Origin of the sequence: Martelella mediterranea, from assembly GCF_021021415.1 — a bacterium.
GTDB lineage: Bacteria > Pseudomonadota > Alphaproteobacteria > Rhizobiales > Rhizobiaceae > Martelella > Martelella mediterranea_C.
In genome coordinates this window covers 114122-226412 of sequence record NZ_JAINWJ010000005.1, presented here as the reverse complement: position 1 = coordinate 226412, position 112291 = coordinate 114122, and the positions used below count along the sequence as shown (strand labels likewise).

Below are 112291 nucleotides of genomic sequence, written 5' to 3'. Positions count from 1 at the left end.
GACAGGCTTTGGCTCGGCGACGGGTTCCGGCGCGGCGGGCCGGGCGACCTTGGGCGCGGCGGCGGTTTCCTGCGCGGGTTGCGGGGCCTTGTCGCCGAAATGCTGGCCCAGATAGATGTAGACGATCTCCGCGCCCTGGCGCGCGCGGCGGCCGAGAAAGCTGATAATGCCCGAGCCGTCATTGCAGACGTCGGGGCGTTCGTCGCAGATGCCGCTCATATATTCGAACGTGCCGCGCGCGGCCGAGACCGCGCCGCCGATATCCTGACCGCTTGGCAGCGCCTGTTGCTCACGCGTTGCAGCACCCCCCAGCATGAGCGGCGCGAAGAACGGCACCAGCAGGAGCAGAACGAAAATCATGAATGCGGATTTCAGCAGGAATCTCATCGGCCCCCGGCCTGTTGGTTGTGCCCGCAAGCGTTGTACCCACACTTAACCTAAGACGGTAAATGAGCCGCTAAAAGGGCGCGTGAAAATGGACACATGATTGGCACCTCACTGCGCGAGCATGAGAGTGAGATGAAATATGTAAATTAAAACAATTACCTATTCTGAAAATAGGGTGCCTTTTGACGGGTTATGGACACGTACCCTGTTAACCATGTTCGAAGATTTTTTTGATTGCAAAGGGGGTGGCGGCGCGCGCGACGCTGGCAGTGGGAGGCCTGCTCCATTACCCTTCGTTAACAGCCGCGGTCTATTTTCTGCGGCGAGAGGCGTGACCGGATGCCGATGGTTTGAAAAGCGACGAAATGCGGGTGATGGACTGAATGGCGAAAAAGACGACGAAGAAAACCGGAAAGCGCGGGAAGAAGACGCCCTCGCTGATCGGGCGCACCGCGTCGTCGCTGGGTGGCATGGCGGCGCGTCATCCGGGCAAGATCGGCGGGCCGCTGGTGTTCGGCGTGGTCTTCAGCTTCGTATCGGCCAATGCGCTCTGGTATCAGCCGGGGCCGCATCCGAGCCCGATGATGAAGACGCGCCAGCCGGCCAACCCCTATGCCGTGCCCGGCCGCCGGATGGCGGAGGCCACGGATTTCGAGAGTTTCCGCATCGAACTCGAGGACGGGGAGACCGTCGCCGCCGAAAAGCCGAAGGACGATCTGGTGGCGATCCTCGAACAGGTCGAGGCCAATCGGCCGCCGGCAACGAGCGCCGCGATCGAACAGGATGTGACTGCCTCAGCGCCGCCGCCGCCAGCGCCGGTTGACGATGAACCGGATATCCTTGCCCTTCAGCAGGCGCTTGCCGCGAGGGGCTATTACAAGGGCAAGCCGGACGGGGTGACCGGTCCGATGACGAAAGCGGCGATCAGGGCATTCCAGAGCGATAGCGGTATCACGCCGACCGGGGAGGCCGACGAGGAAGTGGTGGCGCTGCTCAGCCTATCCGCGCCGCTGCCGGAACCGCGGCCGGAGACCGCCGCATCGCCTGACCCGGTTGCCGATATCCTGAAGGCGGAAACCGCGCCGTCTGGCGGGGCCGGCGTTGTTGTCGCCGATCCGATGGTGGTCGAAATCCAGCGCGGTCTGGTGAATATCGCCTATGACGGCGTGGTGGTCGACGGCGTTGCCGGGGCGACGACGCGGGCGGCGATCCTCGAATTCCAGAAACACTACCGGCTGCCGGAAACGGGCGAGCCGAATGAGGCCGTGCGCGACAAGCTTCGCGAGATCGGCGCGCTTTAGGGCTGCCGATCTGCCGTTGCAAAAGGCCCGATCATCGGGCATGCCATGATGACCTCGTGGAATCCGGGAGCGGTCGACATGCGCCTTCGTTCAGATTTTTTTGCGTCCGCGCTGGTGCGCGATGCCTTTGCCGCGGGCGGCTTTGCCGTGATCGAGCGCAAGGGGGCGGAAGAAGCCGGGGCGATCGCGATCCGGCAGATTTTCCGCGATGGCACCGAGAGCCTCTATCTGCCCGCGCCGCAGAGCTTTGCGGAGGAGGGCGTCCAGGATCGGGTCTTCGAGAGGCGGCTTAACGCAGCATCATCGGACAAAGTTTCGGAGATGCTGGAACGCGAAATGCGTTTCGACAGCGATCTCTGGGTCGTGGTGCTGGAATGCGAGAATGTGGACGGTTTTTTCAACATTGCCGATGAAGAGCAGGACTGAGCGGGTCTCCTTGCGTTGAAGGAGGCCGGGCGGTTCAGGCCGAACGGCGCGCGGCTTCCTGTTTCTCGGCCGCGACCCGGGTTTCACGCTCGCGCTCAGACTGCCAGCCGAGCAGTTCCTGGATGCAGGCGGCGGGCTTCAGCGAGCCCACGAGCTTTTCGGCCGCGTGTTCGGTTGTTTCATTGTCCTGCCGGTCGATCGTGGCGACGCGGGGCAGGACGTAGCTTGTGTCCGCATGGTTCATGCCGAGCGCGATCAGCGCGACGGCGAGACGCTGGCCGGTGGGTTCTTCGAGTATGCGGCGGGCCAGCACCCGGTCGCCGCCAAGCGCGCGCGTGAAGGTTTCGGTGAAGAACGGCTTCTCGGCGCGGCGCGCGAAGCGGACCAGGAGGGCGGTCTGCAACTCGGTGAGGGTGGAAACGCCGAGGCGATCGGCGTCGCCGGTGCCGGCGGCCATGGCCTTCAGCGTGCGGCGCAGCGCCTCGCTGTCATCGCGGGTGCCGGTGTCGATGTCGAAATTGCCGGCGGGCTCCTGCCGCTCTTCCTCGCGCCGTGCGCCGATCAGCGCCTGTATCACCTTCTGCGACAGGTCGGGGCGGTGGATGATCGCGCGGATATGTTCCTCCGTCGTGGTCTCGATCAGGGCGATCAGCGTGTCGTCGGTGATGGCGGGCGAGCGGGCGAGGAAGGGGGCCGCGACCGCGATCTCGCAGCTGCCGATATAGCGGCAGACATCCTGCGGCACGTGGGCGTGGCAGGAAAGGGCGGCGACCGCCTGCCGGCGCGCCTCGGGCGATGAGGCCTCGTAGACGGGCCCGAAGAGTTCGGCAAAGCGCCGGCGTTCGGCGGCGCTCGGATTGTCGAGCGAGCCGAAGCCCGAAACCGTGGCCATCAGCACGACGTCGAGATTGCGCGTGTTCTTCAGCCCTTCAAGTTCGCGATACCGATCGACCAAGGCCGTACTCCCCGACAAATGTCTTCTATCGACAACAGGTTAGGGAGAAAACGTTATAAAGATGTTAACCATAGCGAAGGGAGAGGGGCGTCGCGGTTCGGAAGGTGCCGGAATCGCGCTTGCTTTTTGAAGGCGGCGACGGATCGATGGCGATGAGGCTTGCTCCCAATACTCTCTCCCGCTGGCGGGAGAGATGCCCCGAAAGGGGCAGTGAGGGTGGTGAGGAATTTCGTCTCGTGAGGGCGCTCGCGGAGATGTACTCCCCCCTCACTGTCGCTTTCGCGACATCTCTCCCCTCCGGGGCGAGAAGGGTTGGGGGCTATGCGGTGAGGTTGATAGAGCGACTGGCATGAGCCTCAGATCGCCAGATATTCCTCGCGCAGTTCGGCGTTGTCGAGCACTTCAGCGGCGGTGCCGGAGAACACGATCTGGCCGGTGTCCATGATCACCGCCTTGTCGGAGAGGCGAAGGGCCGCGACGGCGTTCTGTTCCACGATGATGGTGGTGATGCCGAGGTCGCGGATCTGGCGGACGATGCTTTCGATCTCGTGGACGATCACCGGGGCGAGGCCCTCATAGGGCTCGTCGAGGAACAGGATCTTGATGTCGCGGGCGAGCGCGCGAGCGACGGCCAGCATCTGCTGCTCGCCGCCGGACATGGTGACGGCGTCCTGCTTGCGGCGCTCGGCAAGGCGTGGGAAGTGGTCGTAGATCTTTTCGAGGGTCCAGCCCTTCTCGCCCGAGACCTGGGCGAGAACGAGGTTTTCCTCGACCGTCAGCCCGCCGATGATCCGGCGATCCTCCGGCACGAGCTGGACGCCCATCTGTGCGGCCTGGAAGGCGCGTTTGTTGTGGAGCGGTTCGCCGTTCAGCCAGATTTCGCCGCTCTTCAGAGCCGGGTTGTCGAGGCGGGCGAGGGTGCGCAGCGTGCTGGTCTTGCCGGCGCCGTTGCGGCCGAGGAGGGAGAGCACTTCGCCCTTGGCGATATCGAAGGAAACGCCCTGAACGATGTAGCTTTCGCCGTACCAGGCGTGAATGTCGCGGACGCTGAAGAATGCATCGCCCTTTTCGGTGGCCATCCGGTTTTGCTCCTCGCGGACATTGTTGCTGTGCATATTCATGCCTCGGCCTCGCCAAGATAGGCTTCCTTGACCTTCGGGTTGCCGCGCACCTCATCAGGAGAACCTTCGGCGATGATGCGGCCCTGCGCAAGCACCGAGATCCTGTCGGCAAGCGAGAACACGACATGCATGTCATGCTCGATGATAACCTTGGTCATGCCGCGGGCCTTGATGCGCTGAAGCAGTTCGATGGTGCGGTTGGTATCGTGGCGGGCCATGCCGGCGGTCGGCTCGTCGAGAAGCAGCAGCTTAGGTTTCTGGATCAGGCACATGGCGAGCTCCAGCCGGCGCTTGTCGCCGCGCGACAGCGAGCCCGCCTCGTGATGGCGGCGAGCGGAAAGCCCGATATCCTCGAGAATGAACTCGGCCTCCTCGCGCACTTCCCGTTCGCCGGCAAGGGCGCGGATGGCATTCAGCCTGAACGCACCGTCGCGGCGGGCGAAGGCGGGGATCATGACGTTTTCGATCAGCGTCAGGTCGGGGAAGATTTCCGGCGTCTGGAACACGCGCGAGACGCCCATCTGGTTGATCTCGTGGGGCGCGTGGCTGGTCAGCGTCTGGCCATCGAAGACGACCTTGCCGTGGGTCGGCTTCAGCCGGCCGATGCAGACATTGAGCAGGGTGGACTTGCCGGCGCCATTGGGGCCGATAATGGCGTGGACCCTGCCGCTTTCGACCTCAAGATTGACATCGGAGAGCGCGCGCAGGCCGCCGAAGCTCTTGTGGACGTCGTCGACGTGAAGGACGATGTTTCTGTCGGCCATGGTGCTACTCCGCAGGCTGGACTTCGGCGACGGATTGTTCCTCCGCCTTGCCGGTGCCGCCGCCGCCAAAGCGGGCGCGGACACGTTTGACGCCTTCCATGATGCCGCCGGGCAGGAAGATCACGATGGCCATGAAGATCAGGCCGAGGGTCAGGTGCCAGCCATCGCCGACGAACAGCGACAGCAGCTTGACCACCGGGGTCTCGAGCGCGTCCGGCAGGAAGGAGAAGGTCTGGTGCAGGGCCTGCTCGTTGAAGGACGAGAAGATGTTTTCGAAGTATTTGATGACAACCGCGCCGATAACCGGGCCGACCAGCGTGCCGACGCCGCCGAGAATGGTCATCAGCACGACCTCGCCCGATGCGGTCCACTGCATGCGCTCGGCGCCGGCGAGCGGATCGGTGACGGCCATCAGCGCGCCGGCGAGACCGGCGAACATGCCGGAGATGATGAAGGCGGAGCGCAGATAGGGCCGGGTGTTGAAACCGGTATACATCATCCGGTTCTGGTTCGATTTCACCGCCTTCAGCATCATGCCGAAGGGCGAGCGGAAGATGCGGATGGTGAGGTAGAAGCAGATCAAAAGGGCGATGGCGCAGAAATAGAAGCCGCCATAGCCCTGAAGCTGGATGCCGAAGAAATCGGGCGAGGGCAGGCCGGCGCCGGCTTCGAAGAACATCCGGTCGAGGATGCGCGGATCTGAGGACGCAAGCTGCAGGCCGGTCTCGCCATTGGTGATCGGGGTGAGCACCGAATAGGCGAGATTGTAGCTCATCTGGGCGAAGGCGAGCGTCAGGATCGAAAAATAGATGCCCGAGCGGCGCAGGGTGACGTAGCCGATGACGGCGGCGAACAGGCCGGAACAGATCATCGCGAAGATGATCGCCGGGATCGCGTTCATCGTCAGAAGCTTGAACGACCAGACGGCGGCATAGGAGCCGACGCCGAGAAATGCGGCGTGGCCGAAGGAGAGATAGCCCGTCAGCCCGAACAGGATGTTGAAGCCGATGGCGAAGATGCCGAAGATCGCGAACTTCTGCAGGAGCGCCGGATAGGCGGCGCCGAGCGGCATGAACAATATGGGCGCGGCGAGCACGATGGCCGAGAAGATGGCAAACAGCAGCCAGTCGTTGCGGGAAAGATTGGCGAACATGCGGTTCTAGTCCTCCATCACGCCGCGGCGGCCCATGAGCCCGCGCGGCATGGTCAAGAGAATGATGACGGCGACGAGGTAGATGATCACCTGGTCGATGCCGGGGATGATGCTTTTGATCTCGTTCATCGAAGCGAAGGATTGCAGGATGCCAAGGGTGAAGCCCGCAACGATCGCTCCTGGAAGCGATCCCATGCCGCCGACGACCACGACCACGAAGCTCAGGACCAGAAAATCCATGCCCATGTGGTAGTTCGGCGGCAGGATCGGCGTGTACATCACGCCCGCAAGCCCCGCGACCACGGCGGCGATGCCAAAGACCACGGTGAAGCGCTTCTCGATGTCGATGCCGAGCAGGCCAACGGTTTCGCGATCGCGCATGCCGGCGCGGACCACCATGCCGTAGGTGGTGAATTGCAGGAAAGCGAAGACGGCGCCGATGATGATGAGTGCTGTCACGAAATAGATGAGGCGCCACCACGGATAGACGATGAAGGCGTCGGCCATGCCGATCCAGGCCCCGACATTGGCGGTGCCGGAGAAGATAGAGGGGGCGGTCTGCGGGATCGGATTGGCGCCGAAAAACTTCTTGATGATCTCCTGCAGAACGATCGCGAGGCCGAAGGTAACGAGAATCTGGTCGGCGTGGGGGCGCTTGTAGAAGAACCGGATCAGGCCGCGCTCCATCACGAGGCCGATCAGTAGCATGACCGGGATCGCAAGCAGGATCGACAAGGGTACCGACCAGTTGATGATCGTGGCTCCGACATCGCCGAAGGCGTATTCCATGTAGGGGATGGCGCGGGGCGCAAACAGCGCGCCCTCTTCCTTGGGCGGCTGGACCGGCCACGAAATCAGCGCGTTGAAGGCCACGGCGCAGAACGCGCCGAGCATGAACAGCGCCCCATGGGCGAAATTGACCACGCCGAGCGTGCCGAAGACCAGGGTCAGGCCAAGCGCGATCAGCGAATAGGCCGCGCCCTTGTCCAGACCGTTCAGAATTTGAATGATGATGGCGTCCATTACCCGCTATCCGCTGTTTTGATGCGCGGGACCGGGCGCGGATTTGGCGCCCGGTCCGTTGTTCATCTGGCCGAGATCAGCACTGCTTGGCCGTATCGGGGCCGAGCTCGCCGCCGAAGATCGACGGGTCGTAATCGACCTGCGAGCGCGGCACGACTTCGACCACCTTGAGGAGGTCGTACTCGTTTTGCGGGTCCGGGTTACCGCGCACGACCAGGCAATCCTTCATGCACTGGTGGTCGGCGGCGCGGTAGAGCGTCGGGCCGTTGCCGAGGCCGTCGAATTCGAAACCCTCAAGCGCCTTGATGACTTCCGGCGCGAAGAAGGTGCCGGCGCGTTCCACGGCGTCGGCGTAGAGCAGGGCCTGAACGTAGCAGGTCTGGGCGGCCTGTGACGGCGGGAAGCCGTATTCCGCGCCGAAGGACTGGACGAAGGCCTTGGTGCCGTCATTGTCGAGCGACCACAGCCAGTTGGCGGAGCCGAGGATGTTTTCGGCGGCGGAGCCCGCGCCCTTGGCCATCAGGTCGGAGAACAGCGGCACGACGATTTCGAAGTTCTTGCCGTTGGCCTGCTTGTCCTTGAGGCCGAACTGGACGGCCTGGGTCAGCGAATTGACCATGTCGCCGCCATAGTGGTTGAGAATCAGGACATCCGCGCCGGAATTGAGAACCGGGGTGATGTACTGCGAGAAGTCGCCCGCGCCGACGGGGGTCTTGACCGTCTGGACGGTTTCCCAGCCGAGCGCCTCGGTGGCGTTCTTCATCGATTCTTCCTGGGTCCAGCCCCAGGTATAGTCGGCGGTGAGGTGATAGGCTCGGCGATCCGCACCGTATTCCTTCGCAAGCACCGGACCGAGCGCTTCGCCAGACTGGTAGGCGTTGAAGAAGTGGCGGAAGCCGTAGCGGCGCTTGTCCTTTCCGGTGGTGTCGTTGGAATGCGTCAGGCCGGCCATGAAGATGACGCCCATATCCTGGCAGAGGCTCTGCACGGCAATGGCGACGCCCGAGGACGAACCGCCGGTGATCATCACCGCACCGTCCTTTTCGATCATGCGCTTGGCGCCGTCACGGGCCGCGTCCGACTTGGTCTGGGTGTCGCCGGTGACGTAATCGACCTTCTTGCCGAGAATGCCGTTGCCCTTGAGCGTTTTCGAGGAGAAGGTCGACAGCATGCCGCCATCGCCTTCGCCGTTCAAGTGCTTGGCTGCAAGCTGGAGGGCCTTCAATTCGTCGAGGCCTTCATCGGCATAGGGGCCGGTCTGGGGCACGTTGAAGCCGAGCACGACATTGCTGCCGGTCGGCATGTTGCAGGACATCTTGTCCTGGGCATAGGCACCGCGGACGAAATGCATGGGTGTGGCGAGCGTGATGCCGGCGGCCGCGCCCGCTCTCAGCAGGCTGCGCCGGTTCATGATAAAGCGAGACATTCAGACTCCTCCCAAGTCGTGAAAAGGGCTGCGCTCTCCTCAGCGCAGAAGCGCTCTTCCTCCGGAGCGCATGGGTGGATGCTAGCAAGCGGGCAAATTGTCGCAATTGACCGATAGTGATAAGACCTTTGTTTAAGTCAGTAATTACTTACCTAATGTCCGGCACGATGCGGGTTGAAGCGCAACCGCGATGCGCGCATATAGGCGGTTCGGCGAAAAGGAAGAATAATGGCTGACAAGGCGGACGAACCTTTCTGGCGGGTGAAGCGGCTCGAGGAGATGGACAATCGCGAATGGGAAGCCCTTTGCGATGGTTGCGGGCTTTGCTGTCTCAACAAGCTGGAAGACTGGGAGACGGGGGAGGTGGCCTTCACCTCGGTCGCCTGCCGGCTGCTGGACGGGCATAGCTGCCAGTGTTCGGATTACGAGCACCGGCAGAAGACGGTGCCGGAATGCATTCAGCTCGACATGGAGGGCGTGCGGGAAATCCCCTGGCTGCCGCCGACCTGCGCCTATCGGCTGGTTCATGAGGGGCGCGATCTCTACTGGTGGCATTATCTGGTTTCCGGAGATCGCGAGACGGTGCATCAGGCCGGGATTTCGGCGCGCGACAAGACCATCAGCGAGATGAAGGTAGCGGTGGAGGATTACGAGGATTACCTGATAGAATGGCCGGTGCTGACGGGCGAGAAGACGGGATGAGACCTTCTCCCGGTATCACAAGATAAGAAAAAATACCTATCATAGGAAAATAATCCTTGACGGCGTAACGGTGCTTTGGTAGCTTCTGTCTACGGTCGGGAATTTGCGGGTTTGAACCCGCTTCGCCTTCCCGCCGGACTTAGCCGTCACTCAGACTGGAGCGGTTCCGCTTTTCCTCGTATCGGCGGAACCGCTCTATCTTTTTTGATCTTCTGCGAGCCGGTAACGGCTCCATCTGGAATTGTTGCCGCCCGGTCTCGACCGGGCTTTTTTTATGGTCGAACGGCGGGTCTCCCGAGGCGCGCCGGAAGGAGCTTCATTGTGGCTGACCATGAGTCATTCGATATCTCGCTGTTCGGGCTGTGGCCGCGCAATCCGCGTTACGAAGGTGGCGCCGGGCGAACGGAGGCGGGCTACCATTTCATCGAACCGAAGACGCGGCGCGGCGGCGGCGACGATGACATGCGGCTGCTTTTGAACGACCTGACGGCGGAGATGCGGGCGCAATTCACCTTCTTCAAGCGGCTGCGCATGCGGGCAGTGAAGCGGGGCGTCCAGGGGGATGATGGTGATGCGCGTGCCGAGGTGAAGGCGGCGACCGATGCGATCGCGCTGATCATCCGCACGCTGGAAAAGGCCGACGAGCTGCAGCGGCGGCTGGCGGCCAGCCGCAAGGACGAGGAAGAGCGCCAACTGAATTTCAGGGATTACGACAATGCCAAAGCCCATTTCCTCGACCTCATCGAAAAACGGGCCGAGGAACTGGCGGAACGAAAGCTTGCCGAACGCGAGCGCGCCGTCTGATCCGTTTCAATATGCAGCCTTTCTCGCCAAGGAGTGGCGGTTTCTGGCCCGGCCGGAGCAGTTGCCGCCGGCGCGAGACTGGCGGACATGGCTGCTGATGGGCGGGCGCGGCTCTGGCAAGACGCGGGCCGGTGCGGAATGGGTGCATGATCTGGCGATTGCCGATGGCGAGAAGAGCGAATTGCGGATCGCGCTGGTGGCGGAGACTTTGGGCGATGCCCGCGAGGTGATGATTGACGGTGTTTCCGGGATCTGCCGGATTGCCCGGCGAATGAAGCCGGATTTCGAGATTTCGCGCCGGCGGCTGGTGTGGCCGAACGGGGCGGTGGCCTATCTGTTTTCCTCCGAGGATCCGGAGGCGCTGCGCGGTCCGCAGTTTCACTTTGCCTGGTGTGATGAACTGGCGAAATGGCGCTATGGGCAGGAATGCTGGGACATGCTGCAATTCGGCCTGAGGCTCGGGCGCCTGCCGCGGCAGATGGTGACGACGACGCCGCGCGCGGTGCCGCTGTTGAAGCGGTTGATGGCGGAAGACGACACAGTGCTGACCCGGATTTCGACGGCGGACAACCGCGCCAATCTGGCGCCGGGCTTCATCAAGGCGCTGTCCAGCCGTTATGGCGGAACGCGGCTTGGACGGCAGGAGCTTGACGGCGAGCTGATCGAGGATCGCGAGGATGCGCTGTGGCGACGGTCAGATTTGGACGCGCTTGTTGCCCGCCGGGCGATGGCGTCCGGGCGGATTGTTGTGGCGGTTGACCCGCCTGCCGGGTCCGGGCGGAATTCGGTCTGCGGCATCGTGGTTGCGGGCGGGATGGAAAACGGCGGGGCGCTGGTGCTGGCCGACTGTTCTGTCGAAGGCGGCTCGCCGGCGCAATGGGCGCGCGCGGTGGTGGAGGCCTATCGCCGTTTCGACGCCGACCGGGTGGTGGCCGAAATCAACCAGGGCGGCGACATGGTGACGGCGATGCTGCGCAGCGTGGACGAACGGCTGCCGGTTTCGACCGTGCGGGCCAAGCGCGGCAAGTTTCTCCGCGCCGAGCCGGTGGCGGCCCTCTACGAGCAGGGCCGGGTACGCCATGCCGGCCATTTTGCCAGGCTCGTCGACCAGATGTGCGATTTCGGCCCGGACGGGCTGTCGGCGGGGCGGTCTCCCGACCGGCTGGATGCGCTGGTCTGGGCGCTGACGGCGCTGCTTCTGGAGGGCGACGGGATGCCGCGCGTGCGCGGCGTATAGCGACTTGCGCGCCGCAATCGCCCGTGCTAGCCGATCCCGGAACAGCGCAGAGGTCTGGCATGATACGACATATCGTTTTCTTTTCGGTTCCCGAAGGCGGGGACGCGGATGCGATCGAGACCGGGCTTTCGATGCTGACCGAAAACCCGCATGCAAGCGTGCTCGAAATCGGGCGCAATACCCGCAGCGATCTTTATGACGAACAGGTCGATTTCGTCGTCTATGGCGAGTTCGAGGATGAGGCGGCGTTGGCGGCCTATCGGGCTCATCCGATCTATCAGAAATCGACGGCGACCGTGCGGCCGTTGCGCGAGATGCGGATGGCGGCGGATTATGATACCGACAAGGCGGTGAAGACATCGCGTTTTGTGGGGTAACTGTTGGGGCGCCGTCGTGCGGTGTTCCGGTGGGTTTTTCGCAGGGCTAGGTTCCCCCCTCACTGCCCCTTTCGGGGCATCTCTCCCCTCCGGGGCGAGAAGATTTGGGGGGCTGCGCGGTTGAGCCGGTGCGATAGTCGACATCCGATTGGGCGGCGTTTTTGCCGCTTCTGTATTTTTCAAAGCTCCGGTTTTCCGGGGCTTTTTTTGTTTTGAAAACAGAGAGGTGCGGCATGAAGATGCCCTTTCATCTGCCGGGGCGGCGTCCGGCGGACGTGGTTTCCGCGTCCGAGAAAAAGGCGACGCCGGTGACGCTTTCGGCGCTTTCGATCAGCGGAGAGGCGCGGTGGACGGGGCGTTCCTACGCCGCGCTGTCGCGCGAGGGGTTCATGCGGAACCCGGTGGCCCACCGCGCGGTGCGGCTGATCGCCGAGGCCGCGGCGGCGATGCCCTGGCAGCTTTTCGATGAGGGGGCGCTGGTCTCCGATCACCCGCTGCTTGCGCTTCTGAAGCGGCCGAACGGGCGGATGAGCGGGTCGGACTTTTTCGAGGCGCTGTTCGGTCATCTGCTGCTTTCCGGCAATGCCTATGTCGAGCCGATCCTGGTGGGCGAGACGCTGCGCGAGCTGCATTTGCTGCGGCCTGACCGGGTGCGGATCATCGAAGGGCGGGACGGGTGGCCGGAGGCCTATGAATACCGGATCGGCGCGCATGTAAGCCGGTTTGCGGCCGAGGGCGACGGGTTGACGGTGCTGCATATGCGGTTGTTCCACCCGCTCGACGATCATTCGGGACTTTCGCCGCTGGCGGCGGCGCAAATGGCGCTCGATCTGCACAACGCCTCGTCGGTCTGGAACAAGGCGCTGCTCGACAATTCCGCGCGACCTTCCGGCGCGCTGGTCTATCAGCCGAAGGATGGCGGGAACCTGACCGAGGAGCAGTATGAGCGGCTGAAGCAGGAGCTGGAGGAAGGCTATGCCGGGCCGATGCGCGCCGGCCGGCCGCTGCTGCTCGAAGGCGGTCTTGACTGGAAGGCGATGGGGCTGACGCCGCGCGACATGGACTTCACCGAGGCCCGCAATGGCGCGGCGCGGGATATCGCTCTCGCCATCGGCGTGCCGCCGATGATGCTCGGGATTCCAGGCGACAACACCTATTCCAACTACCAGGAAGCGAACCGCGCCTTCTACCGGCTGACGGTGCTGCCGCTGATTGCGCGCACCGCCGCGGCTCTGACGAGCTGGCTTGCGCCGGTTTATGGCACGGGGCTGAAGCTCGAGGTCGATCTCGACCAGGTCTCCGCCCTTTCGGCGGAGCGCGATGCGCTGTGGACCCGGGTGTCCGGCGCCGATTTTCTCTCCGACGAGGAGAAGCGCGAGGCTGTCGGCTACTGAAAAAGACCGGCGAATTTCAAGGAGTGGATATGGGCGAGAACACCATGCTGGCCGATGAACTGAAATATGCCGATCTGTCGCTGACCGACCTTGCGGGCGACGGTTCGTTTTCGGGCTATGCGAGCCTGTTCGGCGAGATCGATCTCGGCAAGGACATGATCGAGCGCGGGGCGTTTTCCCGCTCGCTGCAAAAGCGCGGCGCGGGCGGCGTACGGATGCTGTTCCAGCACGATCCCTGCGAACCGATCGGGACGTGGACGAAGATCCGCGAGGACGGGCGCGGGCTCTATGTCGAGGGCGTGCTTTCGGCCGATGTGGCGCGTGCCCGCGAGGTCCACGCGCTGATGAAGGCGGGCGGGCTCGACGGACTTTCGATCGGCTTCCAGACAGTGCGGGCGAGGACGGATGCGAAATCCGGCGTGCGCCGGGTGCTGGAGGCCGATCTGTGGGAGATATCGATCGTCACATTTCCGATGCTGCCATCGGCGCGGATCGCGAATGTGAAGCAGGCGGGCGATATCTTTCCGACAATCAGAGAATTCGAGCGATGGCTGACGCGGGATGCCGGCCTCTCCCGAAAGGCGGCGCGCCGGTTTCTGGCCGGCGGCTATGACGCGCTTGTTGGCAGGCAGGATGCGGCCAATGACGCAGACGGGGCGGATGATGACCGGCTTCTCGGCCTGCTGCGGCAGGCCAGCCGGATGATGACGCCCTGACATCCACGAACGGGCCGGGTGCCAGAGGCACCGCGCCCGCATTCCAATGAAAATTGCGAGAGGACAGGATTGTGACCATGTCTCAGATGAAGGTTGCGCCGGAGATCAAGAGCGCGCCGATCAACCAGGCTTTCGAAGACTTCATGTCGAGCTTCGAGGCCTTCAAGGAAGCCAATGACCGCAGGCTCGGTGAAATCGAGAGCAAGATGGGCGAGGATGCGGTGACCCGCGAGAAGGTCGACCGCATCAACCGCGCCATGGATGCCCAGTCGCGGTTGATCGACGAGATGCAGCTGAAGAAGGCGCGCCCGTCGCTCGGCCGTTCGAACGCTCTTGCGGCGAGCGAACACAAGGCGGCGTTCGAGAACTATATCCGTCGTGGCGACGAGCAGGGGCTGCGGGCCCTTGAGGCCAAGGCGATTTCGACGACCGAAAGCGATGGCGGCTATCTGGTGCCGGATGAGACCGATACCGAGATCGGCCGGCGGCTGACCGCGGTTTCGCCGATCCGGCAACTGGCGACGGTGCGCCAGGTTTCCGGTGCGGTGCTGAAGAAGCCGTTCATCGCTTCGGGCTTTACCGCCGGTTGGGTGGGCGAGATCGCCGACCGCGACCAGACCGCGACGCCGGATATTTCCGAGCTGTCCTTCCCGACGATGGAGCTTTACGCGATGCCGGCGGCGAGCGCCTCGCTGCTGGATGATGCGGCGGTGGATGTCGAGAGCTGGATCGCCAGCGAAATCGATATCGCCTTCGCCGAACAGGAGAGTGCGGCCTTCATCAACGGCAATACGACGACCATGCCGAAGGGTTTCCTGAGCTACACCAATGTGGCTGACAGCGCCTGGGAATGGGGCAAGATCGGCTATGTCGCCACGGGCGCGGATGGCGCGTTCAAGGCGGCCGATCCTTCCGACACGCTGATCGAGACGATCTATTCGCTGAAGGCGGCGCACCGTCAGAATGCCCAGTTCGTGATGAACCGGAAGACGCAGGGCACGATCCGCAAGTTCAAGGATGATGACGGCAATTATCTCTGGCAGCCGCCGGCCGGCCTCGGCCAGTCCGCCTCGCTCATGGGCTTCCCGGTGACCGAGGCCGAGGACATGCCGGATATCGCGACCGACGAGACGGCGATTGCCTTTGGCGATTTCGCCGCCGGCTATCTGGTGGTCGATCGCACCGGGGTCCGGGTTCTGCGCGATCCCTATTCGGCCAAGCCCTACGTGCTGTTCTACACCACCAAGCGCGTTGGCGGCGGGGTGCAGAACTTCGAGGCGATCAAGCTGATCAAGTTCGGCGAGGCGTGAGACGAATGGCCCCGGCAGGCTGCCGGGGCCGCAGCTTCAGATCAATCGGCCCCGGCGCTTGCGTCGGGGCTTTTTCGTTGCCGGAGGAGTTTTGACGATGAGCTATGCCCTGATAACGCCGCCGGCGGAAGAGCCGGTGAGCCTCAGCGAGGTCAAGGCGTTTCTGCGCCTAGATGGCAGCGAGGAAGATGATTTGGTGGCCGCGCTGATCGTGGCCGCGCGGGAATATCTGGAAAGCGTGAGCGGCCTTGCGCTGGTGACCCAGACGTGGCGGCTCTACCGCGATGCATGGCCTGCCAGCGGCATGATTTCGCTGGCGCATGGGCCCGTCCAGAGCGTCGATGCGGTGACCGCCTATGATGCCGATGGCGAAGCGACGGCGATAGCGCTCACCGGCGGACGGCTTGACGGCCGGGCGCGGCCGGCGCGGTTCTACCTGCCCGGCATGGGTGGATGGCGGGCCGGCGTCAACGGCATCGAGGTGGAGTTTACATCGGGTTTCGGAGCGGCGGCCGATGTGCCGGAGGTCGCCAGGCAGGCGATCCTGCGCCATGTCGCGCACATGTTCGTGTTCCGGGGCGCGATCGGGCCCGATCAGCAGCCGGCCGGAACGCCGGACGGTTATGACAGGCTGATTGCGCCGCTCAAGGCATGGAGGCTTTGATGCGCACACTTGATCCGGGGGCGTTTTCGGCCCGTCTCGATCTGATGGCCCCGATGTTTACCTCGGACGGGCAGGGCGGTGCGACGGAAAGCTGGTCCGAGGTCGCAAAGCTCTGGGCGCGGGTCGAACCGGTCTCGATTGCCTTCGATGAGGAGGCCAATGGCGAGGTTGTTCGCCTGACCCATGAAATCTGGATGCGGATGCGGTCGGATCTGGCGCCGGGGATGCGGCTCACGCGCGGCGGGCGGGCGTTCAGGATCAATGGCTGGCGCGATCCCGATGAGACCGGGCGCTATCTGGTCTGCCGATGCGAGGAGGTCGAGCCATGAGTTCACCCGAAAACGTGCTTCTTGCGGCAATCCATGCGGTGCTCTCCGGCGATGGCGAGCTGACGGGGTTGATCGGCGCGGATGCGATCTTCGACCGTTTGCTGAGCCGGCCACGACTGCCCGCCATCGTATTCGGAGAATGCGTCACCACCGATGTTTCGACGGTGGATGGCAAGCTGTTCGAGCATGCGCTGACGATCGAGATCTGGTCGGAGGCGCATGGGCGCAAGGCGCTGCAGGAGATCGAGGCCCGGGTGAGGGCGCTGCTCGACGATGCGGCGCTGTCGCTCTCCGGTGCGACGCTCGTCAATCTTGCGCATCGTTCGACCAGGGTGAAGCGGGTGACGCGGACCGGGTACTTTCTCGCCGAGATGCGCTTTCGCGCGGTGACCGAACCGGCGTGAGCCGCTGATTTTCAGACAGACAACGGAGAGTTCCATGACTGCCCAGAAAGGCAAGGACCTGCTTTTAAAGCTGCATAATGGCAGCACGTATGAAACCGTCGCCGGCCTGAGGTCGCGGCGGCTGGCGTTCAACGCCGAGACGGTGGACATTACCGATTCCGAAAGCGCCGGGCGGTGGCGCGAGCTGCTGGCCGGCGCGGGCGTGCAACGAGCGTCGATGACGGCTTCGGGCATCTTCAAGGACCAGGCATCCGACGAGACGGTGCGCGCGGCGTTTTTCTCCGCCGCGCTGGTTGAGGCGCAGATCGTGATTCCGGGGTTTGGCATTGTTGCCGGGCCGTTCCAGATCTCCGCGCTCGAATATAACGGCCAGCACAATGGCGAGGTTCAGTTCGAGATCGCGCTGGAATCGGGCGGGGCCGTGAGCTTCGGAGCGGCGGTATGAGCCGCGGCGGCAGCCGGGCCAACCGCCATCGCGGCGAGGTGGAAGCGGTGTTCGACGGCGAGCGGCGGATTCTCTGCCTGACGCTCGGGGCGCTGGCGGAGCTTGAGACTGCGTTTGCGGCAGACGGCCTGGCCGACCTCGGAAGCCGGCTTTCCTCGGGCGGGCTGAAGGCACGCGATCTGATCGCGATCATCGGCGCCGGGTTGCGCGGCGGCGGCAACGCGATCGATGACGAGGAGGTGGCCGCCATGGGCATGGAAGGCGGCGTCGCGGCCTATGCAAGCCTTGTCGGCGAACTCCTGACCGTGACGTTTACGGGAGGGGAGGCCTCGAAGGAGGCGGACCCTTCCTAGCCGCAGCGGCAGAGCCCCGACCTCCCGTCGCCGAACCGTTCCCCTGGCGGGCGGCGATTCATACCGGGCTCTGCACGCTGCGGCTTTCGCCGGACGCGTTCTGGGCGCTGTCGCCGATGGAATTCGCGGCGATGGCGGGCGCGTTCGCGCCGGCCGAGGGCTATCCGACGCGGGCGGCCCTCGACGATCTGATGACCCGCTTTCCCGACAGATGAGGACGTTTCATGGACATGGACGAGACGAGTATCGATGGCGCACGCGAGAGCGCCAGCGCGCTTTACGACGTACTGCTCGATCTGGAAACGCAATCCGACCGGTTTGCGGGCGCGCTGACCACGGCGTTGAAGGACGCAACGCTTGGCGGCAAGGGGTTGCAGACGGTGCTGGGCGATCTTGGGCGTCGGTTGAACGACCTGGCGCTGAACGCGGCGCTGAAGCCACTGGAGGGCGTGATCTCGAGCCAGATCGGGTCGCTGACAGGCGGGCTGGTGGAGGCCGTGGCCCATGCCAAGGGCGGGGTGCCGGGCAGGATCACGCCGTTTGCCGCCGGCGGCATCGTTTCGACGCCGACCTATTTCGGCATGAATGGCGGCCTGGGGCTGATGGGCGAGGCCGGCAGCGAGGCGATCCTGCCGCTGAAGCGCGGGGCCGATGGCTCGCTCGGGGTAGCCGCGGGCGGCGGCGGTGGCGCGCGGATTGTTTTCAACGTCTCGACGCCGGATGCGGAGAGCTTCCGCAAGAGCGAGGGGCAGGTCTCGGCGATGCTGGCGCGGGCGGTGCGCTCCGGTCAGCGCAATATTTGAGGAGCCGCGATGAGCACGAGTTTTCATGAGGTGCGGTTTCCGCTGCGCCTGTCACTCTCGGTAAGCGGCGGACCGGTGCGGCGCACCGATATCGTCAACCTCTCCAACGGCCACGAGTCGCGCAACCAGCGATGGCGGGATTCACGGCGGTCCTACGACGCGGGCTCGGCGGTGCGTTCGGTGGCCGATCTTTATGAGCTGATGGCGTTTTTCGAGGCGCGCGGCGGCCAGCTTTACGGGTTCCGGTTTCGCGATCCTGTCGATTTCAAATCCTGCGGGCCGCTTGCCGAGCCGGCAGCCGGCGACCAGTGGATCGCGACCGGGGACGGCGCGACGACGGGCTTTCAGCTGATCAAGACCTATGGCGATGGCGCGGCGTCCTGGACAAGGACGATCCGGAAGCCGGTGGCCGACAGCGTGAAGGTCTCGGTGGATGGCGTTGCCGCATCCGGTTTTTCCGTCGATGCGGCAAGCGGGATTGTGACGTTTGCGAGCCCGCCGGCGAACGGAGCCGCGATCTTTGCCGGGTACGAATTCGATGTGCCGGTGCGCTTCGATATCGACCGCATCGACATCAACATGAAGGCATTCAACGCGGGCAGCGTGCCATCGGTGCCGCTGGTGGAGGTGAAGCCATGAGGGATATTGAAGCGGGGCTTCTGGCCCATCTTGCCGCGGATGCGACCACTGTGTGCTCCTGCTGGCGGGTTGTGCTGAAGGACGGCACGGTCATGGGCTTTACCGAACATGATCACGATCTCCACTTCGCATCCACGACCTTTCTGGCGGCGAGCGGGTTTGCGGCGACGAACCTCGAGACGGAGGAGGGGCTTGCGGCCAGTACCAGCGAGGTCGCGGGCGGGTTTTCCAGCGCGGCGATCACCGAGGAAGCGCTGGTTGCCGGGCGGTATGACGGGGCGAAGGTGGAGGCCTATCTGGTCAACTGGCGCAACCCGTCAGAGCACCAGCGGATGTATGTGCACGAAATCGGCGAAGTGACCCGCGAGGGCGGTGGCTTTACGGCGGAGCTGCGGTCTGTGACGCACCGCCTGTCCCAGCCGCAGGGGCGCAGTTTCTCGCGCCGTTGTGATGCGGCGTTGGGAGACGGAAAATGCGGGTTTAACCTGGCCACGCCGGGGTTCACGGCGACCGGGACCGTTGTCGCGGTCGATAGCGATGCGCAACTGACGGTATCGGTCGGCGGAGAATTCGACGCGGGTTTCTTTTCGTTTGGCGTTCTGTCTTTCGAGAGCGGTGCGCTTGCTGGCACGAAAGCGGATATCGAGACCAATCAGGGGGCGGGCGGGTCGATGCGGCTGGAGCTCTGGCTTCCGCTGGAGGCGGCGCCGGAGATCGGCGATGCGGTGCGGCTGACGGCGGGCTGCGACAAGTCGTTTTCCACCTGCAAGGCGAAGTTCGGCAATCATCTCAATTTTCGCGGCTTTCCGCATGTTCCGGGCCCGGATTTTGCCTATTCCTATGTGAATGGCGAGAGCGAGCATGACGGCCGGGCACTCTACAAATGACGGCGCTTGGCGACGCGGCCGTGGCAGCGGCCGAAAAATGGCTCGGGACGCCCTATCGCCACCAGGCGAGCGAGTGCGGGCTTGGGTGCGATTGCCTCGGGCTGATACGCGGCGTCTGGCGGGAGCTCTATGGTTCGGCCCCTGAGCCGGCAACGCCCTATGCCGCTGATTGGGCGGAGCGTAGCAACGAGGAGCGGCTGCTTGACGCGGCGTTTCGCCATTGCGGACCGGCGGTCGCGATCGACGAGATGCAGCCGGGCGATATTCTTCTGTTTCGCTGGCGGGCGCAGTTTTCGGCCAAGCATGCCGGTATCTTGTGCGGTCCCGACCATTTCATCCATGCCTATGAACAGGCCGGTGTAATCCGCTCCGCCCTTGTTCCGGCATGGCGGCGCAAGGTCGCAGGCGTATTCCGCTTTCCCGATCGAGATTGAGGTTTCAGCATGGCAACACTCGTGTTTCAGGCGGCCGGCGCCGTGTTCGGCGGGCTGCTCGGCCCGTTCGGCGCGGTTGCCGGCCGGGCGCTCGGCGCTCTTGCGGGCAATGCGCTTGACGGTATGATCTTTTCCGGCGGGCAGAAGATAAAAGGCAGCCATCTTTCAAGCGCGCGGATTGGCGGCGCGGAGGAGGGCGCTGCGATCCCCCGAGTTTACGGCACCTCGCGCATCGGCGGAACGCTGATCTGGGCAACGCGGTTCGAAGAGGAAGTGACCGAGGAGCGCACCGGCGGCAAGGCCGCGGGCTCGACGGTCGAGAGCTTCGCCTATTTCGGGAACTTTGCCTATGGCCTCTGCGAGGGACCGGTGGCGGCGATCCGGCGCGTGTGGGCGGACGGTCGCGAACTCGATCTCGCCAATATCGAGATGCGGTTTTACCCTGGCTCGGACAGCCAGTTGCCCGATCCGCTGATCGAGGCGAAGCAGGGGGCCGGCAATGCTCCGGCCTATCGCGGGCTTTGCTATGTCGTGTTCGAGCGCCTGCCGCTGGACACGTTCGGCAACCGGATACCGGTGATCCAGTTCGAGGTGCTGAAACCGACGGGGTCGCTGGAAAGCCAGATCCGGGCGCTCGCGATCATTCCGGGGGCGACGGAGCATGGGCTTTGCCCGTTTCCCGTGACCGAGGCGCTCGGTAGCGGCCAGCAGCGGATCATGAACCGCAACACGCTGACGCGGGCGACCGACTGGGAAGCCTCGATCGACGAGTTGATGGCGTTGTGCCCCAACCTGGAGCGGGTGGCGCTGGTGGTGGCGTGGTTCGGCTCTGACCTGAGGGCAGGGGAATGCCGAATCGAGCCTGGCGTGGAAACGCCGTTCCGCAAGGAAGAGAGCACGCCCTGGCGGGTGTCGGGCATTGGGCGCGGCCAGGCGCATATCGTCTCCACGCATGATGGCGGTCCGGCCTATGGCGGCACGCCCAATGATGAAGGGCTGATCGCGGCGATCGCCGATCTGAGGGCGCGCGGCATCGAGGTCTATCTCTATCCGTTTTTGATGATGGACGTGCCGGCGGGCAACGGTCTGCCCGACCCGCATGGCGGCTCCGAGCAGCCGCGTTACCCTTGGCGCGGGCGGATAAGCTGCCATCCCGCCCCGGGCCAGTCCGGCACCACCGACCGCAGCGCCTCTGCCCGTGCCCAGGTGGAGGCGTTTCTGGGAACGGCGGAAAACCATCAGTTCAACACCTTCGGCGGCGGGGTGAATTTCACGGGCGATGACAAGGGTTATCGCCGGTTCATTCTGCATTACGCGCATCTGGCGGGTGCCGCGGGGGGCGTGGACGGGTTCATTATCGGCTCCGAGATGCGGGGGCTCACCTCCGTGCGTGACGGGAGCGATGCCTTTCCGTTCGTGGAAGGGCTGATCGCGCTTGCGGCCGATGTGCGTTCCGTTCTGGGACTTGGCGCGCGCGTGACTTATGCCGCCGACTGGAGCGAATATTTCGGCTACCATCCCGCCGATGGCAGCGGCGATGTCTATTTCAATCTCGATCCCCTGTGGGCGAACCACAATATCGCGGCGGTCAGCATCGACAATTATATGCCGATTTCGGACTGGCGCGACAGCGATCTGGGCGCTGAAAATCCTGACGGTTTCAATATTGCGAACGATCCGGAGGGCTTCCGGGGTCAGATTGCCGGCGGCGAAGGATATGACTGGTATTATGCCAGCGATGCGGATCGGGCGGCGCGTATTCGTACGCCGATCACCGATGGTTTGGCGGGCAAGCCCTGGGTCTATCGCTACAAGGATATCCAGAACTGGTGGGCGAACCCGCACTATAACCGCGTCGGCGGGGCGGAATCGCCGACTCCTACGGCCTGGATGCCGATGTCCAAGCCGGTATGGTTTTCCGAACTCGGGTGTGCGGCTGTCGACAAGGGTGCCGGCCAGCCGAATGTGTTCGCCGATCCGAAATCGGCGGAATCGGCGTTTCCGTATTTTTCGAGCGGTCAGCGCTCGGATGCCGAGCAGCGCAGGTTTCTGGAGACGCAGCTTTCCCGGTTTGAAACCGTGGAGACGCCCGTCGATTTCGGGCATATTTTCCTCTGGTGCTGGGATATCAGGCCCTATCCCGCCTTCCCCCAAAACTCTGACCTGTGGACCGATGGCGACAACTGGACAACCGGCCACTGGCTGAACGGACGGCTGGGGGCGACGACGCTTGCCGATACGGTGCGCGCGCTTTTGGCCGACCACGGTTTCCACGATTGTGACGTGCGGCTTTTGAACGGCGATCTGACGGGCTATCAGCAGGCCGATATCGACAGCGCCCGCAATCTGCTCGAGCCGCTGCTTTCGCTGTATTCCGCCGATACAATCGAACGTGGCGGCGTGTTGCAGTTCCGCTCCCGGCTCAGGGCGAGCCTGCCGCCGGCGACGATCGACGTGACGGCGGAGCGCGAGGAGGCCGGCCGCTTCAGGGAAACACGCAGCCATGAGAGCGACCTCGCCGGCGAGGCGGTAGTCTCCTATTTCGATCCTTTCACTGATTATGAGCAGGCGAATGTGCGTTCCAGCCGCGCTGTTGCCGTCAATGATCGGGTGTTGCGCTATGCGCTGCCCACGGTGCTGCCGGAAACCACGGCGCTGGCGCTGGCGGGCGACATGCTGCGGGAGAACCGGATTGCGGTGCGTACGCTCTCGATCGATCTGTCTCCGCAGGCGCGCGGCCTGGAAGTCGGCGATGTCGTGCGTATCAGCGACGGGCCGGCTGGCCGGTTCATGGTCACGCGCGCCGAGCTTAGCGAGACCCTGAAGATCGAGGCGCGCTCTTTTGCGCCGCTTGCGGGCGCGCGGTTCCTGCCTGTGGACCGGGGGCGGGTTCACGAGGATGCGTCAGACGGATTTGCGCCGCGGGTGGTCTTTCTGGATCTCGCCCGGGACGGCGGCGGCGCGGCGGAGAGCTTTGCGCGCATCGCTGCGTTTGCGAGGCCATGGCGCCGCATCTTCGTTTCGTCGTCCGCCACCACGGAAGGTTATGGAGCCAATGTGGTGATCGAGCGGCCGGCAGGAACCGCGCGTCTGGCCGAGGATTTGTCGCCTGGCGTGAGCGGCCGGTTTGACTTCTTCGAGGATCTGGTCGTCGACCTCGATTTTGGCGGCCTTTCCTCGGCTTCGAAAGACGCTGTGTTGAGCGGAGCCAACCGGATCGCGGTTCGCGCCGGTAACGGCGTTTTCGAGATTATCGGTTTTCTCAACGCTGTCGAGATAGCAGCGGGGCGCTGGCGGCTCGCCGGCCTGCTGCGGGGGCTTCACGGGACCCAGGATGCCATGGGTGCCGGGGCCTTGGCCGGCAATGATGCGGTTGTTCTGGGCGATGCGGTGATCCCTGTCGGCGTGAGCGCACGGCACATCGGACTAGCGCGCAATTATGTGATCGAGGCGGCCTATGGGCAGCAGGATCCGAAGGGGCCCTACGTCTTCGCCGGCGGCTTGCGGGCGGAGACGCCGCTTGCGCCGGTTCATCTGCGCGCGCGCCGGCTGACGTCCGGTGACATTCATTTCAGCTGGATCAGACGGTCGCGGCTCGACGCGGATGACTGGGCGGCGGCCGAGATACCGCTGGACGAGAATGTCGAGCGCTACCGGCTCGAGCTGTTCGACGGCGCGACAATGGTGCGGCGTATCGAGATGGGCGTTCCGGAATTTCTGTACGCGGCGAGCGACCAGGCGGACGACTTCGGGATGCTGGCCGACACGATGACGGTCAGGCTTTGCCAGCTCGGCCGCAAGGTGCCGCTCGGCATTCCGCTGACAGAAGAAATAAACCTTCCCAACTGACAGAAAGGAAAATGCTATGGATGTGAAGAAATGGTATCTCTCCAAGACCGTTTGGGGCGCTCTGCTGGCGGTCGCCGCGCCGCTGCTGCAGCTTGGCGGCATCTATATCGATGACGGAACACAGAGCGAACTGGCGGCTTCGATTACCACGATCGCAGGTGCAGCGGGCGGGTTGCTCGCGCTGTTCGGGCGGATTGCGGCGAAGTCGTCGCTAACCCGCTAGCTTGAAATCGTTACCGTCACGAATGACTGGTCGGAGCTTCGGACTCCGGCCAGGGCAGCATTTTCGATTTTGCTGAAATTAAGATTGCAAGCGTTTCGACGGGGCTATTCATTTGGAGTTCAGCCACGTATCTTTATAAGGACTTGCGAATGGTGCGCAGGATGGCGAAGAAGAAGATTTGATGTCGTTGAAACCTATATATATTCTGGTGCTGACCGGCATGTTGCTGGGCGGAAACAGTGGAACGGCCGGCGCCGCCAGCTGCGCAAACGCCGCTCGTCAGGTTGCGGCCAGCACGGGCGGCGATCTACTCTCGGCCCTGCCGGCGCCGGACGATCCGAATATGTGTCTGGTAACGGTGATCGTTCCGGCAAGCGACGGCGCCCCGCCGCGCAAGATTACCCGCCGCGTTCCGGCTAGCTGATTTTTCTCGGGCCGGCGCCTGCAAGAGCGGACAACTGAAATGCGAATTCTGCTGATCGAAGATGACGAGAACCTGAACCGCCAGCTTGCCCAGATGCTGCGGGATTCAGACTATGTGGTTGATTGCGCCTATGACGGCGAGGAAGGCCATTTTCTGGGCGACACCGAACCTTATGACGCGGTCATACTCGATATCGGTCTGCCCCAGATGGATGGCGTGACCGTGCTCGACAAATGGCGGCAGGCCGGGCGCAACATGCCGGTTCTTATCCTGACGGCGCGCGACCGCTGGAGCGACAAGGTGGCCGGGATCGATGCCGGCGCGGATGACTATGTCACCAAGCCGTTTCACATCGAAGAGGTGATGGCCCGCATCAGGGCGCTGATCCGTCGCGCCGCCGGGCATGCAGCGGCGACGATCACCTGCGGCCCGATCGAACTTGACGTCAAGGCCTCCAAGGCCACGCTCGACGGCGAGATACTGAGGCTGACCTCGCACGAATACCGGTTGCTGTCCTACCTGATGCATCATCAGGGGGAGGTTATCTCGCGGACGGAGCTGACCGAGCATCTTTATGATCAGGACTTCGATCGGGATTCCAACACGATCGAGGTTTTTGTTGGCAGACTTCGCAAGAAAATCGGAGCCGACTGGATCGAGACGGTGCGCGGCCTCGGCTATCGCATGCAGGCACCGGGATGAGGTTTGCGAATTCTCTTACCCTGCGTTCGCTGGCACTGACGACCGTATGGTTCGCGATTGCGCTTCTTGTGATCGCGATCGTGATTTCAGCGCTTTATCGCAATGCCGCAGAGCGCGGCTTCCGACAGCTTCTGCAAGCCGAAATGTTCAATGTCATCAATTCGGTGTCGATTGATGAGCAGGGCGAACTCAAGGGGTCTCCCCAGCTTGGCAATCTGAACTATCAGCAACCCCAGACCGGATGGTACTGGGTTGTCGATCCGCTTTACGACAAATCCAAAAAGTCGCTGCAATCGCCCTCCCTCGGCGCGCAAGACCTGCCGGTTACCCCTGAGAGCGAAGTGCCCTATGACGGCAATTATCGCCGCACTTATATCATGCGCGACGATAACAATAATGACCTGGCGGTGATCGAAACCGTTGTTGTGATGGACGAGAAGGACCGGGCAACCCGGATCCGGGTGTCGGGCAATCGCGATGCGGTGGACAATGACGTACGCTGGTTTTCGCAGAGGCTCTACATCGCGCTCGCCCTTTTCGGGATTGCGAGCATTCTCCTCAATGGCCTCATCATCTTGTGGGCGCTTCGCCCGCTCGACCGGGCGCGTGTGGCCTTGCGCCATATTTCGGAGGAGGGCGAGGGCGAAATGCGCGGGCAGTTTCCGGTGGAGATTCAACCGCTTGCCGATGAGATCAATGCCTTGCTGGCAAACAACAGGGCAATCGTCGAGCGGGCGCGGATGCAGGTCGGCAATCTCGCGCACTCGCTTAAGACGCCGATTGCGGTGCTTTTGAACGAGGCCCAGGGTATGGCCGAGAAGGAAGGCAAGCTCATCGCTTCGCAAGTGGTGATGATGCAGGCCCAGGTTCAGGCCTACCTGAACCGGGCGCGCATCGCTGCCCAGACCGAATCGGTCCTGACGCGCAGTGAGGCGGAACCTGTGCTTGAACGGCTTGTGCGGGTGATGCGGCGGCTGAACCCGGAGAAATCCTTCGTGCTGACATGCGAGCCGGGACTTCTTCTCGCAACCGAGCAGCACGACCTCGAGGAAGTCGTAGGCAACCTTCTGGAAAATGCCGCTCGATTCGCCGAGAGCGAAGTACATGTAAGCGCGCAACGGCGGGCGGATGCCGGCGTGGCTGGAGAGTGGGCCGAGATCATCGTGAAGGATGACGGGCCGGGCCTGACGCCCGATGAAATCCGAAGGGCAATGAAGCGCGGCAACAGGCTGGACGAGAGCGGGGCAGGCTCCGGCCTTGGCCTGTCGATCGTTGATGATATCGTGCAGGCCTATGGCGGTCGATTCGAGCTAACCGGACTTGAGCGTTCCGGCCTACACGCGCGCGTTGTTCTTCCGGCAAAAAGCAGGAAATAGTTGATCGCGACCCCTCATGCGAATTATGGCCACATTCTGTGCTTAGCGACGATATTGCGGGAGCGCTGTGGATCGGGGAACCATTCTTTCTGCTCAACGCTTTCTCTGATGACGCAAAACAATATGACGGGAAAACTCGTGATACGAAATTGGCAATTGATTGCTGTCGTCCTCATGATCTCAGGCTGTTCGGCAACCGGCGGCGGTGGAGCGGCGGTCGCTCCTCAGCCCGTGGCGGCGCAGGCAGCCGCTCAGTCGGCGGCGCTGAGTGGCGGGTTGGTGCAGCGCGCCGGCATAACATTGTCTCCTTTCGATCAAGCCAAGGCGCTGCAGGCCGAGCAATACGCACTGGCGGCGGCGCCGGCGGGCGAAGCCGTCAACTGGCAGGGAGAGGGCGCGCGCGGCTCTGTGACCGCGGCAAGCCCGTATCAGGTCGGCGATCAGAATTGCCGGCAATATACGCAGCGCATTGTGGCTGATGGCCGTGAGTTTGTCGGCCGAGGGGCCGCCTGCCGCGAAGCTGCCGGTTCGTGGAGCCTGCTCGATTAACACAGCGGCGTCTTGCGGGATGGCCAGCCGAAGTGCGACGTTTTGAGGCAGGTTTGCCGCCTGGTGTTTTGAACTGTTGGAATTTTCGCGGTGGTGGCGTACGAAGACGACATGATATTCGCGCTTGCCGCCATTGTCCTGACGCTTGCCGCGGCTTTTGCGGTTGCCGTACCGTTGTTCCGGCGGGACGCGCCGACAGATGCGGTCGCTGCCGGGCCGGACCCGATCTATCGTTCCCAACTGAAAGAACTAGATCGGGAACGGCGAGACGGCCTTATCGACGAGAACGCCTATCTTTCTTCCCGTGCGGAAATCGGGCGAAGGCTGATGGCCTCGGAAGCGAAGGCGGCGGACAGAGCCACCGCGCTGCGGGGCGTTGCCTCGCGCTATCGTATCGCGACGGCGGCATGCGTATTTGCTGCGCTGATTGTGGCGGGCGTTGCCTATCCCCTCCTGGGCGCACCCGGCGCGAAGGACTATCCGTTGTCGGCCCGCCTCAATTCGGAGAATCCGGAGCTTGCGGTCCTTGTCGCGCAGGTCGAACGGCATCTCGCGCAAAATCCCGACGATGGCCGGGGATGGGACGTGATCGCGCCAGTCTATTTGCGCGAAAACAGGCTTGATCGCGCTTATGAAGCCTATGCCAATGCCATAAGGATTTCCGGCCCGAGCCCGGATCGACTTATGGGACTGGGCGAGACGCTTGTGTCGCTCGAATCGGGTTTCGTCAATGACGAGGCGCTTGAGGCGTTTCGAGAGGTCGAGGCGTTGTCGCCGGATAATGTCAGGGCCGGATATTATATTGCGCTGGCGGACGAGCAGGCTGGGAACCATCAGGCCGCGCTCGATCGATTCGACGCCTTGCTGGAAAAAATGCCGGAGAACGCCACCGGCCGCGATGTGATCGAGCAGCACATTGCCTTTAATCGAGGCCGGTTGGCGCAGACGGGCGCGCCGGCGTTCGGGCCCGATCAGCAGGCCATCGAGGCGGCGGCCTCGCTGTCGCCGCAGCAGCGTGCCGAAATGGTGGAAAGTATGGTATCGGGGCTGGCGCAACGCCTTGAGCAGGAGCCTGACGATATTGAAGGCTGGATGCGGTTGATCCGCTCCTACGCGGTGCTGGGTCGGGAGGATGACGCGAACGCGGCGTTCGATGCCGCACTGGCCTATTTCGGGGCGGAGAGCGCGGCCGGCCAACGGCTTGAGCAACTTGCCGCAGAACTTGCGCTTTCGGGGGGAAGATCATGACACGCAAGCAAAAAAGGCTCGCTGTCATCGGCGGCGGGGTGGCTTTTATCGCGATCGCGGTTCTGCTGGTGCTTTTTGCGCTGAGCCGCAGCGTCTCCTACTTTTTCATGCCATCTGATTTTGCCGAAAATCCCGTCAGTTCCGAAACGCGGATAAGGCTTGGCGGGCTCGTCGAGGACGGTTCGGTCCGGGGTGCGGAAGGGGCGGGTGTTGCCTTTGCGGTTACCGACGGGAATTCTTCCGTGGAAGTGCGCTACGCGGGCATTCTGCCTGATCTTTTCCGGGAAGGGCAGGGCGTGGTGACCGAGGGACGGATGGGACCGGACGGGATTTTCCGCGCCGACACCGTGCTTGCCAAACATGACGAGAACTATATGCCCAAGGAAGTCGCCGACCGTCTGAAAGCCGAAGGCGTGTGGGAAGGCGAGGAGGACGCCACACCTTGACCGTTGAACTCGGACTCTATGCGCTGATCCTCGCTCTGGCTGTCTCCGTTCTGACGGGGGCGCTGCCGCTTGTGGGCGCGCGGACGCAGAATATGGCTTTGATGGGCATTGCGCGCAGCGGTTCTCTGACCCTGTTCGCGCTGGTGGCATTGTCGTTCGCCATTCTGATCAGGAGTTATCTTCTCTCCGATTTTTCCGTGCGCAATGTTTGGGAAAACTCGCATTCGCTGATGCCGCTGATCTACAAATTCTCGGGCGTGTGGGGCAATCATGAAGGCTCCATGCTGCTGTGGCTGCTGATCCTGACGTTTTTCAGCGCGCTGGTGGCGGCCTTCGGTCGCAATCTGCCCGCCGATCTTCGAGCCAATGTACTAGCCATCCAGGCCCTGATCGCCACGGCTTTCATCCTTTTCATTCTTCTCACTTCCAATCCGTTCAGCCGCATCTTCCCTGTTCCAGCAGAGGGCCGGGAGCTCAATCCGATCCTGCAGGATATCGGCCTCGCCATTCATCCGCCGCTTCTCTATCTGGGCTATGTCGGCTTTTCGGTCTGTTTCTCGTTCTCGGTCGCGGCGCTTGTCAGCGGGCGGATCGATTCGGCCTGGGCGCTCTGGGTACGACCATGGGCGCTGCTTGCCTGGCTGTTCCTGACCGCCGGCATCGCGATGGGCTCCTACTGGGCCTATTACGAACTGGGCTGGGGCGGTTGGTGGTTCTGGGATCCGGTGGAAAATGCGTCCTTCATGCCGTGGCTAGCGGGCACCGCGCTGCTGCACTCGGCTCTCGTCATGGAGAAGCGCGAGGCCCTGAAAATCTGGACTGTGCTCCTGTCGATCCTGACATTTTCGCTTTCGCTTCTCGGGACGTTTCTCGTTCGCTCCGGCGTACTCACCTCGGTCCACGCCTTTGCGACGGACCCGACCCGCGGCGTTTTCATTCTGGCCATCCTTGCCTTCTTCATTGGCGGCGCGCTGACGCTGTTTGCTCTGAGAGTGCCGCTCTTGCGTGCGGGAGGCCTGTTCTCGCCGATCTCGCGGGAAGGCGCCTTGGTCTTCAATAATCTGATTCTGACGGTCGCCGCCGGCACGGTGCTGATCGGAACGCTTTATCCGCTGTTTCTGGAAACGCTGACCGGTGAGAAAATCTCGGTAGGCCCGCCGTTCTTCAACCTGACCTTCGGGCTGTTGATGATCCCGTTGCTGCTTGCCGTTCCTTTCGGCCCGATGCTTTCGTGGAAAAGGGGAGACCTGAAGGCTGCGTCGGAGCGTCTCATGGTCGCGGCGATCCTGGCGCTGATCTTCGCCGCGGTCTTCGTTTATTTCCATGAAGGCGGACCGGTTCTGGCCGTGCCCGGCATTGCGATCGCCTTCTGGCTTATCTTCGGAGCGCTGTCGGATATCTGGACCCGCTCAGGGTTTGTCCGTCTGCCGTTTTCGAAGGCATGGCCGCGTTTCAAGGGCCTGCCCCGCTCGGCCTTCGGCGCGGCGCTTGCGCATTTCGGCCTGGGCGTGAGCGTGTTGGGCATATTGGCGGTTTCGCTTTACGAAACGGAGTCCGTGCTGGAGATGACGCCCGGTTCCGAGGTCGCCCTGAGCGGCTATACGGTCACCTTTGAGGGTGTCGAGACCGTGCGCGGTCCCAATTACACTGATGAACGCGGAACATTTGCGATCAGCGCGAACGGGAGGGCATCCGGCGTGGTGCACTCGGCCAAACGGCTCTACCCTTCGAGCAATACGCCGACGACCGAGGCGGGCATCAGGACCTTCGGTCCCAGCCAGCTTTATATTTCGCTTGGCGACCCGCGTCAGGATGGAGCCTGGGTCGTGCGGGTGTGGTGGAAGCCCTTCATCTTGTGCATTTGGCTTGGATTCGTGCTGATGGCTGTCGGCGGGGTTGTCTCGCTTTCCGATCGACGCTTGCGCATTGGCGCTCCGGCGCTGAGCAAGAAAAGAACACAGCCAGCGCAAGCCCTGGGGGCCGCTGAATGATTCGGCTTGTTGTCTTGGTTTTCGCCGTGCTGCTCCCGATCGCTGCGGCTGCTGTCGAGCCGGACGAGATGCTGAGCGATCCTGCGCTAGAGGCGCGGGCGCGGGAGATTTCCGCAGAGCTTCGCTGCATGGTCTGCCAAAACCAATCCATCGACGATTCCAATGCCGACCTCGCGCGCGATCTTCGTCTGTTGGTGCGCGACCGGCTGGCAGAAGGCGACAGCGATGACGAGGTCATCGATTATGTCGTTTCGCGCTATGGCGAGTTTGTTCTGCTGAAGCCCCGCTTTTCGCCGCATACTTGGCTTCTATGGGGCGCGCCGGCATTGCTTATCCTTTTGGGCGCAATCGGTTTGTGGCGGCTTGCCGCCGCTCGCCGCGGCGCAGACAGGCCGCTGTCCCGCGATGAGGAGGTGCGGCTGGAGAAGATTTTGTCCGAGACCGACGACCATTAACAAACCGTCATCTGGCGGACAGTGTTTTGTAAGGTCCCAGCTTTTATAGTCCCCTCTATTCGATATGAAATCATTCAACCATCGACACCAGAGGAAAAGCAGACCTATGTTCCAGCAGCCCACCGGACCAAACAAGTTCAGGTCACTCTTGAAAGCCTCGGCAGCTGCAGGCGTCGCAGCCGTGCTGTTTTCAGCCGGCGCTCCCCTGACTGTGACGGAAGCGCTTGCGGACCCCGTCCATGTTCAGGCGCCGGAAGTCCCCGGATTTGCCGATGTCGTCGAAGCGGTCTCTCCCGCAGTTGTCTCCGTGGTCGTTGAGAGCAACGTCCAGCCGGTTGCCCAGCAGGATGGCGGCTTCGGTTTCGGCTTTGGCGGGCGCGGCTTCGACAACCTTCCCGATGATCACCCCCTCAAGCGCTTCTTCCATGATTTCGGCGCGCCGAACGAGCCCACCCCGCCGCCGCAGCCGCGCAAGGGCGGTCCGCGTCCGGTTGCGCAAGGCTCGGGCTTCTTCGTCTCCGAGGACGGTTACCTTGTCACCAACAACCACGTCGTGCGCGAGGGCGACGCATTCTCGGTGCGCATGGATGACGGCACCGAATACGGCGCGAAGCTGATCGGCACCGATCCCCGCACTGACCTCGCCGTTCTCAAGGTGGATGCCGATCGCGAGTTCACTTATGTGAAGTTCGCGGACGACAAGAATCTGCGCGTCGGCGACTGGGTTGTCGCGGTCGGCAATCCGTTTGGCCTCGGCGGCACGGTCACGTCGGGCATCGTTTCGGCGCTTGGCCGCGATATCGCCTCCGGTCCCTACGACGATTACATCCAGGTGGATGCAGCGGTGAACCACGGCAATTCCGGCGGTCCGACATTTGACCTCAGCGGTGAAGTCGTCGGCGTCAACACCGCGATCTTCTCGCCGTCCGGCGGCAATGTCGGCATTGCCTTCGCAATCCCGGCGCATCTGGCTCAGGACGTCGTTGTTGACCTCATCAATGATGGCGTGGTCGAGCGCGGATGGCTTGGCGTTCGTATCCAGCCCGTCACCGAGGACATCGCCGAATCGATCGGACTTGCAAAACCGGAAGGCGCGCTCATCTCGGAGCCAACCAGTGACAGCCCCGGCGCCAAGGCGGGTCTGAAGCAGGGCGACGTGATTACCGCCGTGAATGGCGACGTCATCGAGGATGCCCGTTCGCTTTCCCGTATGATCGGCATGATGGAACCGGGCGACGAGGTGGAGCTGTCGGTCTGGCGTGATGGAAAGTCCCAGACGATCGACGTCAAGCTCGGCGAATTCCCGACTGAGGATGAACTCGCCGCTGCCGATGGCCTTAGCGGGCCGACGGAAAGCTCGCTGATGACCCAGCTCGGCATCGAGGTTCGCCCGGCCGATGACGGCAAGGGCGTGACGGTGACGGCGGTGGACCCGAACTCCGACGCCGCGACCAAGGGCCTGGCAACGGGACAGAAGATCCTGAGCGTCAATAACAAGGACGTCAGCTCGGCTGCGGATATTCTGAAACAGGTCAAGGATGCCGCCGATCAGGGCCGCAAGCAGGCGCTGTTCCAGGTCGAGACCGAGAACGGCAGCATGTTCACCGCGCTGCCCACGGAAACCGACGCCGAAGACGCCGGCTGATCCCCCATCAGCATTGGAAGAGGCGCATCGCGGAAGCATGCGCCTTTTCCGTTTCAGGAGACGTCAGATGTTTTCCAAAGAGCCGGTTGAGCCTGCTTGTCACACCGAGGCCGATGGCGATATGGTCCCCGGCATGCGTGTTCTTGTCATCGAAGACGATCTGGAGGCGGCCGCCTATCTGACCAAGGCCTTTCGCGAGGCCGGCATTGCCTGTGAGCATGCCGGCGATGGCGAAAGCGGCCTGTTCATGGCCAGCGAGAATGAATACGACGTCCTTGTCGTCGACCGCATGTTGCCGCGTCGCGACGGGCTGTCGGTTATTTCGGCGCTGAGGGCGCGCGGCATCAATACGCCGGTGCTGATTCTGTCCGCGCTCGGTCAGGTCGATGACCGGGTGACCGGCCTCAGGGCAGGGGGCGACGACTACCTCCCCAAGCCTTATGCCTTTAGCGAACTTCTCGCCCGCGTCGAAGTGCTCGGCCGGCGCAAGGGCGCGCCGGATCAGGATGTGCTCTACAAGGTCGGCGATCTGGAGCTCGACCGTCTTTCACACGAGGTGCGACGCGCAGGCCGCGAGATCACGCTCCAGCCGCGCGAATATCGCCTGCTGGAATATCTGATGAAGAATGCCGGTCAGGTCGTTACCCGCACCATGCTTCTGGAAAATGTCTGGGATTATCATTTCGATCCGCAGACCAATGTGATCGATGTTCATGTTTCGCGCCTGCGTTCGAAAATCGAGAAGGATTTCGACAAGCCCCTGCTGAAGACTATTCGCGGCTCCGGCTACATGATCAAGCATGACGCGTAACGCATGAAGGAGCGGCTGAAGCTTCTGTTCAAGTCGACGGCGGTGCGCCTCTCCGCCGTCTACATTCTGCTGTTCGGGCTCTGTGCCGCGGTGATGGTGTTTTATGTCACCGCCGTCTCCGAAAGTCTGGTGGAGCGGCAGATGCGGGATTCGCTCCATCGCGAGATTGCCCAGCTCGATGCCGCGTTTGAAAGCGGCGGGATTCGCCGGCTGTTCAACACGATCGAACGGCGCGCCCGCCAGCCCGGCGCCAATCTCTATGTTATCGCCAGTCCGCAGGGCGAAATCCTGGCAAGCAACGTGGCCTCGCTCCAGCCCGGTGTCCTGGACAATGCGGGTTGGCTCGATACGCCTTTTCGCTATGAAGGCTTTGCCGAAAACAACAAGGGCGACCGCTACAGCCACGCGATTGGCTATGTGATCGTGCTCGACAACGGCATGAAACTGATGATCGGCCGGGATCTGGGCGATCCCGAACGGCTTCACATCGTCGTCCGGCAGGCCTTGCTGCTGGCGCTGATCATCATGGGCGTCGGGGCGCTGGTGATCTGGTTTGCCATCGGGCGCAACGCGCTGAAGCGCATGGACAGGATGTCGGCGGCGAGCGGCAAGATCATGGCCGGCGATCTCTCCCAGCGCCTTCCCGTAACCGGTTCCGGCGATGAATTCGACCGGCTCTCCAATTCGCTGAACCTGATGCTGGACCGTATCGTCCGTCTCAACGAAGGGTTGAGGCAGGTTTCCGACAACATCGCCCACGACCTCAAGACCCCGCTCACCCGCCTTCGCAACAAGGCAGCCGATGCCGCCGCCGCCGAGGACCCGGAGGAGCGGCGCACCTCGCTCGAAGGCATTATCGCCGAGTCAGACCAGCTTATCCGAACCTTCAATGCATTGTTGATGATCTCGCGCGTTGAAGCGGGCGCGGTCGCGGCGGAGATGTCGCCGGTCAACCTTTCCGCGATCGTTGAGGACAGCGCAGAGCTTTACGGCCCGGTGGCAGAAGAGGCTGGCATGTCGCTGGAGATCGCGATCGAGCACGACCTTTCGGTCAACGGCAACCGGGAACTGATCGGGCAGGCGATCTTCAATCTTCTCGACAATGCCATTAAATACGCGTCGGCCTCGGAAAACGAGCCGCGCATCTACCTGTCGCTCAAACGCGAGGGCGCGGATGCCGTGTTCATGGTTGCCGACAACGGGCCGGGCGTCCCCGCCAATCGCATCGAGGATGTCAAAAGGCGATTTTTCCGCCTCGATGAAAGCCGCACCAAGCCGGGCACCGGTCTGGGCCTTTCCATGGTGGATGCGGTGACCGATATGCATGGCGGCAAGTTCGTGCTCGCCGAGGCCGGTGAGTATGTTCCGGGTTATGGCGGCCTTGCCGCGCTCCTTCGCTTCCCTCTCACCCCCAATCGTTCGCGCTGAGCGGCTTTTGCTTCCGCTCCGTCAATGCTAAGGCGGAGAAAAGAAGTTGCGGAGGAAGCTATGCAGGAGACCGAAGGTCGCTTGGCCGACAGTGCGGCGGGGCGCATCTTTGCGCTGGATGAGGCGGCGGCAAGGGAAGCGGCAGCGGAACTTGCCGAAGCGGTCGAAAGCCACGGACTTCCGGCCGTCCTCGCCGATGCCGAGGCCCCGTTGACCGCCTTTCTAGCGGCCGCCTTCACGCTCTCACCTTTTCTCCATGACGCCTTCCGCTCCCGGCCCGAACTGCTTTCAAAGGTCGATGAGCCGATCCGGCGGCAGATCGAGACTGAAATCGAACAGGTGCGCAAGGCCTGGAGTGTAGAAGGCGGTTCTCAGGGCGATGGCGAGATCATGACGCGGCTTCGCCAGTCCAAGCAGCGTGTGGCCTTCCTCACCGCGCTCGCCGATCTCGGCGGCATATTCCCGGCCGAAGTCACCACTGATCTCCTGAGCCGTTTTGCCTCCGCCGCCGTTGCCGCCACGCTCGACCATCTGCTCGTCTCGGCCGCCGGCGACGGCAAGATCAGGCCGCCATCCTCTCAGGACACCCCTTCGGAAAACTCCGGCGTTGTCGTGCTTGGCATGGGCAAGCTTGGCGCAAACGAGCTCAACTACTCCTCCGACATCGATATCGTCGTCTTCTTCGATCCCGAGGCGGCGATCATCAAAGATCCCGACGATGCGCGGGAGCTGTTTCCCAAGCTGATGCGGCGGCTTGTGCGCATCCTGCAGGAGCGCACGGGCGATGGCTATGTGTTTCGCACGGATCTACGCCTGCGGCCGGACCCCGGCTCCACGCCGCTCGCCATCCCTGTTGAGGCGGCCCTGCTTTACTACGAAAGCCGCGGCCAGAACTGGGAGCGCGCCGCTTATATCAAGGCAAGGCCGATCGCGGGCGATATCGCCGCCGGCGAGGCGTTTCTCGCCGAATTGGCGCCCTTCATCTTCCGCAAATATCTCGATTATGCGGCGATTGCCGATATTCATTCGATCAAGCGGCAGATCCACGCGCACAAGGGGTTCGGCCTCGTGGCCGTGCACGGCCACAACGTCAAGCTGGGGCGCGGCGGCATTCGGGAGATCGAGTTCTTTGCCCAGACCCAGCAACTGATCGCCGGCGGGCGCATGCCGCAACTGCGCTGCCGCCGCACCGTCGATGCCCTCGACGCTTTGTGCGAGGCGCGATGGGTCGACAGGCAGACGGCCGATGAACTGAAGGCTTCATACTGGTTCCTGCGCAATGTCGAGCATCGCATCCAGATGGTGCGCGATGAGCAAACTCATATTCTCCCGGAGGATGATGGCGAGTTGCTGCGGATCGCCCGCATGAGCGGGTTCGAGACGACCGAGGACTTTGCAACGGCGCTGGTGGCGAACCTGAAGACCGTCGAGAAGCGCTATGCCCGCCTGTTCGAGCGGGAACTGACGCTTTCGGGCGAGACCGGCAATCTCGTCTTCACCGGCGAGGACGATGATCCCGGCACGCTCGAGACGCTTTCGAAACTGGGCTTCGAGCGGCCGGCCGATATCGCGCGCATCATCCGCACCTGGCATTACGGCCGCTACCGCGCCACCCAGAGCACCAAGGCCCGCCAGCGACTGACCGAGATCATGCCCGATCTGCTGGCAGCCTTCGGCGCCAGCCGCCGCGCGGATGAGGCGCTGCTGCGGTTTGACCGTTTCCTTTCCGGCCTTCCGGCGGGCATTCAGCTTTTCTCGCTGCTCAAGAGCAATCCCAACCTGCTTCTGCTGTTCGTCGAGATCATGTCCGCCGCCCCGCGCCTTGCCGAGATTATCGCGGCGCGCGCCCATATCGTCGATGGCATGCTCGATCCGGCGCTGCTGACCGAAATTCCCACGCGCGATTATCTTGCTGGCCGCCTTGAGGCATTCATGGCCGGCGCGGAAATCTATGAGGAGCGGCTCGATCGCCTCAGGATATTCACCGCCGAACAGCGCTTCCTCATCGGCATCCGTCTTTTGACCGGCGCGACCGGTGGTTTCGCCGCCGGCCGGGCGTTGACCGTGCTGGCCACGCTCGCGATCGATGAGGCGCTGGCCGGCGTGCTGTCCGAAATCGAACAATCCCACGGCAGGCTTGAGGGGCAGCGGGTCGCTGTGCTTGCCATGGGCAAGCTCGGCAGCGCGGAACTGACCGCCGGCTCGGACGTCGATGTGATCGTGCTCTACGACTGTGAAGACCCGCTCGGCTCCTCCGACGGCCCGAAATCGCTCGACGCGCCGCGTTACTTCGGGCGCGTGACCCAACGGCTGGTGGCCGCGCTCAGCGCGCCGACCGCCGAAGGCGTGCTCTACGAGGTTGATATGCGGCTGAGGCCCTCCGGCAATGCCGGGCCTCTCGCCACCCGTCTGGCGGCTTTCGAGAAGTATCAGCTCAACGACGCCTGGACCTGGGAGCATATGGCGTTGTCGCGCGCCCATCCGCTGTGCGGTGATGCATCACTGATGAAGGATGCGGCCGCTGTCATTGACGCGGTTCTGGTAAAGTCGCGCGACCGGGCAGAGCTCGCGCGCGATATCGCGGAAATGCGGGCCAGGATCGAGCGCGACAAACCGGCCAAGAGCATCTGGGATCTGAAACTGATAGCGGGCGGGCTGGTCGATATCGAATTCATCGCCCAGTTCTGCCACCTCGGCTCCGACCAGCCGCGCGAAAAGGCTGGCGGCGGCGAGGCGATGAGCACGGATGACGTGCTGGTGCGGTTCGGGCCGGAGTTCATGAATGCGGGCGATCTGGAAGCCTGCCGAAAGGCGCTCGCGCTTTACACCGATATTGCCCAGCTCACGCGCGCCTGCCTGAACACCGGCTTCAAGCCCGATACCGCGCCAGCGGGGCTTCTGGACCGGCTTTGCAAATTGTCGGATTGCCCTGATATCGAAGCGCTGGAAGCGCTGATCACCGATACGGCTGATGAGGTGCGCGCGATCTTCAAAAAGCTTTTGCCGCTGGCGTGACCGGCGTTACGCTACGGTCCTGCGGATGATCGTCCCCGCTGTGCGGTTGGTCCTTTCGGACGAAAGCTCGCCTTCTGGATCGTAGCGAACCGGGATGTCGCGGCCGAGCGCCCGGTTGAGCGCGGCGCATTTCAGCTCCAGCCTGCGGCGCGCGGCGGCAAGGGCGGCGACCTTTTCGCGCAGCCTGGCCTGTTCGCCCTGAAGGCGGCATTCATCGCTCTTGAATGCGGTGATGTCGGAGCCGACGGTCAGCAGCGCGCCATCCGGCAGCCGGCTTTCGCTCACCGCCTGCCAGTGTCCGGCCGGCGTTCTGACCTCGCTCGACACGGCGTCGTCGCCGCAAATCCGGCGGACCACCACGGCATCGTCGGCGACAAGGCTGTCGTGACGGGCGCTGCCCTCCACGCCATAGGCTGCGGCGAAACTTGCATTTGCAAGCTCAAGGCGTCCGTCCTTGCCCCAGAGCGCCAATGCCTGCGGCATGGCGTCGAAGGCGGCCTGATAGAGGCTTGCGCGCCTCGTGGCCGTCTCGACTTCCCGCCGGCTCGCGCTGGCCGTACGGATCGCCGTGCCGCTGACCGCGAGCCTGCCGTTGGTCTGGCCGGCATGGGCGCGGATATCGATTCGGGTGTAGCGACCGTCATGCTGGCGGATGCGGAAACTCGCCTCAATCAGCCCGGTGTCCGCCGGCGCAAACCTGCGGAAGAAGCCGGCGCGATCGTCGGGATGGATCAGCGTAAGCATTTGCCTGTGGTCAAGTTTCCGCGGCGCAGAGCCCAGGCCGAGCGCCAATGCGGCGGAGCCATCCAGAAAGGTAAGGCCGGTCTGCGGATCGAATGACCAGAGGCCCGTTTCGCCATTGGCCAGCATGCCGTCGCGCCGCGCTTCGTTTTCCAGCATCAGTTCGGCTGTGTGATCGGCGCGGTTGAGCTGTGCGTAATAGGCGTAGACCACCACCAGAAGCAGCAGCGCCATCGCCGCAAACAGCGTGACATTGAGATTGATTTCCGCCCGCCACAGGGCGTTCATTGCCTGCATTGAATGCAGCGCGATCACCATACCACCATCGCTGCCCGCCAGATGCATAGAGACCTGATACGGTACGCCATTGATATGCGTTTCCACGACGCCGCCTGAAGAGCGGCTGGGGCGCGCGGAGGTCAGTTCCGGAAAGACGGCGGCGAGCGGGCGTCCGGTCAGGCTCTCGCTGGCGCCGGTCGCCGCCAGAACAGTGCCAGCGGTGTCGATCACCACCAGGTCGGTGTCGGAACCGGCTGCGACAAGCGCGTTCAACTCCCGGGCGGTTTCGGCCGCACTGGCCGGATCGAAAAGCCGCGGCTCGTCCTCAAGCGAGGCGAGCGCCATGGCCGACGTCAACTCGGTCGCCTGGCGGACGGCCTCTTCCATCCGTTCATGGCTCGACATCAGCGACAGACCGCGCGCCGCCGCCACGCTGATGAGAAAGGCAATGATGAGAAGGGGAATCGACTTCTTCAGGATCCGTTCGATGGCCGGCCGCTCAAGCAAACCGAAGCCGCCGAGGCCGACAAATCCCGTCTGCTGCGCCGCGGTGAGAACCCGCTGTGTCCCCGCATGAGCGCGCAACTTCCCGTTGACTGTGGGGCGTTCCCACATGTCCGATCTCTTCATTGGTCTGGTTCCCTCGTGTGATTCGGCAAACCGCCTTTGCGAATCTGCCCTAGTGAATCAAACGTGATTCGGCTTGTCCAGCGCCCATAGGGAACCTTTTGTTAACCATAAGCATAAAAAGGCTTTTTTGTGTTCGCGGTCCTCCCGGCATCCCGCTATTGGCGGCGCGCTAGCGTTATGGGTTACGAAGGCAAGGACTCCGAACGCACTTTTTTGCAAGCCCTTCGTCAGGTTTTCAACATGCGGTTGACGATATCGCGCAGGTTGCGGGAAAGGTCTTCCTGGCCAGCAATGCGTTCAATCTCCGCCCGCGCCTTCTCGCGCCGGCCGGCTTCAAGCGACTGGAACGACCGCATCGCCGTCATCATCCGCGCCGTGAGCGTGGCATTGCGCGGGTCCGTGGCGAGGATGAAATTGGCGAAGAACCGGTAGCCGGCGCCATCCGGACGGTTGAACCCTGTGGGATTGGAAGAGGCGAAAGCGCCGATCAGCGCGCGAACGCGGTTGGGATTGCCCTCATCGAATGCCGGATCGCCCATCAGTTCGGCCACCCGGTCCAGCGTGGCTTCGCCGGGCACGGTCGCCTGGGCGGTAAACCATTTGTCGAGCACCAGCGGCTCGCCGTCGAAACGCTGCCGGAAATCGGCGAGCACGGCGCTGGTTTCCGCACTACCCGGAAACTGATGCGCCAGTATCCGAAGCGCTGCAATCATGTCCGTCATGTTGGTTGCCGCGTCATAGGCCTGTCGGGCCGGCAGCGGCGATTTCTCGGCCTCGGCGAGATAGGCGAGCGCCGTGTTACGAAGCGCCCGGCGTCCCGCACTGTCCGCATCCGGGCTGAAGCCGTTGTCCTCCCGCAATTCCTCCACGAGCCTGGCGAATGATGCGCGCCCGGAATTGGCGATCGCGGAAAACACCGCCTTGCGGGCAAGGTGGATAGCATCCGGATCCACGTCTTCGCCGATCTCGCGGCCGATATCGAGTTCGCTCGGCAGCGTCAGCGCCAGAGCGCGGAAAGCCGGTTCAAGGCCGCTGTCCTCCGCCGTCTCGATCAGGATCGAGGCGAGGGCGCTGTCGGTATCGACGGTCCGTCCGGCCCTCACTGCCGCCGTGGCGTGGACAAGCACCTCCAGCGCCAGCCCGTTGATCGCATCCCAGCGCGCCACAAGGTCGCTTTCCGCGCCCGCGATTTTCAGCCGATCCTCACGCGGCTGATCGAACCGCACTCTTACGGGCGCGGAAAAGTCGCGGTTGAGCGAGATCGCCGGCTTCGCCCCGAGCCCCTCGAACACGAAGGTCTGTTCACTCTCCGTCAGATGCAGCACATCGCCGGTGCGCTCGCCACCGCTCACCGCGGATGGCTCCATGTCGTCGCCATTCGGGCTGATCAGCCCGACGCGCAGGGGAATGTGGAGCGGCTTCTTGTCGCTCTCGCCGGGCGTGGGCGGGGTGCTCTGCGACAGTGTGAGTTCCAGCCGCCCTTCGGCCGCGTCATAGGAACTGCGCGCTCCGATCACCGGCGTTCCCGCCTGATGGTACCAGAGCGCGAAATGGGAGAGGTCCCGGCTGGTCGCATCCTCGAAGCATTTCAGATAGTCCTCGATCGTCACCGCGCCGCCGTCATGGCGCTCGAAGAACAGGTCGAGGCCCTTGCGGAACCCGTCTTCGCCGAGCAGCGTCGCGATCATGCGGCTGACTTCGGAACCCTTTTCGTAGACGGTAGTCGTGTAGAAATTGTCGATTTCCATGTACTGCGTCGGTCGCACTGGATGGGCGAGCGGGCCGCCATCCTCGGGAAATTGGTGCGCCCTCAGGAACTTGACTTCATCCACCCTTACCACCGGCCGAGACCGCTGGTCGGCCGAAAACTCGTGCTCGCGGTAGACGGTGAGGCCCTCCTTGAGGCTGAGCTGGAACCAGTCGCGGCAGGTGATCCGGTTGCCGGTCCAGTTGTGGAAATATTCGTGCGCCACCACCGCCTCGATGCGGGCGTAGTCGTCATCGGTGGCCGTTTTCGGGTCGGCCAGGATCAGCCGGTCGTTGAAGATGTTGAGTCCCTTGTTCTCCATGGCGCCCATGTTGAAGTCGGAGACCGCGACGATCATGAAGATGTCGAGGTCGTATTCGCGCCCGAACCGTTCCTCATCCCATTTCATCGAGCGCTTCAGCGCGTCCATCGCATAGTCGGCGCGCTCCGCCTTGCCATGCTCGACATAGATGCGCAGCGTCACCGCGCGCCCCGACATGGTGGTGAAACGGTCCTCGATCATCGCCAGATCGCCGGCCACCAGCGCAAACAGATAGGACGGTTTCCTGAAAGGGTCGTGCCATTTCGCCAGATGCCGGCCATCGCCAAGGTCGCGTTCCTCGACAAGGTTGCCGTTGGACAGGAGCAGCGGGTTCTTCGCCTTGTCGGCAATGATGGTCACCGTGTAGACGGTCAGCACGTCGGGCCGGTCGTAGAAATAGGTGATCCGGCGAAAGCCCTCCGCCTCGCATTGCGTCGAATAGACCCCATTGGTGCGGTAAAGGCCCAGGAGCTGGGTGTTGGCGGTCGGATTGATATTGGTCTTGATTGTCAGCGTGAAGGCGTCGTCGGCCGGCAGATCGTTGATCGTCAGATGGTCGGAGGTGCATTCGTATCGCTCGGGCAGCAGCGGCTTGCCGTCAAGTGCTAGACCCGCAAGCTGAAGCCCGTCGCCGACAAATTCGAGCGGGGCTTCGGGCGAGGCGCCCGGGCGGCGCTTCATCCTTATCTGCGACCCGACCGTCGTCAATTCCTCTCCAAGCTCGAAAATCAGATCCACGCTTTCGATGATGAAGTCCGTCTGGCGATAGTCTTTCAGATAGACGGTCCGGTCGTTACGCATTGTAGCCTCATTCTCTTTCACAGCGCCTGAGCGATTTGTGCGCTAAGAAAGCGCCGAATGTTCAAAAAAGCAAATCTTTGACCGCGCGGCGGGAAATCTGTGCATTCCCGCCCTATCTGGCTTATGGATGGTCCTATAGATACCGAACGTGAAGAATGCCCGAAAATGCCGCAAGCGCCTGACGATCCCCTGCGCGGGATCATCCTGAAACTGTCTTCAATCCTCGCCTTCCTGTGCATGCAGACCTGCATCAAGCTTGCCGGCAGCGGCATCGCGCCGGGGCAGGTGACCTTCTATCGCTCGCTGTTCGGCATCGTGCCGATCATCGTCTACCTCGCCTGGCGTCGTGAACTGAGGGGCGCCTACAGAACTTCGCGCCCCTTCGGACATTTCGTCCGCAGTCTTATCGGAATCACCTCCATGGGCATGGGGTTCTACGGCCTCATGCATCTGCCGCTGCCGGAGGTGATCGCGCTCGGCTATGCCCTGCCGCTGCTCTCGGTCGTGTTTGCGGCGCTGCTGCTCGGCGAGGTCGTGCGGATCTATCGCTGGTCGGCGGTCGTGGTCGGGCTTTTCGGTGTGCTGATCATCTCCTGGCCCAAGCTGACGCTGTTTCGCCAGGGCGGGATCGGCGAGACGGAGGCGCTGGCGGTGGTGATGGTGCTTGCCGGCGCCTGCCTTGGCGCCCTTGCCATGGTGCAGGTGCGCAGGCTGCTGGTGACCGAGACCGGGCCGACCATCGCGCTCTATTTCTCCACCTTCGCCGCCCTGATCTCGCTTGCGACCCTCCCGTTCGGCTGGGGCGATCTTGCCGCGCTGCCACTGGCGCTGCTGATCGCCTCCGGCCTGTTCGGCGGCGCCGGGCAGATCATGATGACCGAATCCTACCGCTTCGCCGACGCCTCCACCATCGCGCCCTTCGATTACAGCTCGATCATCTTCGGGATATTCATCTCGCTGTTCGTTTTCGGGGAAATCCCGACCCTGAACACCATGGCGGGCTCGGTCATCGTCGTCGGCGCCGGCATATTCATCATCTACCGCGAGCACAAGCTCGGGCTCGAGCGGCGGAACCTGCGCCGCGTCTCATCCTCGCAAAACCCGAACTGATCAGTTCTATCCCGTCCGGGCATTTTCGTCGAAACTCGAAGGATCGTACTCCTCCTCGTAATCCACGGCGATGCTGCCGGCGGGGTCCGTGCCGCGCATCGGGACGGCGATCGCATGGAAGTCCGCGCGGTCATCGGGGTGCACGGTCGGGTTGCCGCGCCATACGCGCCAGCCGGCATAAGCGCCGTAGATCGCGAAGCCAACAGCCAGATAGAGCATCAGCCCGCGCGGTCCGGCAAGCTCCATCGCGCCGCCGCCGATCAGCGGCCCGGCGACGGTTCCGAGGCCGTAAAGCACCATCAGCGAGCTGGAGATCGTGACATATTCGCTCGGATCGGCGCGGTCATTGGCATGGGCCACGTTCAGCGCGTAGATCGGATAGAGCATCGAGCCGACAATGAAGGCGGTGATGTAGAGCAGATTGGGCGTCAGCGGCGTCATGAAGAACATCGCGAAGGCCGAAACCACGCCGGCCGCCCCGCAGGCCGCCATGACGTAGCGCCGGTCGGTCAGGTCCGAAATCCTGCCGATCGGGATCTGGCCGAGCGCGCCGCCCGCCAGAACGCAGGCAAGCAGCGTTGCCCCCTGTCCGGTCGAAAGCCCGCTGCCGGTGGTATAGACGCCGCCAAGACTGCTCCAGGTGCCCGACAGGATGCCGGCCAGGATCGCGCCGATGAAAGCGACGGGTGAGCGGCTGTAAAGCTTGCCAAGCCCGAGCTGGACCTTGGCGATCGGGGCCGGGGATTGCGCCGTCGACAGCGCAGTCGGCAGGATTGAGATCGCGAACAATATCCCGCAGACGATGAACAGCGTCGTCGTCCGGGGATCGCCGAGCGGCACCAGATACTGCCCGGCAATCGCCCCGCCGAGCGTCACGATCATGTAGACCGAGAACATCGATCCGCGGGTCTCGTTGGTCACCCGCTCGTTGAGCCAGCTTTCGATCACCAGATAGCAGCCTGCAACGGCGAAGCCAGCAACCGCGCGCAACGCAATCCAGACCTGCCATTCCACCATCAGCGAGCTTGCAAGAATTGCAGCCGTCAGAAGCGTAATCAACGCGCCGAACACGCGCACATGGCCGACCCGCAGCACAAGCGTCGGCGTGACGATGCATGAGAGCGTGAAGCCCACCGTGTAACCGGTCGCGATCAGCGAAATCAGCAGCGGCGACCAGCCTTCGGCAACGGCGCGCACCGGCACCAGATAGTTCATCAACCCGTAGCCCACCATCATCAGGAAGGTGGACAGCATCAGGCTGGCGATGGAGAACAGGCTGGCAAACATGATCGATCAGCTCCGACCGTTGCGGGTTTCGATGGCTCTCTTCGAGACTGGCCCGTGACAACGCCCGGCCTATAGGATTTTCCCGGCCATGCCGCAACCGCCATGCCGGAAAAGGTGACTGTCTTTTTGGCCGCGATGTCCGTAAGTTTTCAAAAAAAGGAATCGATCGGACCATATTCTCCGGTCGAGATAATGCGCCCGGGTTCAGCTACGACATGCCACTTTCCGTTGACGTCATTTGTTCGCATCCAAGTTTCCTGCCGTCACTTGCATATTATGGTGAAGCCCTGGCGGAAGTATATCACACCAACCAGCGCCTCGGCGCCAATCTCGCGTCCCAGCGTCGGTGGCTGATTTCCCAGACGGCGCTGGCGCTCTACTGGGGCGATGAAGGCGGCCTGACGGTCAACCGTCTGATCGAGGTGCTGACGCCGTACAAGGTCGCCAGCCCGAATACGATTCGCGCCTTCATCAATGAATCCGTCCAATACGGCTTCATTGAAGTCGATCCCGACAGCCGCCGCCTCCGACCGCGTTACTGGAAGCCCACCGAGATCGTGAAGTCGGCGCTGATGGAATGGGTAACGCTCAATCTGGCAATGCTCGATGGCATCGATAGCCGCGACCGGGCGTCGGTGTTGATGCAAAGGCCGGATATTGTCTTTGCACTCCAGCCGCGCCTTGCCTGGAATTGTCTGAACGACCCCGCCTGGCGCGAACCGCCGCCGCGCGTCGCTCTTTTGCAGAACACGATATCGGGTGGGATGGTGATGGATCACATTGTCTCGCAGATCGGCGCAGGTGCGCCTGAGGGCGAGCGCTACCTGATACCGCCGATCAATGCGCGGCGTCTTTCCGAGCGGATTTTCATATCGCGTACCCATCTTCAGCGCATTTTGAACAAGGCCATCGAGATCGGCGTTCTCGGCTGGAGCCGCCGGCCGTTCGAGAGCGAGATGTGGATCGACAGGCTGTTCATCGACGAATATTGCCGCTGGCAGGCCGTAAAATCCCATCACATCGACGAAGCCTTCGCGCATTTCGCCTGAGAGGGGCATGGCCCGGAAAACCGCGTTTTTTCGAAAATCGTTGTTTAAGACACAATTTACCGAGCGACCGTAATATAATAGCCTGAATCTTCGGCTTTTGTCTGCGGCAAGCCGCTGCTAGGTTGAAAACCCCTGGAGGCTGGCCAATATGAACCGGCATTGGGAAGATAATCGGGTGCGCTTAATGAATTCCGAGGTCCCGCGCAAAGCGGACAACGCACAAGTTGTGCAGACGCTCAACCAGGCGCCTGAAAGCGTGCTGTTGGTGAATGCCGCTGGCGTGATCGAACTTGCCAATGAGGCCGCCATCACGTTTTTCCAACCGGACGGCGAGGCGCGCGACCTGAGCGGCACGCGGCTTGCCTCTCTGTTTGATACCCATGGAGCGGCGCGGATCGATCTTGCGCTTGCGCGCGTCCTGGGCGACGAACCGGGCCGCCGTCTGGAAGAGGTGCGCGCCGATCTGGCCGCCGCGCCCGCGCGCGTCGTCAATCTTTCTCTTGCCCGGATGCGCCATCGCGACGGCGTTTGCGTGGTCGCAACGCCCATTGCTGCGACCGCCCCTGCGCGCCAACCGTCTATGCCGAGAGTGGATGATCCGGACTTCGGGCGGGAACAGACCGCGCGCGAGAGCGCTCGCCCCGAGCTGTCCACGCAAACGCAAAAGGCCGCGCCGCTTGCCAACCATATGCCATGGAACAACCACGCCCGGCGCGTCGCGGCAGCGCAGGGAACCCAAAGCCTGCAGCAGGCGCGGGCGGAAGACAGCCAATCCGCGCCACGGCAAATGCCGCCCTTGGACGAGGTGCCACAACCGGTTCGGAACGGCGAAGCAGAAGTCGTCGAAGATCGGTTCGCAGGTAACGCTGATAGCGCTGTCAGGAAGACTGAGACTGATGGTCCGGGCGACGTAGCGAAGCGGGTAAGCTGGGCGCCCGGCCGGCGCGACATCTATGCGGAATTCGAGTCGGTCAAAGACGAGAAGGAACGCAGCCATGAGCTGCCGCTGATCTCTCCGGCAAAATGCCTGTCCTCGGCGATCGATCGCCACCGCGGCGAAGCGATTTCGGAGAGTCTGTTGCTCGTTACCGAGATCGACGACGGCGAGAAACATGTCCGGCTCGATGAGGATACGCTCACTGCGATGTTCGAGCATCTGGTGGAGCGCGCCATAGCGGTCTCGCCGCCCTATTGCGAAGCCAGAATCGACATGTTGCCGCACGGCCACGAGGGGTTCATCGCCAAATTCGTCGATATCGGACGCGGGCTCAGCGAGCAGGAGCTGGATGCCGTCTTCAGGCAGCCGGAACTCGCGCTCGGCATTTCGCATACCGGCCTGGTGGAGGCCCAGAAGCGGGCTGCGGCGCTCGGTCTCGGCTTTTCGATCAGCTCCAGCATATCCAGCGGCACGACCGTTGAGATCACGCATGAAGCCTGAGCGAAGCCAGGGTCGCACGAAAAAGAGCCGGCGTTTCGGCCGACTCTCGGGTCATGAAATATCGCATTGAAAATTTGGCGGAAGGCCTCGCTTCTCCGTGGAGAAGGGCGCTCTTCAGGCTCCGAGCGCGCGCGGCGCGGGCCGCAGCGCGCGGGCATCGTGGTGACCGACGAGCTTGGAAAAACCCTTGGCAATCGCCCGGTCGATGCCGCGCTGGCCATGGTAACCATTGGTCGAACGTCCGAGCTCGAGCGAAAGGCGTGTGTTCTGCATCAAAGTGGCGTCCATATCGTCAGAAGGTTTCATCTGCCTGGGTTCCTTTGGATCCTCCCAAGACATAATGTGTTATCTCAGTTTCGCGCAATCGCAGCAATGGGACCTGCCGGAGGGCTGCTATGCGGTGGGCGCATGCCGGCATTAACAGAAAATAAACTGATGAAGAAAAAGGCGGTCAGCCGAGCCGGGCGCGAAGCGCCTGAAGGTCCAGCCATGCCTCTTTCTTGTTCTTCGGCGCGGCCAGCAGTTCGGAGGGGGAGAAGGTGACGAGCGTCTCGAAGCTCTGGCCGCCGATCTCTTTTCTGTGCCAGCTTCCGCGAAGATCGAACACGGTCTTGTTCGGGTCGATCGTCATCCGGCAGGCGAAATTGCCGAGCGTCACCAGCAGTTTCGGTTCCGCGAGCGCGATCTGGCGCTCAAGGAATGGCTGGCAGATCTGCGCCTCGGAGGCGGTGGGCGCGCGGTCACCGGGCGTGCGCCACGGCAGCGCGGTGGTGACGCCAACATCGGCGCGCGACAGCCCGATCGCGGCCAGCATCCGCTCGAACAAGCCGCCGGCCGGTCCGGAAAGAGCGGCGCCCGCCTTGTCGTCCTCGCCGGTGGGGAAACCGCAAACCATCAGGATGCCGCTTTCCGGCATCTCTTCAAGAAGAATGGTCGATCGGGCATTCTGCTTCAGATTGCAGCCGGTGAACCCCTGGACGATCTCGGCAAGCTCGGCCAAGGAACGGGCGCTTTCGGCGGCAAAACCCGCATCTGAAACCGCCTTGTCATCGGGGATCGTGGTTTGGACAGCGGGCGCCGTTCTTGGTGGATCGGGCGCCCGCGCCTTCGTCTTAGCCGCCGCCCGCTGCTCGGGCTCCGCGCGCGCAGCCTCGGCCTTCTCGGCGGCGAGCCGGGTCAGGTCCGTCGCCTCATCCTCCAGCATCGCATCCACGCCGGCATCGGCGTAGAAGCTGAGGAGGGCTGCGGCTTCCCGGGCTGTGAGCGCGCTGGCGGTGGTCATGATGCTCCCGTCAGATGCCGCGCGTCGCGCCGCCGTCGCAGCGCACGAGGCTGCCGGTCAGGTAGCTGGCCTGCTGCGAGCACAGGAAGGCCGCGACCGCCGCGAACTCCTCCACCCGTCCCAGCCGGCCCGCGGGTATCGCCCTGAGCGTTCCCGCGCGCACCTCGGCAAGGCTCTTGCCGCTGCGCTCGGCGTTCGCATGGTCCAGTTCGTCGATGCGGTCGGTGTGGATGCGACCCGGCAGCAGAAGATTGGCGGTGATTCCCGAGGCGGCGACTTCGCTTGCCAGCGTCTTGTTCCAGCCGACAAGGGCGGAGCGCAGCGTATTGGAAAGCGCGAGATTAGGGATCGGCTCCTGCACGCCGCCCGACGCCACGGTCACGATCCTGCCCCAGCCCTTTTCCTTCATCTGCGGAATGAGCCGGTTGGTCAGCGCGATGATCGGCGCGACCATGGAATTGAAGAACCGATCGAGTTTTTCCGGCGTCATGTCGGCCACGGTTCCCGGCGTCGGCCCGCCGGAATTGTTGACGAGGATGTCCGCCCCGCCGAGTTTTTCCGCGATCGCTTCCATAAGCGTCTCCACCACGTTTTCGGCGGCGAGATCGGCGATGACGTAATCGGCCTTGCCCGGCGTGGTGTCGTTGATCACCTTGCAGTTCTGCGCAAGGCGATCTTCCGTCCGCCCGCACAGCAGCACATGGGCGCCCTCCTTGGCCAGCGCCTCCGCGATGCCGGCGCCAAGGCCCCGCGAGGAGGCGAGTACAACGGCCTTCTTGTCGGCAATACCGAGATCCATGGCGAACTCCTTGTGAACAGCATAATGGGATCGAACGGCCAATCAGGCCGGCGGGGTGAACGCACCATAGCCTCTCGCGCCGTCGTGTTTCAATCACTATCGGACGTTATCACACGCGCCTATCAAATCGGTTTTATTGAGATTTGCCGCATTTGCCGCTGGAAAATGCTGCAATCATTACGATACCTTGTCGGCGCGCCGGACGAGGCCGGCCGGGAAAGAGGATACGCATGAACGAAGACTTACCGGAACGCGAAAGCATGGAATTCGACGTGGTGATCGTGGGAGCGGGCCCCGCCGGTCTTGCCGCCGCGATCCGCCTCAAGCAGATCAACGAGGACCTCAGCGTCGTCGTGCTGGAAAAGGGCGCGGAAGTCGGCGCGCACATCCTGTCCGGAGCGGTCGTCGATCCCTCGGGTATCGACCGGCTTCTGCCGGGCTGGCGGGAGGAGGAAGACCACCCGTTCAAGACGCCGGTGACAAAGGACCAGTTCCTGCTGCTCGGCCCCGCCGGTGCGCTCACGCTGCCCAACTTTCTGATGCCGCCGCTGATGAACAATCACGGCAATTATGTCGTATCGCTCGGCAATGTCTGTCGCTGGCTCGGCGAAAAGGCCGAGGCGCTCGGCGTCGAGATCTATCCCGGCTTCGCTGCCGCCGAAGTGCTTTACGATGAAAACGGCGCGGTCAAGGGCGTCGCGACCGGCGACATGGGCGTCGAACGCGACGGCACGCCCGGCCCGAATTATACCCGCGGCATGGAGCTGCACGGTAAATATGTGCTGATCGGCGAGGGCGTGCGCGGTTCGCTGGCCAAGGAGCTGATCGCCAGGTTCAAGCTCGATGCTGATCGCGAGCCGCAGAAATTCGGTATCGGCCTCAAGGAACTCTGGCAGGTCAAGCCGGAAAACCACAAGCCGGGCCTTGTGCAGCATTCCTTCGGCTGGCCGCTGGACGGCAGGACCGGGGGCGGCTCATTCCTCTATCACCTCGAGGACAACCAGGTCGCCGTCGGCTTCGTCGTCCATCTCAACTACAAGAACCCCTATCTCTATCCCTTCGAGGAATTCCAGCGGTTCAAGACCCATGCCGCGATCGCGCCCACCTTCGAGGGTGCCAAGCGGCTCTCCTACGGCGCGCGGGCAATCACCGAGGGCGGTTACCAGTCGGTGCCGAAGCTGTCCTTCCCCGGCGGCGCGCTGATCGGCTGTTCGGCCGGTCTCGTCAACGTGCCGCGCATCAAGGGCTCGCACAACGCCGTGCTCTCCGGCATCCTGGCGGCCGATCGCGTTGCCGAGGCGCTGGCGGCCGGCCGCGGCAATGATGAGATCGCCGAGATCGAGGCGGACTGGCGCGCCAGCGCCATCGGCAAGGACCTGAAGCGGGTTCGCAACGTCAAGCCGCTCTGGTCGAAGTTCGGAACCTATGCCGGCATCGCGCTCGGCGGCTTTGACATGTGGATGAACACGATCTTCGGCTTCTCGCTGTTCGGCACGATCAAGCACGGCAAGACCGATGCCGAGGCGCTGGAGCCCGCGGCCAAGCATAAGCCGATCGATTATCCCAAGCCCGACGGCGTCCTGACCTTCGACCGGCTTTCATCGGTGTTCCTGTCCAACACCAATCACGAGGAGGATCAGCCGGTCCATCTTAAGGTCAAGGACATGGCGCTCCAGAAGCGCTCCGAACTCGAGGTCTATGCCGGCCCGTCCAGCCGCTACTGTCCGGCAGGCGTCTATGAATGGGTGGAGAAGGATGGCGAGGAAACCTTCGTCATCAACGCCCAGAACTGCGTTCACTGCAAGACCTGCGACATCAAGGATCCCAACCAGAATATCACCTGGGTGCCGCCGCAGGGCGGTGAGGGCCCTGTCTACCCGAATATGTAACCGACGGCATCCGGCGCCATAAGGCGCCGGACCGGAACCATCGCGACGTGCCCGGCGTTATTGTGCATCAACCTTTCCAAGGAACCCGAATGCATCTCAAGGGCATTTTCAACCGCGATGGCGGCACCTTCAAAACCACCGACATGGACGCGTTCCACAGGCTGGCGACCAATATTTTCACAGATGCGGGCCATGACTTCGACTGCGATATTGTCGCGGGCGAAGACGTGAAGGAGGCGATCGAGAAGATTGCTGAAGGAACCGGCTTCGACGGCATGATCGTCGGCGGCGGGGATGGCACGGTGTCGCTCGCGGCCGGTTGCCTGCACGGCAAGAACAAGCTGCTCGGCGTTGTGCCGGCTGGCACCATGAACCTGTTTGCCCGCAGCCTGGGCATTTCGCTCGATATCGAGGAGGCGCTTCAGGAGCTTGCCAATGGCAGGCCCGTGGGCGTCGACATGCCGACGATCAACGACAGGCCCTTCATCCACCAGTTCTCCGTCGGCCTCCATGCGACCATGATCAAGAACCGCGAAAAGCTCGACTATGATTCGCGCCTTGGCAAGATATCCGCCAGCACCCGCGCCTGGATCGATACGCTGAGAGAGGTGCCCAACGTCCAGGTTAGGTACCAGAGCGATCACGGCGATGGCGAGGGCAGATTTGCTCTGCTCGGCATTTCCAACAACCGCATTCACAACAACGCCGTTCCCTTTTCCGACAGCCCCCAGGGCGGAAAGCTCGGCGTCTATCTGGTCAGGGCGGAGTATTTCGACGATGTGGTCGGGTTCGCGATGGACTATCTGACTGGCCATCTGGAAGACAGCGAGCATGTCACGCTGTTCGATGCCGACAGGATCACGCTCGATTTTGCCGACTCCGACATGGACCAGTCGCTTGATGGCGATCTCATCGATGTGATCGATCATGCCGTGATCGAGCAGCATCCGGGCGCGGTCAATGTCCTTGTGCCCGACGACAGCGATCTGCGCTGATTACTGAAAAGCCGTCTCGTAAAAGCTTCTGAGCTTGCGCGAATGCAGTCTTTCGGGCGGCATCGCCGCGAGCTTCTGCACCGCCTTGATGCCGATATGGAGGTGCTGGCGGACCTGGGTGGTGTAAAACGCCGTCGCCATGCCCGGCAGTTTCAGTTCCCCATGCAGCGGACGGTCGGAGACGCAAAGCAGCGTGCCGTAGGGAACCCGGAAGCGGAAACCGTTGGCGGCGATCGTCGCCGATTCCATGTCGAGCGCTATCGCGCGTGACTGCGACAGCCGCTTGACCGGCCCGCTCTGGTGGGAAAGTTCCCAGTTGCGGTTGTCGATGGTTGCGACGGTGCCGGTGCGCATCACCCGCTTCAGCTCATAGCCCTCCAGACCCGTCACCTCGGCCACGGCTTCTTCGAGCGCAAGTTGCACTTCCGCCAGCGCCGGAATCGGCACCCAGACCGGCAGGTCGTCGTCCAGCACATGGTCCTCGCGGACATAGGCATGGGCCAGCACATAATCGCCGAGCTTCTGGCTGTTGCGCAGCCCAGCGCAATGGCCGAGCATCAGCCAGGCATGCGGGCGCAGCACCGCGATATGGTCGGTGATGGTCTTGGCGTTGGAGGGGCCGACGCCGATATTGACCATCGAGATCCCGCAATTATCGCCGCGCTTCAGGTGGTATGCCGGCATTTGCGGCATGCGTCCGCCGCGCCCTTCTTCCGGTTCGACCTCGCCCGGCCGGGTGATGATGTTGCCGGGTTCGACGAAGGCCGTATAGCCCTCGCCGCCCTTCGCCATGGTCTCGCGGGCAAAGGCGCAGAATTCGTCGACATAGAACTGGTAGTTCGTGAACAGCACGAAATTCTGGAAATGCGACGAACTGGTCGCGGTGTAATGGCTGAGCCGGGCCAGCGAATAATCGACGCGCTGCGCCGTGAACGGCGCCAGCGGCTGCGGCTTGCCAGGCTCAGGCTCGTAATCGCCATTGGCGATCAGGTCGTCGGTGGTGTTGAGGTCCGGCGTGTCGAAGATGTCGCGCAGCGGAACATCGGCGAGCGCCGCGAGGTCGGCCTCGACATGGGTATTCTCGCCGAAGGCGAAATGGAGCGGGATCGGCGTTTCCGATTCGCCAACGGTGACCGGAACCCCGTGATTCTTGATCAGCAGCGAAAGCTGGGCGACGAGATAGTCCTCGAACAGGTCCGGATGGCTGATCGCGGTCGCATATTGCCCGGGCGTTGCGACATGGCCAAAGGAGAGGCGCGAATCGGTCAGGCCGTAGCTTCCGGTCTCGATGCTGATCTGCGGATAAAAGGCGCGGTAGCGCCCCTCGATCGGCGCGCCGCCGGCCAGCGCCACGAAGGCGTCGATCAGAAACCGGGTGTTGCGCGTGTAAAGCGCCTGCAGCGCCTTCACCGCCTCGCGCGCATCCGTGAAGCTTTGCGGTTCCTGACGGTCCGGGCTGATGATCCTTGCTGCCAAAGGTTGGTAGTCGCGCATATTGTCACCCTTGCATTTCTTTGCCGACCGGCGCTCATTCGCTGCAACCCCGCCGGCCTTTTATCGGCTCGATATCGATCTATATCGTCTGAGACGGTGTTTTACGACACGAAGAGGATGAATTTCATGACCACGCCGATTGAACTTTATTACTGGCCGACGCCGAACGGCTACAAGATCACCATCTATCTCGAGGAGGTCGGTGTTCCCTACAATGTGAACTATGTGAATATCGGCAAGGGCGACCAGTTCAAGCCCGAATTCCTGAAGATATCGCCCAATAACCGCATGCCGGCGATCGTCGATCCGGATGGGCCCGGCGGCGGGCCGCTCTCGGTGTTCGAGTCGGGCGCGATCCTGCAATATCTCGGCCGCAAGTTCAAAAAATTCTATCCCGAGACCGAGCGCGAACGCGTGGCTGTCGAGGAGTGGCTGTTCTGGCAGGTCGGCGGCCTCGGGCCGATGGCGGGCCAGGCCCATCATTTCCGCAGATACGCGCCGGAAAAGATCGAATACGGCATCAACCGCTACACCAATGAGGTCAACCGCCTCTACGGCGTGATGAACAGGCGGCTTTCCGAGGTCGAGTATCTCGGCGGCGACTATTCGATTGCCGACATGGCCTCGATCGGCTGGGTGCGGTCCCATGAGGGGCAGGGTCAGGATCTCAACGATTTCCCGCATCTCAAGCGCTGGTATGAGGCTGTCATGGCCCGCCCGGCCGTTCAGGCCGGCATTGCGGTCGGTCAGTCCGAACGGGAAAAGATGAACCTTGCCACCGACAAGGACGCGCAATCTGTGCTGTTCGGCCAGAAGGCGCGATAGGCCTGCGGAGCAAGTCTCGGCCCGGGGCGCCCGGCTTCAGCCGAGCGCTTCCAGGACGATCGGCAGTTCTTCGGCGAGAAGCTGCATGTCGCGGTGCGGGCCGGTGGAGATACGGATGCAGCGGTTGAGCGGGGCGACGCCGGGCATGCGGATGAACACGCCGCGCGCGCCCAGCGCATCGACGATGGCGCGCGCATAGGCGCCGTCCCGGCCGCAATCGACCGCCACGAAATTGGTGGCCGAGGGCAGGGGCGTCAGCCCGTTGTCGCGCGCGATGCCGGCGATCTCCTCACGCGAGGCGATGATGCGGCCGACCACCGCCTGCAGATAGGCCTGATCGGCAAGCGCCGCCTCCGCCGCCACGAGGCTGAGGCGCGGCATGCCGAAATGATTGCGGATCTTGTCGAAGGCGCGGATCGTCTGCGGCGCGCCGATCACGTAGCCAACGCGCGCGCCCGCCAGCCCGTAAGCCTTGGAGAAAGTGCGGAAGCGCAGAATATTCGGGCGGTCGATAAAGCGGGACATATCGGGAAAGGCCTCGGCGGGCCCGCATTCGCAATAGGCCTCGTCCAGCACCAGCACGCAGGTTTGCGGCAGCGCGTCGGCGAAGCGGATGACATCGTCGGCGTGCCAGTAACTGCCCATCGGATTATCGGGATTGGCGAAATAGACCATGGTGGCGTCTTCCGCCTTCACCGCGTCGAGAAGACCGTCGAGGTCCTCGCGGTCGCCGGCATAGGGCACGTTGATGCGCCGCCCGCCATAGCCGTCGACATGGTAGTTGAAGGTCGGGTAGCCGCCGAGCGAGGTAACGACGGTTGTGCCGGGCTCGACCGTCAGCCGCACGGCCATGCCCAGCAGCCCGTCGACGCCTTCGCCGATCACGATGTTTTCGCTGCCGCAGCCGAGATGGAGGGCCAGGGCCTGGCGCAACGACAGATGTTCGGGATCGGAATATTTCCAGATTTCGCCGGCCGCCTCGCGGATCGCCGCCAGCACCGTGGAGGCCGGGCCGAAGCCGCTTTCATTGGCGCCGAGCCGGGCGTTGATCGGGTAGTTCCGGGTGCGCTCCAGCGCTTCCGGTCCCACAAAGGGCACGGTGGCGGGCAGATTCTGGGCAAGGGCGGTAAAGCGCGGGAAGTCGGTCATAGGGGCGTTCCGGTTTGAAATCCGGCCAAACATAATCACTCGCCCGCCAATGGCAAGCATTCCCGCCGCCTGCCGTAAATGCAAACGGCGCCCGAAGGCGCCGCTGGTCAGGTCAGTTATGCCTGTCGCTTAGCGAAAGGCGCGCGCCGAAACGCGGTCGATATCGGACGGGAGAAGGCCGATATCCTTGAGTTCTTCAGCCGACAGGTTGCGCAATTGGGCGCGGGTGCGGCGGTAGGAGAACCATTTCATGGTCAGGTCGAAGGGGTTCATGGGTGTTTCCTCGTGATACGCGATGGAGCTTCTTGCTCCGGATTTCTTATGTGAGGTCCATATACCCGTTTTTGGAAGGAAAAGTTGTGCAAGTTTTATGCAACTGCCATGCATTTGTGCGTGATGTTGCACATCGCGAGTGCACTCTGGCTTTCGTGGCTATTTTTAAGGCGGATGAGCGCCGTGCACGACCACTTCCGGGCGCCCGAAGATGAACGCGCGGCGAGGAGCCTGAATGCCAAGCTGCAGGACCGATTCGATAAAAGACGGGAGAGTCGGACAAAAAAATAACGCCCACCGGGGGAGGAGGATCCGGTGAGCGTCATTTGCGTTGGCTGACGACTGGGAGGAGGAGTGTCGTCAACCCATCGAAGCGCGTATGGGAGGAGGAGCACGCTGCTTCGAATATGTAACCCGTTTCCGGGCCAGGGACCGTTTCGACCGTTTGGTCTCTCGATCACGCTGTTGATCCTTATATAGCGCGCGCCGGCGTTTTTGGGGAGTGACATATTGACATGGAAGCCATGCGCAAGACGCATACCTGTCGAGACCAGGGAATCGAGAGCTTCCGCCGTGAGCAAGGGCACGCCGCTATAGCAAATCCAGGTGAAGTGGACACCGGTTCACCGTCCGGAATTGCGAAAAAACAAAGAGATAGAGCCTTTCCGCGTTTCCGTGAAATGCGGAAAGGCTCTATTGCAGGCGCTGGGTGAGATAGCGAACGATCTGGTCCTCATCCATTGGTCGAGCGAAGAAATAGCCCTGTTGGAAATGACAGCCGATCGCATCAAGCTTGTCCCGGTGCCCGGCGGACAGGACCCCCTCGCAGATCACCTGGATTTCAAAGGATTCCGCGATCTTGGCGATCGTCTCGACAATCAGGAGGCTTTCTGGCGAACGTATGATCGGCTCGATCAGTTGACCGGCGATTTTCAGCCGGTCCGGCCGCACCTGGGTCAGCCCCACCAGCGATGCATAGCCTGAGCCGAAATCATCGAGATCAATGCCGATTCCGATGTCGCGGATTTCGTTGACGATCTTCAGCAGCGCGTTGTCGCTGTCATCGAACGGGATCGATTCCAGCAGCTCGAAATGGAGTTTGCCCGGCGGCAGTTCGGCGTCCCTGAGTTGTCGCAGAAGGGATGGCTCCTGCAGGCGCGGGGCGGACACGTTGACGGAAAGCGTCGGCACGGCAATGCCCTCGGCCTCGCAGCGGCTGAGCACGCCGAGCGTTCTGGCGAACACGATCTCGTCGATCCTGTGCAGCAGGCTGTGCTTTTCGGCGACATCGATGAAGGTCTTGGGCTCCAGCATGCCCCGCTGCGGATGCCGCCAGCGCGCCAGCGCCTCGACGCCGATGACCTCGGACGTTCTGCTGTCGAGGATCGGCTGGTAGAAGGCGGTGATCTCGCCGCGCTCCAGCCCCTCCTGAAGATCGTCCGCAAGGCGCTTCATTTCAAAGGTCCGCGCCATCAGGTCCTGGGTAAAGTGGACGGTGCGGCCTCGTCCGCGGTTCTTGGCGTCATAAAGCGCGAGGTCGGCCTTCACCAGAAGTTCACTGGCGGAAATCGGCGCGGCGTCGACAACGGCGATGCCGATGCTGATGCCCACCCGGCAGGCGCGTCCGTCGATCTCGACCGGCCTTGCGAAGGCACTGGCGAGCTCGTCGGTAAAGGCGTCGACGTCACTCTCCGGCGGCATCAGAACGACGAACTCGTCGCCGCCGGTGCGCGCCAGAAAATCGTCGGGGCCGAGTTTTTCGGTGAACACTTTCGCCGCCAGACGCAGCACGTCGTCGCCGAAGACATGGCCCATCGTGTCGTTGAGGGTCTTGAAGCCGTCGAGATCGATCAGCACGAGCTTGGCGCCCTCGCGCAGCGTTCCATCGGTTTGCGCCGCTTCGAGCTTCTTTTCGAAGTGCCGCCGGTTCGCGACGCCGGTGAGCGGGTCTTCAAGCGCGAACTTTTCCATCTGCAGCCGGGCGTTTTCCAGTTCGGCGTTTTGCGCTTCGGCGCGCGCCTTGGCCTCGGTCAGCGCCTTCTGCTGCGCCTTGTCGGCGGAGATATCCCAGTTCACGCCGACATATTTTCGTCGTCCGGCGGCATCGCGGAAGGCATTGCCCGCCGATCGGAGCGTCTTCTCGGTGCCGTCCGGCGTAACGATGCGATATTCCTGACGGAAGCTGGTGTCTCCGGTTTCACGCCATTTGAACCGTTTCATCCGCGCGCGGTCGTCGGGGTGCAGGAATGAGCGCCATTCCTCGAATGTGTGGATACGCCCCTGACCCTCGATCCCGTAGAGTTTCAGGATCTGATCGTCCCAGATCTGTTCTCCCGAATCGAGGTCATGCTCCCACAACCCGATATTCGAGGCGTTGAGCGCGACATAGAGCTGGCGCGACAGGTTGTCGATCGCCATCATGCTTTCGTCGATATGGCGGTTGTCGCGCAAGCGCGCCCTGAGAAGGATGATCAGGGCGATCAGCGGGGTGAGGAACGCCAGCACGACGATGCCGGCGAACATCAGAAATAACCGGCTCCAGTTGTTGGGACCCTGGTCCAGCGGATCGGGCAGGACGCGGATCGTCCATTTGGCGTTGCCGATCTGAGTGGAGAAATTGACGGTATCTTCCGGGTTGAGGTTTGCGTTTCCGGCAATCGCCTGGGCCTTGCCCGCGCCGTCGACCTCGACCGAGAACTGCGTCGACTGGGCAAGTTCCAAGAGGCCGACCGCTTCCAGAACGGACCTGAAGCCGATCACGAGTTCGATGACATCGTCACCTGAGTCGATTCGGTAGATAAGGCCTTTCTGGCCATCCGGCAGCGTGTAGGGGCCGAAAAACTGCTGGGTCGTATTCTCCTTCGGCGGCAGCGGCATCGAAAGAACCGCCTCGCGCGCGGATTGCGGAAGCACCAGCGGGGTCTGGTCCGGCTGTTGCAGGACGACCGCCTGGGTCCAGGGCGCGGTTGCCAGATAGGATTTCGTCGCGCTTTCGAAATGGGATATATCGTTGCCGCTGGCAAGCGCCGCCGAAAGGGTTTTGCCGCCCTCGATCGAAACCTCGAAGATGCTCCGCAGCGCCTTGCCGAACGTGCTCAGCCGCCCCTCCGCCAGAAGGCGGCGTTCTTCCTTTATCGATTCGCGCACAAATACGCCGCCCGCATAGGTGCCGATCGCGAGCGTTACGAAGAACAGTATCGTGAGTGCCGTCAGCAGCCGGGTTGTCCGGCTGTGATCGTGGACGTTCCTCACATTCTTCAGCGTCTCCATCGGTTCGCCCGTTGAAGAGACCCGGCACCATATCGCATCGCAAATCCCCTGTTGCGCAGTTGCCCGTTTCGGAGGCTGGACCTTGTCGCGCTGCCCGGCAATGTCCCGTTGCCTGGGAAAGCATGCGCTCCGATCGTGCATTCTTTTTGACCCCCACTTTGATAGGAGCGCGCCGGCCCTTAGTCAAACGCGTTCGCCCATTGCCGGACGTGAAGCGTCGCCTCGGTTAATCGGCGATGAAGGGGAGGGCGAGCGCGCCATCGCGGCGTCGCATCGTCGGCTGCGCGAACCGGCCGGTCATCCGCCGGCATCGCTCCGTTTCTTCCCGCAAAGCGTCCATTGCTCTCGGATTTCACAACCGTGTCATCAAAAGGTTGTCAGACGGCGATTCCATTTGCCTGCGAAACCCACTAAGAGATGGGCGCCGGGGGAACCTCATCTGCGGGGCAGCGTTGCAGACAGAAAGGTCATCGAAAAATGAGCCATCTGGACGAAGTATTGCCGGGTCAGAACGAGCCGCCGCGCGACGCGCTCCTGGAAATCTACAATGAGGAAGGCGCTGTCAGCGCCGAATTCATCGCCCGGATAGAGCAGGCGATCGCCGATGGCGATGTCGATTTTCTGCGCGAGCAGATCGCGGGCCGCCACGAATCGGAGACCGGCGACGTCATCGAGGCGCTGTCCTTTGAAAACCGTCCCGAACTGGTGCGGCTGCTTGGCGAGGATTTCGACCTCACGGCGCTCACCGAGGTCGATGAGGCGATCCGTCTCAACATCATCGAATCGCTGCCTCCCGAACAGTTCGCCAGCGCGCTGACCTCGCTTGATTCCGACGATGCCGTCTACATTCTGGAGGACCTCGCCGACGAGGAGCGCGAGGAGATCCTCTCCAAGCTGCCGTTTACCGAGCGGATCCGCTTCGCCCGCTCGCTCGATTATCCCGAAAGCTCCGCCGGCCGGCGCATGCAGACCGAATTCGTGGCCGTGCCGCCGTTCTGGACCGTTGGTCAGACGATCGACTACATGCGCGAGGATGAGGAACTGCCCGACAGTTTCTCGCAGATTTTCGTGGTCGATCCGACATTCCGGCTGCTGGGCGCCGTCTATCTCGACCAGATCCTGCGCACCAAGCGCCAGGTCAAGATCGAAGCGATCATGCACGACACCAACCACCCGATCGCCGCCGAGCTCGACCAGGAAGAGGCGGCGCAGGTGTTCGAGCAGTATGACCTTCTGTCCGCCGCCGTGGTCGACAGTAATGACCGCCTCGTCGGCGTGCTGACCATCGATGACGTCGTCGACGTGATTCACGAGGAGGCCGACGAGGATATCAAGCGCCTCGGCGGCGTCGGCGATGAAGAGCTGTCGGATAATATCGTGCGGGCGGTGCGCTCGCGTTTCGGCTGGTTGCTGATCAATATGTGCACCGCATTCATGTCGGCGAGCGTAATCGGCCTGTTCGACGAATCGATCGGCCAGATGATCGCGCTTGCGGTGCTGATGCCGGTGGTCGCCTCCATGGGCGGCAATGCCGGCACCCAGACCATGACCGTGACGGTGCGCGCGCTCGCTACACGCGACCTCGATATCTACAATGCGGCCCGGATCATTCGAAGGGAGGCCGGCGTCGGCCTATTCAACGGGCTCGCCTTCGCGATCCTGATCGCGCTTGCCGCCGGTTACTGGTTCGACAATCCCCAGCTTGGCGGGGTCGTGGCCGCCGCGATGATCATCAACATGTTCGCCGCCGCCATGGCCGGCATCCTCATTCCGCTGCTTCTCGACAGGGCCGGCGCCGACCCCGCCATATCATCGTCGGTTTTTGTGACCACCACCACAGATGTGATTGGTTTTTTCTCATTTTTGGGAATTGCGACTTGGTGGTTTAATATCTAGTTATGTCAGCACTTACATTCTAAAGTGCTTAAATAATATCGTATGGGGCGGGAACGTGCAGAGAAGGCATTATTCTATTTCGGAATTGACGCGCGAGTTTGGTGTCTCGACACGAACGCTTCGCTTCTATGAGGATGAGGGCCTGCTGCAGCCCGAACGCCGGGGTCGAACGAGACTTTACAGCGAGGGCGAGCGGCTGATGATCAAGGAAATCCTCCGCAGCCGCCGTATCGGTCTGTCGCTTTCCGAGATCAAGGACGTGCTCGCCCTGTTCCACGGCCTTCCCAGCGAAACAAATGAGCTCAAGCGGACGATGGAATCGATCAAGGCCTGGCGCGAGGCGATGCGCCAGAAGCGCCGTGACATCGACGAGATGATGAACGAGCTCGATCTCGCCGAGGAAAACTGTCTCGGACGGCTCGCCGAAATCGGCGTCGGCACCTGAATTTCCCACAATCGATATCTGGTCAGCGGCTGCTGCACATCATCGAAATGCGGCCGAGCGCGACGGCGTCCTGCTCCGTGGTCTGGTTGCGCATCAGCGGGCCGAGCAGGCCCTCCTCCTTGAGCGTATCGAGCGTGCAGGCGCAGTAGGACGCGCAGAAGGCGGCGTCATCGGTGCGCTCGCAGCTCGCCTGGCAACTTGAGAGATAGGCGGGCGAGGGATCGGGCGGCACCACCAGCGTCGCTGCATAGACGAGGCCGAACAGGATCGGCTGGTGCAACAGGTAGAACACCAGGCTGTGGCGGCCGAAAAAGTTGAGAATGTTTTCGTTCTTCGGCACCTGCTTCTGGCGCTTCAGCCAGTCGAGCGAGAGCTTGGAGACCGCCAGACCCGCCAGAAACGCACCGATCCAGGGAAATAGCGGCACATAGTCGTTGGAAGAAGGCGGATGCGCCGCCATGCCGATCCAGGCGAGCCAGCGCGGGTCGAGCGCATCGAAACTGACATAATGCGGCAGGATAAGCGCAACGACGGCGACCACCAGCGTCACGAGCGCGGGGACGCGCAGGAAAAACAGGCCGATGATCGATGCGACCGCGATATTGTGCAGGATCCCGAAATAGATCACCGCGTCCGGCGTCGTGAACCACGAGACGATGGAGATCGCCAGCGAAGCCAGCACCAGTATGCCGAGGCGCTTCAGGAACGATACCATCCGGATACCGCCGCCCTGCGCCATCCACAGGCTGTAGCCGGCCACGAACAGGAAACTGCCGGCGATCAGATGGGCAAAGATCGCCCAGCCGCCGGTGGTCGCGAGACCGGACCGGACATAGCCGAAAAAGTCGAGGTCCCAGGTGAAGTGGTAGATCGCCATCGCGACCAGCGCGATCCCGCGCGCGGCGTCGATGGCATGGATCCGCCGTCGTGGAACTGTAGTCTCGCTCAAGGCTTTTCCTCCGCGCCCTCAAGGGCCTCAATGACGGTTGCCCGCGCATCCGAAAAATACTGCCGCCGCATCAGGATCATGAACACGAAGGCGGTGGTGGCGATGAAGGCGTAGGGGCCGAGAAACCAGCCCAAATAGCCGATCGACAGGAAGATGGCGCGCAGGCCGGTGTTGAAATGGCGCGCGGCAATGATGTTGATCTCCGCGATCCGCTCTGCCAGCCGTTCGGCCTTCTCTCTGTCGCGTTCCGTCTCCGCCATCATCGGCAGGCTGCCGAACAGGATGGTGTTGTAGTTGAACAGGCGATAGGACCAGCCGAACTTGAAGAAGGAGTAGCCGAAGATCGCGGCAAGCCCGCCCGCCTTCATCTCGAAGGCCGCGCGTGTGCTCGGCGTGAGCAGCGGCAGATCCTGAAACAGCGACTGCGCGGTGTCGGCTTCTCCCATCAGCGCGAAACAGCCGCCGATCGCGAAGATCGAGGTCGAGGCGAAGAATGCCGTGCCGTTCTGCAGCCCCGCCATGATCTGGGTGTCGATGATCTTCAGGTCGCGCGTCAGCGTGTTCAGCATCCAGCGCTTGCGGTGGATCGACATCACTTCGGTGAGGCTGCGGCGGGAAACGAGGCGGAAACGCCCGATAACGATGCTGTCGAACAGGAACCAGCAGCCCAGAAAAAAGAGAAGCGCCAATAGATCGACTGTCGTCATGAACTTTACGCCTGCGCTTTCCGGACGGCCCCGTGAAAATAAATATCAGAGTGCGTTCGCGTATGAAAGAAATGCGGGCAGCCTGTTGACGATGCACGGCATTTCCTTCACGACGCTACCGTTTTGTCCGCTGTCCCTTGCCTTTGCAAGCGGACATTTTCGAAATTTTCCGTCAGACCCCCATTGAAGTTTCTGTGACAGTTTAATAAAGCGATAACCATCCGCACGCATTCTCCCAAGGGCGTGCCGGGTCATGTCAATCGGAGTAATCATGGAAGATACCGCACACAAAACCTGTTGGGGTGTGACCCTCAGGGCTGTCATCGGCTTTGGTGCTATTCTCGGACTTGCCTATCTTATCGTCGCTGTTTGAGCGGCCCGGAATTTAAGAAAACAACGGCGCTGCCCATGCGGGCCGTCGTTGTTTTCATTTCTGCTTCTTTCCTGCCATATTTTCCCTATGTCGCGGACGCATGCGCATCATGTCGGTCCAGAGCCTGCGCGATGGTGCTGTTTTCGATGAGGATGGCCTAATACCAAGGACCGATGATTAGGACCCGTATGATGCGCGCTGGAATGGCTATCCGAGTAGGAAAACACCGCAGAGCGATGCTGGAGCATCGCGCGAGGATTTTGACGCCCTCGGGGGCCATTCCAGCCGCACGCTTTCAGGGCCGGGCGCTTTTGAAAGCCCGCGTCGTTGAAAATCCTCGCCGTAGCTATGGCTACGACTGCGATTTTCGCCTAGCCGGCTTTCAAAATCGCTCCGGTCATATGGGTTCTAATCATCGGTCCTTGGTATAAAGCGTCGGATGAAGAAGTGCGTGGAGGTGGCGGATTGTTTCTGTCGGTATTCGAAGTCTTCAAGATCGGGATCGGCCCGTCGAGCTCCCATACGATGGGGCCGATGTCGGCGGCCAACCGGTTCCTTGAGCTGCTCCTATCGAACGACTGGCCGCGCCCAGCCGGAACGGTCGTCTCCCGGCTGAGAGTGAGCCTGCACGGTTCGCTCGCCTATACCGGCGTCGGCCATGCCAGCGACCGCGCCGTGATCCTCGGCCTTGCCGGCGAACGGCCGGATACCGTCGACCCGGACGAAATGGACTCTATTCTCGACGCGATCCGCAAAAAAGGCGCGGTCGAACCGCAAGGCCATCCCGCCTACTTCTTCGATTGCAACGAGGATGTGATCTTCGACCGCAAGGAGGCGCTGCCCGGGCATGCCAACGGCATGGCGTTCTACGCGCTCAATGCCGATGGCAATGTGCTCTTGCGCCAGGTCTATTATTCGATCGGCGGCGGCTTCGTTCTCACCGATACCGAGCTTGCGGCCTGGAAGGAACAGAAGGCCTTTCCCGCCGCCGAAAAGACCGATGAGAACACCCCGTTCCCGTTCCGCACCGCCAGGGAAATGCTTGAAATGGCGAGCCGTTCCGGCCTCAGCATCGCCGCCATGAAACGCGCCAATGAAGAGGCGCGCATGCCGCGCGGGGAACTCGATGCCGGGCTCGATTCGCTGTGGCAGGCAATGGATGGCTGCATCGATCGCGGGCTGAAGGGCGAGGGCGAATTGCCCGGCGGGCTCAGGGTCAAGCGCCGCGCCGGCAAGCTCTACGAGAAGCTGTCAGAGGCGCGGCTTTCCAACCAGTTCGACCCGATGATGGCCAATGACTGGCTGTCGATGTTCGCCATGGCCGTCAACGAGGAAAACGCCGCCGGCGGTCGGGTCGTGACCGCGCCGACCAATGGCGCAGCCGGCGTGGTGCCGGCGACGCTGCGCTATTTCCGCGAATTCCAGAAGCCGATGGGCACGGCCGCGATCCGCGACTTCCTGCTGACGGCGGCCGCGATCGGCGGCATCATCAAGACCAATGCCTCGATCTCCGGCGCCGAGGTCGGCTGTCAGGGCGAGGTCGGCTCGGCCTCCGCCATGGCCGCGGCAGGCCTCGCCGCCGCCATGGGCGGCACGCCGGAACAGGTGGAAAACGCCGCCGAGATCGCGCTAGAACACCATCTCGGCATGACCTGCGACCCGATCGCGGGCCTCGTTCAGGTGCCCTGCATCGAGCGCAATGCGCTGGGCGCGGTCAAGGCGGTCACCGCCGCCTCGCTGGCGCTGAAGGGCGATGGCAGCCATTTCGTGCCGCTCGACAATTGCATCGAGACCATGCGCCAGACCGGCGGTGACATGCACGAGAAATACAAGGAAACCTCCACCGGCGGGCTGGCCGTCAATGTGGTGGATTGCTGAGGCCCGCCGATATTCGGCCTTGACTGGAAAGCCCTCCGGCGTTTGATGAGGGCATGAGCCTCAATCTCCTCAAACTCTGCGTCGGCGCCACCGGCATCGACGATCTGCGCGAATGGGTGTCGCGCCGCGCCATGGCGGCGATCGCGCTCGGCCAGGAGCCGCACAGCATCCACACCACGCGGATGACGCCGAAGCGCCGCGACGAACTGCTCGAAGGCGGCTCGCTCTACTGGGTCATCAACGGCCAGATCCGCGCCCGCCAGACGCTGCTCGACATCGCCAACCACACCGACAATCAGGGCATCCAGCGATGCGACCTCATCCTCGGCCCCCAGGTGATCGACACCGTCCCGGTGCCGCGCAAGCCGTTCCAGGGCTGGCGCTACCTAAAACCCGAAGACGCCCCCCGCGACCTCGACTTCGGCGACGGCGGCGATGATATGCCGGACGACCTGCGCGCGGAGCTGGCGGAATTGGGATTGTTGTAGGGGAGGGGCGTTCGGCTTGTCCCTCTAAGCACGTATCAACGCGACCAGCGTCTCGGACGAAAAATCTACTTAAATTCAATCTATTCCGAAACGCCAACTCCGCTCGTGTGGAGCGGTGATTAGATCCTCGGGACAAGCCCGAGGATGACGTCCGTAAAAAGGAAAGGTCTTTCGGCAGTCTGGCGTCAGACAAAGTTTCCCGCCTCACCGCATAGCCCCCCAATCTTCTCGCCCCGGAGGGGAGAGATGCCCCGACAGGGGCAGTGAGGGGGGAGTCTATCCCAGCGAACGCCCTCGCGAACTGAAACGCTGCATCACCGTCACTCCCCCTTTCGGGGGTATCTCTCCCGCAAGCGGGAGAGAGTATTGGGAGCACGCCGCAAGCTCTTCTCGCAAATTTGCGGCCATAAAAGTGGACGGCGGCCGCAAAGCCGCCGCCCAATACATCAAACGCCCGAGCGGCCGTCCATGCCGATATAGGCGATGCGCAGCATGTTGGTGGCGCCGGGGGTGCCGAGTGGTACGCCGGCGGAGATGATGATCCGGTCGCCGGGCTTGCCGATGCCCTCGTCGACCACGATCCGGCAGGCGCCGTCGACCATGGATTCGAGATCGGTCGGCTCGTCGGCCACCACGCAGTGCAGGCCCCAGACCACCGACAGCCGCCGCGCGGTCCTGACCACCGGCGACAGCGCCAGGATCGGCACGTTCGGCCGCTCGCGCGCGGCGCGAAGCCCGGTGGTGCCGGACGCGGTATAACAGACCATCGCTGTCAGCTTCAAGGTTTCGGCGATCTCGCGCGCTGCCAGCGAGATGGCGTCGGCGCCGGTTGCCTCCGGCTGCGGACGCTGGGCGTAAAGGATCTGCGGATAAAGCTGCTCACGCTCGATGGTGCGGGCGATCGAGGCCATGGTGCTGACCGCCTCGGTCGGATATTCGCCGGCTGCCGATTCGGCCGACAGCATGATCGCGTCGGCGCCCTCGAACACGGCGGTGGCGACGTCGGAAACCTCGGCGCGGGTGGGAACCGGCGATTCGATCATCGATTCCAGCATCTGGGTCGCGACCACCACCGGCTTGCCGGCGGAGCGGCACAGACGAATGAGCTTCTTCTGCAGGCCGGGAACGGTTTCGAGCGGCATTTCGACGCCGAGATCGCCGCGCGCCACCATCAGCGCGTCGCTCATCTCGATGATCTCCTCGATCCGCTCGATCGCCTGCGGCTTCTCGATCTTCGACATCAGTCCCACCTGGCCGCGCGCGATCTTGCGCACTTCGGCCAGATCGTCCGGGCGCTGGATGAAGGACAGCGCGACCCAGTCGGCATCGCCGGTTTCCAGCACCGCATCGAGGTCGGCGCGGTCCTTTTCGGTCAGCGCGCCCACGCCGAGCAGCGTATCGGGCAGGCTGACGCCCTTGCGGTCGGAAATGCCGGTGCCAGCAACGACGGTGCACTCAATGCTCTTGCCGTCGCATTTTTCGGCGCGAAGCTGCAGCTTGCCGTCATCGATCAGCAGGCGATGGCCGGGCTGAACCGATTGCAGGATTTCCGGATGCGGCAGGAAAACACGCTTCTCATTGCCGGGCTCGTCGCGGTCGTCGAGGGTGAAGGTCTGGCCGACCTCGAGTTCGACCTTGCCGTCGAGAAACTTGCCGACGCGCAGCTTGGGGCCCTGCAGGTCGCAAAGAATGCCGATCGGCCGTCCGCAGCGCGCCTCGACATTGCGGATCCGCTTGGTCAGCGTGCGCATCAGGTCGTGGCTGGCATGGCTCATATTGATTCGGAACAGGTCGGCGCCGGCCTTGTGCAGCGCCTCGATCTGCTCTTCCTCGGAAGAGGCCGGGCCGAGCGTGGCGAGAATCTTTACTTTTCTGTGACGTCTCATCAATTCTGACTTTCCTGGGTGGAGGGCGTGTCGGAAAGCTGAACAGTCCAGCTTTCTTCCCGCCCCGTGTCATATTCGCTAAAACCCATCTGCTGATAACCGCGCGCAAAGCAGTCCTGAACGCCGGTGATTTCGAATTCATCCTCGGCGACGCACATATTGGTATAGCCGGTCCAGCGTCCGCTTCCGGAGGCATCCTCGGCGTAGAGATAGTAGTAGCGCGATTGGAGCGGGCCCGGCACGACGGTCGCGCAGGTGGTGGCCGGGAGTTGCCACCATCCTTCCGAGATCCATCCCTCTTCCGCCCGGTAGCCGACCGCCACGCCGACGAGGTTGGCCGTGTCGTTGCACACGCGAAATTCCGCGCGGGCCTCGGGCGGCGACCAGAAGGCGGCGGCGAACAGGCCGGCGGCAAGCGTGCCGGTGAGCGTCAGGCCTTTTCCTGCAACGGCAAAGGCTTTGTTGGCGGAGGCGGAGGGAAGACGTTTCTGAGTTGACAGCATGGCAGCCTGATCTCGTGGGACGATCCGTGACGGGAACGCATTCAATCGATTTACAGCGTTATCATAGTGCCCCGCGGCGGGCGAGGCAAATGGCGGAGCACACGCTTGCCGAAAGCCGGCCGTGTGTGCCATCACCCATTATCGCAAATTCCGACCGGATATCCATGGCGAACATGTGTGCTTTTGAAGTTTTAGAAGGGAAATATGACAGCGGTTTGGTGCTGCTCGCCGATCACGCCATGGCGAGAGTGCCGGCGGAATATGGCGATCTCGGCCTCGACCGCTCGGTGTTTGCGCGTCACATCGCCTATGATATCGGGATCGAGGCCTTGGTCCGCGCGCTTGCCGCCGAACTTTCCTGCCCCGCCGTCATGGCCACATTCTCGCGGCTGCTGATCGATCCGAACCGGGGCGAGGACGACCCGACGCTGATCATGAAACTCTCCGACGGCGCGATCATTCCGGCAAACCACCCCCTGTCGCCGGATGAGCGCGAGAGGCGGTTGGAGCGCTATCACCGGCTTTATCACCACGCTATCGACGCGCTCATCGAAAAGTCTGCGGAGGCCACCGGCCGCCCGCCGCTGGTGATCTCGCTCCACTCGTTCACGCCGTTCTGGAAAGGCGTGGCGCGGCCATGGCATACCGGCGTGTTGTGGGACGGCGATCCGCGCGCGGTGCGTCCGCTGATCGATGCGCTTGCCGCCCTCGAAGGCGTGATCGTCGGCGACAACGAGCCCTATGACGGCGCGCTCAAGGGCGATACGATGAACCGGCACTGCATGGTAAAAGGCATTGCCCACGCCCTCCTGGAAGTGCGCCAGGACCTGATCGCCGATGCCGGCGGCGTTGCGCTATGGGCGGGGCGGATCGCCCCCATTTTGGCCGCTTTGAATGCCGATGATGACGTGCATGTGCTGCGGCATTTCCCCTCGCGGGCCTGAAAACACGATGGAGACGACCATGGAAAAGCTGAGCGAAGAACAGAAGCGCGATCTGGAGGCCGCCGCGTTCCGAAGACTGGCCGCCCATCTCGGCGCGCGTACCGACGTGCAGAATATCGACCTGATGAACCTTGCCGGCTTCTGCCGCAACTGCCTTGCCAACTGGTATCGCGAGGCGGCCGAACAGGACAATATTCCTATGACCAAGGATGAAGCGCGCGAGATCATCTACGGCATGCCCTATGACGAATGGAAGGCTCGCCACCAGAGCGAGGCGTCGGACGGCCAGAAGGCCGCGTTCGAAGCCGCCAGACCGCGCGATTGAGTGGAACAATCGGTCCCCGCCGCATTATCGGCCTTGACCTCACACGCGGTTTTCGGCAGGCAGGGCCCACGTATTTTTCTGTGACATAAGGAGTTGAGCATGGCCGACGACGCACACGGCATAGCGCGCGATCAGTTGCGTTCGATCATCGAGCGGATCGAACGTCTGGAAGAAGAAAAGAAGACGATCGCCGACGACATCAAGGATGTCTATGCCGAGGCCAAGGGCACCGGCTTCGACACCAAGGCGCTGCGCAAGATCATCGCGCTACGCAAGAAGGACGAGCAGGAGCGCATGGAAGAGGAAGCCGTGCTCGATACCTACATGATCGCGCTCGGAATGATCCGCGCGCCGGAAGAAGAATAGGCGGCTCCGGCGTTTCAGCCGGACACGCCTTACCTTCCCGGCTCAAAATCCATCCATCACCAGTTTCAGCCCGGCAAGCCCCGCCATGGCGTACATCAGCGGATAGAACACTTCCATCCGCATGCGCTTGATGATCATGCCGCCCGCGATCGTCGCGATCACCGCGAAGGGCAGCAGGCTTGCCGAGGCGGTGAGATTGGGCGCTCCGAGTTCGCCAAGGAAATAATAGGGCGGCAGCTTGATGAAGTTGACGATCGCGAAGAAGCGCACGCTGGCGCCGGTATAGCTTCTCGGGTCCAGCTTCAGCGGCAGGGTGTAGATCTGGAAGGGCGGGCCGCCGGAATGCGAGATGAAGCTGGTGTAGCCGGCAATGCCGCCCCAGAAGGTGCCTGCGACCGGTCGCTGCGGAGCGGCCGGCTTCTCGATCTTCTCGCCCGGCTTCCAGCGGTCGTAGAAATATTTGCCGGCAAAGGCGAGCGTGGCGATCCCGACCAGCATGCGCGTCAGCTCGAACGGAACCGTCGAGAAAGTATACCAGCCGAGCGCCGTCCCGATCAGCGCGCCGGGCAGCAGCATCACAAGCGTCGGCCAGTGGTTATAGTGACGCCAGGTCCATAGCGCCACGATGTCCATGACGATCAGGATCGGCAACATGACTGCGGCCGCCGTAGCCGGTTCGACGACGAAGGTGAGGATCGGCACGCCGAGCAGCGAAAGCGCGCCGCCCATACCGCCCTTGGCAAGGCCCACGAGTATCACGGCGGGGATTGCCGCTGCATAAAAGATCGGATCGGGAAGCATGAAATCAAAGCACCTGTTGAAACTCCGCTCTAACGGATTTATCCGGGGAAGGCGAGACCCACGGATTGGGTAAGGCGGGCGCGAAAGGGATTGAGCGAGATGACTGTTGAACAGGATCGTTGCCGGCTGGTGCTGGTGGTGCCCGAAATCGCCGATACCGGCGACCAGGAGAGGCTATTGGCCGATGCTTTGCGCGGCGGCGATGTCGCCTCCGTCATCCTGCCGCAATATGGCAAGGACTTCGAGGCGTTTCAGAGCCGCGCGGAACGGCTGGTGCCGATCATCCAGGATCATGGCGCGGCGGCGCTGATCGACGGCGACAGCCGCGTTGCCGGCCGCGCGAAGGCCGATGGTATTCATGTCTCGCGCGGCGAGCTCGCCGATGCGATGGAGCGGTTCTCGCCGCGGCTGATCGTCGGCGTCGGCGGATTGAAGGATCGCCACGCGGCGCTTGAGGCCGGCGAACTCAACCCCGATTATGTCTTCTTCGGCATGCTCGATGGCGATACCCATGCGGCACCCCATCCCAAGAACCTCGACCTCGGCGAATGGTGGGCCTCCATGGTCGAAATTCCCTGTATCGTGATGGCGGGCAGCGATCCGGCCGGCGTTATCGACGTGGCGCTGACCTTCGCGGAATTCGTTGCCGTCGGAAAGGCCGTCTTCGACGCGCCCGGCGGCCCCGCCGCCATGGTGGCCGAGATCAACGCCGCGCTCGACGAAAAAGCGCCACGGTTTGGCGATTAGGAAGGCCATGACCGCTCGTTCCGTCGTCACTGCTGCTGTTTTGCTGGCGCTTGCGCCGGGTCTCGGTGTTGCCGCGACAATGGGGCAGTTCGCGACCGACCCGGATCTGGTTTCCGGCGACCGGGTGTCGCTTTACGGAGGCGGGCATCTGCTGCCGCCGGGGCTTGAGCCCGACAGACCTGCGCCCTATCGCTTCGCGCTTGCCGCGCCGGTCGACGATGCGCTTCCCGCGCTGCCGCCGGAGCCTGCCTATGACGGCCCGGTCGATCTCGCCTATGGCGCCTATCAGCGCGGCGCCTATGATGAAGCGTATGAGGCGGCGCTGCAGCGGTCCGGACGCGGGGACCCGCGCGCGGAAACCCTGATCGGCGAACTGGTGGAGCGAAACCTGATTGCCGAGGAAAGGGCCGGTACTGCGCTTGAATGGTACCGCATGGCGGCCGAAAGCGGCGAGGCTTTCGCGCTGAACCGCTACGGCATGGCGCTGTTGTCCGCCGACGACGAGGCGGACAAGGAAAAGGGCGGCGCGCTGGTGAAACAGGCCGCTGAAGCCGGTGATCCGCTTGCCGCGTTCAATTACGGCAGCCTGCTGATTGCGCAGAACCCAGGCAAGGAGGGGCTGAAGCTCGCTTTGCCGTGGTTCGAGGCATCGGCCGAGGCCGATATCGCCGATGCCCAATATGCGCTGTCACAGATCTATCCGGCTCTGGACGATCTTCCGGAGGAGAAGAAGGCGCTCTGGAAATTCTGGCTGCGCCGCGCCGCCGATGGCGATCACGATACCGCCCAGCTCGATCTCGCGCTGGCGCTGATCAACGGCAGGGGAATGCCGCGCGATCTCGAGCAGGGCGTCGACTGGTTGCGCCGCGCCGCGCTCAACGGCAATCCGGCGGCGATGAGCAGGCTCGCCTATCTATACAGCCAGGGCATCGGCGTGCGCGAAGACAAGGAAACGGCGGCGACCTTCTATCTCAGCGTTCGGCGGCTGGGGCTGATCGAGCCGGACATGGAAGAGCTTGTCGACGGTCTCGACGCCGAGACCAGGGCGGCGGCTGACCGCCGCTCGCGCGCGCTGGCGCAAAGATACTAGCCAAAAACGCCAAGAATACTCGGCCCGCTGTCAATTTTCCTATTCCTCACCCTTGAGTTTGTGTATTTTCTTGGAGGACAGGTTGGCTAAATCTGATTGGTGCGAGTGGTGGAGGTTGGGGGAAGTTTCTTGGGGCGCCTAGATATTGTCGGTGAATTGATCACGAGCCTTGGACTCGGTGCGCTGATCGTCCTGGGCTACGGCTTTATCCTTCGCCATGTTCGTCAGCCCCGTCATCGTATCTATGCTAGCGCTGTCGTTTTTGCCGGCGGCGCGATCGCCGCGATGATGAACGCGATCCATATGCACTCCGGCTATGTGTTCGATACCCGCGCGGTCTTCGTGGTTCTGTCCGCCGTTTTCGGAGGGCCGGTCGCCGGCGTGGCTGTCAGCGCGATCGTGGCGGCGTTCCGCATCTGGATCGGCGGCGGTGGCGTGACCGCGGGGGTTGTCGGGATCGCGATGGCCGGCGCGATCGGGGTCGGCTTTGCCCTTCTCGGCCCCAAGACGCAACGTTTTCGGTCTCTCCTTCTGCTCGGCTGTCTCAGCAATTTCTATGTCCTGTCATTGCTGATGGCAGGGTTCGAGCGGGCCGCCGACCTCTTTGCCGTGATCGGCGCGCCGCTGATCGTGATCAATACCCTCGGCACGGTCTTGCTCGGATCGGCCCTGGAATCGACCCGACGCGCGACCTCCTATCTGCATGATGTCGAGTTCAATGCCGATCGCGATCCATTGACGGGTCTTCACAATCGGCGGGCGCTCTCCCAGCTCGAATTCACGATCGATCGGGAGGCCGCCGGAGAGCAAAAGGATGGTTGCGTCATCCTGTTCGATATCGACCGCTTCAAGGCTGTCAATGACCGCTATGGCCACCCCCGCGGCGACGAGGTGCTGAAGCAGGTGGCCAAAACCATCGTTACCCGCATCCGCCGGTCCGATTTCGCCGTGCGCTATGGCGGCGAGGAAATCGCCATCATCCTGCTGGCGACAACGGTGGACAACGGCTTCCGCGTGGCCGAACAGATCCGAACCACGATCGAGAAACTGGAATTCACCTTCGAGGGGCAGACATTCTCGATCACCATCAGCGCCGGCGTGGCCGGTTTCGTCGCCGGCGAGACGCGGTTGGCGGTCGCGCTCGATTATGCCGACCGGGCGCTTTACCGCGCCAAGAATGCCGGCCGCAACCGGACCGAAGTGCTCGATTTATCGTCGAAGAAGGCCGAACGGACCGAAGACGAAGCGCTTCAGGGTGATTCGATTTAGGCCTGCGGGCCTTGAATTTCACCGCGTTCTGTGATCATGAACCGCCGTGTCGCAAAAGCGCCGCGCGTTGCTCACCGCGCAGGCGCTCACAACCAAGGAAAATTTCCCGATGGCCCGTTCAGCTCTTCTCAACGTCATGGTGCAGGCTGCCCTTAAAGCCGGGCGCTCGCTGACGCGTGATTTCGGGGAGGTTCAAAACCTGCAGGTCTCGGTCAAGGGCCCGTCCGATTTCGTGACCCAGGCGGACCTGAAGGCCGAAAAGATCCTGCATACCGAACTGATGCGGGCGCGGCCGACCTATGGTTTCCTGGGCGAGGAAGGCGGCGAGGAAAAGGGCACGGACGGCCAGCACCGCTGGATCGTCGATCCGCTCGACGGCACCACCAATTTCCTGCACGGCATACCTCAGTTCGCCGTCTCGGTCGCGCTTGAGCGCTCCGGCGAAGTCGTCGCCGGCGTTATCTTCAATCCCGCGCTTGATGAGCTGTTCGTTGCCGAAAAGGGCGGTGGCGCGTTCTGCAACGACCGCCGGATCCGCGTTTCGGCCCGCCGGAAACTCTCCGACGCGGTCATCGGCTGCGGCGTTCCCCATCTCGGTTTTGGCCATCATGGCAAGTTCCTGGTCGAACTGCGCCATGTGATGGGAGAGGTCGCCGGCATTCGCCGTCTTGGCGCCGCATCGCTCGATCTTGCCTATGTCGCGGCCGGCCGCATGGACGGTTTCTGGGAAGAGGGGCTGAACCAGTGGGACATGGCGGCGGGCCTGATCATGATCCGCGAGGCCGGCGGTTTCGTGTCCGACATGAAGGGCGGCCAGCAGTGCCTTGAGACCGGCAGCGTGATTGCCGGCAACGAGATGATCCGCATCGCGCTTTACGACCAGCTTCAGCGCCGCCTCGAAAAATAGGCTTTCTCGGTTTTGCGCGCCGCGCCCTTCAAATCGCCGTCGTTTTCGAATAGAGGTTGCAGAGCCAGCCGCTTCCGGAACCCTGTGTCCGGTTAATACGGGGCGGCGGGACTGAAGGAAAAGCCGCTTTCGGCCGTGCCGAAGTCGAGCGCAGAGCGGAGGAATTGGCGAATATGTCGGATTTCGAACTCGAGCATGATGACCGGCGCGCCCCGCCGCGTCCGGGCTATGCGCAGAAGATGTCGAGCCCGATGTCCTTTGTCTGGACGATGGTCATCTTCCTGATCCTGATCGGGTTCTGCGTCGCCATCCTCTACCGCCAGGCTCACACCGCCTTCATGACCAATCCCGGCCTCAACGGGCTGATCCTCGGCGTGCTCTTGATCGGCATCCTGATGGTGTTTTCCCAGGTTCTGGCCTTGCGCCGCGAGGTTGGCTGGCTGAACTCCTTCCGGGCCGCCGGCAGCGCCGATCGCGTCGGGCGCGACCCCAAGCTGCTCGCGCCGATGCGCGCGCTGATCGGCAGCCGCCAGACCATGTCGCTTTCGACCACGTCGCTGCGCTCGATCCTCGATTCGATCGCGACCCGGCTGGACGAGCAGCGCGACACCTCGCGCTATCTCGTCGGCCTTCTCGTCTTCCTCGGCCTGCTCGGCACCTTCTGGGGCCTGCTCAACACGATCGGCTCGATCGGCGACATCATCCAGAATCTCGACCCCAATGCCGGCGATTCCTCCGATGTTCTCGATGCCCTGAAGTCGGGCCTTGCCGGGCCGTTGTCGGGCATGGGCACGGCGTTCTCGTCCTCTCTGCTCGGTCTGTCCGGCTCGCTCGTGCTCGGCTTCCTCGATCTTCAGGCCGGCCGCGCGCAGAACCGTTTCTACATGGAACTCGAAAACTGGTTGTCCTCGGTGACCGACGTGACCTCCGACCTCGCGCCCGCGCTCGAAGGCGTTGCCAGCGGTTCCAGCGAGCAGTTCGAAATTCTGGCCGAGGAGTTGCGCCGGATCGCCGAAAACGGCTCCGGCGCGGGGTCGGTGCCGGCGATGGCGCAGCTTGCCGAGGGCATTCAGGGCGTCGTCAAGAACATGCGCAACGAGCAGCAGATGCTGCGCGACTGGATCGAGGCGCAGCATGAAGAATCCCAGGAAATGCGCCGCACCCTGCAACGCCTGACTGACAAGCTCGGGGATCGCTGATCATGGCGCTTGCCCGCAACCGCCGTTCCAATCGCAGCGTCGATTACTGGCCGGGCTTTGTCGATGCGCTCGCCACGCTGCTGCTGGCGATCATGTTCCTGCTCACCGTGTTCGTGATCGGCCAGTTCATCCTGACGCGCGAGATTTCCGGCAAGGACGAGGTGCTGAACCGGCTCAACAGCCAGATCGCCGAACTGACCCAGCTTCTGGCGCTCGAAAAGGGCAATACCCAGGACGCCGAGGACATGATCGCCTCGCTGCAGGCCTCGCTGTCATCGGCGCAGGCCGAGCGCAGCCGCCTGCAGGCACTGCTGGATGCCGGCGCCGGCGCAAGCGACAGCGCCCAGGCGCAGATCGGCGCGCTCTCGGAAGACCTTGAGGCTGAGCGCCAGCTTTCGGCGCGCGCCCAGAACCAGATTGCGCTTCTGAACCAGCAGATCGCGGCGCTGCGCGCCCAGCTTGCCGCCGTCGAGGAGGCGCTGGAGGTGTCCGAGGCCAAGGATGAGGCGTCGCAGGCGCGGATCGCCGATCTCGGCCGCAGGTTGAATGTCGCGCTGGCGCAGAAGGTGCAGGAACTGAACCGCTATCGCTCGGACTTCTTCGGGCGGCTGCGGCAGATCCTCTCCGATCGCGAGAATATCCGCATCGTCGGCGACCGCTTCGTGTTCCAGTCGGAAGTGCTGTTCCCGTCCGGTTCTGATGAGCTCAATGACGACGGCCGCGTCGAACTCGGCAAGCTCGCCGATGCCCTGCTCGAAATCGTTCCCGAGATTCCCGAGGACATCAACTGGGTCCTGCGCGTCGACGGCCATACCGACGATGTGCCGATCCGGCCCGGCGGCCAGTTCGCCGACAACTGGGAACTGTCCTCGGCGCGCGCCAATGCCGTGGTGCGCTACCTGATTTCCGAGGGCGTTCCGGCAAAACGGCTGGTGGCTGCCGGCTTTGCCGAATATCAGCCGATCGCGGAGGGCAATTCGCCCGAAGCGCGCGCCCAGAACCGGCGCATCGAGTTCAAGCTGACGGAGCGGTAGGCGGAGGGCTTGCCTTCCGCGCCATGCTTTTCTATCTTCTCCACTCCGCAAGGATGGCGGGGCATCTGTGCCTTACCATCGCGCTTTTCCTGCGCTGATCTTCCTGTCAAGCGGACGAGGGCTCCTCCAGGAAGCATCCCATTTTGCTTTGGCAGGAGAAGCCATGTCCATGTTCAGCGCCGTTCGGCGGCCCAGTACGCGCCTTGTCGCCACCCTTCTGATGATCGGCGGCGTCGCCTCGTTCACCCTCGTCGACACGTTTTCCAAGACGCTCACCGACCGCCATGCCCCGGTTGTTGTGATGTTCATGCAATATGGCCTGGCGGCGGTGATGATGCTGCCAGTGGCGCTCGGGCGCGGCGCGGCGGGCTTTCGCATCATCGGGCCGCGGCTTCTGGTGCTGCGCGCCCTGATCGGCGTCGTCGTCAGCTTCCTGATCGTGACGTCACTGTCGCTGCTGCCGTTCACGGTCGCGGCGACGCTGTTGCAGCTCGAGACGCTGTTCTTCATTCCGCTGGCGATCGTGCTGTTGAAGGAGCGCGCGGACTGGCGGCGGTGGTTCGCGGTCGGTCTCGGGCTTAGCGGCGCTCTGCTGATCCTGCGTCCCGGCACGGAGACCTTTCAGGTCGCTGGACTTGTCGCGGTCGCTGCCGCGATTGCGCTCGCGCTCAAGAATGTCGTGCTGAAGCAGGTGGCGATGAGCGAGGCGACGGTGCCGGCGCTGTTCTGGATGTATGTGCTGATGGCCAGCATCGCCGCGATCCCGGCATGGTTCTCCTGGTCGGGCATGAGCGCCGCCGATTTCGGCCTGTTTGTCGTCTCTGCCGCGCTCGTCAACGCCAGCAATTACTGCATGCTGCGGGCGTTCTCGATGGCGGATGCGGTGCAATTGACGCCGGCGCTGCACACCGCCCTGCCGATGGCGGTGCTGATCGGCCTGGTCGTGTTCGGCGAATGGCCGAGCCCGATTGTCTGGGCGGGAATCGGGCTGATTTTCCTCGCGACATTCATGCCTTCGGGCCCGGCAAAAGTAGAGTAACTACCCCGCGCGCCGCTCGGTTTCGACATCGAACTGCAGCCGGGCGAGGCGGGCATAGAGGCCGTTCTTCTTCACCAGCGTTTCGTGCCGGCCTTCCTCGACGATCCGGCCCTCGTCCATGACCACGATCCGGTCGGCGGAGAGCACGGTGGCGAGCCTGTGGGCGATCACCAGCGTGGTGCGGCCCTGCATCAGCGTGCCGAGCGCCTGCTGCACCAGGATCTCGCTTTCCGCGTCGAGCGCCGAGGTGGCCTCATCGAGCAGCAGCACCGGCGCGTCGCGCAGCACGGCGCGGGCGATCGCAATGCGCTGGCGCTGGCCGCCGGAAAAGGTGATGCCGCGTTCGCCGGCCATGGTGTCGTAGCCATCTTCAAGCCTGGCGATGAAGCCGTCAGCCTGGGCGGCGATCGCCGCCGCGCGGACTTCCTCCCGGCTGGCATCGGGTCGCCCCAGCGCGATATTGTCGTGGATGCTCGCCGCGAAGATCGCGACATCCTGTGGCACCAGCGCGAACCGTGCGCGCAGCGCTTGCGGGTCGACATCGCGCAGGTCGAGCCCATCGAGCGTGATGCGGCCGGAATCGGGGTCGTAGAAGCGCAGCAGCAGCGAGAACAACGTGCTCTTGCCGGCACCCGAAGGGCCGACAACGGCGACGGTCTCGCCCGGCTGAACATTGAGCGAGACGCCCGAAAGGGCGCCGGCCTTGGCGCCGCCGGTGGGGTAGCGGAAGGCGATGTTTTCGATATGGATCGCGCCGGCGGCGGGCTCCGGCAGGGGCAGGGGATTTTCAGGGGCCGCGATCTCGCGCTTCTCGTGCAGGAGTTCGCTCAGGCGTTCGGCGGCGCCTGCGGCTAGCGACAGCTCGCCCCAGACTTCCGAAAGCTGGCCGAGCGCGCCGGCGGCGAGCACCGAGTAAAGCAGGAACTGGCCGAGCGTGCCGCCCGTCATCGTGCCGGCCAGCACCGACTGGGCGCCGAACCAGAGGATGGCGGTGATCGAGCAGAACACTAGGCTGATGGCGACCGCCGTCAGTCCGGCCCGCGCCTTCAGCGTCGAGCGAGCGGCAGCGAAGGCATGTTCGACGGCCGAACCGTAGCGCCGGCCGGCCATCGCCTCGGCGGTAAACGCCTGCAGCGTCCGGGTCGCGCCGATCGCCTCGCCGGCAAAGGCGGTGGCGTCGGCGAGTTCGTCCTGCGCGGTGCGCGAGCGCGCGCGGACATTGCGGCCGGCGGCGATCAGCGGCAGCACCACGATCGGGATCGCGGCGATCACCATCACCGAGAGCCGGGGCGAGGTGTAGACCATCATCGCCAGCGCGCCGATGCCCATGATCAGGTTTCTGAGCGCGATCGACGCGGTGGCGCCGAAGGCCGACTTGATTTGCACCGTATCGGCCGTCAGCCGCGACACGATCTCGCCCGACTGGTTGACGTCGAAGAAGGCGGGCGAGAGCCGCACGACATTGTTGAACACATCGCGGCGCAGGTCGGTCACGACGCGTTCGCCAAGAATCATCACGAAGAAATAGCGAAGCGCGCTCGAAATTCCGAGCGCCAGCGCCATAAGGCCGAGAACGATGAAGTAGTTGTTGATCAACTGGGCGTCGGAATCGGAAAAGCCGTGGTCGATGACGCGGCGCACCGCGATCGGAAGCGCCAGCGTGACGAGGGAGGCCGACAACAGGAACGTCAGCGCGCCCGCGACAAGGCCGCGATAGGCGCGGATATAGGGAAAAAGTCCGGCGAGCGGGCTCAGCGCCCGCGCCCTGTCGCCCCCGGTTGGTTCATTTCGGCTCAATGGATTTTCCTCGTTTCCGCCGGCCTTTGATATTGCTTTCGGCGGCTCTTGTTATTCGCCTCACGTTCCTGTATAGCGACCGCAACCTTGTCGACAGCCGTGGCCTTTTTGAGGTCTCACGGCTTTGTTTATTCAATAGGCCCGGCCGGCGCAATGGCCGCCAGACCTTAAACGAGCTTGCAGGAACGAGAGTTATGAAGGCTGATATTCATCCCGACTATCACATGATCAAAGTCGTCATGACGGACGGCACGGAATACGAAACCCGCTCGACCTGGGGCAAGGAAGGCGATGTGCTGAACCTCGACATCGACCCGACCTCGCACCCGGCATGGACCGGCGGCTCGCAGCAGCTGCTCGACCGCGGCGGCCGCGTTTCGAAGTTCAACAAGCGCTTCGGCGGTCTCGGCATCTGATTGCTGCCCGAGCAATGATTTTGAAAACCCGGCCTTTGCGCCGGGTTTTTTGTTGGGCTGTTTTGTCGCAGGAAAATGCGCCGCGAGCAGATCGGACGCGGGCCGATCAGCGGCGTGCAAACGCCGTCTGCAGCAGGTCGATCTGGGCGATCACCTGGTTTTCGGGGATTTCCGGGGCTTCGGCGGCGGCGGTCTTCAGCAGGCTGTCGTCAAGCTTGCGGATGCGCGCTTCGAGCCGGTCGGTGTGGGCGGCAAGGTCGCGGAAGCCGGGGGGCAGTTCGTTCCAGCCATGGGGGATGCGATCGTCACCGTCGCCGAGCCGGAGCTTGCGGCGCTCCTGCACCACCTGGTCCAGCGTCATCTCACCGGTATTGAGCGAACGCTGCAGCAGCAGCCATGAGGCGAGCTGCATCAGCCGGGTCGTCAGCCGGATCGATTCCGTGGAATAGAGCGCCGCGCCAAGCGGGCTCAGCATTTTCGCGGCGGCCCGGCCCGGACCGTCAAGATAAGCCGCCGTCGTCTCCACGAGCTTCATGCCCTCGGCATAAAGTGCGTAAAATTGCGGAGAGCTTGCGGCCCTGCCGGCAAAATCTATGGGTTTGGCCCCGGAACTGGTCATCAACTTACTCTGGCTACGCTGCCTGCCCTTGCGAGCGGGACTTGGACACTACCGAAAACAAATATACCTGTAGCGCAAAACCGCAAGACGTTTCTTAATGAAAGGTTAATACCCACTGCCAATCAGGAAAAGGCAAAAAAAGAGCCGCTAACGGGCGGCTCTGAAGTCAGAGGGTGATGATCGGAATCAAGACAGAGGTTCCGATACCGCATTGCGGATGTCCCCAATAAAATCCTTTAAAGGTTAATATTGCGTTTACGCGGCGGGAAGGCGCTATTTCTTGAAGAAACTTTCCGCCGCTTGCCGGTCGCTGCCCTTGCGCGCGATCGCCGCCTCGATGCGTTCGATCTCGGCGCGAAGCGCGTCTGCGAAGCCTTTCAGCGCCTCGACGGAATGCTGTTCGAGATCGGAACCGATCACATAATCGCTCTTCTTCGGCGCGGGCTCATCCTCGTTCCACATTCTCGGCCTCCTCGTTCGCTGGCGCGCGTTCGGCGCTTTCTTCCTCATACTCCCGGGGCGGCGTTCTGAACGCAACCCCTTCGCGGGTGGAGACGGGCGTGGCGGCGTCCGGCATCGCCATGAAGGCCTCGCGCTCGGCCATCGGCACGGGTGGCCTCAACCGCGCGCGCAACAGCGCGTAGGCGAGGATCATGAGATGGGCGAGGGCGGTGATGATGAACAGCGCATAGGGGCCGAAGGCTGACATGACCGGGCCGCCGACCGTCGGCCCAATGATCGTGCCGATCCCGAACAGGAACAACAGACCGCTCGAAATCTTCACATAGTCTTCCGGCCGGGCGAAGTCGTTGGCGTGCGATGCGGTGACCGGATAAAGCACGTTTGCCGTCGCGCCATAGATCACTACGAGGCCGATCAGCACCTCGGCGCCGGGTTTGAGCAGGAAAACCATCAGCGCGGCGAGCGCCGCCGTGCCCGCAAGCGCGGCGATCACATAACGCCTGTCGGTCATGTCCGAGATCTTGCCGAATGGAACCTGCGCCAGTGCACCGGCGAGGATCGCGCTGGTGACGAGAAGGGCGATCTCGGCATCCGGCAGGCCGGCGCGGGTCGCGAACACGGCAATGAGCGTGCCGAAGGCGCCGTTCGCGATGCCGGTCAGAAGCACGCCGATGCAGGCGACCGGCGAGTTTCGGTACAACAGCTTGATGTCGATCCTGACCGCCTGAAGGGGGCGCGGCGAGGCCGCATTCGACATCGTCGTAGGCAGCATGGCGACACAGTAGAATATGCCCGCGACCATGAACAGGATCGCGGTGTTGGTGTTGCCGAAGCCGACCACGAGTTGGCCGCCGACGACACCGAACAGGGTAATGCCGGTATAGAAGGTGAAGACCACGCCGCGGCTGGAATTATCGACCCGCTCGTTGAGCCAGCTTTCGATGATCATCTGGGTGCCGGCCATGGCAAAGCCGGTCGCGGCCCTGAGCGCGATCCAGGCATATTCATCGATATAGATGCCGGTCATCAGCGCCACCATGCAGATGATCGCGATAAAGCCCGAAAACGCGCGCACATGGCCAATGCGCATGATCAGTTTCGGGGCGAACAGACAGCCGAGTACAAAGCCGCTCGCCCAGGACGTACCGATCAGGCCAAGTGCCGTATCGCTGTAGCCTTCCGCCGCGCCGCGCAGCGGCAGAAGCAGGCCGTGCAGGCCGTTGCCGAGGAAGAGAAACAATGTGCCGAGCAGCAGCGCGAAAACGGGAAGTAAATTGCGTTTCATCAATGAACCTGGGTAATCTGAAATCAATTTTGGCGGGTATGGTTGCAACGCAACATAACCGCACTTGTTCCGGCGCGATTCTATCACCTGCGCGGCAAATTGCACTGTCGAATTATGGCTGTCGCGGGTGACGCGGCCGGCCTGTCGCTGTATGAGGGGCGAAAGCCCGTTGCGCCGGGCGGATGAGGAGAGACATGGCCAAGCTGATATCGCTGCTGCTGATCGCCGCCATGGCGGTTCAAATCATCAGACCGCTCGGGTTGCCCGGTCTGAAGAAGCGCATGGATTTCTGGAAGATCGCGGTCTTCGCGCTGGCAATGACCGCGCTGGTGGTAGCCATCCGCCCGTCCTGAGATAGACGCGTCGCCCTCGCTGAGGACACAACAAAAAGGCGGGCCGCAAGGTCCGCCTTCACAATCTGACGTCCACTCCAGCCTAATGCAGGATCTGGCTCAGGAACAGTTTGGTGCGTTCGTGTTGCGGGTTGTCGAAGAACTCGGCGGGTGCGTTCTGTTCGACGATCTGGCCCTGGTCCATGAAGATCACGCGGTTGGCGACCTGGCGGGCGAAGCCCATTTCGTGGGTCACGCACAGCATCGTCATGCCTTCCTCGGCAAGGCCCACCATGGTGTCGAGCACTTCCTTGATCATTTCCGGGTCGAGCGCTGAGGTCGGCTCGTCGAACAGCATGATCTTCGGGCTCATGCACAAAGAGCGCGCAATCGCCACGCGCTGCTGCTGACCGCCGGAAAGCTGGCCCGGATACTTGTCCGCCTGCTCGGGGATCTTCACCCGCTCAAGGTAATGCATCGCGATTTCCTCGGCCTCCCTCTTTGGCATCTTGCGCACCCAGATCGGCGCCAGCGTGCAGTTTTCGAGGATGGTGAGGTGCGGGAACAGGTTGAAGTGCTGGAACACCATGCCGACTTCGCGGCGGATCTCGTCGATCTTCTTCAGGTCGTCGGTCAATTCGATGTCGTCGACGACAATCTTGCCCTTCTGGTGTTCCTCCAGCCGGTTGATGCAACGGATCATGGTGGACTTGCCCGAACCCGACGGGCCGGCGATGACGATGCGCTCGCCCTTCATCACCTTCAGGTTGATGTCGCGCAGGACGTGGAAGTCGCCATACCACTTGTTGACGTTGATCATGTCGATCGCGACCTCGGTTTCCGAGACGACCATATGGGATGTATCTACGGTCTCTATATTCGTCATTTCAGTGTCCTCAGAGAGCTAACTTCTGTGTCCGGTGTCCAGGTAGCGTTCCATGAAGTTGGAATAGCGCGACATGCCGAAGCAGAATATCCAGAAAACGAGCCCGGCGAACAGCAGGCCGGTGATCGGGGTGACGGGCGAGGCCCAGGTGGAGTCGGTAAAGTTGAACTTTATGATGCCGAGCAGGTCGAACATGCCGATGATCGAGACAAGCGAGGTGTCCTTGAAGATCGAGATGAACTGGTTGACGATCGAGGGAATGACCAACTTGATCGCCTGCGGCAGAATGATCAGCCGCGTTGTCTGCCAGTAGCCCAGACCAAGCGACGCCGCGCCCTCGAACTGGCCTTTCGGCATCGCCTGCAGACCGCCGCGGATCACCTCTGCCATATAGGCGGAGATGAACAGCGACACGCCGACGATTGCGCGCAGGAACTTGTTGATCGTCATGCCCTCGGGCAGGAACAGCGGGAGCATTACGCTCGCCATGAACAGGATCGTGATCAGCGGCACGCCGCGCACCACTTCGATGAACATGATGCAGAGCGTGCGAACCACCGGCAGTCTCGAGCGCCGCCCGAGCGCCAGCAGGATGCCGAACGGCAGCGATACCGCGATCGCGAAATAGGAGAGAATCAGCGTCACCATCAGACCGCCCCAGTCCGACGTGTCGACGACGGGGAGGCCGAAAACGCCGCCATACAGGATGAAGAAGGAGACGAAGGGCAATGCCAGGAACAGCAGAAACGCGTTCCATGCCTTGTACGGCGCTTTCGGCATCAGCATCGGGATCAGCAGGATGGTGAATACCGCGCCGACGAGGATCGGACGCCAGAGTTCGGCGTCCGGATACCGGCCGAATATGATCTGATCCATCTTGTTGCCGATAAAGGCCCAGCAGGCCCCGCTCCATCCGTCAGGCTTGACGCCGCCCTGGGCCAGGGTTGCGCAGGCCGCGCGATCGGTCCCGGTCCAGGCGGCGTCGATCAGCAGCCAGTCGACGATGGGCGGGATGGCCCAGACCAGAAAGATAATGGCGATGATGGTGAGGATCGCATCCTTGGGGGTGGCGAAAAGATTTGCCCTGAGCCACTGGATTGCGGTGCCTTCTTTCTTTGGCGCAGGCTGCTGCGCCTGCATTTCCTTTCGGACATAAGCCACATCTTGCGCCATCTTATCTCTCCACCAGAGCCATCTTGGCATTGAACCAGTTCATGAAGATCGATGTCAGGATCGACAGGGTGAGATAGATGATCATCCAGATTGTCACGACCTCGACAGCCTGGCCGGTCTGGTTGAGGACCGTCTTGCCGACGGCGACGATATCGGCGTAGCCGATCGCGACGGCGAGCGAGGAGTTCTTGGTAAGGCTCAGATATTCGGATGTCAGCGGCGGAATGATGATCCGCATCGCCTGGGGCACGACGATGAGCCGGGTGACCTTGCGCGGGTGCAGACCGAGCGCCGAAGCGGCCTCGGTCTGTCCCTTGGCAACGCCCAGGATGCCGCCGCGGATCGTCTCCGCCATGAAAGCCGCGGTATAGAGCGACAGCGCAAGATAGAGCGACATGAACTCCGGGCCGATGACGGCGCCGCCGGCGAGGTTGAAACGGCCTTTGACCGGGATGTCGAAGGTGATGGGCATTCCGGCGGCGAAATAGGCGCCGAGCGGAAGCAGGATCAGGATGGCGATTGCGGTTCTGACAACCGGAAACTGCTGGCCGGTTGCCATCTGGCGGCGCTTGGCCCAGACGGCAATGCCGATGACAGCGGCGATTGCCACAACCAGCGCGGCGGCCATAAGCCAGGAACCGGGCCCGAAGATCGGGGTGGGAAAAGCCAGACCGCGATTGTTGAGGTAGATGTCCAGGGGCATGGCGATCGAGTCGCGCGCCGAAGGCAACAGCGACAGGACGCCGGTATAGAAGAAGAAGATGACGAGCAGCGGCGGAATATTGCGGAATATCTCGACATAGATCTCGCTGAGCCTGGCGATCAGCCAGTTCGAGGAAAGCCGCCCGATCCCCACGATAAAGCCGACGATTGTCGCGGTGATGATGCCAGCGACCGAGACGATGACCGTGTTGATGATGCCGATGACGAGCGCCCGGCCATAGGTCATGTCGTTATTGTAGGCGACCGGCGTCTGCGCGATATCGAAACCGGCGCGGCTGTCGAGAAAGCCGAAGCCCGACGCGATGCCGGCGTTTTGAAGGTTGGTGATGGTGTTGTCCGTGACCCACCAGACAAATCCTACGACCAGAATGACCGTCACCAACTGGTAGACGAAACCTCTGACGGCGGGATTGTATAGAAGTGCGGCAGCCCGCGACTCCCCCAAGGGAGCGTTGCTTGTCGTGTCAGCCATGTGTTCCCCGGTTTGCCCGAAAGGTTTATGTTATTTTGCCCGGAAGGGTTCTTATTTTATACGGCGCATGGCGGATGACCGCCATGCGCCTGATTGTATAGGTTTATAACCGCAGCTTAGCGGATCGGCGGGCCGTACTGCAGGCCGCCATCGGTCCACAGCGCGTTGAGGCCGCGGTCGATCTTCAGCGGGCTGCCCGTGCCGACGGTCTTGTCGAAGACTTCGCCGTAATTGCCGACGAGCTTGATGACGTTATAAGCCCACTTCTCGTCGAGGCCGAGATCGGCGCCGAGCTTGCTGTCGGTTTCGGTACCGAGCAGGCGCTTGATCCCCGGATTGTCGGAGGACTCGGCGATCTCGTCGACGTTTTCGGAGGTGATGCCGAATTCCTCGGCGTTCAGCATCGCGTAGTGAACCCACGATACGACGTCGCCCCACTGGTCGTCGCCCTGGCGCCATGCCGGGCCGAGCGGCTCCTTGGAGATGATTTCCGGCAGGATCACGTAGTTGTCCGGATCGGTGAGCGTCAGACGGATCGCATAAAGGCCCGACTGGTCGGTGGTGTAGACGTCGCAACGGCCCTGGTTGAAGGCGTTGTTGACGTCTTCGAGCTGTTCGTAAACGACCGGGTTGTAATCCATGCCGTTGGACGAGAAGTAGTCGGCGAGGTTGAGCTCGGTGGTGGTGCCGGACTGCACGCAGACGGCAGCGCCGGAGAGTTCCTTGGCCGAGGAAACGCCGAGGTCCTTCGGCACCATGAAGCCCTGGCCGTCATAGTAGTTGACGGTGCGGAAATCGAGGCCGAGCGAGGTATCGCGCGACAGCGTCCAGGTGGTGTTGCGGCTCAGCACGTCGACTTCGCCCGACTGCAGCGCCGGGAAACGGTCGGTTGCCGTCAGGGCAACGAAATTCACCTTGTCGGGGTCGCCGAAGATCGCGGCGGCGATAGCGCGGCAATATTCGACGTCCAGACCGGACCAGTTCCCCTCATTGTCGGGCGCGGAAAAGCCTTGCAGGCCCGTGCTGACGCCGCAGGTCAACGTTCCTTTGGACTTCACGTCGTCAAGTGTCGCGGCCGCAGCGCCCTGGGCGCCAAGCCCCAAGACTACTGCGCCGATCGCGGCTGACAGAATCGTCTTTCTCATTTTCCCAACCTTTGTTTATCGTTGAAATCTCGAGTTGCCGCCGCGACCAGTTCAGCTCAGGCCGGTAACGACAACTGCCCGCTACCCCTCGGGGCGAGCGGACTTATCACAGTCGTTATTTTCCGTATGGTCAATACTCGGCTGTCAAAAATGGTCTGTTTTCATGGAAAAGGTACACTTTAGTCTAATAAATGAGCAGGGAGCCAAAAACTGTGCGTGACGTTGCTGGGAAACAGGGCAGCCCGTTGTCTTGTTTGTTTTATTGACTATCGATCAACTACCGCGAAATCGTTCAGCCTTGACCGGCCTTCCGCAAAACTCCAAAACACCGGTGCGTTTTTCACAACCGTGCGATTGGATGCCATGGCCAGAATACCAGATGCCGCCTCTAAGCTGGGGGACAATAGCAAGCTCGCCCATTGCGGGAACGACCCGCACGCCTTTCACGGCTTCGTCAATCCGCCGGTAGTGCATGCCTCAACCGTGCTGTTTCCCGATGCTAAAACGACGGTGGAAGGGAGCCAGAAATACACCTATGGCACCCATGGCACGCCGACCACGGATGCGGCCAACGCGGCCTTCACCATGCTGGAAAACGCTGCCGGCACGCTGCTCTACCCTTCAGGGCTTGCTTCGATCACCATGCCCTGGCTCGCCTTCCTCAAGCCTGGGGATCACATCCTGATCGTCGATTCGGTGTATGATCCGGCCCGTCGTTTCGCCGACAACGTGCTGACGGGGCTCGGGGTGGAAGTCGAATATTACGACCCGGCGCTCGGGGCGGATATCGAGGGCAGGTTCAGGCCGAACACGAAGCTGCTGCATACCGAATCCCCCGGCTCGAACACGTTCGAAATCCAGGATATCCGGCTCCTCTCCGACATCGCCCACGCCCATGATGCGATCGTGTCGATGGACAATACCTGGGCGACGCCGCTCTATTTCAAGCCGCTCGATTTCGGCGTCGACCTGTCGCTCAACGCGGCGACGAAATACCCCTCCGGCCATTCCGATATCCTGATGGGCACGGCCTCTGCCAATGAACGCTGCTTCCCTCAGCTTCTCCGGCACTATACCTGGACCGGCATGTGCGCGGCCCCGGACGATGCCTACCAGATCCTGCGCGGGCTGAGGACGATGGGCGTGCGTCTGGCGCATCATCAGAAAAGCGCGCTTGAGATCGCGGCCTGGCTGGAGGGCCAGCCGGGCGTGTCGCGGGTGCTTCATCCCGGCCTGCCGTCATTTCCGGGTCACGATCTGTGGAAGCGCGACTTCAAGGGTGCGACCGGCCTTTTCTCGATCGTGCTTGCCGCGGAAGAAGGGGCCTTCCGCCGCCGCCAGCACGCCTTCCTCGACGCGCTGGGCCTGTTCGGCATCGGCTATTCCTGGGGCGGCTATGAATCGCTCGCGGTTCCGGTGAACCTTTCCAACCGCTCGATCAGCAAGGCGCCCGCGGACGGCCCATTGATCCGCCTCCAGATCGGCCTTGAGGATGTCCAGGACCTGATGGCCGATCTCGAAAAGGGACTGGCGGCGGCGCGAGCGGCGTAGAGGCGTCGACCTGTTCCCATGACATCAAGAAGCCGGCGATCGGATGCGATCGCCGGCTTGTTTTTTACCATCGTCCCCCGCGATGACCACCGTGGAACTCCATCGGTGGACGATGATATCCGGGCGGGGGGCCGCCATGATAATAGGGCGGCGGCGGTCGATAGCCAGGACGGCCGACCGGCGGATAATGCGGTGGCGGCGGCTGGCGATAAACCGGGCGCGGTCCGCCCCATGGCGGGCGATATCCGGGCGGCGCGCGCCAGCCGGGCGGCGGACCACCCCAGCCGGGCGGGGCGCGCCAGCCCGGCGGCGGATAATAGGGGCGCGGCGGATAATAGGGCGGGTAGCGACCCCAGGTATTGTACCAGGGATAACCGCGATAATAGTTGTTCCAGTAGGACTGGGAAAACGCAGTGATGGCGACGCCGGCGCTAAAGGCGATCGCCGGCGACAGCGTCTGGCGCTGGTTCTGGTAGACGATCTGGATGTAGCGGGCAGCCAGCCAGCCGCGATAATTGGCGTAGGACACGTCGCACCAGCTGTAATCGGCAAGGCAGCCATTGTTGACGAGGCTGGCGCCCGCCGGAACGACGGTGACCTTGGGATAGGACGTCGAGGGACCGGCGCGAAGATTGACGTTGGAGGTGGCGTAGGCGGCGGTCGCCGCATGCGCCTGAACCGACATCAGCGCTGCCGCCAGCGCGATGCCGGCGGATTTAAAAACGGCGCTTGCTCTCATGGTTTCTCCCCGAAAAAAGTGTTGAAGCCGATGCTAACACAAAACGAACTATGAGGCGCGGAAGCTGAAGGCCAGATGAACGGGGCCGGGGCAACCGGCCATCCCGGAACTTGCGCAACCGGCGTCAGACCTGATGAAGACCGTAGGCCTCATAGCCATAAAGCCAATCCAGCTCCCGGACAAGGGAATCGGGCGAGCGCATGGTCAGCACGGCGTCGCGGCCGAGCCGGAAGGGGCCGCGCGCATGATAGGCGAACCTGTTCAGGCCGGTGCGCTTCTTCAGGCGCTCCAGCCGGGGGCGACGATGGGCCTCGAACGCCGCAAAGGCCGTCGGCGCGGGCATTTCGGCCAGAAAGGCGGCGAGTTCGAAGCCGTCCTCGATCGCCATGGCCGCGCCCTGCGCCGAAAACGGCATCATCGCATGCAGCGCATCGCCGATCATGATGGTATCCGCGCCATTGTGCCAGCGGCCGTCGCCAACCTCGTAAAGCGGCCAGGCCGCTGGTGAGACCTTCGAGAAAAGCCGCTTGAACGCGCCGTTCCAGCCGCCGAAATGCTTTTCGCGGGCCACCTGCCAGCTATGATCGGCATTGCCGTCCCAGGTCTCGCCCGGGTTGGCGCCGGCGGCGATCGCCACGAGGTTGAAGCCGCTGACATCGCGCAGCGGATAGGCGACCAGATGGGCGCTCGGCCCCATGAAGGCGGTGATGTGCTCGCGGTTCAGGAAGGCCGGCGTGTCTTCCGACGAGACCACGAAACGCCAGGCGATATTGCCCGAAAACCGCGCTGTCGCGCTTCCCTCTATCCGGCCGCGGCTGGCGGACCAGACCCCATCGGCGCAGATGATGGCATCGGGCTTGCGGCCGCCATCGGCGACACGCGCCGCGATATCGCGCGATGTCGCGCGCGCGCCAAGCTTCAGGTTGGCGAGCGGTTCTTCGGCGACTGCCTGTGCCAGCGCCGTCTGCAATGTGGCCCGGTGCAGCACGCCATAGGGCCCGTTCCAGCGCGCGCGGGCCTCGCTCATCGGCAGGCCGGTGATCCGGCGTAGGCTGACGCCTGAGGCAAGCGTGATCTCGCGCGGTTCGCGCCACTGGCTTTCCAGCCGGGAAAGCACGCCGACCCGTTCAAGGCAGCGCGCGGCATTGGGCGAAATCTGCAGGCCGGCGCCGACCTCGTTCAGCGCTTCCGCCTGTTCGAAGATATCGCTGGAAATGCCGCGTCGGGCGAGCGCCAGCGCCACGTTCAGCCCGGCAACGCCCGCTCCGATGATGGCGACATGTTGAACTGTCATGGCATCCCTTGACCGCCGAAAGCCTCGTCCGGCGGGCGCGCGGTCAGGCCGCGTCGACCCGATAGGCGCAGCCGGCCGGTTTGGTCTCATCTGCGTGAAGGGCGGGGTTGTAGCGGTAATGCGTCGAGCAATAGGAACAGACGGCTTCGTCGTCATCGCCCATATCGATGAAGATATGCGGATGGTCGAAGGGCGCGGACGCGCCGACGCACATGAATTCCTTCACCCCGACCTCGATGGAGCGATGTCCCTCGTCGTTCTTGAAATGCGCGATCGCGTGACCAGCCATAATTGTCTCCGGTTCCTTGAGCTTTCGGCGCGGACACTATAACTCTTTGCCGCAAATGTGTAGTACCCGATTTGTCGCTGAGGCGGCTTTTCGCGGGCGTGTTTTGACAATGATCAGCCGCGGTGCAGCCATGAATTTCAATCTCCCGGATTTCGACAGTTTCAGCCATGACGGCCTCGATCTTTCCTATTTCGATGTCGGCAACGGCGAGCCTGTCCTGCTGATCCACGGCTTCGCCTCGACGGCGTCCGTCAACTGGGTGCATCCGGGCTGGCTGAAGACGCTGGGCGAGGCGGGCTACCGGGTGATCGCGCTCGACAATCGCGGCCATGGCAAGAGCGACAAGCCGCACGATCCCGAACGCTATTATCCGAGGCTGATGGCCGGAGATGCCGCAGCCCTGCTCAATCACCTCGGCATCGAAAGCGCTCATGTGATGGGCTATTCCATGGGCGCGCGCATCGCCGCCAATCTGGCGCTCGCCCATCCGGCAAAGGTCCGCAGCCTGATCTTCGGCGGTCTCGGCATCGCGCTTTGCGACGGGGCGGGGGACTGGGATCCGATCGCCGAAGCGCTGCGCGCGCCTTCGCTGGATGACGTCACCCATGAGCGCGGCCGTATGTTCCGTGCCTTCGCCGACCAGACCAGAAGCGACCGGATCGCGCTTGCCGCCTGCATCGAGACCTCGCGCGAGCTCGTGAGCCGCGAGGATGTCGGCCGCATTGCCGCGCCCACGCTGATCGGAGTCGGCACCCGCGATGATCTCGCCGGTTCCGCCCAGACCCTTGCCGGGCTGATGCAGAATGCGCGAGCGCTCGACATTCCGAACCGCGACCATATGCTCGCCGTCGGCGACAAGGTGTTCAAGCAGGCGGTTCTGGATTTCCTCGACGACGTCGCTGACACGAAAAACTGAAGACCGCCGCATTGGTAATTGCGGCCGGCTGATCTATATTCCCGCAAATTGCGTCCTTCATCGTGCTGTCGGCGACGGCAGGTGCGACGCCCGGAGAACCGGAAGAAAAGGAGGCCGTCATGGCCGCGCAGCCCGAAAAGAACAGCCAGGAAACCAATCTGAAGGCCGTCGATCCGATCTGGGCGAGCCTCAGGGCGGAAGCCGAATACGCGCTGGAAAAGGACCCGATCCTCGCAGCGTTTCTCTATTCGACCATTCTGAATCATGATTCGCTGGAGGATTGCGTCGTCTACCGCATCTGCGAGCGGCTCGACCACCCGGATGTCCAGGCGATCCTTCTGCGCCAGACCTTCGAGGAAATGCGCCGCGACTGGCCGGAATGGGGCGATATCCTGCGCGTCGATATCCAGGCGGTCTATGATCGCGATCCGGCCTGCACGCGGTTCATGGAGCCGGTGCTCTATTTCAAGGGCTTCCACGCGATCCAGACCCATCGTCTGGCGCACTGGCTGTGGAATCGCGGCCGGCGGGATCTGGCGCTCTATCTGCAGAGCCGGTCCTCCAGCGTGTTCCAGACCGATATCAATCCGGCCGCGAAGATGGGCAAGGGCATCTTCCTCGATCACGCCACCGGCCTCGTGGTCGGCATGACGGCGACGATCGGCGACGATGTCTCGATCCTGCAGGGCGTCACCCTCGGGGGCACCGGCAAGGAGACCGGCGACCGCCACCCCAAGATCGGCGACAGCGTTCTGATCGGCGCGGGGGCGAAGGTGCTGGGCAATATTTCGGTCGGCAAGTGCTCGCGCATCGCTGCCGGATCCGTGGTGCTGAAGCCGGTGCCGGCCAATTCCACGGTCGCGGGCGTTCCCGCCAAGGTCATCGGCACGGCCGGCTGCTCCGATCCCGCGCGCTCGATGGACCAGTTGATCATTTCCGAGGAATAGGCGCGGGCGAGAACAAATCCGTGCGGCCGCGCGTTTGCGTTTCGCCGGCGCGCATGGCAAAAGCCGCGGACATTGCAAAGGCCAGACGGAGAAAATCCCTTGAAACAAGACGAAATCAAAAAACTCGACGCCTATTTCAAACGTCTCTTCGGCCCGAGCTTTGCGGTCCGGGCGCGGCCGCGCAAGGATGATTCCTGCGAGGTCTACAATGGCGAGGAATTCATCGGCGTCATCTATCTCGACGACGAGGACGGCGACCGCTCCTACAATTTCTCGATGGCGATCCTCGACGTCGACCTCGAAGGCTGAGCGCGCTTAAGCCTGTGGCCAGACTGTCGGCCGCAAAAAAAAAGCCGGCCCGTGTGAGGGCCGGCAAAAAGGCGGAAACAATTCGGTGATGTGAAGTCAGAGGGCAGTATGTCACTCTTCAAAATCCGGGGCGGCAATAGACAGGTTACGGCAATCGTACCAGGCGGCGGGTGGCACCGCCTTGCCCCGTGGTTTGGATAGTGTAAGAACATCTCGTTTTGATGACATTGAGACGCAATTAAGCCTTCATTCCGAAAAAATCCGGAAAGTTGCCAGCGCCTCGGAAGGGAATGAGATGCCGCCGCTTTCCGAACTTCTCGAACTTTGCGTATTGCTGGCGCTTGCCGGCGGAATTGCCGGGTTTCTGGCCGGGCTCTTCGGCATTGGCGGCGGCGCCGTGCTGGTTCCCGTGTTCTATCAGGCCTTCGCCCTGTTCGGCGTAGACGACGGGTTGCGCATCAAGCTGAGCGTCGGCACCTCGCTGGCGATCATTATTCCGACATCGCTGCGCTCCTTCCAGTCGCATTACAAGCGCGGCGCGGTCGACATGGCGGTGCTCAGGCGGTGGGTGATCGCGGTGCCGTTCGGGGCCATGGTTTCGACGCTGGTGATTGCCTATGCGCCCGGCAGCCTGTTGCGCGGCGCCTTCGCGGTGATCACGCTGTTGATCGGCCTGAAGATGCTCTATCCGAAATCGGCGGAGTGGCGGCTCGGCGATGACCTGCCGAAAAACCCGGCTTTGTTCGTCTATGGCTGGCTCATCGGCCTGCTCTCCGGCCTGATCGGCATTGGCGGCGGCACGCTCAACAACACTTTCATGACGCTCTTCAACCGGCCGATCCATCAGGCAGTGGCAACGTCCGCGGGGGTCGGCGTGCTGATTTCGATACCGGGCTTCATCGGTAATATTGTTGGCGGCTGGGGCAAGGCGGGGCTTCCGCCGCTGTCGACCGGCTATATCAACTGGGTGGCTGTCGCCCTGATCATCCCGATCACGATGCTGATCGCGCCGCTCGGGGCCACCGTCGCGCACGGGCTCAGCAAGCGCAAGCTGGAAGCCGGCTTCGGCATCTTCCTGCTGATCATCTCGGCGCGGTTTTTCTATTCGTTCTTCTGATCTGCTATTCGGTCAGGCGTAACTCGTCCGAGCGCATGTCGACCGAGGTCAGTGTCGAGAGAAAGCTCATGCCGAGCAGGCTTTCGGCAAGCCGGCCCTCCGTCGCCACCATCGCCTTGACATTGCGCCGCGTGATCGGGCCGATCGAAACCTCATCGAGTGTTATGGGCGCGGCCATCGCCGTGCCGTTGGCTGTGGTCACCATGGCGGTATAGCTGAGATCGGAGCCTTCAAACCCTATGCGGGCGGCGTCGCGCGCCGTCAGTGTGACGCGGCTTGCGCCCGAATCGACCAGCATGGTGATCGTCTCGCCATCGACCTCGACATCGGCGGCGAAATGGCCGTCCAGGCGCTTGTGGAGGATCACCTGCTGGCGTCCGTCGGACGTGGTGGTTTCCATCGCCATGCCAGGGATCAGCCCGCTGAAGAGCCTCGCGCCGACAGTGCGGAAATCGTCGCGGAAGATGTAGGCCGCCGCCACCACCAGAAGCACCGCCGCCCAGATCAGCAGCGACTGAAACACGAAGCCCAGATTGCGCCGGCTTTGCAATACGCCCGCCGAGACCAGCAGCAGGATCGGCGCGAGCCAGAGGGTGCGGGCAAAATCATCGCTGTTGACGCCAAGCGTGGTGCCGCTGGTGCCCGTGACCATGAGGAGGATCATGCCGACCGAAACGATGGCGATCAAAATCCAGAAAAGGCGCAAGGCGTGAACTCCCGGTCCGAGACGATGTTGTACTGTCCGGATATCGGGTTTCAGGCGGCGATAGCAAGGGTTGTGAGGAAAACGATCTCGCCGATTTGCGCGGCAGCGCCCAGCGTGTCGCCGGTATGGCCGGCGACCTTCTTTCTGATGAAGGCGGAAAACAGCAGCGATGCGACGCCTGCGGATGCCAAGGCTATCACAACCCCGCCGAGCGCGTTCGTCGCAATGCCGATCCCGACGCATAGAAGGAGCGTGATCGCCTCGGCCGAGGCCGTCGTCCGAACGCCGGGCCGTCCGAGCGTCGCGGCTGCGCCATCCGTGCGCGCTGCGGACAATATTGTCCACTGCAGCACAAGGCTTCCGCGACCGGCGGTGGCGGCTGCAATGAACAGCAGCGCCGCATCCGTCGGGCCGTGATGCGCAACGAGCGCGGCAAGTGCCGCCGCCCGCAACAGCAGCGACAGAACGATCGCGGTGACGCCGAAAACGCCGGAATGGCTGTCCTTCATGATCGCCAGCGCCGTCTCGCGGTCGCGCCCGCCGAAAAGCCCGTCGGCGGCATCGGCGAGGCCGTCTTCGTGGAGCCCGCCGCAGATCATGATCGAGATCAGCACGGCGATGAGCGCGGCAAGCAGCGGCGAAGCGCCGAGCCAGGTGAAACCGGCCAGTGCGATGGCGGGCAGGATGGTTGCAATCGCGCCGGCAAGCGGGTACGCCCAGGCGGCGCGGGCGCCCGCCGGCATCTCGGCCATCAGCGGGTCAGGCATTCTGAGACGTGTCAGGAAGCTAAGGGCGCTCGTCAAGTCGGTAATGAAGAATGGCATCTTCATCGGTTTGTGCTCGTTTCCAGGTCTTCGACCTTGCTAGCCGGCCGTTTGAAAAATATGAGCTTTGGCAACGCTGTCAGCATAGCACGGGACAAGACAAATGAGCGATGGACACCCATTCGAGGATTTTCGCACTTTGCTGGACGCCTTCCCCAAGGCCGACGCACAGATACTCTCTCAGGCGAGAAAACGCAACTCTGTACTTACCAAACCTCCCGGTTCGCTTGGCAGGCTGGAAGAGATCGCCATGTGGCTTGCCGCCTGGAGCGGTCGCGCACCGGCGGTCAATCGGCCCATGGTTGCGGTGTTCGCCGGCAACCACGGCATCGCCGCCAGAGGCGTCTCAGCCTATCCCCAGGCCGTCACGAAACAGATGGTCGAGAACTTCGCCAAGGGCGGTGCGGCGATCAACCAGATCTGCGCCAGCGTTGATCTCAGCCTGAAAATCTTCGATCTCGCGCTCGATCATCCCACCGGCGACATCTCCGTCGAGCCGGCGCTTTCGGAGCGCGATTGCGCGGCGACCATGGCCTACGGCATGGAGGCGGTGGCCGGCGGCGTCGACCTTCTCTGCCTCGGCGAGATGGGCATCGGCAACACCACCGTCGCCGCAGCGCTCAGCTATGGGCTCTTTGGCGGCAGTGCTGCCGACTGGGTCGGTCCGGGCACGGGTGTGGAAGGGGAAGCTTACGAACGCAAGGTCGCACTGGTCGAACAGGCCGTGGCGCTTCACAAGGATCACCTGTCCGATCCGCTGGAAGCCTTGCGCCGCCTCGGCGGGCGGGAACTGGCGGCAATCGCCGGCGCCATCATCGCCGCGCGCATGCAGAAAGTGCCGGTGCTGATCGACGGCTATGTCGCGACCGCCGCCGCCGCCGTGCTGAAGGCCGCCAATCCCTCGGCGCTCGACCATTGCATGATCGCCCATGTCTCCGCCGAGCCGGGGCATCTGAAGCTCGTCCAGAAGCTGGGCAAGACTCCGTTGCTGGCACTCGGCATGCGGCTGGGCGAGGGCACGGGCGCGGCCCTTGCCGCCAGCCTGGTGAAGGCCGCCGCCGCCTGTCATACAGGCATGGCCACATTCGAGGAAGCCGGTGTGTCCGACCGGGAAGCGTGAGTCGCAAACGTGTCGCAGGACTGTCACGGGCCTGTGGCAGTTTGCGCCCTAAACCGGGCGACACCACAGGCCTTTCAGGCTAGGTAAGTGATTTGGCTGGTTTTGAAAACGGCGAAGGATAATGCATGGCCCCTATCGAGAAAAAGAAGGGATTCCGCCATCTGCTCGCGGCTGGCGGCTATTCGTTCCAGGGCTTCATGCGGTTGCTGAAGGAAGAGGCTTTCCGCCACGAACTGATCGGCTTCGTGGTCGGTCTCGTATTGTTCTTTCTTGTCGGCGCGAGCGCCGTTCAGTTCATGATCTTCGTGATCCTGATGCTGTGCCTGTTCGGCGTGGAAGCGTTGAACACCGCAGTCGAGGAGATCATCGACCGGGTGTCGCCGGAACTCTCCGTGGAAGGCCGGCACGCCAAGGACCTCGGCTCGTTCGCGACCTTCTGCCTGATCAGCAGCAATTTCATCTACGCCGTCTACGTGGTGTTCTTCTGAGGCACCTGGCGCTCATGCCGGTAGACGAGATTTGCCGGGTGCGGGGCAGCGGCGTCCGGATCGAGCCGTGCGCCGAGCCGCTCCGCAAGCCGGATCGAGCGGGCGTTGTCGGGATCGACATAGCTGACGCATTCGCTCACGCCGAGCGTTGCAAAACCCCAGTCGCGCAGCGCTGACGCCGCCTCGAGCGCATATCCCTTGCCCTCGGCGCCCTCATAGACGAACCAGCCGAGTTCCAGTTCGGGAAAGAGCGGCCCCTTGCAGAGCGCCACCTGTCCCATCGTTTCGCCCGTCTGGCGGTCTTCGAACATCAGCGCGCCATGGCCGAAGAGCGTCCATTGGGCGACATCGTTGCAGAAGAACGACCACGCCGTTTCCTCTGTGTGCGGTCCGCCCATGTAGCGGGCGCGATCGGAAGAGAGGAAGGCGAAATAGGCGGGCCAGTCGGCAAAGACGAGCGGGCGCAGAAGCAGCCGTTCGGTTTCGATCACCGGGATCGCGGCAATGTCATGCGGCATTGGCGGCCTCATGACGACGCGCGCCGTCATCGGCCTGCAGCGCCTCGATGATCTCGGCTTCGAGCGCATCTTCGAAGGTGAGGTCCGCAGCCGCGCTCTGTTCCGTCATCGGCGGCGCGTCATTGGCAACCTTGCGGCCCCGGCGTTTCAGCGCCGCGGCAAGGCGGTCGCGGCCGCTGCGGGTTTCGGAAGTCCGGGCCGTGGTTTCGATCGTGATGCTGTCGGGCGCAAACGGCATCGCCCGTTCGGGGGACAGGGCCACGGTGAGGCCGGTGTCCTGGTGATGAAGCGCTGCTGCCGGCAGGCCGATCACCCGGCCTGCGGGGAACAGGATCGTGGCAAGCGTGCCTTCGCCGGGGGCGGATTGCAGGATCAACTCGCCCTGATGCGCTTCGGCCAGCTGCTTGACGATCGCAAGGCCAAGGCCGAAGCCCTCGACGTCGCGGGCCTCCGCGCCGCGCGAGAAGGCGGTGGTGGCAAGCGCCAGCGCACCACCGTCCATGCCGCAGCCAAAGTCGCGAACGCTGAGATACTGGCCGCCCTCCGCGGTCGTGCCGGCCAGGATCAGCACCTCGGCATGTTCATCGGAAAACTTGACCGCATTGGAGATCAGGTTGAGCAGCATCTGCTTCACCGCCCGGCCATCGGCCGTGATCGGCGAAAGCGCGCCAGCGACATCGCATTTGAGCGCGATCGCCTTGGCCGCGGCCGCGCCGCCGATCATCGCCATCGAGGCATCGATGACGTCGACGAGATAGACCGGCTGCTCGTTCAGCCGATAGCCGCCGGCCTCCAGCCGCGACAGGTCCAGCACGCTGTCGATCATGTCGAGCAGGTGACGTCCGGACTGATGGATGTCGGCGGCATATTCGCGGTAATGGGCGTTCGGCAGCGGTCCCATCATCTCGGTCTTCATGATTTCCGAAAAACCGATGATCGCATTGAGCGGCGTGCGCAGGTCGTGCGACATGGCGGCGAGGAAGGTCGACTTGGCCTGGTTGGCCGCCTCGGCGGCCTCGGCCGCGGCTTCCGCCCTGGCGAGGCTTTCGGTCAGTTGCCCCGCAAGCAGGTCCTTTTCGCTTTCCCTGGTTTTCAGCGCCTTGTCGCTCGCGGCGATGTGATGGTTGAAATAGGCGATGAACAGCATGACGATCGCGAGCACGGCCGCCAGGCCGATATCGAAGGGCGCGCGGCTGCGATAGGCGACGAGGCCGAAGGCTATCACCGCCGGCAGGAAGACATGCCAGGCCGAGCGCGGCAGGGCGACCGCGCCAAGCGCCATCATCGACAGCGCGACAATCACCATGGACGCCTTGAAGAAGGACAGGGCAGCGCCGCCGCAGGCGCCGCATTCCAGAACGGAGAGAAGCGCCCAGGCGCCGCCGGCAAGCCAGTAGGCGCCGATGACCCGGGCGTTCCATTTGCGCACCGATGCGGTATCCTCGCCCGCGCGCGCGGCCTGACGGATGGTCAGGAACGCCACCCCGTGCAGGATCAGCGCCGCCAGCGCCCAGACCGCGAAGATCAGGTCGCGCCCGAGATAGAGAAAGCCGAAGCCGGCAAGCGCCAGCATGATCGCGATCGCGGGCGCGCTTTTCTCAAGACTTTGAAGCGCGGCGTGGAATTCGCCGACGTCGTTGGCTTCGTTGCGGGGGCTGGCAATCAGTTCGGCACGGTTCGTCATCGCATCCATCCTCGATTGCGGACGAGGATACGAACGAATTGTTAAGAAATCCGTAAAGGATTTGTTAGGGCTGTTTTTTAAGAGGTCGGTAACACATCTATGCCGGGAGCCGGCAATCAGGGAGTTTGCGCTGACAGATCACAACGAACTTGCAGAACGGATCGCGGCCTGCCGCATCTGCCGCGATTGTCCGCAGATGGCCGAGCCGCTGCCGCATGAACCGCGTCCGGTGGCGATTCTCTCGCCCACCGCGCGGGTGCTGATCGCCGGTCAGGCGCCGGGGCTGAGGGTGCACGAGACCGGCATTCCCTTCAACGACCGCTCCGGCGACCGGCTGCGCGACTGGATGGGCGTCGATCGCGCGGCGTTTTACGACACAGCGCGTTTCGCCATCATGCCGATGGGCTTCTGTTTTCCGGGCTATGACGCGCGCGGCAGCGACCTGCCGCCGCGCCGCGAATGCGCGCCGCAATGGCGCGAGCGGGCGATGGCGGCCATGCCGCAGATCGAGCTCGTGCTCGCCATCGGCATGTATGCCCAGAAATGGCATATGGGGGAGGCGAGCCGGAAGTCGCTTACGGAAACCGTGCGCAACTGGCGCGCCAGCTATTTCGCCAATACCAGCCCCCGCATCCTGCCGCTGCCGCATCCAAGCTGGCGCAATACCGCATGGCTGAAACGCAACCCGTGGTTCGAAGCCGAGGTGCTGCCGGAGTTGAAGGCTGCGGTGCGGCTTTTTGCGGGCGATGGCGTCCGCTCTCAGGCTGATTGACCCCTTTCAAATCGAAAAATTGATGCTATAAGAGCAAAAATATTTTACGGAGAGCGGAAATGGATCGCCTGGATAGGAAAATTTTGCGCCTCATACAGGAGGACTCGACGCTGGCAGTTGCCGATATCGGCAAGAAGGTCGGGCTTTCGACCACGCCCTGCTGGCGGCGCATTCAGAAGATGGAGGAAGAGGGCATCATCCAGCGCCGCGTGGCGCTGCTGGATCCTGAAAAGGTCAACGCCAATGTCACCGTCTTCGTCGCGATTCGTACCAATACCCATTCGGTGGAATGGCTGCGGCGGTTTTCCGAGGTGATTGCGGAGTTCCCGGAAGTGCTGGAATTCTATCGCATGAGCGGCGAGGTCGATTATCTGCTGCGCGTGGTCGTGCCCGATATCGCGGCCTATGACGCCTTCTACAAGCGGCTGATTGCCAAGATCGAGATCCGCGACGTCTCGTCTTCCTTTGCCATGGAGCAGATCAAGTTCTCGACGCAACTGCCGCTCGACTACATGAAGCTCGAGCCCGCCCGCAACGGCGAATGATGCATCCTCCTGAGGTTGTGCGAATTAAGGGTATGTAAACCATAAGCTGACGCTTTTTTAACGCTTCATGCGCTATGGCTCCGATAAGTCATCACCTACGGAGCCTTCCATGAGAAAACTGTCAGCGTCACTTCTCGCCATTTACGGCGCGTCATGCTTTCCGGCATTTGCCGCCGATCTGGCGCTGCGCCCGCCAATTCAGCCTGTGGCCTATCAGGAAGTCTATGTGGAGGAAGAGCCGCTTTGGAATGGCCCCTATGCGGGCCTCGGCGGCGGCTATGGCTGGACCGGCGGTCGCGGCACGATCAGCGGCGCAGGGTCGCGCGGGCTGAACTATAATGGCGCGATTGCCAACCTGTTTGCCGGTTACAACAAGCAGCTCGACAACAATATCGTCGTGGGCATTGAGGGCGATGCCGAATATAGCTGGGGCAAGCGTGAGGTTCCGACCGGCCTCGGCTTCAACGGCGAGATCGGCTCCGACTGGAGCGGTACGCTCCGCGGCCGGCTGGGGTATTCCTTCGGCAATGCGCTGGTGTATGTGACCGGCGGCGCCGCGGTCGCTAATGCCTATATTCGCGCTCTGGACGTCAGCGTCAGCGATACGATCTACGGCTATACCGTCGGCGCGGGCCTCGACTACGCCGTCACCGACAGCATCTTCACGCGGCTGGAATATCGCTATACCGGCTACCCGGATCAGAAGGTCGTCGAGGATCTGGCGTCCGCTGCCGGCGGCACGGCCAAGTTCAAGATGCATACCCATGCGGTGATGGCCGGTCTCGGCGTGAAATTCTGATCCCGTCTTATTTCGGCGTCTGACAGGAACCGGCCTTGCGGCTTTACGCAGGGCCGTTTTTTCTTTATTGACCTGCCTCGTTTAAGACGCCGTGCGATACGGCAGTTTGTCCACCCGCATTCGTTGGCGGGACTGGTTTCAAGGAGCATGACATGTCTGACCAGATTTCCCTCATCTTTCCCGATGGCTCGAAGCGCGATTATGCCGCCGGCACGACCGGCCGCGATGTCGCCGAATCCATCTCCAAGTCGCTGGCCAAGAAGGCCATCGCGATCGCCCTTGATGGCGAGCTGCGCGATCTTGCTGACCCGGTGACCGATGGCCGCATCGAGATCGTCACCCGCACCGATGACCGCGCGCTGGAGCTGATCCGCCACGACGCCGCCCATGTGATGGCCGAGGCCGTGCAGGAGCTTTGGCCTGGCACCCAGGTGACCATCGGTCCGGTGATCGAAAACGGCTTCTACTACGACTTTGCCCGCGAGGTTCCGTTCACCCCGGAAGACCTGCCGAAGATCGAAAAGAAGATGAAGGAGATCATTGCCCGCAACGCGCCGTTCACCAAGGAGATCTGGTCGCGCGAAAAGGCGAAGAAGGTGTTCGCCGAAAAGGGCGAGGCCTACAAGGTCGAACTCGTCGACGCGATCCCGGAAGGGCAGGACCTCAAGATCTATAGCCAGGGCGACTGGTTCGACCTCTGCCGCGGCCCGCACATGACCTCGACCGGCCAGATCGGCAGCGCCTTCAAGCTGATGAAGGTGGCCGGCGCCTACTGGCGCGGCGATAGCAACAACCCGATGCTGACCCGCATCTATGGGACCGCCTGGGCCGACCAGAAGGACCTCGACGCCTATCTGACCTTCCTTGAGGAAGCCGAGAAGCGCGACCACCGTCGCCTCGGTCGTGAGATGGACCTTTTCCATTTCCAGGAAGAGGGTCCGGGCGTCGTGTTCTGGCACTCCAAGGGCTGGCGCATGTTCCAGTTGCTGACCTCCTATATGCGTCGCCGACTTGAGGGCGAGTATGAGGAGGTCAATGCGCCGCAGGTGCTCGATACCTCGCTTTGGAAGACCTCCGGCCACTGGGAGTGGTATCGCGAAAACATGTTCGCCGTTGCCTGCGCCGATGAGGAGGCCGAGGACAAGCGCGTCTTCGCGCTGAAGCCGATGAACTGCCCCGGCCACGTCCAACTCTTCAAGCACGGCTTGAAGTCCTACCGCGAACTACCCATCCGCTATGCGGAATTCGGCGTCGTGCACCGCTACGAACCGTCGGGCGCGATGCACGGGCTGATGCGCGTGCGCGGCTTCACCCAGGACGATGCCCATGTGTTCTGCACCGAGGAGCAGCTTGCGGAAGAATGCCTGAAGATCAACGATCTGATCCTGTCGGTTTACGAGGATTTCGGGTTCGACGAGATCGTGGTGAAGCTTTCCACGCGGCCTGAAAAGCGCGTCGGTTCCGACGAGAGCTGGGATCACGCCGAGGCGATCATGACCTCGGTGCTGAAGACCATCGAGGCGCAGTCCGGCGGCCGCATCAAGACCGGCATCCTGCCGGGCGAGGGCGCGTTCTACGGGCCGAAATTCGAATATACGCTGAAGGACGCGATCGGCCGCGAATGGCAGTGCGGCACCACGCAGGTCGACTTCAACCTGCCGGAACGCTTCGGCGCCTTCTACATCGACTCGACTTCGGAAAAGAAGCAGCCGGTGATGATCCACCGCGCGATCTGCGGTTCGCTGGAACGCTTCCTCGGCATCCTGATCGAGAACCATTCCGGCCACATGCCGCTGTGGTTCGCGCCGCTGCAGGTGGTGGTCGCCACGATCACCACCGAAGCGGATGGCTACGGCGAAAAGGTTGCGAACCGTCTGCGCGATGCGGGGCTCTCCGTCGAAACCGATTTCCGCAACGAGAAGATCAACTACAAGGTCCGCGAGCATTCGGTGGCCAAGGTTCCGGTGATTCTCGTCTGTGGCATGCGCGAGGCGGAAGAGGAAACCGTCAACATCCGCCGCCTCGGCTCCCGCGACCAGCAGTCGATGTCGCTCGATGATGCGCTGGCCCTGCTGATCGACGAGGCAACGCCGCCCGACCTGAAGCGCAAACGGGCGTAGGAACCACAAAGGGGCGGGGCTTTTGGCTCCGCCCTCTCTTATGGCTTGAAATCGATCACCTGCGCGCGCGCTCCGCTCGCGAAATTGCGGATCCTGCGGCAGGCATAGGCCAGTCTATCCCTGATCCTGTTCGCCAGTCTTTCGCCCAGCGTCGCGCCATAGGATTTGTGATTGGCCCTCTCGGATATATTGCTCTTGTCTGCGGACTCGTCGGTGCTCTGCAGGCGCGTCTGGATGCAGAGCGCGGGCGAGAGCTGGTAGAGCGACAGCGTTTCGGCAACGCCGCCGCGCGGATCGAAGAGCGTGGAGTCCACCGCCATGCGAAGCTTTTTGCTTTCGGCCAGCATGCGGGCGGCGGCCTCGCGCGAGATCAAGTAGCCGGCGGAGCCGATGTGGCAGCCGGCAAGACGCCGGACCGCACGGTCTCCGATGGCGGCTTCCTCGCCGGGCGCGATCTCTATCGGCCTCAGGCTGGTTTCCAGTTTGACGATGTCGGCGTCGTCCGGCATCCAGTCTGCGATTGCGGACAGGACCTCCGCCGCGTCACGGCTGAGGTCGATATCGTCTTCGAAAATCGCGGCGCAATCCTCGTCGCTGTCGAGCAGCAGGCGCCAGGCCTTGATATGGCTGAGATAGCAGGCGATCTCACCGGGTTGCAGCCGGATGCTGACCGGCGTCGGATAAGCGCAGACCGCCGCGATTTCGTCTGGAGCAAGCAACCGGCCATCAACCGCCGGGACCCGGGTGAAGGCAACGTCCCGTTCGGCAAGCAGGGCTTCGATACGTTTCAGCCTTTCCGTATCGCGGTCGAGATTGATGACGAGTGTGAGCACGGAGCCCTTTCGCGCTGGCGGATCGCCTCTGGAATAATGAAACGGAGTGTTTCGGCGATTCGCAGAAAAGCTCCCGGACTACAATGCAGCTTTATAGCTCGGCTTCGCGTTCTGGCAAGATCGGGCAGCGTTTTGGCGAAAATCCACGGTTCGCTTCCGACAGCCGCCGATCAGATAACCCAGTTGCAGCTTCGTTCGACGCAGGCAGTCGCGGATCAGATAGTCTCCGTATTCGACCGGATTGGCGCCGCGCGATTTCCGGCTTTCGCGAATGGGATTGACCGAGAAAAAGCCGAGACTTGGCAGGCCGCAGCGATGGCCGATGTCGTCTTGAATGCAGATGGCCGGATCGACCTGGTAGTTGACCATGCTATGCTTCAGCCGGGCGCGCGGATTGAACATGACCGCGTCGACGCCCATGGCGAATTTCTCGCTGTTTTCCAGTAGTTTGCGGGCGCCTTTTCGGCTGAGAATATAGGCGGCCGAACCCAGATGCTTGCCTTTCAGCCGATAGAGGTCACGCCCCAAAACAGTGTTCTCGGGGCGGCTTTCGAGTCTGACAGGCTGAAGACACGTCTCCAGCTTGACGATATCGCCGTTCTCGGGAAACCGGTCTTCCGCCTGTTGCAGAAACGGGCCGATGTCGTCGGCAAGATGGACATCATCCTCGAAGATCGCGACGAACGGAGCCTCCGTTTCCAGGAAAGCCTGCCAGCATCTGACATGACTGAGATAGCAGCCGTACTGGGTGGGCGTGAGCGGGTAACTTCCGGCTTCGGGGTAGGTCTCTCGGCTTGCGATCTCGTCGCTCGAAACCGTGCGGCCATCGACCGCATCGAACCACACCACGTTCAGACCGGCCGCATCGCACGCGTCTGCGAGATGCTGACGCCTGTCTGCATGTTCTCTAAGGCTGATTGCATATACCAGCAAATCTTGACTCCCGCGATTTGTCTGAATGGTATCTCCTTGGCTGCTCTGATGAAAGAATACAACCTAAAGAAGTTGCAAGGGGCCGTTTGGCAGGGGTAGAGGCAGGGCGACTAATCGAATGCGTCGCCATCGGTGTTCGCCTTGTTTTCGGACAGCAGCAGCTCGACATCCTCGGTGCCGGCGGAGGAGACCGTGAAGGTCTTCTCAAAGAGGCTGTCCTGGTTGCGGGCAACGGCGGTGTAGCTGCCTTCGGCGAGGATCATCGTCGGCATCGCGTTGCTGCTTTCGGTCAGCACGTCACCGGAGGCGCCGAGCACCGTCCAGGCCGTGTCGGCGAGCGCTTCGCCACCGGCCTCGCCGGCCAGCTTCAACGTCACCTCCGCGGCGTTGATCTTCAACTTGGCGTCGGTGATCTCGCCGGCCTTGACCTTCAATCTGGCATGGGTCTCTGCATTCAGCGAGCCATAGGAGGATACCACGTCATAGGTACCGGCGCGCAGGCGCAGAATGCTGCCGGGCGCGATATCCTCGGCCACCAGTTCGCGGCGGTCATCGCGGTCTTCATAGACCGAGAAGCGAAGTTCGCTGGCGCTGGCGGGCTTGCCGTCGCCGAGCCGGGCATTGAGCATCAGCCCGCCGGCGTTCAGCACAAAGGAAATCTGCTCCGCCTGGCCGGCCTCGTGAGCGATGCGCACCTTGCGCGTTGCCGAAGCGCGGCCGAAGGCGCAGTTGATGAAATAGTCGCCGGGGGAAAGCTCGATGGTTTTGCTGCCGCCTTCGGCCGATGCGACCAGCCGCAATCGGCCGCTGGTATCGGGAATGGTGGTGAACACCCGCCAGAACAGGCCGTCGCGCATCACATGGCCGTCCTCGGCCAACCGCGCCTCGAGCTTCACCGGGCGTTTTTCGCCGGGCTGTTGCGTTCCCCGCATCAGGGAGAAGGGATCGTCGGAGTGAACCGATGGCGTGCTCTGGGCGAGCGCCGCGGCCGGCACGGCCAGCAAAAGCCCGGCCATGACTGCGACGAGGGGGCGAAGGGTCTGATGTCTGGGCGTTCTGTGCGGAAACATGCTGCTCGCCGGTTGACTTGCCTGACGCAAGTGTTCACTTCAATGTCCGATTGCGTAGTGACCCGAATATCGTGGCGTTTTCAAGAGCGTCGCATGATTTTTTGATTGAGTGAGGCCCGCCGTGACTGCCAAGAATGACACCCTCATCGATTTCCTGAAAACCCGCCGCTCGACGCCGGTGCTGCAGCTTGCGGCCCCCGGTCCGAACCGCGGCGAGATAGCGGAAATGCTGACCATCGCCTCGCGTGTTCCCGATCACGGCAAACTCGCGCCCTGGCGCTTCATCGTCTTTGCCGGCGCGGCGCGCGAGGAAGCGGGCGAGAAGCTCGCCGATATCGTCAAGACGGACGATCCGGAAGCCTCGGCGGAGCGGCTGAAGCTGGAGCGCGAGCGGCTTTCGCGCGCGCCGTTGGTGATCGCTGTCGTCAGCCGGGCGGCGGTTCATCCCAAGATCCCGGAATGGGAACAGGTAATGTCGGCGGGCGCGGTCTGCTACAATCTCGTGGTCGCGGCCAATGCCTTTGGCTACGGCGCGACCTGGCTCACCGAATGGTACGCCTTCGATGAGCGCGCCAAGCCGGCGCTGGGCCTGGAAGCGGACGAGAAGATCGCCGGCTTTATCCATATCGGCACCCGCACGGAAGCGCCGTTCGAGCGCGTGCGGCCGGCGCTGGAAGATATCGTCACCTGGCGCGGAGAGGCCTGATCATGTTTTACACCACCGACACCAATGCCCATGGCATGCCGCACGATCCGTTCAAGGCGATCGTCGCGCCGCGGCCGATCGGCTGGATCGGCTCGCGCGGCCGGGACGGCAAGGACAATCTGGCGCCCTATTCGTTTTTCAACGCGGTCTCGTCCGCGCCGCCGGTGGTGATGTTTTCCTCCGACACGGTCAAGGACAGCTTCACCAATATCGAGGAGACCGGCATGTTCACCGCCAGTCTCGTGAGCCGCGACCTCGCCGAACAGATGAACACAACCTCCGCGCCCCTGTCGCGCGGCGAGAGCGAGTTCGAGGCGGCCGGCCTGACCGCCGTCAACGGGCAACTGGTGGACGCCGCCTTCGTGGGCGAAGCCTATGCGGCGCTTGAGTGCCGCGTGACCCGGATGATGGCGGCTCCCACGCTTGAGGGGTTTTCCACCGAGAGCAGGCTGGTGTTCGGTCAGGTGGTCGGCATCCACATCCGCGACGAAGCAATCGGCGAGAATGGTCTTCTCGATATGGCCAGGATCCGCCCTGTCGGTCGCATGGGCTATCTGGACTATGCCGAGTGCGGCACGCCGTTCCAGATGAAGCGTCCAAGGCGCGGCTGAGGCAATTCAGGGACGCTGCGGGCGCCCGACGTTTTCGCCGTGGTTGTACTCACGGCGGATCACCCGAACCTGCCGATCGGCCTCAGGCGGCGCCGAAGGCGTGTTTGATGATGCCGATATGGTCGGGATTGCCGGTCAGCTTGCCGGTGAAGCCGGTGCGGGCGGACTGGTGGCAGGCGGTTTTGAAGGCGGCGGTGGCGCTTCCAGCGCCCGAAAAATCGATGGCCGGTATGCCGAGATTGCGCGCCGCCAGCATGGTCGCCACCGCGCCGTGGCGGGCGATGTCACTGTCCGCCGTTTCGCCGTCCAGCGGCTCGGCATCATAGCCGAGTGCGATCAGGCGGCCGAGCTTGTGGATGAAGTGGCGGGCGTTCAGCAGGCCGCCGCCATTGTCGCCGATCATCGCGATCAGGGCGATCGCGTTCTCGGTCAGGCCTTCGCGGGCCTCGGCGACCCTCAGCAGCGTCTCGGCCATCTGTATCCGGGCGGCGCTTTCGACGCCGCGCAGGATGATGCCGTCCGGCGCGCATTTCGCGGCCTCGGAGAAGTCCGCGATATTATAGGCCTTGGAGATCGGCTCGCAGATCAGGAAGATCGGCAGCGACGGTAGCAGATTGCGAAGCGAGGCGACGCGACCGGCAAGGTCCCTCTCGCCGGCAACGGCAAGACAGAGGCAATCGGGCTGGGTCTCTCGGGGATCGAACGGCAGGGGCTCATGGGAGCCAAGCAGCCAGACTTTCATGCGGCGAATGTCCATGCGTCATTCCTCCAACCGGGTCTCCGTCGGGCTGCAGAATGACAAAACGCCCGCCGGTTTCAAGCGGCGGGCGGGTCTATCCACGTCATTTGTGACGGATATGCTTCGGGTTCGTGAAATTTCTGCGATTTTCGCGTTTGCGGTCGTTGTGGATGCGGACCGCAATCACGTCCGAGCCGAATCAGCCAGCGCTGCGGATCGTCGCCAGCGGCCCGGCCCATTTGAACAGCTCATCGAGCATGCCCTTGGCGCCCGCGTTCATTTCGTCGTTGGGCGTGAATACGCCGTCTTCGCTGATGAATTTGGGAAACAGAGGAACCGGAACGACCTGCGGAATGGCATGGGCATTGAGATTGCCGAGCAGCGTGCGAAGTTCCTGCGCGGAGCGAAGGCCGCCCGAAATGCCGCCATAGCTGACGACGCCGGCCGGCTTGTAGCCCCATTCCAGCGAAAGCGCCTGGATGGCGTTGATCAATGCTGCCGGCGGAAAATAGTCGTATTCCGGCGTAACGAAGACGAAGGCATCGGCCGCCTGAACGCTGGCGCTCCATTTCTTGCTGTGTTCATGTTCGTATTTCTGCATGCGCGGATGCGCCGCTTCATCGAGCAGAGGCAGGTTGAAATCGACGAGGTCGACCAGTTCGACCTCGAACTTGCCATGTTCGCGGGCAGCGCTTTCGACCCATTTTGCGATCTTGGGGCTGACGCGGCCGGGACGGGTGCTGCCGATGATGATGTTCAGTTTCACAATCATTCTCCTTGCCGGCGCGGGCGCGCCGGTCTTCAAATTCAAAACCCTTAATGGGTGTCATTTCCGGGGAGGAACGCGACCATGAAGGTCACAAAAAATGACTTGCTAAAATTAAATGACCGCATACCTTGATGCAAGAACGCAATTTCTTGGAACCAGGTCACATCGAGATGACTAATACGGGATCAAAGCCCGAAACAAAGCCCGAAACAAGGCCCGAAACCAGACATGTTCTGGAACGGTGTCGAAATGTCGCGCCCATCCTGCAGCGCGTCGGCGACAAATGGTCGATGCTGATCATCATCGTGCTGATTGACGGGCCGTGTCGGTTCAGCGTCCTGAAGCGCAAGATCGACGGGATTTCCCAGCAGATGCTGACGCGGGTGCTGAAGGCGCTGGAGCGGGACGGGCTGATCAGCCGAACCACCTATCCGACCAGCCCGCCGCAGGTGGAATATGCCCTGACCGAGCTCGGACTTTCGCTGAGCGAGCCGGTGCTGCGTCTTGGCGACTGGGTGCGGGACAATATCGGTAGGATTGAGGCGTCACGGGAAACCTACGACGCCCGGTAACGGGCTATGACAGATGCCCCCGAAAAACCGGGGACTATCGCATATGACTTTGTCGCATAGCTCCCCAATCTTCTCGCCCCGGAGGGGAGAGATGTCGCGACAGCGACAGTGAGGGGGGAGACTTTCACCGCGAGCGCTCTCACGATCTGAAGCACTGCGCCACCCTCACTGCCCCTTTCGGGGCATCTCTCCCGCCAGCGGGAGAGAGTAATGGGAGCAAGCTGCTACGCCATATGCGATAGCCCTGCCGGAAAACCGGTGCCGATGCAATTCACTGATAAACGACGATCGGCGTCGGCAGGTTGTCGACCCGGTTGTAAAGGTCGATCACATCCTGGTTGAGCATGCGGATGCAGCCCGAGGAGACCGCCTTGCCGATGGACGTCCAGTCCGGATTGCCGTGGACGCGGTAGAGCGTGTCCTTGCCGTTTTCGAAGATATAAAGGGCGCGCGCGCCGAGCGGGTTCATGAGGCCGGCCGGCATGCCGCCATTGGCTTCGGAGTATTCCTTGAGCTTGGGGTCGCGCTCGATCATTTCAGCCGGCGGGAACCATTTCGGCCATTCCTGCTTCCACTTGATCACGCCATTGCCGCCCCAGGAGAAGCCGGCGCGACCGATGCCGACGCCATAGCGCATGGCGGTGCCGTTTTCTTCCACCAGATAGAGGAAGCGGTTGGGGGTGTCGACGACAACCGTGCCGGGTGCTTCGCCGGTCGGATCCTTCACGCGCTGGCGATAATAGATCGGGTCGATCTGCTGGTAGGGCACGGCCGGGATCAGATAGCCATTGTCCTCAACCGGGCCATACATGGCATCAAGCTCGGCGACCGTGTAGGGGGTGTCCTGGACGCGTGGGGAGGGCGGGGCGACCGGGGTGATATCGCGCTGGCTGACGCAGCCTGCAAGCACAGCGGTGGTCGAAACGGCGCCGAGAAGAAAAATCCGGCGCGACATCGTTTTATCAACGAGCATTCAAGCCTCTTGTATTGGTGATATGTAAATCGATTACGGCTTTTATCCGACCGGATTGCCGCTTCATAGCGGCGCGTGATCACAATCACGGGATCGCTGCACTTGGAGCGATGAGTGTGGCGGAAAACACGCATTTCCGTGAGAAACGGCTGCCGCCGCGCGGCTTATTCCACCGCGCAGCCGGTATCCTTGCCCAGATTGCAGATCGCTTTCAGCGCAGTTGTGCGCGCCGGCGACCAGTCCTGCGGACGGGAGACGGCGACCCAGGCGTCGATATAGTCGCGGGCGAGGTAGTTGTGGCCGAAGCCGGCCGGCAGCGCCTTGGAAAGCGCCATGTCGAGCGCAAGCTGGAACTGGGTGACCACGGGCACGAACCGCAGATAGGGCGAAACATCGGGCGCGGGCGGCTCGCGCATCCACTCCGGTTCGATGAAGCTTGCATTGGGCTCGAAAAACACAATCGGATCAGAGGCATATTGCAGGAAGTTGATCCGCACTCTGCCCCAGTCATCGCCTTCCGCCTGCGGTTTTCTGAATTGCGAGGAAAAGCGGACGACGGCGCTGTTGTCGATCACGGGCAGTACATAGGGCGTGC

General features: G+C 62.7%; 112 protein-coding genes and 1 pseudogene (2 of these 113 cut by a window edge). 69 read left to right on the top strand and 44 right to left on the bottom strand.

Annotation, left to right across the window (positions count from 1 at the left end; all coding sequences use genetic code 11):
• A protein-coding gene (locus K7H91_RS04265) for a DUF5330 domain-containing protein (RefSeq protein ID WP_230718964.1) crosses the window boundary here: on the bottom strand, positions 1 to 360 show its 5' portion. It extends 150 nt beyond the left edge of the window; the window shows 360 of its 510 coding nt (coding positions 1–360); the start codon lies at positions 358 to 360; its stop codon lies off the left edge, out of view.
• A gap of 410 nt (positions 361 to 770) precedes the next feature.
• Between K7H91_RS04265 and K7H91_RS04260 the strand changes: the two genes are divergently transcribed.
• Together K7H91_RS04260 and K7H91_RS04255 are read left to right on the top strand one after the other, a co-directional pair.
• Entirely contained in the window at positions 771 to 1688 is a 918-nt protein-coding gene (locus tag K7H91_RS04260) for a peptidoglycan-binding domain-containing protein (protein ID WP_230718963.1), read from the top strand.
• Positions 1689 to 1766: 78 nt separating this feature from the next.
• Positions 1767 to 2114 (top strand): DUF1491 family protein, encoded by a 348-nt coding sequence (locus K7H91_RS04255; RefSeq protein WP_026173796.1) that lies wholly within the window; start codon positions 1767 to 1769, stop codon positions 2112 to 2114.
• A 34-nt stretch (positions 2115 to 2148) separates the two neighbouring features.
• On the opposite strand, the gene K7H91_RS04250 is transcribed toward K7H91_RS04255, so the two are convergent.
• The 6 genes from K7H91_RS04250 to K7H91_RS04225 all read right to left on the bottom strand — a co-directional run bounded on the left by K7H91_RS04250 (position 2149) and on the right by K7H91_RS04225 (position 8556).
• Positions 2149 to 3069, bottom strand: coding sequence for a DUF2336 domain-containing protein (locus tag K7H91_RS04250; RefSeq protein ID WP_230718962.1), 921 nt, complete (start codon positions 3067 to 3069; stop codon positions 2149 to 2151).
• A 356-nt stretch (positions 3070 to 3425) separates the two neighbouring features.
• Positions 3426 to 4190 carry an ABC transporter ATP-binding protein gene (locus K7H91_RS04245; protein WP_419197443.1) on the bottom strand — a complete coding sequence of 255 codons (765 nt, stop codon included), beginning with the start codon at positions 4188 to 4190 and terminating at the stop codon, positions 3426 to 3428.
• Positions 4187 to 4954 carry an ABC transporter ATP-binding protein gene (locus tag K7H91_RS04240; RefSeq protein ID WP_230718961.1) on the bottom strand — a complete coding sequence of 256 codons (768 nt, stop codon included), beginning with the start codon at positions 4952 to 4954 and terminating at the stop codon, positions 4187 to 4189. Before K7H91_RS04240 ends, K7H91_RS04245 begins: the two co-directional genes overlap by 4 nt.
• 4 nt (positions 4955 to 4958) lie before the next feature.
• Entirely contained in the window at positions 4959 to 6107 is a 1149-nt protein-coding gene (locus K7H91_RS04235) for a branched-chain amino acid ABC transporter permease (RefSeq protein WP_230718960.1), read from the bottom strand.
• 6 nt (positions 6108 to 6113) lie between these two features.
• On the bottom strand, positions 6114 to 7130 hold the full coding sequence (locus K7H91_RS04230) for a branched-chain amino acid ABC transporter permease (RefSeq protein WP_230718959.1): 1017 nt from the start codon (positions 7128 to 7130) through the stop codon (positions 6114 to 6116).
• 76 nt (positions 7131 to 7206) lie between these two features.
• Positions 7207 to 8556, bottom strand: a complete 1350-nt coding sequence (locus K7H91_RS04225; RefSeq protein ID WP_230718958.1) for a substrate-binding protein — start codon at positions 8554 to 8556, stop codon at positions 7207 to 7209.
• Positions 8557 to 8784: 228 nt separating this feature from the next.
• Between K7H91_RS04225 and K7H91_RS04220 the strand changes: the two genes are divergently transcribed.
• The 31 genes and pseudogenes from K7H91_RS04220 to K7H91_RS04070 all read left to right on the top strand — a co-directional run bounded on the left by K7H91_RS04220 (position 8785) and on the right by K7H91_RS04070 (position 38216).
• A complete protein-coding gene (locus K7H91_RS04220) occupies positions 8785 to 9258 on the top strand; it encodes a YcgN family cysteine cluster protein (RefSeq protein WP_018066617.1) in 474 nt (157 codons plus the stop codon).
• Positions 9259 to 9579: 321 nt separating this feature from the next.
• Complete coding sequence (locus K7H91_RS04215; protein WP_230718957.1) at positions 9580 to 10062, top strand: hypothetical protein; 483 nt, start codon at positions 9580 to 9582, stop codon at positions 10060 to 10062.
• Positions 10037 to 11299, top strand: coding sequence for a DNA-packaging protein (locus K7H91_RS04210; RefSeq protein ID WP_230718956.1), 1263 nt, complete (start codon positions 10037 to 10039; stop codon positions 11297 to 11299). The genes K7H91_RS04215 and K7H91_RS04210 overlap by 26 nt, the downstream gene beginning before the upstream one ends.
• A gap of 59 nt (positions 11300 to 11358) precedes the next feature.
• Positions 11359 to 11676, top strand: coding sequence for a Dabb family protein (locus K7H91_RS04205; RefSeq protein ID WP_230718955.1), 318 nt, complete (start codon positions 11359 to 11361; stop codon positions 11674 to 11676).
• Between the two features lie 233 nt (positions 11677 to 11909).
• Complete coding sequence (locus tag K7H91_RS04200) at positions 11910 to 13070, top strand: phage portal protein (RefSeq protein WP_230718954.1); 1161 nt, start codon at positions 11910 to 11912, stop codon at positions 13068 to 13070.
• A 29-nt stretch (positions 13071 to 13099) separates the two neighbouring features.
• The gene (locus tag K7H91_RS04195) at positions 13100 to 13786 is read left to right on the top strand and encodes an HK97 family phage prohead protease (RefSeq protein WP_230718953.1); all 687 of its coding nucleotides are present in this window, start codon (positions 13100 to 13102) and stop codon (positions 13784 to 13786) included.
• An 86-nt stretch (positions 13787 to 13872) separates the two neighbouring features.
• Positions 13873 to 15096, top strand: a complete 1224-nt coding sequence (locus K7H91_RS04190; RefSeq protein ID WP_230719019.1) for a phage major capsid protein — start codon at positions 13873 to 13875, stop codon at positions 15094 to 15096.
• 97 nt (positions 15097 to 15193) lie between these two features.
• Complete coding sequence (locus K7H91_RS04185) at positions 15194 to 15760, top strand: head-tail connector protein (protein ID WP_230718952.1); 567 nt, start codon at positions 15194 to 15196, stop codon at positions 15758 to 15760.
• A complete protein-coding gene (locus K7H91_RS04180; RefSeq protein ID WP_230718951.1) occupies positions 15760 to 16089 on the top strand; it encodes a phage head closure protein in 330 nt (109 codons plus the stop codon). The genes K7H91_RS04185 and K7H91_RS04180 overlap by 1 nt, the downstream gene beginning before the upstream one ends.
• Positions 16086 to 16493, top strand: coding sequence for a DUF3168 domain-containing protein (locus tag K7H91_RS04175; protein ID WP_230718950.1), 408 nt, complete (start codon positions 16086 to 16088; stop codon positions 16491 to 16493). Before K7H91_RS04180 ends, K7H91_RS04175 begins: the two co-directional genes overlap by 4 nt.
• Positions 16494 to 16527: 34 nt before the next feature.
• Positions 16528 to 16938, top strand: coding sequence for a phage major tail protein, TP901-1 family (locus K7H91_RS04170; RefSeq protein WP_230718949.1), 411 nt, complete (start codon positions 16528 to 16530; stop codon positions 16936 to 16938).
• Positions 16935 to 17291: a gene transfer agent family protein gene (locus K7H91_RS04165; protein WP_230718948.1), complete on the top strand. Its 357-nt coding sequence runs from the start codon at positions 16935 to 16937 to the stop codon at positions 17289 to 17291. Before K7H91_RS04170 ends, K7H91_RS04165 begins: the two co-directional genes overlap by 4 nt.
• A 47-nt stretch (positions 17292 to 17338) precedes the next feature.
• A pseudogene (locus K7H91_RS04160) lies at positions 17339 to 17506 on the top strand (rcc01693 family protein); the annotation flags it as partial.
• Between the two features lie 9 nt (positions 17507 to 17515).
• Positions 17516 to 18094 carry a phage tail tape measure protein gene (locus K7H91_RS04155; protein WP_230718947.1) on the top strand — a complete coding sequence of 193 codons (579 nt, stop codon included), beginning with the start codon at positions 17516 to 17518 and terminating at the stop codon, positions 18092 to 18094.
• Positions 18095 to 18103: 9 nt separating this feature from the next.
• Positions 18104 to 18733 carry a DUF2460 domain-containing protein gene (locus K7H91_RS04150; protein ID WP_230718946.1) on the top strand — a complete coding sequence of 210 codons (630 nt, stop codon included), beginning with the start codon at positions 18104 to 18106 and terminating at the stop codon, positions 18731 to 18733.
• Complete coding sequence (locus tag K7H91_RS04145; RefSeq protein WP_230718945.1) at positions 18730 to 19620, top strand: DUF2163 domain-containing protein; 891 nt, start codon at positions 18730 to 18732, stop codon at positions 19618 to 19620. Before K7H91_RS04150 ends, K7H91_RS04145 begins: the two co-directional genes overlap by 4 nt.
• Positions 19617 to 20054 (top strand): NlpC/P60 family protein, encoded by a 438-nt coding sequence (locus tag K7H91_RS04140; protein ID WP_230718944.1) that lies wholly within the window; start codon positions 19617 to 19619, stop codon positions 20052 to 20054. Before K7H91_RS04145 ends, K7H91_RS04140 begins: the two co-directional genes overlap by 4 nt.
• Positions 20055 to 20063: 9 nt before the next feature.
• Positions 20064 to 23903 carry a baseplate multidomain protein megatron gene (locus tag K7H91_RS04135; protein WP_230718943.1) on the top strand — a complete coding sequence of 1280 codons (3840 nt, stop codon included), beginning with the start codon at positions 20064 to 20066 and terminating at the stop codon, positions 23901 to 23903.
• Between the two features lie 16 nt (positions 23904 to 23919).
• Entirely contained in the window at positions 23920 to 24126 is a 207-nt protein-coding gene (locus K7H91_RS04130; RefSeq protein WP_230718942.1) for a hypothetical protein, read from the top strand.
• A 178-nt stretch (positions 24127 to 24304) separates the two neighbouring features.
• Positions 24305 to 24550, top strand: a complete 246-nt coding sequence (locus K7H91_RS04125; RefSeq protein ID WP_230718941.1) for a hypothetical protein — start codon at positions 24305 to 24307, stop codon at positions 24548 to 24550.
• Between the two features lie 39 nt (positions 24551 to 24589).
• Positions 24590 to 25252: a response regulator transcription factor gene (locus K7H91_RS04120; RefSeq protein WP_230718940.1), complete on the top strand. Its 663-nt coding sequence runs from the start codon at positions 24590 to 24592 to the stop codon at positions 25250 to 25252.
• Entirely contained in the window at positions 25249 to 26628 is a 1380-nt protein-coding gene (locus tag K7H91_RS04115; protein WP_230718939.1) for a sensor histidine kinase, read from the top strand. Before K7H91_RS04120 ends, K7H91_RS04115 begins: the two co-directional genes overlap by 4 nt.
• On the top strand, positions 26629 to 27177 hold the full coding sequence (locus K7H91_RS04110) for a hypothetical protein (protein WP_230718938.1): 549 nt from the start codon (positions 26629 to 26631) through the stop codon (positions 27175 to 27177).
• Between the two features lie 90 nt (positions 27178 to 27267).
• Positions 27268 to 28425 (top strand): c-type cytochrome biogenesis protein CcmI, encoded by a 1158-nt coding sequence (ccmI, locus tag K7H91_RS04105; protein WP_230718937.1) that lies wholly within the window; start codon positions 27268 to 27270, stop codon positions 28423 to 28425.
• Positions 28422 to 28871 carry a cytochrome c maturation protein CcmE gene (gene ccmE, locus K7H91_RS04100; RefSeq protein WP_230718936.1) on the top strand — a complete coding sequence of 150 codons (450 nt, stop codon included), beginning with the start codon at positions 28422 to 28424 and terminating at the stop codon, positions 28869 to 28871. The genes ccmI and ccmE overlap by 4 nt, the downstream gene beginning before the upstream one ends.
• Positions 28868 to 30862 carry a heme lyase CcmF/NrfE family subunit gene (locus K7H91_RS04095; protein WP_230718935.1) on the top strand — a complete coding sequence of 665 codons (1995 nt, stop codon included), beginning with the start codon at positions 28868 to 28870 and terminating at the stop codon, positions 30860 to 30862. The genes ccmE and K7H91_RS04095 overlap by 4 nt, the downstream gene beginning before the upstream one ends.
• The gene (locus K7H91_RS04090; protein ID WP_230718934.1) at positions 30859 to 31317 is read left to right on the top strand and encodes a cytochrome c-type biogenesis protein; all 459 of its coding nucleotides are present in this window, start codon (positions 30859 to 30861) and stop codon (positions 31315 to 31317) included. The genes K7H91_RS04095 and K7H91_RS04090 overlap by 4 nt, the downstream gene beginning before the upstream one ends.
• Positions 31318 to 31423: 106 nt before the next feature.
• Complete coding sequence (locus tag K7H91_RS04085) at positions 31424 to 32962, top strand: Do family serine endopeptidase (protein WP_230718933.1); 1539 nt, start codon at positions 31424 to 31426, stop codon at positions 32960 to 32962.
• A 121-nt stretch (positions 32963 to 33083) separates the two neighbouring features.
• A complete protein-coding gene (locus K7H91_RS04080) occupies positions 33084 to 33773 on the top strand; it encodes a response regulator transcription factor (RefSeq protein WP_330165987.1) in 690 nt (229 codons plus the stop codon).
• 3 nt (positions 33774 to 33776) lie between these two features.
• Positions 33777 to 35201, top strand: a complete 1425-nt coding sequence (locus K7H91_RS04075) for a sensor histidine kinase (protein WP_230718932.1) — start codon at positions 33777 to 33779, stop codon at positions 35199 to 35201.
• A 60-nt stretch (positions 35202 to 35261) separates the two neighbouring features.
• Entirely contained in the window at positions 35262 to 38216 is a 2955-nt protein-coding gene (locus tag K7H91_RS04070; RefSeq protein ID WP_230718931.1) for a bifunctional [glutamine synthetase] adenylyltransferase/[glutamine synthetase]-adenylyl-L-tyrosine phosphorylase, read from the top strand.
• A 6-nt stretch (positions 38217 to 38222) separates the two neighbouring features.
• Here K7H91_RS04070 and K7H91_RS04065 read toward each other — a convergent pair whose 3' ends face one another.
• Together K7H91_RS04065 and pepN are read right to left on the bottom strand one after the other, a co-directional pair.
• Positions 38223 to 39866, bottom strand: a complete 1644-nt coding sequence (locus K7H91_RS04065) for a PAS domain-containing protein (RefSeq protein WP_230718930.1) — start codon at positions 39864 to 39866, stop codon at positions 38223 to 38225.
• Between the two features lie 227 nt (positions 39867 to 40093).
• Positions 40094 to 42736 (bottom strand): aminopeptidase N, encoded by a 2643-nt coding sequence (gene pepN, locus K7H91_RS04060; RefSeq protein WP_230718929.1) that lies wholly within the window; start codon positions 42734 to 42736, stop codon positions 40094 to 40096.
• A 165-nt stretch (positions 42737 to 42901) separates the two neighbouring features.
• On the opposite strand from pepN, the gene K7H91_RS04055 reads away from it, so the two are divergent.
• Positions 42902 to 43846, top strand: a complete 945-nt coding sequence (locus K7H91_RS04055) for a DMT family transporter (protein ID WP_230718928.1) — start codon at positions 42902 to 42904, stop codon at positions 43844 to 43846.
• Between the two features lie 6 nt (positions 43847 to 43852).
• Here the strand turns inward: K7H91_RS04055 and K7H91_RS04050 are convergent, their stop codons facing one another.
• Positions 43853 to 45133 (bottom strand): MFS transporter, encoded by a 1281-nt coding sequence (locus K7H91_RS04050; protein WP_230718927.1) that lies wholly within the window; start codon positions 45131 to 45133, stop codon positions 43853 to 43855.
• A 215-nt stretch (positions 45134 to 45348) separates the two neighbouring features.
• On the opposite strand from K7H91_RS04050, the gene K7H91_RS04045 reads away from it, so the two are divergent.
• Complete coding sequence (locus tag K7H91_RS04045; protein WP_230718926.1) at positions 45349 to 46182, top strand: hypothetical protein; 834 nt, start codon at positions 45349 to 45351, stop codon at positions 46180 to 46182.
• Positions 46183 to 46330: 148 nt separating this feature from the next.
• A complete protein-coding gene (locus tag K7H91_RS04040) occupies positions 46331 to 47620 on the top strand; it encodes a PAS domain-containing protein (protein WP_230718925.1) in 1290 nt (429 codons plus the stop codon).
• A gap of 114 nt (positions 47621 to 47734) precedes the next feature.
• Here the strand turns inward: K7H91_RS04040 and K7H91_RS04035 are convergent, their stop codons facing one another.
• The 3 genes from K7H91_RS04035 to K7H91_RS04025 all read right to left on the bottom strand — a co-directional run bounded on the left by K7H91_RS04035 (position 47735) and on the right by K7H91_RS04025 (position 49701).
• Positions 47735 to 47926, bottom strand: coding sequence for a hypothetical protein (locus tag K7H91_RS04035; protein WP_155122138.1), 192 nt, complete (start codon positions 47924 to 47926; stop codon positions 47735 to 47737).
• A gap of 145 nt (positions 47927 to 48071) precedes the next feature.
• Positions 48072 to 48902, bottom strand: coding sequence for a uracil-DNA glycosylase (locus tag K7H91_RS04030; protein WP_230718924.1), 831 nt, complete (start codon positions 48900 to 48902; stop codon positions 48072 to 48074).
• A 10-nt stretch (positions 48903 to 48912) separates the two neighbouring features.
• Entirely contained in the window at positions 48913 to 49701 is a 789-nt protein-coding gene (locus K7H91_RS04025; RefSeq protein WP_230718923.1) for an SDR family oxidoreductase, read from the bottom strand.
• Positions 49702 to 49931: 230 nt separating this feature from the next.
• Here K7H91_RS04025 and K7H91_RS04020 point away from each other — a divergent pair, with 230 nt between their 5' ends.
• Positions 49932 to 51590: an electron transfer flavoprotein-ubiquinone oxidoreductase gene (locus K7H91_RS04020; protein WP_230718922.1), complete on the top strand. Its 1659-nt coding sequence runs from the start codon at positions 49932 to 49934 to the stop codon at positions 51588 to 51590.
• Positions 51591 to 51679: 89 nt separating this feature from the next.
• Positions 51680 to 52585, top strand: coding sequence for a diacylglycerol/lipid kinase family protein (locus tag K7H91_RS04015; protein ID WP_230718921.1), 906 nt, complete (start codon positions 51680 to 51682; stop codon positions 52583 to 52585).
• On the opposite strand, the gene K7H91_RS04010 is transcribed toward K7H91_RS04015, so the two are convergent.
• A complete protein-coding gene (locus tag K7H91_RS04010; protein WP_230718920.1) occupies positions 52586 to 54079 on the bottom strand; it encodes an AMP nucleosidase in 1494 nt (497 codons plus the stop codon).
• Between the two features lie 126 nt (positions 54080 to 54205).
• Here K7H91_RS04010 and K7H91_RS04005 point away from each other — a divergent pair, with 126 nt between their 5' ends.
• Positions 54206 to 54904, top strand: coding sequence for a glutathione S-transferase N-terminal domain-containing protein (locus K7H91_RS04005; protein WP_230718919.1), 699 nt, complete (start codon positions 54206 to 54208; stop codon positions 54902 to 54904).
• Positions 54905 to 54940: 36 nt separating this feature from the next.
• Here K7H91_RS04005 and K7H91_RS04000 read toward each other — a convergent pair whose 3' ends face one another.
• The 3 genes from K7H91_RS04000 to K7H91_RS03990 all read right to left on the bottom strand — a co-directional run bounded on the left by K7H91_RS04000 (position 54941) and on the right by K7H91_RS03990 (position 59596).
• A complete protein-coding gene (locus K7H91_RS04000) occupies positions 54941 to 56053 on the bottom strand; it encodes a pyridoxal phosphate-dependent aminotransferase (RefSeq protein WP_230718918.1) in 1113 nt (370 codons plus the stop codon).
• Positions 56054 to 56182: 129 nt separating this feature from the next.
• On the bottom strand, positions 56183 to 56326 hold the full coding sequence (locus K7H91_RS03995) for a DUF1127 domain-containing protein (RefSeq protein ID WP_018066572.1): 144 nt from the start codon (positions 56324 to 56326) through the stop codon (positions 56183 to 56185).
• Positions 56327 to 57019: 693 nt separating this feature from the next.
• Entirely contained in the window at positions 57020 to 59596 is a 2577-nt protein-coding gene (locus tag K7H91_RS03990) for a putative bifunctional diguanylate cyclase/phosphodiesterase (protein ID WP_230718917.1), read from the bottom strand.
• A gap of 477 nt (positions 59597 to 60073) precedes the next feature.
• Between K7H91_RS03990 and mgtE the strand changes: the two genes are divergently transcribed.
• On the top strand, positions 60074 to 61492 hold the full coding sequence (mgtE, locus tag K7H91_RS03985; protein WP_230718916.1) for a magnesium transporter: 1419 nt from the start codon (positions 60074 to 60076) through the stop codon (positions 61490 to 61492).
• 55 nt (positions 61493 to 61547) lie between these two features.
• The gene (locus tag K7H91_RS03980; protein ID WP_230718915.1) at positions 61548 to 61937 is read left to right on the top strand and encodes a MerR family transcriptional regulator; all 390 of its coding nucleotides are present in this window, start codon (positions 61548 to 61550) and stop codon (positions 61935 to 61937) included.
• A 22-nt stretch (positions 61938 to 61959) separates the two neighbouring features.
• Here K7H91_RS03980 and K7H91_RS03975 read toward each other — a convergent pair whose 3' ends face one another.
• Complete coding sequence (locus K7H91_RS03975; RefSeq protein ID WP_230718914.1) at positions 61960 to 62886, bottom strand: DUF1624 domain-containing protein; 927 nt, start codon at positions 62884 to 62886, stop codon at positions 61960 to 61962.
• The gene (locus tag K7H91_RS03970; RefSeq protein WP_230718913.1) at positions 62883 to 63593 is read right to left on the bottom strand and encodes a DUF599 domain-containing protein; all 711 of its coding nucleotides are present in this window, start codon (positions 63591 to 63593) and stop codon (positions 62883 to 62885) included. The genes K7H91_RS03975 and K7H91_RS03970 overlap by 4 nt, the downstream gene beginning before the upstream one ends.
• 838 nt (positions 63594 to 64431) lie before the next feature.
• Between K7H91_RS03970 and K7H91_RS03965 the strand changes: the two genes are divergently transcribed.
• Positions 64432 to 65844, top strand: coding sequence for an L-serine ammonia-lyase (locus tag K7H91_RS03965; protein WP_230718912.1), 1413 nt, complete (start codon positions 64432 to 64434; stop codon positions 65842 to 65844).
• 53 nt (positions 65845 to 65897) lie between these two features.
• A complete protein-coding gene (locus tag K7H91_RS03960) occupies positions 65898 to 66332 on the top strand; it encodes a DUF1489 family protein (protein ID WP_230718911.1) in 435 nt (144 codons plus the stop codon).
• A 446-nt stretch (positions 66333 to 66778) separates the two neighbouring features.
• Here the strand turns inward: K7H91_RS03960 and pyk are convergent, their stop codons facing one another.
• Together pyk and K7H91_RS03950 are read right to left on the bottom strand one after the other, a co-directional pair.
• Complete coding sequence (gene pyk / locus K7H91_RS03955; protein ID WP_230718910.1) at positions 66779 to 68218, bottom strand: pyruvate kinase; 1440 nt, start codon at positions 68216 to 68218, stop codon at positions 66779 to 66781.
• Positions 68218 to 68721, bottom strand: a complete 504-nt coding sequence (locus K7H91_RS03950) for a DUF1036 domain-containing protein (protein WP_230718909.1) — start codon at positions 68719 to 68721, stop codon at positions 68218 to 68220. Before K7H91_RS03950 ends, pyk begins: the two co-directional genes overlap by 1 nt.
• A gap of 164 nt (positions 68722 to 68885) precedes the next feature.
• Here K7H91_RS03950 and K7H91_RS03945 point away from each other — a divergent pair, with 164 nt between their 5' ends.
• The 3 genes from K7H91_RS03945 to K7H91_RS03935 all read left to right on the top strand — a co-directional run bounded on the left by K7H91_RS03945 (position 68886) and on the right by K7H91_RS03935 (position 70356).
• Positions 68886 to 69665 (top strand): N-formylglutamate amidohydrolase, encoded by a 780-nt coding sequence (locus tag K7H91_RS03945; RefSeq protein WP_230719016.1) that lies wholly within the window; start codon positions 68886 to 68888, stop codon positions 69663 to 69665.
• A 19-nt stretch (positions 69666 to 69684) separates the two neighbouring features.
• Positions 69685 to 69990 (top strand): DUF1244 domain-containing protein, encoded by a 306-nt coding sequence (locus K7H91_RS03940; protein WP_230718908.1) that lies wholly within the window; start codon positions 69685 to 69687, stop codon positions 69988 to 69990.
• Between the two features lie 99 nt (positions 69991 to 70089).
• Positions 70090 to 70356, top strand: coding sequence for a DUF2312 domain-containing protein (locus K7H91_RS03935; protein WP_018066314.1), 267 nt, complete (start codon positions 70090 to 70092; stop codon positions 70354 to 70356).
• Between the two features lie 42 nt (positions 70357 to 70398).
• Here K7H91_RS03935 and K7H91_RS03930 read toward each other — a convergent pair whose 3' ends face one another.
• Positions 70399 to 71157 carry a sulfite exporter TauE/SafE family protein gene (locus K7H91_RS03930; protein ID WP_230718907.1) on the bottom strand — a complete coding sequence of 253 codons (759 nt, stop codon included), beginning with the start codon at positions 71155 to 71157 and terminating at the stop codon, positions 70399 to 70401.
• Positions 71158 to 71256: 99 nt separating this feature from the next.
• On the opposite strand from K7H91_RS03930, the gene K7H91_RS03925 reads away from it, so the two are divergent.
• The 7 genes from K7H91_RS03925 to K7H91_RS03895 all read left to right on the top strand — a co-directional run bounded on the left by K7H91_RS03925 (position 71257) and on the right by K7H91_RS03895 (position 78442).
• Entirely contained in the window at positions 71257 to 71904 is a 648-nt protein-coding gene (locus K7H91_RS03925) for a thiamine phosphate synthase (protein WP_230718906.1), read from the top strand.
• 7 nt (positions 71905 to 71911) lie between these two features.
• Positions 71912 to 72994 (top strand): tetratricopeptide repeat protein, encoded by a 1083-nt coding sequence (locus K7H91_RS03920; protein ID WP_230718905.1) that lies wholly within the window; start codon positions 71912 to 71914, stop codon positions 72992 to 72994.
• A 129-nt stretch (positions 72995 to 73123) separates the two neighbouring features.
• The gene (locus K7H91_RS03915) at positions 73124 to 74263 is read left to right on the top strand and encodes a GGDEF domain-containing protein (RefSeq protein ID WP_230718904.1); all 1140 of its coding nucleotides are present in this window, start codon (positions 73124 to 73126) and stop codon (positions 74261 to 74263) included.
• 109 nt (positions 74264 to 74372) lie between these two features.
• Positions 74373 to 75170 (top strand): inositol monophosphatase family protein, encoded by a 798-nt coding sequence (locus K7H91_RS03910; protein ID WP_230718903.1) that lies wholly within the window; start codon positions 74373 to 74375, stop codon positions 75168 to 75170.
• A 164-nt stretch (positions 75171 to 75334) separates the two neighbouring features.
• Positions 75335 to 76369, top strand: coding sequence for a flagellar motor protein MotA (locus K7H91_RS03905; protein WP_419197442.1), 1035 nt, complete (start codon positions 75335 to 75337; stop codon positions 76367 to 76369).
• A gap of 2 nt (positions 76370 to 76371) precedes the next feature.
• The gene (locus tag K7H91_RS03900) at positions 76372 to 77403 is read left to right on the top strand and encodes a peptidoglycan -binding protein (RefSeq protein WP_230718901.1); all 1032 of its coding nucleotides are present in this window, start codon (positions 76372 to 76374) and stop codon (positions 77401 to 77403) included.
• Positions 77404 to 77566: 163 nt separating this feature from the next.
• Positions 77567 to 78442 carry a DMT family transporter gene (locus K7H91_RS03895; protein ID WP_230718900.1) on the top strand — a complete coding sequence of 292 codons (876 nt, stop codon included), beginning with the start codon at positions 77567 to 77569 and terminating at the stop codon, positions 78440 to 78442.
• Here K7H91_RS03895 and K7H91_RS03890 read toward each other — a convergent pair whose 3' ends face one another.
• Complete coding sequence (locus K7H91_RS03890; RefSeq protein ID WP_230718899.1) at positions 78443 to 80239, bottom strand: ABC transporter transmembrane domain-containing protein; 1797 nt, start codon at positions 80237 to 80239, stop codon at positions 78443 to 78445.
• 194 nt (positions 80240 to 80433) lie between these two features.
• On the opposite strand from K7H91_RS03890, the gene rpmE reads away from it, so the two are divergent.
• Positions 80434 to 80655: a 50S ribosomal protein L31 gene (gene rpmE / locus K7H91_RS03885; protein WP_018066325.1), complete on the top strand. Its 222-nt coding sequence runs from the start codon at positions 80434 to 80436 to the stop codon at positions 80653 to 80655.
• A 106-nt stretch (positions 80656 to 80761) separates the two neighbouring features.
• Here the strand turns inward: rpmE and K7H91_RS03880 are convergent, their stop codons facing one another.
• The 3 genes from K7H91_RS03880 to K7H91_RS03870 all read right to left on the bottom strand — a co-directional run bounded on the left by K7H91_RS03880 (position 80762) and on the right by K7H91_RS03870 (position 83021).
• On the bottom strand, positions 80762 to 81274 hold the full coding sequence (locus K7H91_RS03880) for a DUF1465 family protein (RefSeq protein WP_230718898.1): 513 nt from the start codon (positions 81272 to 81274) through the stop codon (positions 80762 to 80764).
• A 273-nt stretch (positions 81275 to 81547) separates the two neighbouring features.
• Positions 81548 to 81736 carry a DUF1192 domain-containing protein gene (locus tag K7H91_RS03875; protein ID WP_230718897.1) on the bottom strand — a complete coding sequence of 63 codons (189 nt, stop codon included), beginning with the start codon at positions 81734 to 81736 and terminating at the stop codon, positions 81548 to 81550.
• The gene (locus K7H91_RS03870) at positions 81720 to 83021 is read right to left on the bottom strand and encodes an MFS transporter (RefSeq protein WP_230718896.1); all 1302 of its coding nucleotides are present in this window, start codon (positions 83019 to 83021) and stop codon (positions 81720 to 81722) included. The genes K7H91_RS03875 and K7H91_RS03870 overlap by 17 nt, the downstream gene beginning before the upstream one ends.
• Before the next feature lie 194 nt (positions 83022 to 83215).
• On the opposite strand from K7H91_RS03870, the gene K7H91_RS03865 reads away from it, so the two are divergent.
• Positions 83216 to 83374 carry a hypothetical protein gene (locus K7H91_RS03865; RefSeq protein ID WP_018066329.1) on the top strand — a complete coding sequence of 53 codons (159 nt, stop codon included), beginning with the start codon at positions 83216 to 83218 and terminating at the stop codon, positions 83372 to 83374.
• Between the two features lie 82 nt (positions 83375 to 83456).
• Here K7H91_RS03865 and K7H91_RS03860 read toward each other — a convergent pair whose 3' ends face one another.
• The 4 genes from K7H91_RS03860 to K7H91_RS03845 all read right to left on the bottom strand — a co-directional run bounded on the left by K7H91_RS03860 (position 83457) and on the right by K7H91_RS03845 (position 87752).
• On the bottom strand, positions 83457 to 84239 hold the full coding sequence (locus tag K7H91_RS03860) for an amino acid ABC transporter ATP-binding protein (RefSeq protein ID WP_330165985.1): 783 nt from the start codon (positions 84237 to 84239) through the stop codon (positions 83457 to 83459).
• An 18-nt stretch (positions 84240 to 84257) separates the two neighbouring features.
• Positions 84258 to 85412 (bottom strand): amino acid ABC transporter permease, encoded by a 1155-nt coding sequence (locus tag K7H91_RS03855; protein WP_230718895.1) that lies wholly within the window; start codon positions 85410 to 85412, stop codon positions 84258 to 84260.
• A gap of 1 nt (position 85413) precedes the next feature.
• Entirely contained in the window at positions 85414 to 86607 is a 1194-nt protein-coding gene (locus K7H91_RS03850; protein ID WP_230718894.1) for an amino acid ABC transporter permease, read from the bottom strand.
• Between the two features lie 116 nt (positions 86608 to 86723).
• Positions 86724 to 87752, bottom strand: coding sequence for an amino acid ABC transporter substrate-binding protein (locus K7H91_RS03845; RefSeq protein WP_230718893.1), 1029 nt, complete (start codon positions 87750 to 87752; stop codon positions 86724 to 86726).
• 363 nt (positions 87753 to 88115) lie between these two features.
• Here K7H91_RS03845 and K7H91_RS03840 point away from each other — a divergent pair, with 363 nt between their 5' ends.
• Positions 88116 to 89303 (top strand): cystathionine beta-lyase, encoded by a 1188-nt coding sequence (locus K7H91_RS03840; protein WP_230718892.1) that lies wholly within the window; start codon positions 88116 to 88118, stop codon positions 89301 to 89303.
• Between the two features lie 64 nt (positions 89304 to 89367).
• On the opposite strand, the gene K7H91_RS03835 is transcribed toward K7H91_RS03840, so the two are convergent.
• The 3 genes from K7H91_RS03835 to K7H91_RS03825 all read right to left on the bottom strand — a co-directional run bounded on the left by K7H91_RS03835 (position 89368) and on the right by K7H91_RS03825 (position 91625).
• The gene (locus K7H91_RS03835) at positions 89368 to 90042 is read right to left on the bottom strand and encodes an SH3 domain-containing protein (RefSeq protein WP_230718891.1); all 675 of its coding nucleotides are present in this window, start codon (positions 90040 to 90042) and stop codon (positions 89368 to 89370) included.
• A gap of 124 nt (positions 90043 to 90166) precedes the next feature.
• On the bottom strand, positions 90167 to 91336 hold the full coding sequence (locus K7H91_RS03830; protein WP_230718890.1) for an FAD-dependent monooxygenase: 1170 nt from the start codon (positions 91334 to 91336) through the stop codon (positions 90167 to 90169).
• A 43-nt stretch (positions 91337 to 91379) separates the two neighbouring features.
• Positions 91380 to 91625 (bottom strand): zinc-finger domain-containing protein, encoded by a 246-nt coding sequence (locus tag K7H91_RS03825; protein ID WP_230718889.1) that lies wholly within the window; start codon positions 91623 to 91625, stop codon positions 91380 to 91382.
• A 130-nt stretch (positions 91626 to 91755) separates the two neighbouring features.
• Here K7H91_RS03825 and K7H91_RS03820 point away from each other — a divergent pair, with 130 nt between their 5' ends.
• The 4 genes from K7H91_RS03820 to K7H91_RS03805 all read left to right on the top strand — a co-directional run bounded on the left by K7H91_RS03820 (position 91756) and on the right by K7H91_RS03805 (position 94914).
• Positions 91756 to 92541 carry an alpha/beta fold hydrolase gene (locus tag K7H91_RS03820; protein WP_230718888.1) on the top strand — a complete coding sequence of 262 codons (786 nt, stop codon included), beginning with the start codon at positions 91756 to 91758 and terminating at the stop codon, positions 92539 to 92541.
• Between the two features lie 119 nt (positions 92542 to 92660).
• The gene (gene cysE, locus K7H91_RS03815; RefSeq protein ID WP_230718887.1) at positions 92661 to 93488 is read left to right on the top strand and encodes a serine O-acetyltransferase; all 828 of its coding nucleotides are present in this window, start codon (positions 92661 to 92663) and stop codon (positions 93486 to 93488) included.
• Between the two features lie 99 nt (positions 93489 to 93587).
• Positions 93588 to 93797 carry a DUF3126 family protein gene (locus K7H91_RS03810; protein ID WP_018066339.1) on the top strand — a complete coding sequence of 70 codons (210 nt, stop codon included), beginning with the start codon at positions 93588 to 93590 and terminating at the stop codon, positions 93795 to 93797.
• A gap of 295 nt (positions 93798 to 94092) precedes the next feature.
• Positions 94093 to 94914 (top strand): sulfite exporter TauE/SafE family protein, encoded by an 822-nt coding sequence (locus tag K7H91_RS03805; RefSeq protein WP_230718886.1) that lies wholly within the window; start codon positions 94093 to 94095, stop codon positions 94912 to 94914.
• A gap of 4 nt (positions 94915 to 94918) precedes the next feature.
• On the opposite strand, the gene K7H91_RS03800 is transcribed toward K7H91_RS03805, so the two are convergent.
• Both K7H91_RS03800 and cobS read right to left on the bottom strand, forming a co-directional pair.
• A complete protein-coding gene (locus K7H91_RS03800; protein ID WP_230719014.1) occupies positions 94919 to 95578 on the bottom strand; it encodes a retropepsin-like aspartic protease family protein in 660 nt (219 codons plus the stop codon).
• Between the two features lie 92 nt (positions 95579 to 95670).
• Positions 95671 to 96444 (bottom strand): adenosylcobinamide-GDP ribazoletransferase, encoded by a 774-nt coding sequence (gene cobS / locus K7H91_RS03795; RefSeq protein WP_269065954.1) that lies wholly within the window; start codon positions 96442 to 96444, stop codon positions 95671 to 95673.
• Between the two features lie 103 nt (positions 96445 to 96547).
• On the opposite strand from cobS, the gene cobT reads away from it, so the two are divergent.
• Positions 96548 to 97564, top strand: a complete 1017-nt coding sequence (gene cobT / locus K7H91_RS03790; RefSeq protein WP_230718884.1) for a nicotinate-nucleotide--dimethylbenzimidazole phosphoribosyltransferase — start codon at positions 96548 to 96550, stop codon at positions 97562 to 97564.
• 125 nt (positions 97565 to 97689) lie between these two features.
• Positions 97690 to 98052 carry a diacylglycerol kinase gene (locus K7H91_RS03785; RefSeq protein WP_018066344.1) on the top strand — a complete coding sequence of 121 codons (363 nt, stop codon included), beginning with the start codon at positions 97690 to 97692 and terminating at the stop codon, positions 98050 to 98052.
• Here K7H91_RS03785 and K7H91_RS03780 read toward each other — a convergent pair.
• Both K7H91_RS03780 and K7H91_RS03775 read right to left on the bottom strand, forming a co-directional pair.
• On the bottom strand, positions 98034 to 98570 hold the full coding sequence (locus K7H91_RS03780; protein WP_230718883.1) for a GNAT family N-acetyltransferase: 537 nt from the start codon (positions 98568 to 98570) through the stop codon (positions 98034 to 98036). The two genes, K7H91_RS03785 and K7H91_RS03780, sit on opposite strands and share 19 nt — an antisense overlap.
• Positions 98560 to 100254, bottom strand: a complete 1695-nt coding sequence (locus K7H91_RS03775; protein WP_230718882.1) for a sensor histidine kinase — start codon at positions 100252 to 100254, stop codon at positions 98560 to 98562. Before K7H91_RS03775 ends, K7H91_RS03780 begins: the two co-directional genes overlap by 11 nt.
• Before the next feature lie 196 nt (positions 100255 to 100450).
• On the opposite strand from K7H91_RS03775, the gene K7H91_RS03770 reads away from it, so the two are divergent.
• The 4 genes from K7H91_RS03770 to thrS all read left to right on the top strand — a co-directional run bounded on the left by K7H91_RS03770 (position 100451) and on the right by thrS (position 104490).
• Complete coding sequence (locus K7H91_RS03770) at positions 100451 to 101026, top strand: uracil-DNA glycosylase family protein (RefSeq protein WP_330165984.1); 576 nt, start codon at positions 100451 to 100453, stop codon at positions 101024 to 101026.
• Between the two features lie 59 nt (positions 101027 to 101085).
• On the top strand, positions 101086 to 101571 hold the full coding sequence (locus K7H91_RS03765; protein ID WP_230718881.1) for an Lrp/AsnC family transcriptional regulator: 486 nt from the start codon (positions 101086 to 101088) through the stop codon (positions 101569 to 101571).
• Between the two features lie 109 nt (positions 101572 to 101680).
• Positions 101681 to 102370 carry an outer membrane protein gene (locus tag K7H91_RS03760; protein ID WP_230718880.1) on the top strand — a complete coding sequence of 230 codons (690 nt, stop codon included), beginning with the start codon at positions 101681 to 101683 and terminating at the stop codon, positions 102368 to 102370.
• A 152-nt stretch (positions 102371 to 102522) separates the two neighbouring features.
• Positions 102523 to 104490 (top strand): threonine--tRNA ligase, encoded by a 1968-nt coding sequence (thrS, locus tag K7H91_RS03755; RefSeq protein WP_230718879.1) that lies wholly within the window; start codon positions 102523 to 102525, stop codon positions 104488 to 104490.
• A gap of 38 nt (positions 104491 to 104528) precedes the next feature.
• Here thrS and K7H91_RS03750 read toward each other — a convergent pair whose 3' ends face one another.
• The 3 genes from K7H91_RS03750 to K7H91_RS03740 all read right to left on the bottom strand — a co-directional run bounded on the left by K7H91_RS03750 (position 104529) and on the right by K7H91_RS03740 (position 107326).
• Positions 104529 to 105323 (bottom strand): glycosyltransferase family 25 protein, encoded by a 795-nt coding sequence (locus tag K7H91_RS03750; RefSeq protein ID WP_230718878.1) that lies wholly within the window; start codon positions 105321 to 105323, stop codon positions 104529 to 104531.
• A gap of 78 nt (positions 105324 to 105401) precedes the next feature.
• A complete protein-coding gene (locus tag K7H91_RS03745) occupies positions 105402 to 106256 on the bottom strand; it encodes a glycosyltransferase family 25 protein (protein ID WP_230718877.1) in 855 nt (284 codons plus the stop codon).
• 110 nt (positions 106257 to 106366) lie between these two features.
• Positions 106367 to 107326 (bottom strand): hypothetical protein, encoded by a 960-nt coding sequence (locus K7H91_RS03740; RefSeq protein ID WP_230718876.1) that lies wholly within the window; start codon positions 107324 to 107326, stop codon positions 106367 to 106369.
• A gap of 121 nt (positions 107327 to 107447) precedes the next feature.
• Between K7H91_RS03740 and K7H91_RS03735 the strand changes: the two genes are divergently transcribed.
• A complete protein-coding gene (locus K7H91_RS03735) occupies positions 107448 to 108032 on the top strand; it encodes a nitroreductase family protein (protein WP_230718875.1) in 585 nt (194 codons plus the stop codon).
• A gap of 2 nt (positions 108033 to 108034) precedes the next feature.
• Positions 108035 to 108643: a flavin reductase family protein gene (locus tag K7H91_RS03730; RefSeq protein ID WP_230718874.1), complete on the top strand. Its 609-nt coding sequence runs from the start codon at positions 108035 to 108037 to the stop codon at positions 108641 to 108643.
• Between the two features lie 82 nt (positions 108644 to 108725).
• Here the strand turns inward: K7H91_RS03730 and K7H91_RS03725 are convergent, their stop codons facing one another.
• Together K7H91_RS03725 and K7H91_RS03720 are read right to left on the bottom strand one after the other, a co-directional pair.
• The gene (locus K7H91_RS03725) at positions 108726 to 109400 is read right to left on the bottom strand and encodes a hypothetical protein (protein ID WP_230718873.1); all 675 of its coding nucleotides are present in this window, start codon (positions 109398 to 109400) and stop codon (positions 108726 to 108728) included.
• A 181-nt stretch (positions 109401 to 109581) separates the two neighbouring features.
• A complete protein-coding gene (locus K7H91_RS03720) occupies positions 109582 to 110154 on the bottom strand; it encodes an NADPH-dependent FMN reductase (protein ID WP_230718872.1) in 573 nt (190 codons plus the stop codon).
• 167 nt (positions 110155 to 110321) lie between these two features.
• Between K7H91_RS03720 and K7H91_RS03715 the strand changes: the two genes are divergently transcribed.
• Positions 110322 to 110723, top strand: coding sequence for a winged helix-turn-helix transcriptional regulator (locus tag K7H91_RS03715; RefSeq protein WP_230718871.1), 402 nt, complete (start codon positions 110322 to 110324; stop codon positions 110721 to 110723).
• Positions 110724 to 110994: 271 nt separating this feature from the next.
• On the opposite strand, the gene K7H91_RS03710 is transcribed toward K7H91_RS03715, so the two are convergent.
• Both K7H91_RS03710 and K7H91_RS03705 read right to left on the bottom strand, forming a co-directional pair.
• Positions 110995 to 111696 carry a L,D-transpeptidase gene (locus K7H91_RS03710; RefSeq protein WP_230718870.1) on the bottom strand — a complete coding sequence of 234 codons (702 nt, stop codon included), beginning with the start codon at positions 111694 to 111696 and terminating at the stop codon, positions 110995 to 110997.
• 164 nt (positions 111697 to 111860) lie between these two features.
• Positions 111861 to 112291 carry the final stretch of an alpha/beta hydrolase gene (locus K7H91_RS03705; RefSeq protein ID WP_230718869.1) on the bottom strand. 1177 nt of this gene lie beyond the right edge of the window, so only the last 431 of its 1608 coding nucleotides appear in the window; its start codon lies beyond the right edge, outside the window; the stop codon is at positions 111861 to 111863.

Bases quoted from the DNA above. Each gene is read 5' to 3' on its own strand.
- K7H91_RS04260 (WP_230718963.1), top strand. From the start codon at position 771: ATGGCGAAAAAGACGACGAAGAAAACCGGAAAGCGCGGGAAGAAGACG.
- K7H91_RS04255 (WP_026173796.1), top strand. From the start codon at position 1,767: ATGCGCCTTCGTTCAGATTTTTTTGCGTCCGCGCTGGTGCGCGATGCC.
- K7H91_RS04245 (WP_419197443.1), bottom strand. From the start codon at position 4,190: ATGAATATGCACAGCAACAATGTCCGCGAGGAGCAAAACCGGATGGCC.
- K7H91_RS04240 (WP_230718961.1), bottom strand. From the start codon at position 4,954: ATGGCCGACAGAAACATCGTCCTTCACGTCGACGACGTCCACAAGAGC.
- K7H91_RS04235 (WP_230718960.1), bottom strand. From the start codon at position 6,107: ATGTTCGCCAATCTTTCCCGCAACGACTGGCTGCTGTTTGCCATCTTC.
- K7H91_RS04230 (WP_230718959.1), bottom strand. From the start codon at position 7,130: ATGGACGCCATCATCATTCAAATTCTGAACGGTCTGGACAAGGGCGCG.
- K7H91_RS04225 (WP_230718958.1), bottom strand. From the start codon at position 8,556: ATGTCTCGCTTTATCATGAACCGGCGCAGCCTGCTGAGAGCGGGCGCG.
- K7H91_RS04220 (WP_018066617.1), top strand. From the start codon at position 8,785: ATGGCTGACAAGGCGGACGAACCTTTCTGGCGGGTGAAGCGGCTCGAG.
- K7H91_RS04205 (WP_230718955.1), top strand. From the start codon at position 11,359: ATGATACGACATATCGTTTTCTTTTCGGTTCCCGAAGGCGGGGACGCG.
- K7H91_RS04200 (WP_230718954.1), top strand. From the start codon at position 11,910: ATGAAGATGCCCTTTCATCTGCCGGGGCGGCGTCCGGCGGACGTGGTT.
- K7H91_RS04195 (WP_230718953.1), top strand. From the start codon at position 13,100: ATGGGCGAGAACACCATGCTGGCCGATGAACTGAAATATGCCGATCTG.
- K7H91_RS04190 (WP_230719019.1), top strand. From the start codon at position 13,873: ATGAAGGTTGCGCCGGAGATCAAGAGCGCGCCGATCAACCAGGCTTTC.
- K7H91_RS04185 (WP_230718952.1), top strand. From the start codon at position 15,194: ATGAGCTATGCCCTGATAACGCCGCCGGCGGAAGAGCCGGTGAGCCTC.
- K7H91_RS04180 (WP_230718951.1), top strand. From the start codon at position 15,760: ATGCGCACACTTGATCCGGGGGCGTTTTCGGCCCGTCTCGATCTGATG.
- K7H91_RS04175 (WP_230718950.1), top strand. From the start codon at position 16,086: ATGAGTTCACCCGAAAACGTGCTTCTTGCGGCAATCCATGCGGTGCTC.
- K7H91_RS04170 (WP_230718949.1), top strand. From the start codon at position 16,528: ATGACTGCCCAGAAAGGCAAGGACCTGCTTTTAAAGCTGCATAATGGC.
- K7H91_RS04165 (WP_230718948.1), top strand. From the start codon at position 16,935: ATGAGCCGCGGCGGCAGCCGGGCCAACCGCCATCGCGGCGAGGTGGAA.
- K7H91_RS04155 (WP_230718947.1), top strand. From the start codon at position 17,516: ATGGACATGGACGAGACGAGTATCGATGGCGCACGCGAGAGCGCCAGC.
- K7H91_RS04150 (WP_230718946.1), top strand. From the start codon at position 18,104: ATGAGCACGAGTTTTCATGAGGTGCGGTTTCCGCTGCGCCTGTCACTC.
- K7H91_RS04145 (WP_230718945.1), top strand. From the start codon at position 18,730: ATGAGGGATATTGAAGCGGGGCTTCTGGCCCATCTTGCCGCGGATGCG.
- K7H91_RS04140 (WP_230718944.1), top strand. From the start codon at position 19,617: ATGACGGCGCTTGGCGACGCGGCCGTGGCAGCGGCCGAAAAATGGCTC.
- K7H91_RS04135 (WP_230718943.1), top strand. From the start codon at position 20,064: ATGGCAACACTCGTGTTTCAGGCGGCCGGCGCCGTGTTCGGCGGGCTG.
- K7H91_RS04130 (WP_230718942.1), top strand. From the start codon at position 23,920: ATGGATGTGAAGAAATGGTATCTCTCCAAGACCGTTTGGGGCGCTCTG.
- K7H91_RS04120 (WP_230718940.1), top strand. From the start codon at position 24,590: ATGCGAATTCTGCTGATCGAAGATGACGAGAACCTGAACCGCCAGCTT.
- K7H91_RS04115 (WP_230718939.1), top strand. From the start codon at position 25,249: ATGAGGTTTGCGAATTCTCTTACCCTGCGTTCGCTGGCACTGACGACC.
- ccmE (WP_230718936.1), top strand. From the start codon at position 28,422: ATGACACGCAAGCAAAAAAGGCTCGCTGTCATCGGCGGCGGGGTGGCT.
- K7H91_RS04090 (WP_230718934.1), top strand. From the start codon at position 30,859: ATGATTCGGCTTGTTGTCTTGGTTTTCGCCGTGCTGCTCCCGATCGCT.
- K7H91_RS04085 (WP_230718933.1), top strand. From the start codon at position 31,424: ATGTTCCAGCAGCCCACCGGACCAAACAAGTTCAGGTCACTCTTGAAA.
- K7H91_RS04080 (WP_330165987.1), top strand. From the start codon at position 33,084: ATGGTCCCCGGCATGCGTGTTCTTGTCATCGAAGACGATCTGGAGGCG.
- K7H91_RS04075 (WP_230718932.1), top strand. From the start codon at position 33,777: ATGAAGGAGCGGCTGAAGCTTCTGTTCAAGTCGACGGCGGTGCGCCTC.
- K7H91_RS04070 (WP_230718931.1), top strand. From the start codon at position 35,262: ATGCAGGAGACCGAAGGTCGCTTGGCCGACAGTGCGGCGGGGCGCATC.
- K7H91_RS04065 (WP_230718930.1), bottom strand. From the start codon at position 39,866: ATGAAGAGATCGGACATGTGGGAACGCCCCACAGTCAACGGGAAGTTG.
- pepN (WP_230718929.1), bottom strand. From the start codon at position 42,736: ATGCGTAACGACCGGACCGTCTATCTGAAAGACTATCGCCAGACGGAC.
- K7H91_RS04055 (WP_230718928.1), top strand. From the start codon at position 42,902: ATGCCGCAAGCGCCTGACGATCCCCTGCGCGGGATCATCCTGAAACTG.
- K7H91_RS04050 (WP_230718927.1), bottom strand. From the start codon at position 45,133: ATGTTTGCCAGCCTGTTCTCCATCGCCAGCCTGATGCTGTCCACCTTC.
- K7H91_RS04045 (WP_230718926.1), top strand. From the start codon at position 45,349: ATGCCACTTTCCGTTGACGTCATTTGTTCGCATCCAAGTTTCCTGCCG.
- K7H91_RS04040 (WP_230718925.1), top strand. From the start codon at position 46,331: ATGAACCGGCATTGGGAAGATAATCGGGTGCGCTTAATGAATTCCGAG.
- K7H91_RS04035 (WP_155122138.1), bottom strand. From the start codon at position 47,926: ATGAAACCTTCTGACGATATGGACGCCACTTTGATGCAGAACACACGC.
- K7H91_RS04030 (WP_230718924.1), bottom strand. From the start codon at position 48,902: ATGACCACCGCCAGCGCGCTCACAGCCCGGGAAGCCGCAGCCCTCCTC.
- K7H91_RS04025 (WP_230718923.1), bottom strand. From the start codon at position 49,701: ATGGATCTCGGTATTGCCGACAAGAAGGCCGTTGTACTCGCCTCCTCG.
- K7H91_RS04020 (WP_230718922.1), top strand. From the start codon at position 49,932: ATGAACGAAGACTTACCGGAACGCGAAAGCATGGAATTCGACGTGGTG.
- K7H91_RS04015 (WP_230718921.1), top strand. From the start codon at position 51,680: ATGCATCTCAAGGGCATTTTCAACCGCGATGGCGGCACCTTCAAAACC.
- K7H91_RS04010 (WP_230718920.1), bottom strand. From the start codon at position 54,079: ATGCGCGACTACCAACCTTTGGCAGCAAGGATCATCAGCCCGGACCGT.
- K7H91_RS04005 (WP_230718919.1), top strand. From the start codon at position 54,206: ATGACCACGCCGATTGAACTTTATTACTGGCCGACGCCGAACGGCTAC.
- K7H91_RS04000 (WP_230718918.1), bottom strand. From the start codon at position 56,053: ATGACCGACTTCCCGCGCTTTACCGCCCTTGCCCAGAATCTGCCCGCC.
- K7H91_RS03995 (WP_018066572.1), bottom strand. From the start codon at position 56,326: ATGAACCCCTTCGACCTGACCATGAAATGGTTCTCCTACCGCCGCACC.
- K7H91_RS03990 (WP_230718917.1), bottom strand. From the start codon at position 59,596: ATGGAGACGCTGAAGAATGTGAGGAACGTCCACGATCACAGCCGGACA.
- mgtE (WP_230718916.1), top strand. From the start codon at position 60,074: ATGAGCCATCTGGACGAAGTATTGCCGGGTCAGAACGAGCCGCCGCGC.
- K7H91_RS03970 (WP_230718913.1), bottom strand. From the start codon at position 63,593: ATGACGACAGTCGATCTATTGGCGCTTCTCTTTTTTCTGGGCTGCTGG.
- K7H91_RS03960 (WP_230718911.1), top strand. From the start codon at position 65,898: ATGAGCCTCAATCTCCTCAAACTCTGCGTCGGCGCCACCGGCATCGAC.
- pyk (WP_230718910.1), bottom strand. From the start codon at position 68,218: ATGAGACGTCACAGAAAAGTAAAGATTCTCGCCACGCTCGGCCCGGCC.
- K7H91_RS03950 (WP_230718909.1), bottom strand. From the start codon at position 68,721: ATGCTGTCAACTCAGAAACGTCTTCCCTCCGCCTCCGCCAACAAAGCC.
- K7H91_RS03945 (WP_230719016.1), top strand. From the start codon at position 68,886: ATGGCGAACATGTGTGCTTTTGAAGTTTTAGAAGGGAAATATGACAGC.
- K7H91_RS03940 (WP_230718908.1), top strand. From the start codon at position 69,685: ATGGAAAAGCTGAGCGAAGAACAGAAGCGCGATCTGGAGGCCGCCGCG.
- K7H91_RS03935 (WP_018066314.1), top strand. From the start codon at position 70,090: ATGGCCGACGACGCACACGGCATAGCGCGCGATCAGTTGCGTTCGATC.
- K7H91_RS03930 (WP_230718907.1), bottom strand. From the start codon at position 71,157: ATGCTTCCCGATCCGATCTTTTATGCAGCGGCAATCCCCGCCGTGATA.
- K7H91_RS03925 (WP_230718906.1), top strand. From the start codon at position 71,257: ATGACTGTTGAACAGGATCGTTGCCGGCTGGTGCTGGTGGTGCCCGAA.
- K7H91_RS03920 (WP_230718905.1), top strand. From the start codon at position 71,912: ATGACCGCTCGTTCCGTCGTCACTGCTGCTGTTTTGCTGGCGCTTGCG.
- K7H91_RS03910 (WP_230718903.1), top strand. From the start codon at position 74,373: ATGGCCCGTTCAGCTCTTCTCAACGTCATGGTGCAGGCTGCCCTTAAA.
- K7H91_RS03900 (WP_230718901.1), top strand. From the start codon at position 76,372: ATGGCGCTTGCCCGCAACCGCCGTTCCAATCGCAGCGTCGATTACTGG.
- K7H91_RS03895 (WP_230718900.1), top strand. From the start codon at position 77,567: ATGTCCATGTTCAGCGCCGTTCGGCGGCCCAGTACGCGCCTTGTCGCC.
- rpmE (WP_018066325.1), top strand. From the start codon at position 80,434: ATGAAGGCTGATATTCATCCCGACTATCACATGATCAAAGTCGTCATG.
- K7H91_RS03880 (WP_230718898.1), bottom strand. From the start codon at position 81,274: ATGACCAGTTCCGGGGCCAAACCCATAGATTTTGCCGGCAGGGCCGCA.
- K7H91_RS03875 (WP_230718897.1), bottom strand. From the start codon at position 81,736: ATGTGGAACGAGGATGAGCCCGCGCCGAAGAAGAGCGATTATGTGATC.
- K7H91_RS03870 (WP_230718896.1), bottom strand. From the start codon at position 83,021: ATGAAACGCAATTTACTTCCCGTTTTCGCGCTGCTGCTCGGCACATTG.
- K7H91_RS03865 (WP_018066329.1), top strand. From the start codon at position 83,216: ATGGCCAAGCTGATATCGCTGCTGCTGATCGCCGCCATGGCGGTTCAA.
- K7H91_RS03860 (WP_330165985.1), bottom strand. From the start codon at position 84,239: ATGACGAATATAGAGACCGTAGATACATCCCATATGGTCGTCTCGGAA.
- K7H91_RS03855 (WP_230718895.1), bottom strand. From the start codon at position 85,412: ATGGCGCAAGATGTGGCTTATGTCCGAAAGGAAATGCAGGCGCAGCAG.
- K7H91_RS03850 (WP_230718894.1), bottom strand. From the start codon at position 86,607: ATGGCTGACACGACAAGCAACGCTCCCTTGGGGGAGTCGCGGGCTGCC.
- K7H91_RS03845 (WP_230718893.1), bottom strand. From the start codon at position 87,752: ATGAGAAAGACGATTCTGTCAGCCGCGATCGGCGCAGTAGTCTTGGGG.
- K7H91_RS03840 (WP_230718892.1), top strand. From the start codon at position 88,116: ATGGCCAGAATACCAGATGCCGCCTCTAAGCTGGGGGACAATAGCAAG.
- K7H91_RS03835 (WP_230718891.1), bottom strand. From the start codon at position 90,042: ATGAGAGCAAGCGCCGTTTTTAAATCCGCCGGCATCGCGCTGGCGGCA.
- K7H91_RS03830 (WP_230718890.1), bottom strand. From the start codon at position 91,336: ATGACAGTTCAACATGTCGCCATCATCGGAGCGGGCGTTGCCGGGCTG.
- K7H91_RS03825 (WP_230718889.1), bottom strand. From the start codon at position 91,625: ATGGCTGGTCACGCGATCGCGCATTTCAAGAACGACGAGGGACATCGC.
- K7H91_RS03820 (WP_230718888.1), top strand. From the start codon at position 91,756: ATGAATTTCAATCTCCCGGATTTCGACAGTTTCAGCCATGACGGCCTC.
- cysE (WP_230718887.1), top strand. From the start codon at position 92,661: ATGGCCGCGCAGCCCGAAAAGAACAGCCAGGAAACCAATCTGAAGGCC.
- K7H91_RS03805 (WP_230718886.1), top strand. From the start codon at position 94,093: ATGCCGCCGCTTTCCGAACTTCTCGAACTTTGCGTATTGCTGGCGCTT.
- K7H91_RS03800 (WP_230719014.1), bottom strand. From the start codon at position 95,578: ATGATCCTCCTCATGGTCACGGGCACCAGCGGCACCACGCTTGGCGTC.
- cobS (WP_269065954.1), bottom strand. From the start codon at position 96,444: ATGCCATTCTTCATTACCGACTTGACGAGCGCCCTTAGCTTCCTGACA.
- cobT (WP_230718884.1), top strand. From the start codon at position 96,548: ATGAGCGATGGACACCCATTCGAGGATTTTCGCACTTTGCTGGACGCC.
- K7H91_RS03785 (WP_018066344.1), top strand. From the start codon at position 97,690: ATGGCCCCTATCGAGAAAAAGAAGGGATTCCGCCATCTGCTCGCGGCT.
- K7H91_RS03780 (WP_230718883.1), bottom strand. From the start codon at position 98,570: ATGCCGCATGACATTGCCGCGATCCCGGTGATCGAAACCGAACGGCTG.
- K7H91_RS03775 (WP_230718882.1), bottom strand. From the start codon at position 100,254: ATGACGAACCGTGCCGAACTGATTGCCAGCCCCCGCAACGAAGCCAAC.
- K7H91_RS03770 (WP_330165984.1), top strand. From the start codon at position 100,451: ATGGCCGAGCCGCTGCCGCATGAACCGCGTCCGGTGGCGATTCTCTCG.
- K7H91_RS03765 (WP_230718881.1), top strand. From the start codon at position 101,086: ATGGATCGCCTGGATAGGAAAATTTTGCGCCTCATACAGGAGGACTCG.
- K7H91_RS03760 (WP_230718880.1), top strand. From the start codon at position 101,681: ATGAGAAAACTGTCAGCGTCACTTCTCGCCATTTACGGCGCGTCATGC.
- thrS (WP_230718879.1), top strand. From the start codon at position 102,523: ATGTCTGACCAGATTTCCCTCATCTTTCCCGATGGCTCGAAGCGCGAT.
- K7H91_RS03740 (WP_230718876.1), bottom strand. From the start codon at position 107,326: ATGTTTCCGCACAGAACGCCCAGACATCAGACCCTTCGCCCCCTCGTC.
- K7H91_RS03730 (WP_230718874.1), top strand. From the start codon at position 108,035: ATGTTTTACACCACCGACACCAATGCCCATGGCATGCCGCACGATCCG.
- K7H91_RS03725 (WP_230718873.1), bottom strand. From the start codon at position 109,400: ATGGACATTCGCCGCATGAAAGTCTGGCTGCTTGGCTCCCATGAGCCC.
- K7H91_RS03720 (WP_230718872.1), bottom strand. From the start codon at position 110,154: ATGATTGTGAAACTGAACATCATCATCGGCAGCACCCGTCCCGGCCGC.
- K7H91_RS03715 (WP_230718871.1), top strand. From the start codon at position 110,322: ATGACTAATACGGGATCAAAGCCCGAAACAAAGCCCGAAACAAGGCCC.
- K7H91_RS03710 (WP_230718870.1), bottom strand. From the start codon at position 111,696: ATGCTCGTTGATAAAACGATGTCGCGCCGGATTTTTCTTCTCGGCGCC.